Below are 114,926 nucleotides of genomic sequence, written 5' to 3' on the forward strand. Positions count from 1 at the left end.
CGCGATAATCACCGAGCCAGCGCGACAGATCCGCGGCGCGGATGCCGGCCGCGATCGACAGGATCAATGGCGCCCGCTCCCCGTCGAGGAAGGGCAGCAATTGCGCCGCCACCTCGCGCATGCTTTGCGGCTTGACGGCCAGCACGATCACGTCCACGCCGCGCAGCGCGTCGCCGGCCGCTGGCGCCGTCGTGACGCCGAACTGCGCCTGCAGTTTTTCCAGCGCGGGCGCATGCGGGTCGATCACGTGGATGTTGCCGCCCAGGGTCAGCTTGCCTGCCAGGCCGGCGATCAGGGCCGCCGCCATGTTGCCGCCGCCCACGAAGGCGATGTTCAATTCTGTCGTCATGGTGATTCTTTCTATTAGTTAGGAATAATGGCGGGAACCGAAAATGGCGCTGCCCACGCGCACGATGGTGGCGCCTTCCAGCACGGCGGCGCGCAAGTCGGCCGACATGCCCATCGACAGGGTGTCGAGCGCCAGCCCGTCCGCCTTCAATTGTTCGTACAGCGCGCGCAATTGCGCAAAGGCCCGGCGCTGGAGGGCGACATCCGTTTCCGGCTCGGGAATGGCCATCAGGCCGCGCAGGCGCAGACGGGGCAGCCGCGCCACGGCATGCGCCAGCGCCGGCAAGTCAGCCGGCGTCACGCCGCTCTTGCTGGCTTCGCCGCTGATATTGACTTGCAGGCAGATATTCAAGTCCGGCAAGCCGGCCGGGCGCTGCCCGGACAGGCGCGCGGCGATCTTTTCCCGTTCCACCGTATGCACCCAGTCAAAATGTTCGGCGATGGGGCGCGTCTTGTTGCTCTGGATGGGGCCGATGAAGTGCCATGCCGGAGCGTGCTGCGGCGCGGCCTCCTTCACAAAGGCGATCTTGTCGAGCGCTTCCTGCAGATAGTTTTCGCCGAACGCCGCCTGGCCCGCGCGCATGGCTGCCAGCACGGCGTCCGCGCCGAAGGTTTTCGAGACGGCCAGCAGGGTCACGTCACCAGGGGCGCGCCGCGCCTCCAGGGCCGCCTGCGCAATACTGTCGCGCACGGCTTGCAAGTTCTGTTCGATTGTGGACATAATCATTTTCTAGTGTATAGGGGCGGCGGCACGGTGCGCCAGCCCATCAATGCAGGCACAGGGATTATAAATGGACATCTCCGAACTACTCGCTTTCTCCGTCAGCAACAAGGCTTCCGACCTGCACCTGTCTGCCGGCCTGCCGCCGATGATACGGGTCAACGGCGACGTGCGCCGCCTGAACGTGGCGCCGCTCGAGCACAAGGAAGTGCACGGCATGATCTACGACATCATGAACGACAGCCAGCGCAAGGCGTATGAAGAAGCGCTGGAATGCGATTTCTCGTTCGAAATTCCCGGCCTGGCCCGCTTCCGCGTCAACGCCTACAACCAGGAACGCGGCGCCTCGGCCGTGCTGCGCACGATTCCATCGAAGGTGCTGACCCTGGAAGACCTGAACGCGCCGCGCATCTTCGGCGAGCTGGCCATGCGTCCGCGGGGCCTCGTGCTGGTGACGGGCCCGACGGGTTCGGGCAAGTCGACCACCCTGGCGGCCATGGTGAACCACGTCAACGAGCGCCTGAATCACCACATTCTGACCATCGAAGACCCGATCGAGTTCGTGCATGAACCGAAGAAATGCCTGATCAACCAGCGCGAAGTGGGTTCGCACACGCATTCGTTCAGCAACGCGCTGCGCTCGGCCCTGCGCGAAGACCCGGACGTGATTTTGGTGGGCGAATTGCGCGACCTGGAAACCATCCGCCTGGCCTTGACGGCGGCCGAGACGGGCCACCTCGTGTTCGGCACCCTGCACACCTCGTCGGCGGCCAAATCGATCGACCGCATCATCGACGTCTTTCCCGCCGAGGAAAAGGAAATGGTGCGCGCCATGCTGTCCGAATCCTTGCAAGCCGTCATCTCGCAGAACTTGCTCAAAACCAAGGACGGCGCGGGCCGCGTGGCCGCCCATGAAATCATGCTGGCCACGCCGGCCGTGCGCAACCTGATCCGCGAAGCGAAAGTGGCGCAGATGTATTCGGCCATCCAGACGGGCAGCAACGTGGGCATGCAGACGCTGGACCAGTGCCTCGCCGACCTGGTGCGGCGCGGCACGATCTCGGCGGAAACGGCCCGATCGGCCGCCAAGTCGCCTGAAAACTTCCCCGGATAAGCCATGCAGACGACGCACGAACACTATGGCGCCATGCACGCGCTGCTGGCGCAGATGCGCGCACAAGGCGGCTCCGACCTGTTCATCACGGCCGGCTTTCCCGCCGCCATCAAGCTCGACGGCAAGCTGACGCCGCTGGCGGGCGGCGCGCTCACCGCGCAACAGGCGGCCGGCTACGTGCGCGCCGTCATGAACGCGCGCCAGGCGGCCGAGTTCGAGTCCAGCCGCGAAGCCAATTTCGCCATCAGCCCGGAAGGACTGGGGCGTTTCCGCGTCTCCGCCTTCGTGCAGATGGGCCAGGCAGGTATGGTCTTGCGGTTGATCAATACCGCCATCCCCACCCTGGAGGGACTCGGTTTACCCGCCATTCTGCAAGACATCGTGATGAGCAAACGGGGCCTCGTCATCATGGTGGGCGCCACGGGCTGCGGCAAGTCGACCACCCTGGCCGCCATGGTGGGCCACCGCAACGCGCACAGCCATGGCCACATCATCACCATCGAAGACCCCGTGGAATTCATCCATCCGCACGGCAACTGCATCGTCACGCAGCGCGAAGTGGGCGTCGATACGGACGACTGGGCCACGGCCCTGAAAAACACCCTGCGCCAGGCGCCCGACGTGATCCAGATCGGCGAAATCCGCGACCGCGACACGATGGACCACGCCATTGCATTCGCCGAGACGGGCCATCTGTGCCTGGCGACCTTGCACGCGAACAATGCCAACCAGGCGCTCGACCGCATCATCAATTTCTTCCCCGAAGAGCGGCGCCAGCAGCTGCTGATGGATCTGTCGCTGAATTTGAAGGGCATGATTTCGCAGCGCCTGATCCCCAACAAGGAAGGCGGCGGGCGCAAGGCGGCGCTGGAAATCCTGCTCAACTCGCCGCTGATGAGCGACCTGATCTTCAAAGGCCAGGTGCACGAGATCAAGGAACTGATGAAGAAATCGCACGAACATGGCATGCAAACCTTCGACCAGGCCCTGTTCGACCTGCATGAAGCGGGCGCCATCAGCCATGAAGACGCGCTGCGCAATGCGGACTCCGTCAACGACCTGCGCCTGGCGATCAAACTCAAGGGCGCAATGGCGCCGGAACCGGCCCCGCAAACGGGCGCCACCACACTGGGACTCCTCTGACATGAGCAGCATCCACGATTTCCAGGCCGAGGCGCTGGACGGCGCGCCGATCGACCTGGCGCAATACAGGGGCAAGGTACTGCTGATCGTCAACACGGCCAGCGCCTGCGGTTTCACGCCGCAATACCAGGGGCTCGAAGCGCTGTACCGCGAATTCCACGAGCAGGGCCTGGTCGTGCTGGGTTTTCCCTGCAATCAATTCCGCCAGCAGGAACCGGGCTCGAACGCACAGATCGGCGCCTTTTGCGAAAAAAACTTCGGCGTCACCTTTCCCCTGTTTGCCAAGATCGACGTGAATGGCCCGCACACCCATCCCCTGTTTGCGCATTTAAAACAGGCGGCGCCCGGCATCTTGGGCACGCAGTCGATCAAATGGAATTTCACCAAGTTTTTGGTGCGCAAGGATGGCAGCGTGTTTCGCCGCTATGCGACGACCAGCAAGCCGGCCAGCCTGGCGGCCGACATTCGGCAATTGCTACAGGAATAGCGATTCAACGATTTGATTAAAAACAATAATCGCCGAAATCAAGCTATCCGCATTTATTTCATGCTTGATATCAATATTGTGTTTCCAATAGCAAATTTCGGTGATAATGTTTGCATAATTATTTGCAGATATCGATCAAAAAACGATGCCAGTCTTTGGGAAAATAATATCGTCATGGATGCGGATGGGCATGTATTCCCGCCTCTTCACTCCTATTTTCTTCCTGATACTCGCCGTTTCCGCCGTTCGCTATCACGCCCTGCTCGGTACGGAAACGGCGCTGGCCAATGCGCGCTACCAGAGCGAAGCGCGGCAACTCGACCTGTTCCTGGCCAATAGCGTGCTGCCGCTGGCCGTGCACGCGGACCGGCTGGCGGTGCACGACAGCGTGCGGCAAGTGCTGCGCAGCGCCCTGCCGCTGAACCGCAGTCTCGCCTCCGCGCGCTGGGACACGGCTGGCGGGCACGTCGAGGTGCTGGCCGACGGCAAACTGGCCGACACCCTGGCCGACGGCGCGCCGGCCTGGTTCGCGCGCCTGGCCGGCATCACGGCCATCCGCAGCCGCCTGACCGTGGCGCTGCCGGACGGCGGCGATGGCATCCTCGACCTGCACTACACGCCCAGCCTGCCCCTGGCGCAGGTGTGGCACAGGGTGCGCGAGCAGGCCGTTCTCAGCACCATCAATATCGTGCTGGTCTTCCTCCTGCTGGGCTTGATCCTGGCGTCGCACCGCAAGCTGCTGGCGCGTTTCGTGCACGCGACCGACCGCTTCCGCGAAGGCAACTTTGCCGTGCGCCTGGCCGCCGGCGCCACGCCCGAGGCGCTAGCCGTGTCGCAGTCGTTCAACGGCATGGCCGGCGATATCGAACAATTGTTGAACTCGTTGAAGACCAGCCAGCGCCAGCTGGGCGAACAGCTGAACGAAACCGTGCACATGCAGCAGGCGCTGCAAAAGCTGTCGTGGCAAAACTACAATGACGTGCTGACGGGCTTACCCAACCGTGCCGCGCTGGCCGCCCGCTTCGAACAGGAACTGTTCCTCGCGCGCGAACGCCAGCGCCTGCTGGCCGTCTGCCTGTTCGACCTCGACCACTTCCAGGCCATCAACGACCGCTACGGCGCCGAGGCGGGCGATGAAATCCTCAAGCAGGTGGCCGGCCGCCTGCACGGCTTTACGGGCCAGGTCCATTATGCGGCGCGCCTGGGGGGCGATGAATTCGTCATGCTGCTGTGCGGCCAGGCCAGCATCGCCAGCATCGAACAGAACATCACCCAATTGATGCAGGAACTGAGCCGCCCCTACCAGTGCGACCAGCAGGCGCTGCACATGACGGCCAGTGTCGGCATCGCCGTCTACGCGGGCAAGGACTTGAATACGGAAAGCCTGCTGCGCCACGCCGACCACGCCGTCTACCAGGCAAAACTGACGGGACGCAACCAGTATCATTTCTTCGACACCAATCTCGATGAAGAAGTGCGCACCCACCACAACCAGCGCACGGAAGTGCGCCAGGCCCTGATCAATGGCGAACTGCGGCTGTACTACCAGCCCAAGGTGAACATGCGCGCCGGCACGGTGGTGGGCATGGAGGCGCTGTTGCGCTGGCAGCATCCGCGCCGCGGCGTGCTGGCGCCGGCGCAATTCCTGCCGCTGGTGGAACAGACGGATCTGATCATCGACATCGGCGAATGGGTGCTGCGCCAGGCCCTGTGGCAGATGCAGCGCTGGAGCGCGGCAGGCAAGCATTGGGTGGTCAGCGTGAATATCGCGGCGCGCCACTTCCAGCAACCCGACTTCGTCTCGCGCCTGGAAAGCATCCTCGGCGAATTTCCCGGCGTGCGCGCCAGCATGCTGGAACTGGAAATCCTCGAATCGTCGGCCCTGCACGACATCGAGGACGTGCGCCGCATCATCCGCGCCTGCCAGGCGCTGGGCATCACCTTCGCCCTCGACGATTTCGGCACCGGCTACTCGTCGATGTCCTATTTAAAACGCCTGCCGGCGAACATCGTCAAGATCGACCAAAGCTTCGTGCGCAACATGCTCAACGACCGCGACGACCTGCACCTGGTGCGGGCCGTCATCGGCCTGGCCCGTTCCTTCAGCCTGACGGTGATCGCCGAAGGCGTGGAAAGCGTCGAACATGGCGCGCGCCTGATCCAGCTGGGCTGCGACCTGGCGCAAGGCTACGGCATCGCCCGCCCCATGCCGGCCGACGCCGTGCTGGAGTGGGCGAACAATTTCATCCCGGCGCCGCAGTGGCGCATCGCGCAGTACAGCGAAACGCCTATTTGACGGACGTCAAGGCCGAGTCGATCAACTCGATCCAGTGCCGCACGGGCGTCTGCGTGCCCGACTGCAGGTGGCTCAGGCAGCCGATATTGGCCGACACGATCATCTGCGGCTCGCACGCTTCCAGGTTCGCCACCTTGTTGTCGCGCAGCTGCTGCGACAGCGCCGGTTGCAGGATCGAGTACGTGCCCGCCGAGCCGCAGCACAGATGGCTGTCGGCGCACAGGCGCACATCGACGCCGACGGCGCGCAGCACCTGCTCCACCTTGCCGCGCACCTGCTGGCCATGCTGCAGGGTGCAAGGCGGGTGGTACGCCACCCGCTTGCCGATGCGCCCTTGCAGCAGCGCCACCAGCTCGTTTTCAAACGCCGGCATGATCTCGGACAGATCGCGCGTCAGTGCGGCGATGCGCCGCGCCTTCTCCGCATACTGCGCGTCGTGCGCCAGCAGGTGGCCGTATTCCTTGACGGTGGCGCCGCAGCCGGACGCCGTCATGACGATGGCCTCGGCGCTGTCCACGCAGTCTACGTAAGGCCACCAGGCGTCGATATTGCGGCGCATGTCGTCCAGCGCCGCTTCCTGGTCGTTCAGGTGATGGCGCAGCGCGCCGCAGCAGCCGGCCTTCGGCGCGACAACCAGCTGCACGCCCAGGGCGTCCAACACGCGCGCCGTGGCCGCGTTGATGTTGGGCGACATGGCCGGCTGCACGCAGCCGTCGAGCAGCAGCATGGTGCGCGCGTGCCGGCGCGCGGGCCATGCGCCGGCGGCGGCGCCCGGGCGCAATTTGTCCTGCAAGCCTTTCGACAGCAGCGGCCGCAGCGCCTGTCCCGCCTTGTACACGGGCTTAAACAGCCAGCGGCGCGGCAAGGCTTCCTTCAGGGCGAAGCGCAGCGCCCGCTCGCGCAAGGGGCGCTGCACGCGCTGCTCGACGACGTTGCGGCCGATGTCGACCAGGCGCCCGTACTGCACCCCGGAGGGGCAGGTCGACTCGCAATTGCGGCAGGTCAGGCAGCGGTCCAGGTGCGTCTGCGTCTTGGCCGTGACGGGCGCGCCTTCGAGCACCTGCTTGATCAGGTAGATGCGGCCACGCGGGCCATCGAGTTCATCGCCCAGCAACTGGTAGGTGGGACAGGTGGCCGTGCAAAAGCCGCAATGCACGCAGGCGCGCAGGATGGCTTCGGCTTCGTCGCCTGCCGGCGTATTCTTGATGAAATCGGCGAGATTGGTTTGCATGCGCTCAAGTCATTCTGTGCGGGTTGAAGATGCCGGCCGGGTCGAAAGCCTGCCGCAGGCGCTGGTGGATTTTTTCAACGGCCGGCGCCAGCGGATGGAACACGCCCACGGCCTTGTCGCCGCCGCGGAACAGGGTGGCGTGGCCGCCCGAGGCAGCGACGGCCTGGCGGATGTGCCGGGCGCCGTCCGCATCGGCGTCGCCATCGAGCTTGAGCCAGCGCTGCGCCCCGCCCCACTCGATCAGCTGGCGCCCTTTCAGTATCATGGCGCTGGCGTGCGGCGGCAGCGACAGGCGCCACAGGCTGCCGGCGCCCGCGAAGAAAGCGTGCGTCTGTTCGCGCACGGACACCCAGAAGGCGGCCGCGTCTTCGGCTGTCAGCACTTCGCCGCCCAGCGCGCGCAGCGCCGCCGACACGGCCGCCTCGGCGCCGGACAAGCGCACCGTCAACACGCCGTCATGCCAGCAGCTGGCCGATATCGGCAGCGGCTTGCCCGCCCATTCATTGAGCATGCGCAAGGCGGCGATTTCCGCGCACTCCAGGCGCAAGGTCGCTTCGCGCAGCGGCAAGGGCAGCACCTTCAGCGACACTTCCAGGATCAGGCCCAGGGTGCCCAGGGAGCCCGCCAGCAGGCGCGAGACATCGTAGCCGGCCACGTTCTTCATGACCTGCCCGCCGAAGGCCAGGCGCTCGCCATGGCCATCCATCAGCACGGCGCCCAGCACGAAATCACGCAGCGCGCCCGCGCTGGCCCGGCGCGGCCCGGACAGCGCGCTGGCGACGACGCCGCCGACCGTGGCGCCGTGGCCGAAGTGCGGCGGCTCGAAGGCCAGCATCTGCTTGCGCGCGGCCAGCGCCGCCTCGATCTCGGCCAGCGGCGTGCCGCAGCGGGCCGTGATCACCAGTTCCGTCGGTTCATAGTCGATGATGCCCGCATACGCGCGCGTGTCGAGCACCTCGCCATCGAGTCGCTGGCCATACCAGTCTTTCGTGCCGCCGCCGCGCAGGCGCAAGGGCTCGCCCGCCGCGCCGGCGGCCTGGATCTGCTGCCTGAATTGTTCCATGATCGCTTGCAAAGGAGTCTCCGGCGGTTAAAAACGGGGCAGGTTGGCGAACGGCAGGCACCCCGCCGTCACATGCATCTTGCCGAATTCGGCGCAGCGGTTCAAAGTGGGAATCGCCTTGTCCGGGTTGAGCAAGGCGTGGGGATCGAAGGCGCGCTTGACGGCAAAGAAGGCATCGAGTTCGGCGCGCGTAAATTGCACGCACATGGAATTGATCTTTTCCATGCCCACGCCATGTTCGCCCGTGATGGTGCCGCCGACGGCCACGCACAGGGCCAGGATGTCGGCGCCAAACGCTTCGGCACGTTCGAATTCGCCGGGCACGTTGGCGTCGAACAGGATCAGCGGGTGCAGATTGCCGTCGCCCGCATGGAACACATTCGCGCAGCGCAAGCCATGCGTCGTTTCCATGCCGGCGATGCCGGTCAGGACCTCGGCCAGTTTTTTTCGCGGGATGGTGCCGTCCATGCAGTAGTAATCGGGCGAGATGCGCCCGGCGGCGGGAAAGGCGTTCTTGCGGCCGGACCAGAATTTCATGCGCTCCGCTTCCGACTGCGACACGGCGATGGCGCTGGCGCCCGCCCCTTCCAGCACGGCCGTCATGCGGGCGATTTCCTCTTCCACTTCCTCGTGCGTGCCGTCCGCTTCGCACAGCAAGATGGCCGCCGCGTCGATGTCGTAGCCGGCCTTGACGAACGGTTCGACCATGCGCGACGAGGTCTGGTCCATCATTTCCAGTCCGGCCGGGATGATGCCGGCGGCGATCACGTTGGCCACCGCATTGCCGCCCGTGACGACGTCGTCAAAGGACGCCATGATGACACGCGCCGTGGCCGGTTTCGGTATCAGTTTCACCGTCACTTCCGTGACGATGCCCAGCATGCCTTCAGAGCCGATGAAGACGGCCAGCAGGTCGAGACCGGGCGCATCGAGGCACTCGCCGCCCAGTTCCAGCACGTCGCCATCGATGGTGACGACCCGCACGCGCAGCACGTTGTGCACCGTCAGTCCGTACTTCAGGCAATGCACGCCGCCCGAGTTTTCCGCCACGTTGCCGCCGATGCTGCAGGCGATCTGCGACGAGGGATCGGGCGCGTAGTACAGCGCGTAGGGCGCCGCCGCTTCGGAAATGGCCAGGTTGCGCACGCCCGGCTGCACCACGGCCGTGCGCGCATACGCATCGAGGCGCACGATGCGGTTCAGGCGCGCCGTCGACAGCACCACGCCGTCGGCGATCGGCAAGGCGCCGCCCGACAGGCCCGTGCCCGCGCCGCGCGGCACGATCGGCACGCCAAGTTCGCGGCAGACGCCGAGGATGGCGATGACCTGTTCTTCCGTGTCCGGCAAGGTCACCACCATCGGCAACTGGCGGTAGGCGGCCAGGCCATCGCATTCATACGGGCGCGTGTCTTCCGCATCGGACAGCACACAGCGGGCCGGCAGCACGGCCAGCAGGGCCGCGACGACGGCTTGCTGGCGCGCGGCGGTCAATCCGGATTCAGGGGCGGCATTGAGCATAAGATGGGGGCAAATGGACATGGGCGTGCAACGATTGTAAGCACAAAAGTGGCGCGCAGCGCATTTTTTGTCCGATTTGCCCGCAAATCCGCGGCCAGGCGGCGCGCAGTGTCGTATGCTGCCCCCATTCTTCTTTACAGGATCGACATCATGGGCAACCGACTTTCGAAAATCGCCACGCGCACGGGCGACAATGGCAGCACCGGCCTGGGCGACGGCAGCCGCACCAGCAAGGACAATGTCCGCATCCACGCCATGGGCGACGTGGACGAACTGAACTCGCATATCGGCTTGCTGCTGTGCGAAGCCATGCCCGACGCCTTGCGCGAGGAATTGGTGGCCATCCAGCACGACCTGTTCGACCTGGGCGGAGAAATCTGCATCCCCGGCTACCAGCTGATCAAGGAAGAGCACGTGCTGCGCCTCGACGAGCTGCTGGCGAAATACAATGCGGACTTGCCCGCCTTGAGTGAATTCATCCTGCCGGCCGGCTCGCGTGCCGCCTCGCAGGCGCACGTGTGCCGCACCGTGTGCCGCCGCGCCGAACGCAGCATCGTCGCGCTGGCCAATGCGGAACCCCTGCACGAGCATCCGCGCCAATACGTGAACCGCCTGTCGGACCTGCTGTTCGTGCTGTCGCGCGTGCTCAACCGCTTTGCCGGCGGCAGCGACGTGCTGTGGCGGCATGACCGCACGCGGGGATAAGCCGCCTATGCCAGCCTGGCCAGGATACGGGCAGGCCGGCAATCATCATTGACGGCAAATTTACGGCAAGTACGGATCGCAGCGGTCGTAGCACATCTGATGGATCTTGGTGCAGGCGCCTGGCGACTTCGGATGATCCGTCATGCACTGGTCCAGCCCATCATCGCATTGCAAATAGCATTCCGGCTCGCCGCCGCCGGCGATCGCATACGAGGCGCTGACGCCCATGGCAAACAAAAAGAAACCCAGCTTCTTAAACATCGGTACTCCTTTGTAGAAATGTCAGACGATGAGCAACAGCCATGGCGCGCCGTCTCTTACGCGCCATCCGTGAGTCAGATTTTTTTCAGCGCCGCTTCCAGCGCGCCCGTATTGAAACCCTGGATCTTGCGGTTGCCGATCAACACCACGGGCACGCCGCCACCGCCGAGTTCTTCATGGGCTTTTTTCGCTTCCGGCGATTTCTCGATATCGAGATCGACGAAGTCGATCTTGTTTTCCTTGAAGTACGCGCGCGTCTTGGCGCAATAGCCGCACCAGTCCGTACCGTACAGCACCACTTTGGCCTGGGCATTCGGGAAATACGCGGCGTAATTGCCCTCGGTGTAATTCGATTTGAACAAGCCGGGCAACAAGGACAGGCCATAACCGCTGCCCAGGCCGGCGGCCAGGATCAAGCCATACATGGCGATGGTTTTAATTTTCTTTTGCATCATGAAGCCACCTTGACGTCGTTACTTCCAAGCCGGGGCGATTGTTCCCCCTGCAAACCCAGTTTTCTTAATTCAAGGCGCATTCGGCCTTGCATGCATTTAACAATGCCTTGCATGTGGTATTGGAATGACCGGAATCCATGCAATCCGTAAAGGCGCCAAAGCACTCGCGCTGGCAATCACTCAAGCTGGTGCCGGCCGCCCCCACCGAATAGGACGCGCTGACACCGAGGGCGAACAGGAAAAGTGCGATCTTCTTAAACATTTTCTACCTTTCGATTGACTTGAAAAAAATGCCATCTGCAGTGCGATGCTTATTACTTTATATAATTTACATCCTGCAAAATCGAATATAGACCGCACTTATTTTAGAGTCAACGTTTCCATCAGATAAATTTTCACTTTTGAAAATATATCGGGAAAGCCCATGGAATGTGGCATTTGGAGAGATTGCGGCGCATAAAACGTCTATACAATATCGGCGCCGCAGCAGTAGAGGCCGGTTGCGGGCGCAGCCGGCCGAGCGGCCATACCACGGCGAAAAAACGCCGCGGCGCGAGGCGCTCAGCGCGCGCCGTTCTCCAGCGCCAGCACATGCTCGCGCAGCAAGCCGCGCAGCAGTTGCACCTGGGCCACGGCATCGGCTTGCAGCGGCGTCAGGCTGTCGGCGATGCACGGACCAGGCGCGCCGGCATCGGCTTCGCCGCGCAACAAGGCATCGATTTCCCCGCTGACGGCGGCGATCCACCGTTGCAATTCGGGCGGCGCCGGCTCGGCCTGCGGGCTCAGGCTGATGCGCGCCGTGCTGCCCGCCACGCGGCGCAGCAGCGGCAAGGTGCGCAGCGCCGCCAGGCCCACGCCGCTGCTGCGGTCCAGGCGTCGCTCGATGCGCAGGCGTTGCAACACTTGTTCCGCGTTATTGCTGGCCAGCCCCGCCTCGCGGCGCAGGCGCGCGATGGCGCTATCCCACCGTCCTCCCGCCGCCAGCACGGCCAGCAGGTATTTCAGGTTGGCCGAGACGGCCTTGGCCAGGCGCTGGTCCAGGTCGTCCGCCTCGCGGTCGGGCCACAGGAAAAACGTGGCCAGCAGGGCCAGCAGGCAGCCCAGCACATTGTTGCCCAGGCGGCTCATCGCATACACCATCTCGCTGGCCGGCGCCGCATAGTCGGCCACCAGCACGAAGGCCGGCGTCATGAACAACACGTGCAGGCTGTAGCTGACGCGACGCAAGGCCATGGTGGCGACGATCAGGGGAAATACCACCAGCGAGATGCCCAGCGGCGTGTGGATGACGAGGCCGATCAGCACGGCCAGCACGGCGCCCAGCACGCTGCCCGCCACCCGTTCGATGCCGCGCGGCCAGGTGGTCGACACGGATGGCTGCAGGATCAGCAAGGTGGCCATGGTGGCCCAGTAACCGAAGGGAATATGCAGCGCCTCGACCAGCAGAAAGCCGGCCGTCGTTGCCAGCGACACGCGCGCCGCATGGCGCCAGCTCAGCGACTGCGGCGTAGCGTTGACCTTCAGCGTTTGCCACGCCTGTCCCAGCGCCAGGAAGGCCGCGTCGCGCCACGGCAGCTGCGTCGCGCGCGGCATGCCCAGGTCCATGAATTCCACGTTCAGGCGCAGCGGCAGCAAGGCGCCCAGCGCCGCTTCCAGGCGCCGGCCGCAGCCGGCCAGGCGGCGCTGCAATGCCAGCGGTGGCGTTTCCGGCTGGCGCTGCACGGCTTGCCCCAGGCGGCGCAGCAGCACGGCCATCACTTCCAGGCTGCGCCGCGCGCGCGGGTCCTGGCGCAGGCGCTGCTGCTCGCGCTCGCACGTATGCGTGACGGCGATCAAATAGGCAAAGATGCGCTCGGCATCGCTGAGTGCCAGCAGCAGGTTGTCGTACAGGGCGCTGCGGCCCGCGCGCGCGGGCGGCACGGCGGCCAGCGCCACGCGCGCCGCTTCCAGCGCGGCGCGCGCCTGCGAACGGTAGCTGGCGCCATGCGCGGCCGCGTCCGGCAACGCCGGCCCCTGTTCCAGGAAGCGCGCATTGTCGCGCGCGATGCCGGCCAGGCGCGAATACGCGGCGCGGATGGCGCGCCGGCTCGGGCCGAACGGGTGGATGCGCCAGACGGTAAAGCTGAGCACGGTGGCGAACAGGCAGCCGAACATGTAGAGACCCAGGAAAGGCGCCGTCTGCGTCATCGATGCGAGCGGATGCGTGACCATCACCACGCAGGCCGTGGCCGCCAGGATGGCCACTTGCGCCGTGGCCGCGCCCCAGATGCGCGCCAGCGCGCCGGCCCAGGAAAACAGCAGCACGGCGATGGCCGCCGTCGCCATGCCATGCCCGGCCGCTAGCGCCGTCAGGCCGCCGGCCACGGTGGACAGCAAGCCGAAGCCCACCATCGAGACGAAGCGCATGCGCCGCGTGCCGGCCGCATCCGCCAGGCAGGTCCAGAAGGCGCCGATGGCGGCCCAGGAAAAATCGGGGTGGTCGAACAGCAGGCCCAGCAGCAGCATGGCGCTCGAGGCGCAGGCGGCCCGCAAGCCTTCGGACAGATTCGTTTCGTCGATGGCCAGGCTGACCATCCACAAAGGGCGGCGCTGGGCCAGGGTATCGGTATAGGCGTGCACGCCCGTCAGCCAGCGGCCGGCCAGTGCGCGCGAACGGCGATGAAGTTTCCTGAAATGCAAGTTGGACTTTGAGAAGGTATCAAAGCGTCATCGTAGCATTCCCGGACGAAAAATGTTGCAGTGCAGCGTAAAATCCCTGCGGGCGAAACGGCACCGCGGTGCCACTTTCATGCGTACAGCCAATCTTAGCTGACCATTGCCAGGCGCGGCCCTGCCGCCGGGAAACGCTGCTCGATCGAGGCCGCGATGCCGCTGGCGTCCAGGCCCACGCTTTTCAGCAACTGCACGGGGTCGCCATGGTCGATGAAGGTGTCGGGCAAGCCCAGCATCAAAATCGGCTTGACCATGCCTTCCGCCGCCAGTGCTTCGGCCACGGCCGAGCCGGCGCCGCCCATGATGCAGCCCTCTTCCACCGTCACCAGGTAATCGTGTTCTGCGGCCAGCTGTTTCACCAGCGCCACGTCGAGCGGCTTGACGAAGCGCATGTTGGCCACCGTCGCGTCGAGCTTTTCGCCCGCCGCCACGCTAGTCGCCACCATGGAGCCGAAGGCGAGGATGGCGACGCGCTTGCCTTGGCGCTTGAGCTCGCCCTTGCCGATCTCGATGCTGGTCAGTTCCGGCACGATGGCGGCACCGGCACCGGCGCCGCGCGGATAGCGGATGGCGGCCGGACCCGGGTAGTGGTAGCCCGTGGTCAGCATTTGCCGGCATTCGTTTTCATCCGACGCGGCCATGATGACCATGTTCGGGATGCAGCGCAGAAAGGCCATGTCGTAGTTGCCCGCGTGCGTGGCGCCGTCGGCGCCCACTAGGCCGGCGCGGTCCAGGGCGAACGTCACGTCCAGGTTTTGCAGGGCCACGTCGTGGATCAGCTGATCGTAGGCGCGTTGCAGGAAGGTCGAATAGATGGCCACGACGGGCTTCAAGCCTTCGCAGGCGAGACCGGCGCCGAAGGTCACGGAATGCTGCTCGGCGATGCCGACGTCAAAGTAACGGTTGGGGAACTGCTGTTCGAACTTGACCATGCCCGAGCCTTCGCGCATGGCCGGGGTGATGCCCACCAGGCGCTTGTCGTGCGCGGCCATGTCGCACAGCCAGTTGCCGAACACTTCCGTGTACGTCATCTTGGCCGGCGCCGTGGCCGGCTTGATGCCTTCGGCCGGGTTGAACTTGCCCGTGCCGTGGTACAGAATCGGTTCCGCCTCGGCCAACTTGTAGCCCTGGCCCTTCTTCGTCACCACGTGCAGGAATTGCGGGCCCTTCAATTGCTTGATATTTTGCAAGGTCGGGATCAGCGAATCGAGGTCGTGGCCATCGATGGGGCCGATATAGTTAAAACCGAATTCCTCGAACATGGTGGCGGGCACGACCATGCCTTTGGCGTGCTCTTCAAAGCGCTTCGCCAATTCCAGCACGGGGCCGGGCAAGACGGACTTGCCGACATTTTTGGCAGCCGCATAGAACTGGCCCGACATCAGGCGCGCCAGGTGGCGGTTCAGCGCGCCCACGGGCGGCGAGATCGACATGTCGTTGTCGTTCAGGATCACCAGCAGGTTGACGTCTTCCTGCACGCCCGCATTGTTCATCGCCTCGAAGGCCATGCCGGCCGTCATCGAGCCGTCGCCGATCACGGCGATCGCGTGCAGCGGGTCGCCCTTGATCTTGGCGGCCTGCGCCATGCCCAGCGCGGCGGAAATGGACGTCGACGAGTGTGCCGTGCCGAAGGTGTCGTATTCGCTCTCGTCGCGCTTGGGGAAGCCGGAGATGCCATCCTTCTGGCGCAAGGTATGCATGCGCTCGCGCCGGCCCGTGAGGATCTTGTGCGAGTAGGTCTGGTGGCCCACGTCCCACACGATGCGGTCGTGCGGCGTGTTGAACACGTAATGCAGCGCCACGGTCAGCTCGACCGTGCCCAGGTTGGACGACAGGTGGCCGCCCGTCTTGGAGACGGAGTCGAGCAGGAAGCTGCGCAATTCCTGCGCCAGCGGCACCAGTTGCGAGCGGGCCAGCTTGCGCACTTGCGCTGGTTCATTGATGGTTTCTAACAGTTTCATTTATGCCTTCCGCTGCACGACCAGGTCCGCCAGCTCGCGCAGACGGCGTGCCTTGTCCCCGAATGGCGCCAGCGCCGCATGGGCGTCGCACCGCAATTGTTCTGCCAGGGCCCTGGAAGGTTCCAGCCCCAGTATCGATACGTAAGTAGGCTTGTTGGCGGCCGCATCCTTGCCCGCCGTCTTGCCCAGGGTGGCCGAGTCGGCCGTCGCGTCGAGCACGTCGTCGACCACCTGGAACGCCAGCCCGACGGCGCGCGCGTAGGCGTTCAGCGCCGTCATCTCGTCCGCCGTCAAGTCCTTGCCGGCCAGCGCGCCGAGGATCACGGCCGCGCGCAGCAAGGCGCCCGTTTTGAGTTGATGCATCTGTTCCAGCTGCGGCAAGGTCAAGGCCAGGCCGACACTGTCGAGGTCGATCGCCTGGCCGCCGCACATGCCGCCTGACCCGGAGGCGTGCGCCAGCAGCTTGACCATGGCCATTTGCCGCGCCGGCGGAATGGCCGCGCCATCGGCCAGCAGCATGAACGCCTGCGATTGCAGCGCATCGCCCACCAGCAGAGCCGTCGCCTCGTCGTAGGCGATGTGCACGGTGGGCTTGCCACGGCGCAAGGCATCGTCATCCATGCAAGGCATGTCGTCATGCACGAGCGAATACACGTGAATCATTTCCAGCGCGCAAGCTGCGCGCGCGAGGGTATCTTGATCGGCATCAAACAATTCGCCAGCCGCCATCACCAGCAGCGGACGCACGCGCTTGCCGCCGCCCAGCAGGGCATAGCGCATGGCCGCGTGCAGCTTGTGCGGCACGGCGTCGGCCGCAGGCAAAAATTGCTCGAGCCGGCTTTCCACGCCGGACTGGGTCGCTTGCATCCAGTCGCCGAAGGTCACGCCATCCTGTTGCACGCTGGCCATCATTGGGCGGCCTCGCCGGCATCCGCGAACGGTTTCAACATGTCGCCTTCCAATACTTTCACCTGCGCTTCGACGCTGTCGAGCTGGCTTGCGCAATACTTGACCAGTTCCGAGCCGCGCTGATACGCCGCGACCGATGCTTCCAGCGGCAACTGGCCCGCTTCCATTTGCGTTACCAGCTGCGCCAATTCCGCCATTGCCTCTTCAAACGAGGCCGGCGCTGCGGCAGCGGCAGTTAATTTCTTCGACATAGACTCAGATCTCTTCGTGGCACGAGGGGCTTGGTGGGAGACGCCGGGGACTCCCGGCCAGCATAGAAGCGTTATTTTAGAACAAACCACACTATTAAGTGAAAACTTAAGCGCAATCGACGCGCTCAAAGGAAGTGATGTTGCCAGTTGCTCAGTGGATTTTAGCCGAATCGCCCCCATCTGCCGGAAATTGCACGGTAAATGACAACGTTTCTCATTAAAAGCGTACTTGCCGGGGGGGTTTTGGCAATGTCGAGGCCGATCCGCGCTATAATCGCCGGTTCTGTCCGAAATACCGTTTCAACAAATTTGAATTCAGGTCTTTGCGGATTCTTTCTCTCTGTAGCGGCTGCCCAGGGAATGGCCTGGGGCACTGCTGACCGTTGTACATTTATGGGGGGTTGGGATGTCCGATCTGGCTACTCACGCCAAGCTGGCGCGCTCAAACGCGCAACTTCCGGTCCACGTCTATTTTGACGAAACGCTGTTGCAGCGTGAAATGCAGCAATTGTTCCAAGCCGGCCCGCGCTATGTCGGGCACGCGCTGATGGTGCCGGAAACCGGCGATTTTGCGACCCTGGCGTCTGAGAACGAAGGGCGCATGCTCGTGCGCAACGCCAACGGCATCGAAGTGCTGTCCAACGTGTGCCGCCACCGGCAGGCGCTGATGTTCAACGGCCGCGGCAACGCGAACCATATCGTCTGCCCGCTGCACCGCTGGACCTACGACCTCAAGGGAGAATTGATCGGCGCGCCGCATTTCCCCGAGACGCCGTGCCTGAACCTGTCGAAAACGCCGCTGCAAAGCTGGAATGGCTTGCTGTTCGAGCAAAATGGCTACAACGTGATGGAAAAATTGAAAGATTTGTCCGTTTCGAAAGACCTCGATTTTTCCGGCTATATGTTCGACCACGTGGAAATCCACGAGTGCGACTACAACTGGAAGACCTTCATCGAAGTCTACCTCGAGGATTATCACGTCGAGCCGTTCCACCCCGGCCTGGGCAGCTTCGTCAGCTGCGACGACCTGCGCTGGGAATTCGGCAAGGATTACAGCGTGCAGACGGTGGGCGTGCACCGCGGTCTGCAGCAGGCCGGTTCGCCCGCCTACAAGAGATGGCAGGAGCAGGTGCTGCAATTCCGTGGCGGCGAAGCGCCGCCGTACGGCGCCATCTGGCTGACCCTGTATCCGAACATCATGGTCGAATGGTATCCGCACGTGCTGGTCGTCTCGACCCTGTGGCCAGACGGTCCGCAAAAGACGCGCAACGTGGTGGAGTTCTATTACCCGGAAGAAATCGTGCTGTTCGAGCGCGACTTCGTCGAAGCGGAACGGGCTGCCTACATGGAAACCTGCGTCGAGGACGATGAAATTGCCCAGCGCATGGATGCCGGCCGCAAGGCCCTGATGGCGCGCGGCGTGAACGAAGTGGGTCCTTACCAGTCGCCCATGGAAGACGGCATGCAGCATTTCCACGAGTGGTACCGCAACAATATCGAACTGTAGTCCCTCCAGGGCCGCATTGCGCGGCCTTTTTCATTTTCAGCTTCAGGATTACTCATGCAGTCTCTTTGGATGTTATTCGCCAGCTTCATGTTCGCCATCATGGGCGTGTGCGTCAAATTGGCGTCGGAGATGTATTCGACGTCCGAAATCGTCATGTACCGCGGCATCATCGGCATGGCCGTCATGAGCTGCACGATTTTGTACCAGGGCGGCAGCTTTAAAACCACAATGGCGGGCCAGCATCTGTGGCGCGGCGTGGTGGGCGTGATCGCCCTGTGGCTGTGGTTCTATGCCATCGCCATCCTGCCGCTGGCCACGGCGATGACGCTCAATTACATGGCGCCCATCTGGATCGCCGTGATTCTATTGGCCGGCGGCTGGTGGAAAGGCCTGAAACAGCTCGAGTGGCCGCTGGTGGCGGCGATTGCCATGAGCTTTGTCGGCGTGACCCTGCTGCTGCAACCCGTGTTCGAGACGGACCAGGCGGCTGGCGCCATCACGGCCCTGATTTCCGGCATGCTGTCGGCCCTCGCCTATTTGCAGGTGCGCAAGCTGGGCTTGCTGGGCGAACCCGAATACCGGGTCGTGTTCTATTTCTCGGTCGTCAATTTCCTCGCCGGCGTGATCGGCCACGTGGCCAGCGCCGGCGGCGGGCCCGTCGTCTGGCACGCGCACACGAGCGCCTATGGTATCGGCTTGCTGGCCGCCATCGGCCTGTGCGCCACCATGGCGCAGATGGCCATGACGCGCGCCTACCGCTTGGGCAAGACCCTGGTTGTTGCGAATTTGCAATACACGGGCATCGTCTTTTCCAGCTTCTGGGGCGTGGTGATCTTCGGCGACCTGTTCGACTGGCACGGCTGGGCCGGCATCGGCATCATCCTCGCCTCCGGCATCGCGGCAACCTATTACAATACCCGCAACACGGCCCGTGGCGCCGCCATCGCGCGCACGGATCCCATCGCCAGCGAAGTGTAAAGGAGCGTTCCTGATGTACACCACCCTGATCCAGGCCAGCGAACTGGCCAGCCACCTGAATGACAGCAGCTGGGTCATCCTCGATTGCCGCCACGACTTGCTCAACCCGACTGCCGGCAGCGACGCGTTTGCCGCCGGCCACATCCAGAACGCGCAGTTCGCCGATATCGACACGGCCCTGTCCGGCCCCAAGACGGCGCGCGGCCCGGCCTTCACGGGCCGGCATCCCTTGCCCGACCGCAACGCCCTGCTGACCACCTTGCGCGGCTGGGGCATCAATGACGACACGCAAGTGGTGGCGTACGACGGCCAGGGCGGCATGTTCGCCGCCCGCCTGTGGTGGCTGCTGCGCTGGCTCGGCCATCCGAACGTCGCCGTGCTCGACGGCGGCCTGGCCGCCTGGCAGGCGCAAGGCTTGCCGCTGGTCACGCCCGTGGCGCCCCGCCCTGCCGGCAACCTGACGGAAAAGGCCAGCCTGACGCGCACCGTGACCGTGCAGGACGTCATCGCCAACCTGGATACGCAGGCACTGCAGGTGCTCGACGCGCGCGCGCCCGACCGCTACCGGGGCGAAAATGAAACCATCGACCCGGTCGGCGGCCACATCCCCGGCGCGAAAAACCGCTTCTTCAAGGATAACCTGCAACTTGACGGACGCTTCAAGCACGCGGCTGAACTGGAAAAGGAATTCGCCGGCCTGATCAGCAAGCCGGAAACGGCCGTCATGCAATGCGGCTCCGGCGTGACGGCTTGCCACAACCTGCTGGCCCTGGAAGTGGCCGGTTTGACCGGCGCGGCCCTGTATCCGGGCTCGTGGAGCGAATGGTGCGCCGATCCGGCGCGGCCCGTGGCGACAGGTCCGGCATGAATCGGCCGCCGATACCACGCTGAAAAGTTTCCATGCAGCATGTGACTCCTATAGAATAATTTTTTACCAATGAAATTATTGATATAGGAATATCGTCATGCGATTCTTGCTGATCGCGGCAACTGTAGCATCGCTAATGATGTCTGCGGGTACCCATGCACAATCTCCCCAGGCAGAGCCAGGGTATAAAGAAACGCAGCTAAGCCAGGGCAGGTACGCAACGGGGCAAGCCCCTGACTGGGTGATTCCTGCCGACATCCCCGACGCCACCGTGAGCGGCGACGCCGTCTGGCGCTTGTCGGAAACCCACTTCATGGCAGGCCCGGCACCGGAGTACTATTCACGCCGCATCATCCAATTCAACAGCCCCGCCGGCATGGCCAGCCTTGGCCCCCTCGTCATGACGTTCGTGCCGGAATACCAGCAACTGACGTTGAATACCTTGCGCATCCTGCGTGGCACGGACGTCATCGACGTACGCGACACGATCAAAGTACGCTTCCTGCAACGGGAGACCGGTCTCGAACAGGGCATGTACCGGGGCATCGTCACCGCCTCGATTCTGCTGGACGACCTGCGCGTCGGCGACATGCTGGAATTTGCCTACACCACCAAGGGTGTCAATCCTGTCTTTGGCGGAAAATACTTTGAATCTGCCGGATGGACGCCTAACTTGCCAACGGAACTGCGGCGAGTGGTCCTGCAATATCCAGCCGCGCAACCGCTACACTACCGCTTCGTCGGCCCAGCCCCCAAGGGCGATGCGGACAAGCCACGGCGCAGCACGGTAGACGACATGGTACGGCTGCAATTCGACGAGCGCAGACCGGCCATGGTAACGCCGGAACAATTTACACCCCCATCCTACGATACGATGACGTCGCTGGAATTTTCCGAATACGGCACGTGGAACGACGTTGCGCGCTGGGCGGCGGATCTGTTCGCCAACAAGGAAGAGCCAGACGCGGAATTCGAGCGCCGTGTTACCGCCTTGCAAGGCGCTGCAACGGAGGAAGAGAAAATTCTGCAGGCCATCCGTTACGTGCAAAATGAAATCCGCTATTTTTCCGTCTCTTTCGATGAAAGCACGCACCGCCCTGCCGCGCCCGGCGTGACGCTGCAGCGCCGCTATGGCGACTGCAAGGATAAATCGCTGTTGCTGGTAAGCCTGCTCAAGCGGCTTGGCGTGCGTGCCGACATCGTCCTCGTTGCCTCCAAGCGCTACAAAAACATGGATGCACTGCCGCCCTCGCCCGGCGTCTTCGACCACGTCATCGTCAGGCTCACGCACCAAGGCAAGGATTACTTCATCGACCCGACCCAGGTTGGCCAGGAAGGCACGCTTGAAACGAAGGCGCAATATCTGGCGGGGGCCGAAGTGCTGGTGGCCGACAAGGCAAGCCGCTCCCTGGTGACGATCCGCAATACCGACAGCTACCTGTCCCTGCCCAACAGCGAATTGCGTGAAACCATGTCCTGGCCCGACTTCGACAAGCCGGCTACGCTGGAAAGCCGGCTGATCGTCCGTGGAAAATATGCCGAATCGATGCGCCAGAGCGCCCAGCGCCTGCCCGCGCAATTTGACGCACTGCGGACGCGCTACCTGACGCAGCGTTATCCCGATGCGCGCCGCGTCGGCAATGCCATCCTCAGCGACGATTTGCCAGCGAACCAGCTCACCATCCTGGACCGCTACACCATCGACAAGCCCGGCGACATGCGACAGGACATCCGTTTCGTCACTTTTGCCCCATCCAATTTTCTCGATGCCATCCGGGCCGTCGGCGGCGCCGAGCGCAGCACCCCCATGATGTTGCCCGACGCGCCGCAATACCTGCGCTATTCCTTTGACCTGACCCTGCCCACCAGCGTCAGCGCCATGTTCGATCCCCATAGCGAACAGTTGAGCAACGACTATTTCAAGATGAAACTCAAGGAAAGGTTCCGTGGCAATACCCACCACATGGAGCTGGAACTGAAGATCGTGGCCGATTCGGTGCCGGCAGCCAACATGAAAACCTATCTTGACGACCTGAAACGCATGGCCGAGCTGATACGCGGCATGGTACCAATAGCGCCCGGCATGGTGAAAACGGCAGCGCCGGTCAATAGTGATCCGGCGCAAGTGCTGGTGAAGAGACTGAAGGATGCGCAGCAGAGCCGGCTTGAAACGTACACCAAGGTCATCAAGAGCGGCAAGCTTACGGGCAAGGACCTGGCTGCAACCCATGCCGCGCGCGCGTTGGCCTACAGCAACCTGATGCAGACCGACGAGGCGCTGGCCGACATATTGCAAGCAATCAAGCTCGACCCGTCCGATGCCGAGCATCCGATGAATCTGTCCATCATCTACCAGAAGCGTGGACAATTCCCTGCCGCCCTCGAACAGATCAGGAACGCACTGACCTTGGGCATCGAGCCGCATCGCGCGTATATGCAGCGCGGAGAGATCTATTACAAGTTGGGAAAATACGACGATGCCCTGCAAAACCTTGGACAGCTAGCGCTATCCGATGATGACAATGGCGGCCTGCCGTATGCCAGATTATGGTACTTGTGGACGCTCGGCCGCGCCGGCCAGCCAGTACCGGCAACGCTGAAACAGCAGCTGGACCAGGAATTGAACGGCGCCTGGCCACGTGCCGCATACGGCATGTTTACCGGTGCCTCATCGCCGGAAACGGTGTTGGCGCAAGTAAACAAGATGCAAGGCGACGAAAGGCTGATGGCCTTGTGCGAGGCGTATTTCTATGTCGGACAATTCCATCTGGTGCAGGGTAACCTGGCAAAAGCCAGGGAATATTTTGAAAAAACCAGGAATACAGGCCTGACCATCTATACGGAATATCTCGCTGCGGTGCAGGAACTCGAGCGTATGGACCGCCAGCAACAGCCAACGGCGGGCGCACAGTAATGCAGCACGGGCGATGGCCGCCAGCAGCGGCCATCGCCCGGATAGCGCCATCTAGGCCGTGATGCCCAAAGCGCGGTTCAGGCAGGCGATCTCGTCCTGCCACGCCTGCTGGCTGGCCCGCTTCTGGTGGCGCGGTTTTCTCGCCAGGTCTTGCGCCAGCAATTGCTCCAGCTCGCACAAACGCTCCAATTGCAGATCGACGCCGGTTTGCGCCGGCGCAAGCGCAGCCCTTTCCACGCGCGGCGCGCACGCTGGTACCTGCCCATCCTCAAGACTCAGCCGCGCATACGCGCTGGCCGCGTCCGGCCACTCTTCCAGCCGGCCGTCGGCCACCACCCAAAAACGGTTGCACGCCGTCTCGATCAGGTCGCGGTCGTGCGACACCAGCAGACAGCCGCCGGCAAAGCCGCGCAAGGCTTGCCCCAGCTCCGCCTTGCCTTGCATGTCCAGGTGATTGCTGGGTTCGTCCAGCAGCAATAAATGATAACTGGCCAGGGACAGGCCCAGGAACAGCAGCCGCGCCCGCTCGCCGCCGCTCAGTGTCGCCACCGTCTGGCCATGGCGCGCGTACGGGAAACCGGCCGAGATCAACGCTTGCTTGCGCGCCACCTGGCTGCGGGCGGCCTCGTTTTGCACGGCGAACGGATACAGGGCGTCGGACAGGTCGGCCATATCCGCCAGTTGCCTGAGAGACTGATCGTAGTAACCGATGTGGGCCGCGTGGTGGTAGCGCAGGTCGCCGCGCTCCTGTTGCGCCTGGATCGCTTGCCAGCACAGGCGCAACAGCGACGACTTGCCGCTGCCGTTGGCGCCCAGCAAGGCGATGCGGTCGCCCGGTTTCAGCCACAGCTGACCCGTGTGAAAGAGCACGGGCGACGCGGGCACGGCGCGCACGTCGAGTCCGTCCAGCGCCAGCAACTGGTCGGCCGCCAGGGCCTTGCCGCGCAGACGCAAGCGCCAGGGCGCGCCATCGCTGACGAAGGACTGTTCCTCCTTCAACTTGTCGATGCGCCGCTGCATGGTCTTGGCCTTGCGCGCCAGGTCTTCATTGTCATAGGTGCGGCCCCACAGGGCCAGGCGCGCGCTGCTGGCCGACAGGCGGTCGATTTCCTTCTGTTCGGCCGCATGCCGGGCGGCGGCGGCCACATCCATCTCGGCCAGCGCCGCCAGCGCGGGGCCGCACGGCAAATCGAAGTCGTACAGGCGGCTGTCGCGCAAGATCCAGCTGCGCCTGGCCACGTTGTCGAGCAGGCGCTGATCGTGCGAGACGAGGATGAAGGCGCCGCGCCAGGCCAGCAGGAATTGCTCCAGCCACAGCAAGGATGGCAAATCCAGGTGATTGCTCGGCTCGTCCAGCAGCAGCACGTTCGGCTCCTGCAGCAGGGCACGCCCCAGCAGCAGCCGCGTGTGCTGGCCGCCGGACAGCGAGTGCACGGGCACCTGCGCCGTCTCCAGGTCGAAGCCCAGTTCGGCCAGCAGGCTGTCGACGCGCCAATGCAGCTCGGGCTGCGCCAGCACGGGCGCCAGCAAGGCGTCGTACAGGCTCAGGCTGGCAAGTTCGGCCGGCAAATGCTGCTCCACGTGCTGCAAGCGGCAGGCACGGGCAACATGGATGGTGCCGGATGTCGCTGCGCGGGTGCCGCTGAGCAAGCCCAGCAAGGTGGATTTGCCACAACCATTGTGGCCGATCAGGCCGATGCGGTCGCCCTGGCGCAAGGTAAAGGCGAGTTCATTGAAGAGGAAACCGTCGTGGGTATCCAGTTGTAAAGCTTGTGTCGAGATCAGGGTAGTCATGGCTCATGTCTTTGTGCGGGATGCAAGCATCCGCGTTAACAGGAGCGCTAACGACAACGGAGTACCAGGAAAGGACTCGTAGAAGAGGGTGGCTTTGCTCTGGCCAGGTTATCGCAGCGCGATAGAACGTGGGCAAGAGCGGACAAATGCGCTTAAAGAGCGTGCGCGCCAGGCGGCGAGCAACAAGTTTTCTTCCATGATATTTTCCTCCTTTCTGTTCAAGTTAGTCAGAAAGGCAATATAGCATAAGTAGCACTGTGACACCGCGCCCGCGCATCAACCGCCGTGGCGCTTATGCGTCAGGAACAGCACGATGCACACGCCCAGCGCGATCAGCAGCACTTGCGGGATGGTCTCGCGCAAGGTGGCGCGGCGCTGCATCTGCGGCATCAGGTCGCTCAAGGCAATGTAGATGAAGCCGGACGAGGCGAACACGAGCACGTAAGGAATCAGGTTGCTGGCGCGGTCCAGGGTGAAATAGCCGAGCAGGCCGCCCGCCACCGCCATCAGGCTGCACAGCAGATTGAAGATGTAGGCGCGCAGGCGCGAGAAACCGGCGTTGAGCAGCACGATGAAGTCGCCGATTTCCTGCGGAATTTCATGCGCGATGATGGCCAGGCCCGTCACCAGTCCCAGCTTCGGGTCGGCCAGGAAGGCGGCGGCGATCAAAATGCCGTCCGTGAAGTTGTGCATGCCGTCGCCCACCAAAATCATCCAGCCGGCCTTGCCCGCTTCGTGCTTGTCGTGGCCATGCGCGTGGTGGTGGCCATCGCCTTCGTGGTGGTGCGAATGGCGCAAAATCGCGAATTTTTCCAGCATGAAGAAGGCCAGCAAGCCCGCCAGCAGGGTGGCGAACAGGCTGCGCGGGTCCGCCTGCGACTCGAACGCTTCCGGCAAGGCGTGCAGCAAGGACGTCGACAGCATGATGCCGACGGACAGGCTGACCATGCGCTCGACCACTTTGGACAGGAATGCAAACGAGAAGATCGCCGCCGCGGTAATGCTGAATACGCCCGCGAGCGTGGTCGCGAGCAAAATGGATATAAGGACGGGATCGATGATTTTCTTACCTCAAAATGGCGCCGGGTCACTGGCGCCCGCGATGCTGGCGTCTGGCCTGATGAATGCGTTGTTATCTATTATTTAATTTTTTGCGCGTTTGGCGGCAGCGTCGCGCGATGAAGATGCAATTGTACTGCATTGGCGCGCACCGGGCATTTTACAGCCCGGTGCGCCTTTCACTTCAATGTCTGGGAAATGCGGTATTTTTCTGTTGCGGCATCACGCCACGCCATGCTTTTTGAACCAGGCCAGGCAGCGCGCATAGCCGTCCTTCGCATCGGCCGCCACATAGCTGGGGCGGTAATCGGCATTGAAGGCGTGGCCCGCATCGGGATACACGACGAACTCCGATTTGTTGCCGCCCTTGGCCAGCGTTTCTTTCATTTTGCCGATCGATTCCTGGCTGATGCCCGTATCCTTGCCGCCGTACAAGCCGAGCACGGGCACGGTCAGGGTGGCGGCGATATCGATGGGGTTGCTCGGCTGCAAGGCCGTCGGCTCGCCCACGAGGCGGCCATACCAGGCCACGCCCGCCTTGACGGCCGGATTGTGCGCCGCGTACAGCCAGGTGATGCGCCCGCCCCAGCAAAAGCCCGTGATGCCCAGGCGGCTCGTGTCGCCGCCGTTTTGCTTCGCCCACGCCACCACGGCATCGAGGTCCGCCATCACTTGCGCGTCCGGCGTCTTGGCGATGATGCCTTTCATCAATTCCGGAATGCTGGCCACCTTGGTGGCGTCGCCCTGGCGCACGAACAGGTCGGGCGCCAGCGCCAAGTAGCCCTGCCTGGCGAAACGGCGCGCCATGTCGGCGATATGCTCATGCACGCCAAAGATTTCCGAAATGACCAGGACCACGGGCAAGCCCGTCTTGCCTTCCGGCTGGGCCGCATACACGGGCACGGCCTGGCCATCGACCATCACCGACATGCTGCCCGTAATGAGTCCGGCGGAATCCGTCTTGACGACGTTTTGCGCCGCCACGGGCAATACGGCCACGGCAAAGCCCGTGCCCAGCGCCATTTTCAGGAAACCACGCCGGCCATCCGGCCCGGACAAGCTGCTCTGGCCCAGCAAACTTTCACAATCGGTGATCATGTCGCTCATGCATTTCTCCTGAAGAATGTGTTTAGAAAATCAGTGCGCTTCGTCCCAGTTACGTCCAACGCCCACCTCGGCCGTCAACGGCACCTTCAGCGCGGCCACGCCGGCCATCAGTTCCGGCAGCTTGCGCTTGACCAGTTCCAGTTCCGCCTCCGGCACTTCCAGCACCAGCTCATCGTGCACCTGCATGATCATCTTCGTCTGCAGCTTGTCCGTTTCCAGCCAGCCTTGCACGGCGATCATGGCCAGCTTGATCAGGTCGGCGGCCGTGCCTTGCATGGGCGCGTTGATCGCCGCCCGTTCTGCGCCCTGGCGGCGCGGGCCGTTCGGCGAATTGATTTCCGGCAACCACAGACGGCGGCCGAACACGGTTTCCACGTAGCCGCGCGCCTTCGCCTGCTGGCGCGTGTCTTCCATATACTGTTTCACGCCGGAAAAACGGGCGAAATAACGGTCGATATAGCTTTGCGCGGCCGTGCGGTCCACCCCCAGGTTACCGGCCAGGCCGAATGCGCTCATGCCGTAGATCAAACCAAAGTTGATGACTTTCGCGTAGCGGCGCTGCTCGCTCTGCACTTCCGTGGCCGGCACGCCAAAGATTTCGGCGGCCGTGGCGCGGTGAATGTCGATGCCGTCGGCAAACGCGCGCAGCATGGCTTCGTCACCCGAGATGTGCGCCATGATGCGCAATTCGATCTGCGAATAGTCGGCCGAGACGATGTGGCTGCCGGGCGGCGCGATGAAAGCTTCGCGGATGCGCCGGCCTTCCGCGCTGCGGATGGGAATATTCTGCAAGTTCGGGTCGTTCGACGCCAGGCGCCCCGTCACGGCCACGGCTTGCGCATAGTTCGTGTGCACCCGGCCCGTGGTGACGTTGATCATCTTCGGCAATTTGTCCGTGTACGTCGACTTCAGCTTGGCCATGCCGCGGTATTCGAGCAGCACCTTGGGCAGCGGATAATCCTCGGCCAGCTTTTGCAGCACCTCTTCATCCGTCGACGGTGCGCCCGTCGGCGTTTTCTTGACCACCGGCAGTTTCAGCTTTTCAAAGAAGATTTCACCGATCTGCTTGGGCGAGCCCAGATTAAATGGCTGCTCGGCCAGTTCATACGCCTTCTTTTCCAGTTCCAGAATCTTCACGGCCAGCTCGGCCGACTGAATGTTGAGCAATTCATCATCGATCAGCACGCCGTTGCGCTCGATCTTTTGCAAGACCACGGCCGTCGGCATCTCGATCTTTTCATAGATGAAGGTCAGCTTCTCGTCGTTCGCCACATTGCCCCACATGGCATTGTGCAAGCGCAAGGTGACGTCGGCATCCTCGGCCGCGTATTTCGCCGCCTGCGCCACCTCGACCTGATTGAACGTGATCTGCTTGGCGCCCTTGCCGCACACGTCCTCGAACGGGATCGTCGTGTAGTTCAGGTGGCGCAGGGCCAGGCTGTCCATGTCGTGCTTCTTGTGCGATTCGAACACATACGATTCGAGCAAGGTATCGTGGGCGATGCCGCGCAACGTCACGCCGTGGTTGGCGAAGATGTGGCTGTCGTATTTGAGGTTCTGCCCCAGCTTGGGCTTGTTCGCATCTTCCAGCCACGGGCGCAATTTCGCCAGCACGTGTTCGCGCGACAACTGTTCCGGCGCGCCCGCGTAATCGTGGGCCAGCGGGATGTAGCAGGCGGCGTGTTCGGCGACCGACAGGGAAATGCCGACCATTTGCGCCGTCATCGGTTCCAGCGAGGTGGTTTCCGTATCGACGGCCGTCAAGGCCGCCGCATCGATCAGGGCGATCCATTTGTCCAGCTGCGCATCCGTCAGCACGGTTTCATAGTCGGCGGCAGGCGCCGGCGTCGCATCGGCGAACATGTCGCCCGTCGTGTTGGCGGCGGCGCCAGCGGCCACGGGCGCGCCGACGGGCGACATCGGTGGCGGCGTGGCGCCCAGTTCGCGCAGCAGGGCCTTGAAGCCGTAGCGCTGGAAGAAGGCCAGCAGCGCTTCCTTGTCTTCGTGTTTTGCCACCAGCGAATCGGCAATCGTCGTCATGTGGCCGGACAAATCGCAATCGGTCTTGACGGTGATCAAGGCGCGCGCCTGCGGCAGCCATGGCAGGGCCGTGCGCAGGTTTTCGCCCACGGCGCCGCCCACACTGGCCGCGTTTTCCATGATGCCTTCCAGGCTGTCGTATTGCGTCAGCCATTTGACGGCCGTCTTCGGGCCGCATTTCGACACGCCCGGCACGTTGTCGACCGTATCGCCGATCAGCGACAGGTAATCGATGATGCGGTTCGGCGGCACGCCGAATTTGGCCAGCACGGCCGCCTCGTCGAGCTTTTCATTGCTCATGGTGTTGATCAGGGTCACCTGGCTGTTGACCAGCTGCGCCAGGTCCTTGTCGCCCGTCGACACCACCACGTCCATGCCGGCGGCCGCCGCCTGCACGGCCAGGGTGCCGATGACGTCGTCCGCTTCCACGCCGTCGACCATCAATATCGGCCAGCCCATGGCGCGCACGGCTTCATGGATCGGTTCGATCTGCAGGCGCAGGTCGTCCGGCATCGAGGCGCGCGTGGCCTTGTATTCGGGATACATGTCATCGCGGAAAGTTTTACCTTTGGCATCGAACACGCAGGCGATGTAGGCGGCCGGGTAGTCGGCGCGCAGGCGGCGCAGCATGTTGACCATGCCGTGCATGGCGCCCGTGGGATAGCCGTCCGGGCTGCGCAGGTCGGGCAGCGCATGGAAGGCACGATAAAGATAACTGGAACCGTCGACTAACAGCAGGGTGTTTTGCATAATGCCAATAAAATAAGGTGGGCCGCGCCCGCCGGGGAAAGCGCGGCGGGCGGGCGGAATATCGCCCAATTATCGCAGAGTTTAGGGCCGCGCCACCGGCCGCCACGCTTGCCGTTCGCGGCGTTTTTGCCCGCTTGGCGGCCCCGTGCGGGCGCACGGGCCGCCGCCGCCAGCCATTTCGGCACATTAATCAGCCGTATTAAGCAGCATTGCCTGGCAGTTTGTTACAATGCCTTATAGATAAATTGACGGCATTACAGCACTGCACGCGCTGCAGTCCCACACTTGGAAGCGAACCCATCATGATGCGTACATCGACACTCTGGACATTCCTCGCCCTGCCCCTGCTGGCATGTTCAGCCCTTGCCAGCGCCCAGACGCCGGCCAAACCGAGCGACGCGCCGCCACAACTGGAACGCATCGAGGAAATGGGCGAAGCGCCCATCACCGTGGCGCCGGCCGCGGCCAAGCAGCAGATTACGGAAAAACGCGAAGCGGGCGTGACGTCCGAAGTGAAAGTCACGAGCGGCGGCAGCACCTATTACATGAAGCCGGCCGCCGGCGCCGACCAGGCCCACGGCGGCGCCCTGCGCGGCCCGCAATGGAAAGTGCTGGAATTCGACCTGGGCAAGAAAAAACAGAAGCAACGCGACGAAGAGGCGGCGGACGCACCAGCACCGCCCGCGCCAGCGAAGTAAGCAGCCACTCTCTTATGCCCTGCCCCGGCCACCTGCGGGGCAGCCGGCTTTTTTTGACCTTTTAGACCATTCCTCTCTTTCCCATGGCAGTTTTTACCGCGCTACACCTGGACGATATCGGCCAGTGGATCACGCAGTTTCCACTCGGCAAACCTCTGGCGCTCAAGGGCATCGCATCCGGCATCGAAAACAGCAATTTCTTCCTGAGCACGGAGCGCGGCGAATATGTGCTGACGATCTTTGAAAACCTCAGCTTCGAGCAATTGCCGTTCTATCTGCAACTGATGCGCCATTTGGCGGACCGGGGCGTACTGGTGCCCGCGCCGATCGCCAATGCGGACGGCGAACTGGTGACGGCCTTGCAAGGCAAGCCGGCCGCCATCGTCAGCAAACTCGACGGCAGCTCGCAGATTGCGCCGCAAGCCGTGCACTGCGCGGCGGTCGGCGCCATGCTGGCGAAGATGCACCTGGCGGCGCAGGACTTCCCCCTGCAGCAGCCGAATCTGCGCGGACTGGACTGGTGGAACGCCACCACGCCACTCGTCCTGCACCACCTCGACGCTGCCAAGGCGCACTTGCTGCGCGCGGAAATCCATTTCCAGGACGCTTTTGCTGCCTGCGCCACCTATAAAGCCATCCCGCGCGGTCCCGTGCATGCCGACTTGTTCCGCGACAACGTCATGTTTGACGGCGAACGCCTGACGGGCTTTTTCGACTTTTACTTTGCCGGCTGCGACACCTGGCTGTTCGACGTGGCCGTCACCGTCAACGACTGGTGCGTGGACCTGGACACGGGCGTGCTCGACACGGTACGCGTGCGCGCCCTGCTCGACGCCTACCACGCCGTGCGCCCGTTCACACATGAAGAAAAGACGGCCTGGCAACCGATGCTGCGCGCCGCCGCGCTGCGTTTCTGGCTGTCGCGCCTGTACGATTATTACCAGCCGCGCGAAGCGGAAATGCTGACCCCGCACGATCCCACGCATTTCGAACGCATTCTGCGCGAACGTATCGCCACACCTGCTCCGGAACTGTTTTAAACATGGAAAAATTACCTGCAAGTACAGGTTGGCAATGGGTGAAACAAGGCTTCGCCCTGTTTCGCCAGCAACCTGGCGGCATGTCGATGCTGTTTCTCGGCTATATGTTCTGCATGCTGGCCGTCAGCATCGTGCCCGTGCTCGGTCAGATGCTGCCCGTCATCCTCGTGCCCGTGTTTTCCGTCGCCTTCGTGCAAGGCTGCCTGAACATCGACCAGGGCAAGCGCGTCTTGCCCAGCCTCCTGATCTCGGGCTTCCGCAAGCCGGCCTTTCCTTCGCTGTTCGGCCTGGGCGTGCTGTACATCCTGATGGCCATCGTTGCCATCGGCGCCTCGACCCTGGTGGACGACGGCTTGCTGTGGCAACTGGTCACCGGGCAATTGACGGAAGAGGCGGCGCGCGCCGCCATCCCCGAATCGCGCCTGGGCCTGGGCATCCTGCTGGCCATCGTGCTGTACGTGCCGGCCGCCATGGCCTTCTGCTTTGCCGCGCCGCTGATCTACTGGAAACAAACCGGGCTGGGCAAGGCGCTGTTCTTCAGCTTTTTCGCCGTCTGGCGTTCGCTGTCGGCCTTCATCGTCTTCGCCGCCACCTGGTTCGCCATCAGCGTCGTCACCAGCCAGTTGCTGGCCGTCATCTTTGGCCGCACGCCGCTGATGATGCAACTGATGATGCCGCTGTCGATGATACTCACCATCATCATGCATTGCTCGTTCTACGCCGCCTACCGCCAAATCTTCGGCCTGCCCGCCGATGAGGGCAAGACGGTGTCGCTGGACAAGAATTAAAACCGGGGTCTGACCCCGGCATTTACCTTCCCAATCGTTCCAGCTTGGCGATCCCCAGGTCCAGCACCTTCATGCCGTGCTGTCCAAAGTTGATTTGCGCGCGCGCATTGCCGCCGCCGCCTTCGATATTGACGATCACGCCTTCGCCGAACTTGGCGTGCGCCACGGATTCGCCGATGCGCCAGCCGCCGCCCGTGGCTTTTTGCGCGATCTTTTGCGCAATCGCATTGTCCGAACCGAGGCTGGCCACCTTGGGCGCCTCGTCCCAGGCCGACTTGCGGTTGCCGAACCAGTTCGCCTGCACCTTCGGCGACAGCCATTTCAACGCTTCTTCCGGCAATTCATCGAAGAAGCGCGACTTCATGTTGTAGCGCGTCTGGCCGTGCAGCATGCGCGTCTGCGAAAAGCTCATGTACAGGCGCTTGCGCGCGCGCGTGATGGCCACGTACATCAGCCGGCGTTCCTCTTCCACGCCATTGTCTTCCTTCGAGCTGCTTTCGTGCGGGAACAGGCCCTCTTCCAGGCCGGTGATGAAGACGTTGTCGAATTCCAGGCCCTTGGCCGAGTGCACCGTCATCATCTGCAACGCATCCTGGCCCGCCTGCGCCTGGTTGTCGCCCGCTTCCAGCGACGCGTGCGATAAAAACGCGGAGAGGGGCGACATCACGGCCGGCAGCGGCGCGTCGGCGTCCAGAATCTCGATGCCATCCTGGTTCACCACGGGCGCGCCCGACTGCGCCTGGGCGCTTGGGCCCAGGTGGGCCGGTGCACCCTGGCCGAAACCTTCCTCGGAAATGAACTGGCTGGCCGCGCTGACCATCTGTTCCAGGTTTTCGATGCGGTCGGCGCCTTCCTTCTCATTCTGATAGTGTTGCAGCAAGGTACTCGCTTCCAGCACCACGCGCACCATTTCCGGCAGGGACAATTGCTGCGTTTCAAAACGCACGCCTTCGATCAATTTCACGAAGCCGGCCAGCACGCTGCCCGCCTTGCCCGCCACATACGGCACGGCCGCGTACAGCGAAATGCCGTACTGTTCCGACGCAGCCTGCAATTGCTCGATCGAGCGCATGCCGATGCCGCGCGTGGGGAAATTGACCACACGCAAGAAGGCCGAATCGTTGTGCGGATTGTCCATCAATTGCAAATACGCAATCGCGTGCTTGACCTCGGCGCGCTGGAAATAGCGCTGGCCGCCATACACGTGATACGGAATCGCGGCCGAGAACAGCGCATGTTCGATCACGCGCGACTGCGCATTCGAGCGGTACAGAATCGCAATTTCGCTGCGCGAGGCGCCATCGGCGATCAGGCTCTTCGCCTCATCGATGATCCACTGCGCTTCCTGCAGGTCGGAACTGGCCTCGTACACGCGCACCTGCTCGCCATGGCCCGCGTCCGTGCGCAGATTCTTGCCCAGGCGCTTGCTATTGTTCGCGATCAGCACGTTGGCGCTGTCGAGGATATGGCCGTGCGAGCGGTAGTTCTGCTCCAGCTTGATCAAGTTCTTCACCTGGAACTCGTGCTCGAAGGCGCTCATATTGCCCACGTTGGCGCCGCGGAACGCGTAGATGCTCTGGTCGTCGTCGCCGACGGCAAACAGGGCGCCGCCATCGCGGCTGCCGTGGCCGGCCAGCAACTTGAGCCAGTTGTATTGCAGGTTATTCGTATCCTGGAACTCGTCGACGAGGATATGGCGGAAACGCGCCTGGTAATGCTCGCGCAGCGGCTGGTTACGGCTCAGCAATTCATACGTGCGCAGCAGCAATTCCGCGAAATCGACGACGCCTTCGCGCTGGCACTGGTCGTCGTACAGCTGGTACAGCTCGACCATCTTGCGCTCGTGCGCGTCGTACGCTTCCACGTCCGTGGCGCGCAAGCCCTGGTCCTTGGCGTTGTTGATGAAATACATCACCGTCTTCGGCGGGAATTTTTCATCATCGATGTTATTTGCCTTCAACAAGCGCTTGATCACGGACAATTGATCCTGCGAATCGAGGATCTGGAAGGTCTGCGGCAAGGCCGCGTCGCGGTAGTGCGTGCGCAGCAAACGGTTGCACAGGCCGTGGAAGGTGCCGATCCACATGCCGCGCGTATTAATCGGCAGCATGGCCGACAGGCGCGTGAGCATTTCCTTGGCGGCTTTATTGGTAAACGTCACGGCCAGGATGCCGGGCGGCGATACCTGCTGGGTCTGGATCAGCCACGCGATGCGGGTGGTCAGCACGCGGGTCTTGCCCGAACCGGCGCCGGCGAGGATCAGCGCATGTTGCGCCGGCAAGGTGACGGCAGCCAATTGTTCGGGATTGAGGTTGTGAAGAAGATTTTGCATCCGGTGATTATACCGGCATGGCTAAAAATACTGTGCATTTGTCCAGCGGTCGCGCCGCATTCGCCGCGTGCGCGCTACAATCGGCATCCCTGCACAGCTGACGGAAACGATACCCATGACACCTCCCAGCCACCTCGACGGCGCCCGCGTACTGGCCTGGGCCTGGTCCGACCTGCCCTTCGGCCACGTCAGCGACGCGCATGGCGCCGCCCCCATCGCCATCCACGGCCTGGCCGTGTGCCGCTACGGAGACGAGGCGCAAGTCTACCGTTTCAGCTGCGACGCCCGCTGGGACACGGTGCAGGATGACGTATATGCCAGCGAGGACGAGGCCCAGGGGCAGTTGCCGGCGCAATACCGCGCCGTGGCCCCCGTGTGGCATCTCAGCGCACCAGCTTCGCCTTCCCTTCGCTGAGCGCCTGGGCGATCACCTGGCGCGTGGTCTTGTCCGCGAGATGGACGACTTTTTCCTGCTGGCGGCCCAGGTCCTCCATTTGCTTGCCCAGCGCATCCATCGGTTTGCCGCGCTGCTCCATCTGGCGCGACATCTGCTCCACTTTCTCGGCCTCGCGCTCATGCACGTCGGCGATGCGGTCGTTGATCTCTTCCATGGCGTCCTGCGCATCCTCCATCTGCTGCTGCAAGCGCTCCACGTCGCGCTCGGCCGCGCGGCGCGCCGTGGCGCTCGTGGCCAGCGCCTGGCGGCGCGAGGCGTCGCCGAGCTTGCGGCCCAGCTCCTGCTGCTGGCGGCCCAGCGCGCGCAGCTGTTCCGACTCGCGCGCGCTGCCGTTCGCCTGCGCCGCGCCATGGGCGCCCATCTTGCGGCCCATTTCGCCCATGGCCTTGCCATGCGCACTCATTTGATCGCCGAGCGCGCTCATCTCCTTGCCGAGCTGTTTCGAGGGTTCCCATGCCGCGCGCACCTTGCCCAGCAAGGCAGCATCCTGCAGCACGTAGGCCTGCCCCTGGTCGCGGAACCACAGGAACGGCCCCTTGATCGAGCGCTTGAGCTTTTCCACCTGCCGCGAGTGCACATCGCTGTCGACGACGATGACGCCCTCGCCATCGCGGGTGCCGTCGACCAGCGCATAGCTTTCACCCTTGTCGAGCGAACGGCTGACCTGCACGCTGGGCGCGGCGGGCGGGGCCGGTGGCGCGGGCGGCTGCGGCGGCTGCACGGCCAGCGCGCTGCCGCCAAGCAGGATACCGGCCAGGCTGAGGATCAAACGGTGGGAAGTGGACATGGCTGCCTCGTCGCAAAAGTAGTGGAGCGTTGACTGTAGCGGCAAGCGAACCGGGCCTCCAGCGCGGTGCGACAGGCTGCAAAAAACCCTGCCTGGATGGTCAACACGGAAGATGGATGGAACGCCAGGCAAAAAAAACGGAGGCCGAAGCCTCCGCAAAACGCCGTGGTACGGCGTAAATTATTAGTACAGCACGACGGAGCGGATCGATTCGCCGCTCTTCATCAGGTCGAAGCCCTGGTTGATGTCGTCGAGCTTCAAGCGGTGCGTGATCAGGTCGTCAATGTTGAGCTTGCCTTCCATATACCAGTCGACGATCTTTGGCACGTCCGTGCGGCCGCGCGCGCCGCCGAAAGCGGAACCTTTCCACACGCGCCCCGTCACCAGTTGGAACGGACGCGTGGAAATTTCCTGGCCCGCCGCCGCCACGCCGATGATGATGGACTGGCCCCAGCCCTTGTGGCAGCACTCGAGCGACTGGCGCATGGTGGTGGTATTGCCGATGCACTCGAAACTGTAGTCGGCGCCGCCGTCCGTCAACTGCACGATGGTGTCTACAACGTTTTCCACCTCGTTGGCGTTGACAAAATGCGTCATGCCGAACTTGCGCGCGATGGCCTGGCGCGCCGGGTTGATGTCCACGCCGATGATCTTGTCGGCGCCGACCATTTTCGCCGCCTGGATCACGTTCAGGCCGATGCCGCCCAGGCCGAACACGACGACATTCGCGCCCGCTTCCACCTTGGCCGTAAACAGCACGGCGCCCACGCCCGTCGTCACGCCGCAGCCGATGTAGCAGACCTTGTCGAAGGGCGCATCTTCGCGGATCTTCGCCAGCGCGATTTCCGGCACGACGATGTAATTGGAAAAGGTGGACGTGCCCATGTAGTGGAAGATGGGCTTGCCGTCGATGGAAAAGCGCGAAGTCGCGTCCGGCATCAGGCCACGGCCCTGGGTCGAGCGGATCGACTGACACAGGTTCGTCTTTTGCGACAGGCAGAATTTGCACTGGCGGCATTCCGGCGTGTACAGGGGGATGACGTGGTCATCCTTTTTCAGGCTTTTCACGCCCGGGCCCACGTCGACGACGACGCCGGCGCCTTCATGGCCGAGGATGGACGGGAAGATGCCTTCCGGATCGGCGCCCGACAAGGTGTAGTAATCGGTATGGCAAATGCCGGTGGCCTTGATCTCGACCAGTACCTCGCCCTCGCGCGGGCCGGCCAGGTCGACTTCCTCGATGGTCAAAGGCGCGCCCGCCTTCCATGCAATCGCTGCTTTGGTTTTCATGTATGTCCTGTGTATGGTTGAACCAGGCGCGCCAGCGCGCCGTATCGTCACATCATAACAAGGCGGCCAGGCGGGCGCGAGGGAAACACTTACTTGGTCTTGGCCCGATTCAAGAACGCGCCGTGCAGGCCGTTCAGGGTTTCCTCGGCCAGCAACAGCTGGCTGGCGATTTCATTGATCTTGCGGCGGCTGGAGCGGGCGTGGTCGCGCAGCACTTCGAACGCCGTGTTGCGGTCGGTCTGGAATTTCCCCATCAAGAGGCCCACGGCCAGACTCGTTTCACGGCCGGCGGCCAGGGCCGCGTTCAGGTTCAGCTCAGTGCGGCGCAGCTGGCGGATTTCATCGGCGCGTGCCAGGCCCGCTTCAAACGCGGGCATCAAACGGCCTTCGTCGACGGGTTTGACGACATAGCCGACGGCGCCGTAGGCGGCCGCCTGCTTGCCCGACTCGCTGTCGCCGCTGCCGGACAGGAACATGAACGGCACGCCTGTCTCGCCATGCAGGCGCTTGGCCAGCTCCAGGCCGGACATGCCCGGCATGTGGATGTCGAGCAAGGCCAGGTCCGGCTCGCGCTGGGCGACCATTTGCAGCGCCACTTCGGCCGACGTGGCCAGGGCCGTCTCGTAGCCGGCATGGCGCAGGATTTCGCCGAGGAATTCCAGCAGAAGCTGATCATCGTCAACGATCAGGACAAGGCGTTTCGCGGCGGCTGGCTGACTCATGGGTGGGGAACCTCGGTAATGAATGATGTTCTTATTATATGCCGATTATGTGCGTAAACCGCCCGGCAAACGCTCGCCCTGGCGGGCAAACAGCAGATTGAATTGCTGCACTGCAATATCCACATCGTCCGCCTGGCAGCCGTTGCCAAATACGCTGCTGATCGCCGCCACCATGTCGGCGCCGCGCCCGACCAGCGGCGCCGCGTTCTCCGGCGTCATGCCGCCGATCACCACGCAGGGCAAGGCGATCTCGCGTTTCGCCTGCAGCACGATATCGAGCGGCGTCGTCACCGGATACTTTTTCACCAGCGACGGATAGAAGCCGCCGAAGGCCACATAGCTGGCGCCGCCGGCCTCGGCCGTGCGGGCCAGGGCCATGTCGCCATAGCAAGAGGCGCCGACGATCTTGCCGGCCCCCAGCCGCGCGCGCACCTGCGCCACGGACGCATCCGTGCCACCCACGTGCACGCCGTCCGCGTCCAGCTCTTCGCACAGTTCGATAAAATCGTTGATGATGAAGGGCACGCCGTATTTGCGGGCCAGGGCCAGCAAGGCGCCCGCCTGCTCGCGCCGCTGGTCCGCCTCGGCGCTCTTGTGGCGATATTGCAGGACGGCCACGCCGCCGTGCAAAGCCTGTTCCGTGATGTCGAGCAGGCGGTCGGTGTCGTCCCAGTTCGGGGTGACCAGATACAGTCCACGCATGATGTTTTCCTTATTGAGTGAATCGTTGCGGCATGAGCTGGCCTGGCGCAATCGCATACGCGCCGGCCAGCGCCGCGTGGCAATAGCTTTGCGCCAGCGCCAGCGCGTCGGGCAGCGCCTGCCCCAGCGCCAGGCGCGCCGCGATGGCGGACGCCAAAGTGCAGCCGCTGCCGTGAAATGCGCCGGGCAGGCGCGGCCAGCGCCAGGCGCGTTCGCCGCCATGGGCATCGACCCAGCGGTTGAGTACCTCGTCGCCTTCGCCATGGCCGCCCGTCACCAGCACGTGCCGGCAGCCTTGCGCCAGCAGGTTTTCCACGCCACCGAGGGCCAGCGCTTCCGGCCCGTTCGGCACGATCACGGTCGTCACGGGCAGCAAGGGCGCCAGCGCCAGCACGGCGTCGTCCCGGCTGAGCACGTCGCCATGGCCGCTGGCCAGCACGGGATCTAGCACGACGGGCAAGTCTGGCCGGGCCAACCGCCATTGCGCGATCAGTTGCGCGATGACGGCCGCGTTCGCGGCGCTGCCGGGGATGCCGATTTTGACTGCATCGATGGCGATCTTGTCGATCAGCGCCTGCGCCTGGCGGCGCAGCAGCTCCGGCGCCACGGGCTCGACAGCAAACACGCGGTCGTTGTCCTGCACCGTCAACGCCGTAATGACGGGCAAGGCATGCGCGCCCTGGGCCGCGCTCGCCACGATATCGGCGGCCAGGCCGGCGCCGCCCGACGGGTCCAGGCCCGCAAACACGAGCACGGTGGGACGTTGCTGCGCCATCACGCCAGCCGGCCCGCCATCGGCGACGACGGCGACGCGGCGAATTTGCGCGGCATGCGCCCCGCCAGGAATGCTTCGCGCCCGGCCCGCACGGCCAGCTTCATCGCATGCGCCATGCGCACGGGGTCGCGCGCGCCGGCAATCGCCGTATTCATCAGCACGCCATCGCAACCGAGCTCCATGGCGATGGCCGCATCCGACGCCGTGCCCACGCCGGCATCGACGAGCACGGGCACTTTCGCCTGATCGATGATCAGCGACAAGTTCCACGGATTCAGGATGCCCATGCCCGAGCCGATCAGGGAGGCCAGCGGCATGACGGCCACGCAGCCGATGTCTTCCAAAATCTTCGCCTGGATGGGATCGTCGCTGCAGTAGACCATCACGTCGAAGCCATCCTTGACCAGCGCTTCGGCCGCGATCAAGGTTTCCGGCATGTGCGGGAACAGGGTCTTTTCATCGCCCAGCACTTCCAGTTTCACCAGATTGCGTCCACCCAGCAGTTCGCGCGCCAGCTGCAGGGTGTAGACGGCGTCCTTGGCGTTGTAGCAGCCGGCCGTGTTCGGCAAAATCGTGTACTGGTCCGGCGGCACGACATCGAGCAGGCTGGGCGCGTTCGGATCCTGGCCAATGTTCACCCTGCGGATCGCCACCGTGATGATCTGCGCCTCAGCCGCGTCCGTCGCTTCGCGCGTCTGCGGCAAATCCTTGTACTTGCCGCTGCCGACCAGCAGGCGCGACTGGTACTGTTTTCCTGCGATGGTCAACAGGTCCTTGTTTGTTGCGGTATTCATGTGCTTTTCCTTAAGTTTTTAGACGTCCAAAGAAAACCGTAGCGAGCGGCGATGATTTGTGGCCGAGACGCGCAACCGTGCTAAAGCACGGTGAGCATCGCAGGCCGCAAAGCGCGCCGCGCAGTAGGTTTGCCTGGACGTTTTCAGCCGCCGCCGATGGCGCGGACGATTTCTACCTGGTCCTGGGTTTCCAGGACCCTGTCCTGCCATGCCTTGCGCGGCACGACGTTGCGGTTGACGGCCAGCGCCAGCGCCTGGTTTTCCAGCGACAGCGCGGCGATCAATTGGTCGAGTGTCTGCCCGGGCGGCACCTGGTGCGGCGCGCCATTGAGCGTGATGGATATCAATGCAGGCATCACGCTCTCCTTCAGACCTTGCGGTACAGCTCGGCGCCGTTCTTGACGAATTCGATGGCTTTCACCTCCATGCCCTGCTTGAGCGCCTGGTCTTCCGCGATGCCCATGCCGGCCGCGTATTCGCGCACTTCCTGCGTGATCTTCATCGAGCAGAAGTGCGGGCCGCACATGGAGCAGAAATGCGCCACCTTGGCCGAATCCTTGGGCAAGGTTTCATCGTGGAATTCGCGCGCCTTGTCCGGGTCCAGGCCGATGTTGAACTGGTCGTCCCAGCGGAACTCGAAGCGCGCTTTCGACAGGGCGTTGTCGCGGATTTGCGCGCCCGGATGGCCTTTCGCCAGGTCGGCCGCGTGCGCCGCGATCTTGTACGTGATGATGCCGTCCTTGACGTCCGCCTTGTTGGGCAGGCCCAGGTGTTCCTTCGGCGTCACATAGCACAGCATGGCCGTGCCGTACCAGCCGATCATGGCCGCGCCGATGCCCGAAGTGATGTGGTCGTAGCCGGGCGCGATATCCGTCGTCAGCGGTCCCAGGGTGTAGAACGGCGCTTCGCCGCACTGCTCCAGCTGCAAGTCCATGTTTTCCTTGATCAGCTGCATCGGCACGTGGCCGGGGCCCTCGATCATCACTTGCACGTCGTGCTTCCAGGCAATTTGGGTCAGTTCGCCCAGGGTTTTCAGTTCGCCCAGCTGCGCTTCGTCGTTGGCGTCGTAGATGGAGCCGGGGCGCAAGCCGTCGCCCAGCGAAAACGACACGTCGTACGCCTTCATGATTTCGCAGATCTCTTCGAAATGCGTGTAGAGGAACGATTCCTGGTGGTGCGCCAGACACCATTTCGCCATGATGGAGCCGCCGCGCGAGACGATGCCCGTCAGGCGCTTGGCCGTCATCGGCACATAGCGCAGCAGCACGCCCGCGTGGATGGTGAAGTAGTCGACGCCCTGCTCGGCCTGCTCGATCAGGGTGTCGCGGAAGATTTCCCACGTCAGATCTTCGGCCTTGCCATTCACCTTTTCCAGCGCCTGGTAGATGGGCACGGTGCCGATCGGCACGGGGCTGTTGCGCACGATCCATTCGCGCGTTTCATGGATATGTTTGCCCGTGGACAAATCCATCACGTTGTCGCCGCCCCAGCGGATGGCCCAGGTCATCTTTTCCACTTCCTCGCCGATGGAAGACGTCACGGCCGAGTTGCCGATATTCGCATTGATTTTCACCAGGAAATTGCGGCCGATGATCATCGGTTCGACTTCCGGGTGGTTGATGTTGGCGGGAATGATGGCGCGGCCGCGGGCGATTTCCTCGCGCACGAATTCCGGCGTGATGTCAGCCGGAATGCTGGCGCCGAACGATTGGCCAGGATGCTGGCGCCCCATCAGCTCGGCCAGGCGCTCGCCCATGGGGCCGGAAGCCTTGAGTTCGCGCAAATACTCCTGCCGGCGCATGTTTTCGCGGATGGCGACGAATTCCATTTCCGGCGTGATGATGCCCTGGCGCGCATAGTGCATTTGCGTCACGTTCTTGCCGGCGATGGCGCGGCGCGGCTTGCGGTGCAGGTTGAAACGCAGCTCGGCCAGCTTCGGGTCCGCCAGGCGCGCGATGCCGTAGTCGGAGGTCGGGCCGGGCAATTCCTCCGTGTCGGCCCGCTCCATGATCCACGGCAGGCGCGGCGTGTCGAGGCCGGAGCGGATGTCGATCTGCACGTCCGGGTCCGTGTACGGGCCGGAGGTGTCGTAGACGTAGATCGGCGGATTCTTTTCGCCGCCGAACGACGCTTCCGTGTCGGACTGGCTGATTTCGCGCATGGGCACGCGGATGTCGGGACGGCTGCCCTGCACGTAGATCTTGCGCGAATTGGGCAGCGGCGCGATGGCGGCTTCGTCGACCGTGGCGGTGGCGGAGAGGAATTGGGGATTGGCGTTCATTTTGGCTCCTTGGCTAGACTATTTTTAAGCCTGGAGCCAGCTAAGGAGGTTCGGCTGCGCGCACGCGGAAAAGCGGGGGGCGTTCATCCTAAAGCTTCCCTTCGCTGGCATTATCCAGATCAGGTTCGGAGGGTATTTCTCACCCGCGCTTCACCGTGTTTCCACAGAAAAGGCAGGACCCCTAGCGTTTGCCGCCTTGCGGCAGCGAGCCAATTATACGCGTTTCAAGGCGCGTGGCCAGATGATTTCTTGCAGGTGTCGTCTTTGCGCATCTGCTGCATTGCAACAGATGCCATCACGCTTATTTCTTCTTGCCCCAGCGCCAGCTGGTCGGTTCGCCCTTCAGCTGGCAGATGAAAATGAGCACGCCAACGATGGCCACTTCATAGACGATGTAGCCCACCAGCATGGTTTGCGGCGGGAACAGGAAGGCGCCGCAGGCGAACAGCGCCAGCGCGGCCAGGAACACCAGCCAGCCCTGCCAAGTGATGGGCAAGCCCCAGCCCCAGCCATAGGTCTTGGCGGGGAACCAGTATTGCGGCGGGGATTTGTCAGTCATGATGCTTTCCTTGTCGATATGGATAGCAACAAGTATAAATCAGACATTGCGATGGCGCTGCGTGACATCGAGGCCGATGCCGCGGTAGCCGATGAAGCGGCTGCCCGTGTCGAACATCGGTTCGCCGCTGACCTGCAAATATTGCGTGCTGCCGTCGAGGTTGGCGCGGCTGTAGATAAAATCGAGAAACGGTTCCCGCGCAGCAATTTTTGCATCGAGCAGCGCGCGTTCGGTGGCGTTCCAGCGCTGCGGCTCTTCCTCGCTGCCGATGCCCAGCATCTCTGCCACGGGACCGGAAAAGCGCGTCAGCTTGCCTTGCGCATCCTGTTCCCAGTACCAGTCGGACGACAGTTCCGTGAAGCGCTGGAAGCGCGCTTCGCTTTCGCGCAACTCCGCCGTGCGCGCTTCCACCATCTGTTCCAGCGACTTGTTGTATTCGGCCAGCTTCTGGTACAGCAGGCGCACTTCCAGCATGTTGTGGATGCGCGTCTTGACTTCCACCAGGTCGAAGGGCTTGCTGACGAAATCCTTGGCGCCGGCCTGCAGCGCGCGCAGCTTGTGACCGGGCTGGGCCGTGATCACCAGCACCGGCAAATAGCTGCCCGCCTCGATGTCGCGCAAGCCTTCCATCACTTCGAAGCCATCCATTTCCGGCATCTGCAAGTCGAGCAGGATCAAATCGTAGCGGTGCTGCTGATGCAGCGCGCGCACGGCTTGCGGGTCCATGGTGGACGTGATGCGCGTATAGCCGGCATTGCGCAACACCTGTTCCAGCAGCATGACGTTGGCCTCCTGGTCATCGACGATGAGGATGCTGGCGTTGAGGATCTCGGTGGCTTGAAGCATGGCGGTATTCCTAAAATAATTGCTGAATTAGCGTACTGCGTGAATGTCGTCGGCCAGGCCGTGCGCGGCCGCATGGCGCAGGGCCACGTCGAGCGCGTCCATGAATTCGACGACCTTGATCGGCTTGGTCAGGTAACGGAAGAAACCCGCTTCCAGGCCTTTCTCGATGTCGCGCGGCACGGCATTGGCCGACAGGGCCATGACGGGAATGTGGCTGGTGAGCGGATCATCATGCAGGATATGCAGGGCGCCATAGCCGCTGATGCCGGGAAGGTTGATATCCATCAAGATCACGTCCGGCTGGTAGGTGCGCGCCAGGTCGATGCCCAGGTGCGCATCGATGGCCGTCAGCAGTTTCAAGTCGCTGCGGCGGGCGATCAATTGCTCGACCAGCGCCAGGTTGGCGGGATTGTCTTCCACGTACAGCAGGGTGCACTGGCTTGCCTGCGGCTCTTGCAGCTGCGGCAAGGCGTCGCCGTCGCCCAGCACCAGTGCCGGCGCGCTGCTGGCGGCCAGCTCGAACCAGAACGTGGTGCCCACGCCGACGGTGCTGTCGACGCCGATGGTGCCGCCCATCAATTCGACCAACTGCTTGGTAACGACGAGGCCGATGCCCGTGCCCTCTTCCGTGCTGTTTTCCTGTCCCAGGCGGTTAAATGGCTGGAACAATTGCGCCACCTGTCCCGCGTCGAGGCCGGCGCCGCTGTCGCGCACGCTCACGCGCACGCGCTCGCCATGCCGGCTGCATTCGACGGTGACGGCGCCGCCACCCTGGTTGTACTTGATGGCGTTCGACAGCAGGTTGACCATCACCTGTTTCACGCGCGTGCGGTCCGCATGCACATAGAAGGCCTGGCCGCAGCGGGGAAACTGCATGCGGATACCGCGCTTTTCCGCCTGCGGCGCGATCATGGCCTGGCAATCCTGCAACACGTCGAGCAGGGACATCGCTTCCTGCGACAGAGTCACCTTGCCCGACTCGATCATGGCCAGGTCGAGGATTTCATTGATCAAACGCAAGAGATACCAGCCGCCCTTGAGGATCTGCTCGATCGAGCGCTGCTGCGGCGGGCTTGGCGGCGGCACGTCGGAGGCCATCAGCTGCGCAAAGCCGAGCACGGCATTCAAGGGCGTGCGCAATTCATGGCTCATGCTCGACAGGAATTCGGACTTGGCGCGGTTGGCCTTTTCCGCCACCTGGCGCGCCTTCTTCAGCTCGGCATTGTTGGTCTCGACCAGCGAGCGCGTGTACGCCTGCTGTTCGCGCAGGCGCTGGTCCAGCAGCGCCTGTTCCGCCTCGACCTGCTTGCGCACCGTATTGTCCGTGCCGATCAGCAGGTAACCGATGACCTTGCTCTGCGCGTCGCGCAAGGCCGTCACGGAAACGATGGCGGGGAAGCGGCTGCCATCCTTGCGGATGTAGGTCTGTTCATAGATGTCTTCGATGCCGCGCCCCGCCTTGAACACGAGCGCTTCCACGCCGGGCGTGATGACGGTGTCGAGTTCGGCGCTGAGGGCGGCGGCGCGCGCGACGATTTCTTGCGCGTCGGAAATGCCGGCCGGCGTCAGCTTGTCGACCACGTCGCTGGCCTCATAGCCGAGCATGCGTTCCGCGCCCACATTGAAAATCTGGATCACGCCCTGCGCATCGGTGGCGATGCACGAGAAATTGGCGCTGTTGAAAATTGCATCCTGCAAGGCGCCCGCCTTGAGCAACTGGCGCGGCAGGCTGGCCGCCACGGTGCGCCGGTACAGCGCCACAAGCAGCATCAGCAGCAGGAAGACCAGCGCGTCGATGACGCAGGCCGTCTCGAACGGCGCGCGCCAGGCCAGCACGCCGACGGCCAGCAGCGCGACGGCGCTGAAGGAAAACGCCAGCGCCATGGGCCAGCGCGACGGTGCGCGCGGGGGAATGTTTTCGACAGATTGCATGATGAGCCTGGGCAATGACAACGATAGGAAGGGAGTGCGGTGATCAGGAACCCTGGCGCTGGCGCACGTCCGACAGCAGGCGCGCGAATTCCTTCTTGACCACGCCATAGCATTCGCACACGTGGCCTTCGAGGCCGGCGCGGTCCTGCACGGAGATATGGCCGCGCCGGTAACTGATGAAGCCGCGCTGCTGCAGGCGCCCGGCCGCTTCCGTCACGCCTTCGCGGCGCACGCCCAGCATGTTGGCAATCAACTCCTGCGTCATCGTCAGCTCGCGGTTCGGCAGGCGGTCCATGGTCAGCAGCAGCCAGCGGCACAGTTGCTGCTCCACCGTATGGTGGCGGTTGCACACGGCCGTCTGCGACATTTGCGTGATCAAGGCTTGCGTATAGCGCAGCAGCAAACGCATGACGGGACCGGCGCGGTCGAATTCCTCCATCAGCAGGTGGGCCTTCAGGCGATAGCCGACGCCGCCCGTCTGCACGACGGCACGGCTCGGCGTCGAGTTGCCGCCCATGAACAGCGACACGCCCACGACGCCTTCATTGCCGACGCCGGCGATTTCCGACGAACCGCCGTTTTCCAGCAGGTAGTGAATGGACACGATGGCCGTGGTGGGGAAATACACATGCTGCAGCTTGTCGCCCGAGTCGTAGATCACGTCACCGAGCAGCATGGACACTTGCTCCAGGTGGGGCGCCAGGCGCGCGAAATCGGCGTCGAGCATGGCGGCAAGCAAATGGTTTTGATTCGGGTTGTGCAGCTGGGCATGCGGACTCGACATGGGCAGGTTTCCTGGTTTCCAGTCGTCAGCTAGGGGATCGATGAAAGGCGTCCGAACGAGGGCCGCCATGGGGTGCAGCGTAACACAGCGCTGGCACAGTGCCCCGACTATATTTCTTGCTGGCATGGCCGTCCGTTCGGTAGCGAACGGACGGTATTTCGCCGCCCGCCCTACAGTCGGTCACTGCCCGGCCTGCCTGATCATGGATCGGCGCTGGCGCAGCCACCGGACGCCATCATGCAATCATTCTTCAAACGCATCTCCATTTCCGTTTCCACCTCGGCCCTGCTCACCCTGGCGTTCGGGCTGTGCCTGACGGCCCTGTGCTACGCCTCGGCGCGCCAGATCGAGTCGGAAAGCACCCGGCTGCTGCTGCAGTACCACGCCAGCGGACAGACGCTGCGCGCCGCCATGCTGCCGGCCAAAGGCATGGGCCTGGATGCGAACCGTCGCGGCTCGCTGTACGTGCTGCTGGGCGGCCTGCTGTCGAGCCTGCTCGCAACGGCGTATGTGTATCAGCTCGTGTCGCGCAATTCCGTGATTGCCCGCATCACGGGCGAGCGCACGGCGGCGCTGCAATTCGCCAATTTGCGCCTGTCCGAAGACATCGCCGCGCGCATGCACAATGAGAAATCGCTGCGGCTGCGCGAACGCATCATCGAAGTGTCGGCCAATGCCATCATCCTGTGCAGCGCCGACGCGCCCGGCTACCTGATCGAATACGTCAACCCCGCCTTCGAGCGCATCACCGGCTATGCCGGCAACGAGGTGATCGGACAGCGCCTGGAAGACTTGCAGGGTCCGCAGCAAGGGCGGCAAGACATGCACGCCATTACGGCGGCCCTGCGCGATCAGCGCGAAGGCAAGGCCATCGTGCGCAATTTCCGCAAGGATGGCAGTTGTTACTGGAGCGAGCTGTTCGTCGCCCCCGTGCGCGATGATGGCGATGGCCCCGTCAGCCACTTTGTCGTGGCGCAGTACGACATCAGCACCGTCATGCGCTTCGAACAAGAGATGGAATTCCAGGCCAGGCACGATATCCTGACGGGCCTGGCCAACCGGGCCCTGCTGCGCGAACGGCTGGAGCAGGCGATGGCCGTGACGCGGCGCAGCACGCTCCCCCTGTGGGTGGTGTTCATCGACATCGACCGCTTTAAATTCGTCAACGACACGCTGGGCCACGATGCGGGCGACCAGGTGCTGAAAAACGTGGCCGGGCGCCTGCGCGACGCCACGCGCGAAGTCGACACCGTGGCGCGACTGGGCGGCGACGAATTCGTCCTGCTGCTGCCCCAGCATGGCAATGGCGAACCGGGCGCCGCCATCCTGCAGCGCATCCTGGACGCCGTGGCGCAGCCGCTGCAACTGGGCGAATATGAATTTTTTCTCAGCTGCTGCATGGGCGTGGCCGTGTATCCCGATGATGGCGACGATGCCGACACCTTGATCAAGCACGCGGACATCGCCATGTACCGCGCCAAGGAACAGGGACGGGGCCACTGGCAATTCTATGCCTCGAGCATGAATGCGGGCTCCCTGGAGCGGCTGGGCCTGGAGAGGGAATTGCGCCACGCCCTGGAACGGGGGCAATTTCACCTCGAATACCAGCCCCAGCTGGATTTGACCAGCGGCGCGGTGGTGGGCATGGAAGCGCTGCTGCGCTGGCAACATCCGCAACTGGGACGCATTCCGCCTGCCAGCTTCATTGGCCTGGCCGAGGAAATGGGCTTGATCATCCCCATCGGCGACTGGGTCCTGCGCACGGCATGTGCCCAGACGCGCGCCTGGCAACTGGCCGGCCACGGTCCGCTGCGCCTGGCCGTCAACCTGTCGGCGCGGCAATTCAAGCAAAGAAATCTGCTGCACGCGGTGGCGCAAGCGCTGGCCGAGACGGGCCTCGCCGCCACCCATCTGGAACTGGAATTGACGGAAAGCATGGTCATGCATGACGTGGAGCAAGCCACGTCCATCATGGCCAAGCTGAAGGGACTGGGCGTGCAACTGTCCATCGATGACTTCGGCACCGGCTATTCCAGCCTGGCCTACCTGCGCCACTTCCCCATCGACGTATTGAAAATCGACAAAACCTTCGTCAGCGACATCACGCACAGCGACGACGATGCGGCCATCGTGCGCGCCATCATTTCGCTGGCGCACAGCTTGCGCCTGAAAGTGATCGCGGAAGGCGTGGAAACGGCGCAGCAGCTGGCCTTCCTGCGCCTGCACGGCTGCGACCAGATGCAGGGCTACCTGTTCAGCCGCCCCCTGGCCGCGCCCGCCTTCGAAACGCTGCTGCGCGAAGGCAGCATGCTGCCCGCTTAAAACGCGTGGCGCAGGCCGACGTTGAAGGCGCGGTTGCCGCTGCCAACTTCCGTGGCATTGCCCACCATGTAGGCGGCGTCGTTGCGGTTGCGGATGTGCGCGTAGGCAACATAGATCTTGCTGCGCTTGGACAAGGCATACGTGGCGCCGATGGCCAGCTGCTGCGCATCGCGGTTGGCCGCATCGCGGTCATCCTTGCGCACATACGAGGCCAGCAGGGTCGTCGCACCCAGCGGCACGGAGACGCCGACGATGGCGTCGCGGCTGTCGCTCGACTGGGCCGGCGCCTGTGCCGCGCCGTATGGATTTTCCGCAAAGAACATGGTGCTGCCATCGCCCGTGTTGCGGCCATAGCCGGCAAACGCCGTGGCTACGCCAAAGTTGTAGTTACCGGCCAGAATGGTGTTGTTGACGTCAGCCTTGCCCGGCTCGCCGGCACGGCTCTGGCGCGCCAGGCGCAAGGTCAGGGGACCGTTGACATAGCCGAGGGCCAGGCCCAGCGAACGCTGATCCGCCGCCATCCCCGTGTGCTCGCCGGCACCATACATGACGGTGCCCGTGACGCCGCGCCATTCCGGCGAGGTGTAGCGCACGGTATTGTCGATACGCGTGGCCGAATAGCCGGCCAGGTTGGTTGCCGCGCCGGCCAGGCCGCCTTCGAACGGGTCGGCCACGTCGGTCAGCGCCTGGCTTTGCAGGTTGTACTGGCGGCCCACGGTCAGCATGCCCAGCGGGCTGTCGATGCCGACAAAGGCCTGGCGGCCAAACAATTGCCCCGCCTGGTCGGAGCGGCCCGTGTCGCTCAGGACACCCGCTTCCAGGGTGAACACGGCGTGCAAGCCATTGCCCAGGGATTCCGTGCCGCGCAAGCCCAGGCGCGAACCGGCCGAGACGCCGCTGGTGAGCTTGCTGACGCCGCCTTCCTGCACCAGGCCCGCATCCATCAAACCATACAGGGTGACGGAAGACGGCTCGACGGACGACTGGGCGTGAGCGGCAGGCAAGACGCCCAGGGTGGTGGCAAGGCCGGCAAAGATGGCGATTTTTTTCATGATGATTTCCTTGTAAAAGCGAAACCAGGAAAGCGGCGGCCACGGCAAGGCCACAAGCGGCAAGGCGCCATGCGGGGGATGCCGTATCAACAAACGACGCGCCGGACAAACGATCCTGGCTAAGCTGTGGCGGCAGCGGCGTGCAATGGACGCGCCGCTTTGACTCCGCCGTGAATGGTGCACCGCTGGCGGTGCGCGTGGCTCAGGCGCCCGGCCCGGAGGGGACGCGCTGAAGGTGGCTGGCATCGCGGATGCGCTGGCCGTGAGACGCGGACGAGTGTTGGATATGAAACATTGATACCACCGCGTCTGCTGGCGCCGTCCGCAAGGATGGGGCAGGAGGCGCCGAGGCCGGCATTATAGCATCGGCAGCGCCTTTATCCCCGTTCTGTTGCGGGCAAACTGCCCGCAACGCCGCCAAAACACTGAAAAAGGCCCGTTGCCACGCTGCAGGCGATGCCGCGTCATCTATAATGGTTCCTTTTGCCAATCACACGCCAAATCATGGAATTAGCCAAGTCTTTCGAGCCCGCCGACATTGAACAATTCTGGCGCACCGAGTGGGAACAGCGCGGTTACTTCACCGCCACCCTCGATGCCGGAAAACCTTCCTTCAGCATCCAGTTGCCGCCGCCGAACGTCACCGGCACCCTGCACATGGGCCATGCGTTCAACCAGACCATCATGGATGGCCTGACCCGCTACCATCGCATGCTGGGCCACAACACGGCCTGGATTCCCGGCACCGACCACGCGGGTATCGCCACGCAAATCGTCGTGCAGCGCCAGCTGGACGCGCAAAAGATTTCGCGCCATGACCTGGGCCGCGAGAAATTCGTGGAAAAAGTGTGGGAATGGAAAGAAAAATCCGGTTCCATCATCACCGGCCAGATGCGCCGCCTGGGCGCCTCGGCCGACTGGCAGCGCGAGTACTTCACCATGGATGAACCGCGCTCGAAAGTCGTCACCGACGTCTTCGTGCGCCTGTTCGAGCAAGGCTTGATCTACCGCGGCAAGCGCCTCGTCAACTGGGACCCCGTGCTGGGCACGGCCGTGTCCGACCTGGAAGTGGTGTCCGAGGAAGAAGACGGCTCCATGTGGTACATCAAGTACCCGCTGGCCGACGGCAGCGGCTTCCTGACGGTGGCCACCACCCGTCCTGAAACCATGCTGGGCGACGTGGCCGTGGCCGTCGATCCGACGGACGAGCGCTACACGGCGCTGGTGGGCAAGATGCTCAAACTGCCGCTGACGGACCGCGAAATCCCCATCATCGCCGACGAGTACGTCGACAAGGAATTCGGCACGGGCTGCGTCAAGATTACCCCGGCGCACGACATGAACGATTACGCCGTCGGCCAGCGCCACAAACTGGCGCAGATCGTCATCCTGACGCTGGACGCGAAGATCACGGACGATGCGCCGGCAGCCTACCGCGGCATGGACCGCTTCGCCGCGCGCAAGCAGATCGTCGCCGACCTGGACGCACAAGGCTTGCTGGAACAGGTCAAGCCGCACAAGCTGATGGTGCCGCGCGGCGACCGCACGGGCGTCGTCATCGAGCCGATGCTGACGGACCAGTGGTTCGTCGCCATGAGTAAACCAGCGCCGGAAGGCACCTTCTTCCCCGGCAAATCGATCGCGGAAACGGCGCTGGACAAGGTCGCCAATGGCGAAATCAAGTTCGTGCCGGAAAACTGGAGCACCACCTACAACCAGTGGCTCAACAACATCCAGGACTGGTGCATCTCGCGCCAATTGTGGTGGGGCCATCAGATCCCGGCGTGGTACGACGACAAGGGCAATATCTTCGTTGCGAAAACGCAAGCCGAAGCGGAAGCCAAGGCGCTGGCAGCCGGCAGCACGGGCCCCTTGAAGCGCGACGACGACGTGCTCGACACGTGGTTCTCGTCGGCCCTGGTGCCGTTCTCGACCATGGGTTGGCCGGAAGAAACGCCGGACATGAAGGCCTTCCTGCCCTCGTCCGTGCTGGTGACGGGTTTCGACATCATCTTCTTCTGGGTCGCGCGCATGGTCATGATGACGGCGCACTTCACGGGCAAGGTGCCGTTTGAAACCGTCTACGTGCACGGCCTCGTGCGCGATTCGACAGGGCAGAAAATGTCCAAGTCGAAGGGCAACACGCTGGACCCGATCGACCTGATCGACGGCATCGACCTGGAAGGCTTGATCGTCAAGCGCACGACGGGCCTGATGAACCCGCGCGACGCGGAAAAGATCACCAAGGCGACGCGCAAGGAATTCCCGGAAGGCATTTCGGCCTATGGCACGGACGCCGTGCGCTTCACCATGGCCAGCTATGCCTCGCTGGGCCGCAACATCAATTTTGACCTGGGCCGCTGCGAAGGCTACCGCAACTTCTGCAACAAGATGTGGAACGCCACCCGTTTCGTCATGATGAATACGGAAGGCAAGGACTGCTCGCCGAACGAGGCCGACCTGTCGCAAGCGGACAAGTGGATCATTTCGCTGCTGCAAAAGGCGGAACTGGACGTGGCCAAGGGCTTTGAAGACTTCCGTTTCGACAATATCGCCGCCACCATCTACAAATTCGTCTGGGACGAGTATTGCGACTGGTACCTGGAAGTAGCCAAGGTGCAAGTACAGCAAGGCACGGAAGGCCAGCAGCGCGCCACCCGCCACACCCTGCTGCGCGTGCTGGAAGTGGTGCTGCGCCTGGCCCATCCGATCATCCCCTTCGTCACGGAAGCGCTGTGGCAAACGGTGGCGCCGCTGGCCGGCAAGACGCTCAAGCCAGAGGGTGATTCGATCATGATGCAGCCGTACCCGATCGCCAACACCGACAAGATCGACGAGTCGGCCGAAGCGTGGATGCAGCAGCTGAAAGCGTTGACGGACGCGACGCGCAACCTGCGCGGCGAAATGCAGATCTCGCCATCCGTGCGCGTGCCGCTGATCGTCGAGGCAGGCAATGCCAGCGAGAAAGAAGCGCTGGCGTCGTACGCACCGTACATCCAGTCGCTGGGCAAGCTGGCGGACGTCCAGATCGTCGATGCGCTGCCGGACTCGCCAGCGGCCGTCGCCATCGTCGGCACCACCAAGCTGATGCTGAAAGTGGAAATCGACGTGGCCGCCGAGCGCGAGCGCCTGGGCAAGGAAATCGCCCGCATCGAAGCGGAAATTGCCAAAGTCAACAGCAAATTGGGCAATGAAAGTTTTGTCGCGCGCGCTCCGGCCGCCATCGTCGCGCAAGAAAACGAGCGCTTGCTCAGTTTTTCGGCGACAATTGAAAAATTGCGCGAACAGTTTGCTAAACTAGCCAGCGCATAGGGCAAGTTTGGAAGGATTGCGCGGCGTCATCCGTGACGCCGCGCAGGATGGCTGGTCTTGCCTTGGTATATACCCTGTTTCGTGACAGATCAAAAAAACCATAGGAGACTAGCGATGCATACACTATTCAAGGCAAGCGTATTGGTGGCCGCCCTGGCCATCGCCGGCAGCGCCGCCGCGCGCGACGGCAACTACACCCCTGTCGGCACGTGGAAAACCATCGACGACGCCAGCGGCAAGCCGAAATCCCTCGTCGTCATCACGGAAAGCAACGGCGTCTTGCAAGGCAAGATCGACAAGCTGTTCCGTGGCCCGAACGAAGAGCAAAATCCCAAGTGCGACAAGTGCACGGGCGCCAACAAGGACCAGCCCATCATCGGCCTGGTGATCCTGTCCGGCCTGAAATATGACGGCAAGGAATGGACGGGCGGCGAAATCACGGACCCGGCCAATGGCAAGACCTACAAGAGCAAGGCCGAACTGATTGAAGGCGGCACCAAGCTGCAAGTGCGCGGCTATGTCGGCGTGCCGATGTTTGGCCGCTCGCAGACGTGGGTGCGCGAAGAGTAAGCACCGTCCGCCCTGCCCTGTCGAAGCCGGCCCTGCGCCGGCTTTTTTGCGTCACGCGCCCGACAAACCTCAGAATCGCAGCACGAATGTATGCCAGCGCCAGCGCGGATGTATCAATTCTGCCATGTCGGCCCTGCCAAAAGGCGTCCGCGTGGACGGATATGCCAGATAAGCAACAACAGCCTGGCCAGAGGCGTTAATGGCAACACGCGGATTCAAACCTTCCGCTTTATGCGCCACCTTGGTCCAGCCGCCCCATCCTGTCCCCATAGCAAATTTATTGACCATGATCGAGATGGAGTAGTCGTCATTCTGCACCAGTTTCGCGGCGACGGCTTGTCCAGCCGCATTCATCGCCACAGCGATATTCTGGTCAGTCAAATAATCAAACGACGATGCTGGGCTATTGGACATCAATATTTGCGGGGTAGACCAGTTCTCGCCATACATTGACCGGGACCACATGGTACGCACCGGTGTGATGGGAGAACCGCTCCCCTGCTTTGTCCTTTCCACCCATACGGCCAGGGCATTTCCTTGAGCATCGTTAAATATCTTTGGAGGAAAGAGGATCGATACGTTTTTTTCACTCACGCGCGTGATTTTGGCATTCACGCCGAATCGCCGATTGACGCGTATCAAATCCAGATTTTCCGTCGTACAATCGGCGCTGTCCTGGCTGACGACAGACAGCACGCCTTCGGCATAATCAGTCGTCGTGGCCACGATCGGCCGGCTAGCGCAAAAACCGCTGTAGCTGGCAATCGTCCAGGGGGCAAAGGCGACGTTGCTCACATCGGCCCAGCGTACGTTCAAATCCGTCATGCCTTTTTCAGTGCGCGAAAAACTGCTGGTGTAGTACAAGCCATAGCCGTCCGCATGGGGGGCAAAGAATGTATATGAGGTCGTGAACTTGGGCGTCTCCGGCTCTGGATATGAACGGTTCACAGGCAACAGGCGTTGCTGGCGTCCGTCAAGCGTCGTCCTGACCACCTCGTAATCGCTGGCCAGGCCGCTGTAGGTAAAGGAGCTGTCTGCCAGCAAACTGATATCCGTGCCTGCACCGACGTGATAGTAATTGCCGATATCGCCGGCGCTGGGTTCATACACGACGGGATCCCAGCCCTTTCCTTCGATATAGCGCGCGACATTCATGATAAAAGCCTTCGGATTGATTGTGTACAGAGGATTGAGATCCGTCCAATTCAGTATCGCGTTTCCGGCAGCATTCATCTGCAATTCGATGCTGCCCGTACGCCCCGCCAATCCGGCTGCGGCAACAGGCTGAAAACTCCCCCACTGGCCCTGCGGCGAAGATTGCGCCCAATACGTCAGGTTATTCTGCACGTCGTATGAATTGGAGTACTGCAGTGCCAGCAATGCCTTGCCCTCATCCGAGAGCGCCACTGCCATATTCGCATACGAGATGGGCAAACCTGCCTTATTCAGCGGTACCTGACTGCCGGCGCCCAGATCCTGCGTCCCCGGCAAGTGTCCGGCAATACCCAGCCCGTCTGCAGGTTCGGCTGGAGGAACCACGACGGGAGGCAGCACCGGTGGCGGGACGACGACCGGAGGAGTGACCTGGGTCGGCGGTGGCACTGGCGTAGCGGAACCTGCACCTCCGCCACCGCCACAGGCTGCCAAAGAGACTGGCAGCAACGCTGCACATAAATAGAATCCTGCCTTGCTTCTCGCCGTCATAGTTTTGTCCATTGCAGCCATGCCAACTTCCTGGCCAGCTTGTTATTCAATTACCAATAGAAATATAATATATCAAAAAGCAACATTTTACCTATACAAATGTCATGTATTTTTCATAAAAACAAAAACTGTTCAATGGCTCAATTAAAACTGGGGGCCGCAGCATTTGTGCGGCTCAATGAACATGGGTGGAAACAACGCGTTGTTTTCAATCACAATTAATTATTTCCAAAAGATATTTCAAATTGCCAGCAAGCTAAGCGCGCCACCGAACATACTTGAAGTTTCCTAAATGAAATAGTGCATGCCTGTGACGCCCTCGCCCTGTAGCGAAGGGTGGCATGGCTCTGCCGGATGACCTCATCCGCGGATGCCGTCGGTTCCGACGCCTACAACCAGAAACTGTCGCAGCGCCGCGCCGAAGCCGTCAAGGCTTACCTGGTGGCACAAGGCGTGGAAACGAGCCGCGTCTACACGGAAGGCAAGGGAGAAACGCAACCCGTGGCCGACAACACGACTGCCGCCGGCCGCGCCAAGAACCGCCGCGTGACGGTGGAAGTGGTGGGCACGAGAAAAGTCGCGCGTTAAGTTTTACGCACGTGTAAAAAAACCGGCGCAAGCCGGTTTTTTTTCGTCAGCCGCTTTATGCGGGCTTGCGGTGATGCTTGCTCAAATGCCGGTCCAAGCTATTGGCAAACTGTTGCCGGTCCGACTGGCTGAAGGCGGCCGGGCCGCCCGTGTCCACGCCGCCGCTGCGCAATTCCTCCATGAAGGCGCGCATCGTCAGTTGCTGGGCGATATTGTCCTTCGTGTAAAACTCGCCGCGCGGATTGAGCGCATAGCCGCCCTTGGCCAGCACGTCGGCGGCCAGCGGGATGTCGCCCGTGATCACCAGGTCGCCAGGGTTGAGCAGGCGCACGATTTCCTGGTCCGCCACGTCGGCGCCGGACGGCACTTGCACGGTGCGGATGAAGCGCGACGGCGGCACGCGCAAGCCCTGGTTGGCCACCAGGGTGAGCGGCAACTCCAGGCGGTCGGCGACTCTGTACAAAATTTCCTTGATGACGACGGGACAGGCATCGGCGTCGATCCAAATTTGCATACCCGGCATGCCCGGCCTTCCCTCGTCCGCCATCACAGTTCCCACGCTTCGCCGCTCGGGCCGATGCGCGGCGCGCTGACGCCGAAGTGCAGATAGGCGGCCGGTGTGGCGACCCGGCCACGCGGCGTGCGCTGCAGGAAACCTTGCTGTATCAGATACGGTTCCAGCACGTCTTCGATGGTATCGGCCGCTTCGCCGATGGCCGCCGCCAAATTCCCGATGCCGACGGGGCCGCCGCCGAACTTGAACAGCACGGCTTCGAGCAGCTTGCGGTCCATCACGTCGAAGCCGACGGAATCGACGTCGAGCATGGCCAGCGCGCGGTCGGCCACCACCTTGGTGATCTCGCCATTGCTTTTGACTTCCGCGAAATCGCGTACGCGGCGCAGCAAACGGTTGGCGATGCGGGGCGTGCCACGGGCGCGCTGGGCGATTTCATGCGCGCCTTCCGGGTCGATCGGCGCCTTCAGCAAGGCGGCGCTGCGCGTGACGATCTTCGTCAGCTCGCCCGTGTTGTAGAACTCCAGCCGCGCGACGATGCCGAAACGGTCGCGCAGCGGATTGGTCAGCATGCCGGCGCGCGTGGTGGCGCCCACCAATGTGAACGGTTGCAGGTCGAGCTTGACGGACCGGGCGGCCGGGCCTTCGCCGATCATGATATCGATCTGGTAATCTTCAAGGGCCGGATACAGGATCTCTTCGACGACGGGCGACAGGCGGTGGATTTCATCGATGAACAGGACGTCGTTCGCTTCCAGGTTGGTCAGGATCGCCGCCAGGTCGCCAGGGCGCTCCAGCACGGGGCCGGAGGTCTGGCGCAAATTGACGCCCATTTCGCGCGCGATGATGTGCGCCAGGGTCGTCTTGCCCAAGCCCGGCGGGCCGAACAGCAAGGTGTGGTCGAGCGCTTCCTTGCGCTGGCGCGCGGCCGTGATGAAGATCTCGAGCTGGTCGCGGATCTTTTCCTGCCCCACATACTCGTCGAGTTGCTTCGGGCGCAAGGCCCGCTCGATGGCCTCTTCGTTGTGCGAGATGGGCGCCGCGTCGATGATGCGCTGTTCCGTGAAGCTGTCGGTCTGGATGCTCATGCCTTATCAGCCTTTCGACAGCGCTTTCAGCGCCAGTTTGATGCCGTCCGAGACGCCGCTGCCGGCCGGCACGTTTTTCACGGCGGCCAGCGCTTCCTTGTCCGAATAACCGAGCGCGACCAGGGCGTTGAGGATATCCGACTGGGCATCGGGCGCCGCGTGCGCGCCCAGCGGACCGAGATCCGCACCGATCTTGCCCTTCAATTCCAGCAGCAGCCGTTCCGCCGTCTTCTTGCCGATGCCGGGCACTTTCACGAGACGGCCGGAATCCTGCAGGGTAATGGCTTGGGCCAGGTCGGCGATCGTCATGCCGGACAGGATCGACAGCGCCATGCGCGCGCCCACGCCCGTGATCTTGATCAACTGGCGGAATACGGCCCGCTCGGCCGCATTGCCGAAGCCAAACAGCAGGTGCGCATCTTCGCGGATCGCCTGGTGCGTGAACAGCACGACTTTTTCGCCCACGTGGGGCAGGTTGTAAAACGTGCTCATCGGCACGTCGACTTCATAGCCGACGCCCTGGCAATCGACCAGCAATTGTGGCGGATTCTTTTCAAGCAAAATACCGGAGAGACGGCCTATCATCGCGTGTTCCTAATGTTGTGTATATATATGGGGGCCATATGGCGCGCCTAGCCTACCAGACGGCCGCGCTTCATGCGCAAGCCCTGCAACTGGGGCGCCAAGGCGCCGAGCATGGCCAGCGCATCGATGCTGTTGGCGTGGCAAATGGCCACGCCCAGGGCATCGGCCGCATCCGTGCCAGGCAAACCCGGCAAGGACAGCAGCCGCGACACCATCTCCTGCACCTGCTCCTTGGCCGCCTTACCGTGGCCCGTGACGGCCTGTTTCACTTGCAGGGCCGTGTATTCGGCCACCGACAGGTCGGAATTGACCAGCGCGCAAATGGCCGCGCCGCGCGCCTGGCCCAGCAGCAGGGTCGATTGGGGGTTGACGTTGACAAACACTTTTTCGATGGCGGCACAGTCGGGCTGGTAAGTGCCGACGATTTCGCTCACGCCCTGCAAGATGATCTTCAGGCGCGGCGGCAATTCCCCTTCGGAACCCGTCTTGACGGTCCCCGACGCGATGTAGCGCAGCTTGTTGCCGTGTTTTTCAATGACCCCAAAGCCCGTCGTGCGCAAGCCAGGATCGATGCCAAGAATAATCATCGCCAGATTCTATAATGAATACGGCAGGCACCGGTGAATAACCGGTGCCTGCCGTTTAACCACCTTCAAAGAAGGTGGGATAAACCGTAGCGAGCGGCGATGCGGCGTGGCCGAGAAGCGCAACTGTGCTGTAGCACAGTGAGCATCGCAGGCCGCGCCCCGCGCCGCGCAGTAGGTTTAGACCGCCTTCTTAATGACGGAAGTGACGCGTGCCCGTGTACAGCATCACGACGCCGCGCTCGTCCGCCGCATCGATCACTTCCTGGTCGCGCATGGAGCCGCCCGGGTGGATGACGCAGGTCGCGCCCGCGTCGACGACGACGTCGAGGCCGTCGCGGAAGGGGAAGAAGGCGTCCGACGCCACCACCGAACCGGTCAGGCTCAGGCCAGCGTTCTGCGCCTTGATGGAAGCGATGCGGGCCGAGTCGATACGGCTCATCTGGCCAGCGCCCACGCCCAGGGTCATGTTATTGCCGCAGAAGACGATGGCGTTCGACTTGACGAATTTCGCCACTTTCCAGGCGAACATCAGGTCGGACAGCTGCTGCGGCGTTGGCTGCAGCTTGCTGACGACGCGCAAGTCGCCGATGCCGACGTTTTTCGCGTCCGGCGATTGCACCAGCAGGCCGCCACCGACGCGCTTGAAGTCCATGGCATTGACGCCATTGCCCAGCGGGATTTCCAGCATGCGCACGTTTTGCTTGCTCGACAGAATCTGTTTCGCTTCCGCCGAGAACGATGGGGCGATCAGCACTTCGACGAACAGCTTGGCGATCTCGCCGGCGGTGGCGCCGTCCAGTTCGGTATTAAACGCGATGATGCCGCCAAAGGCCGAGGTCGGGTCCGTCTGCAGGGCGCGCGCATACGCTTCCGCCGCATTCTTGCCCAGGGCGACGCCGCATGGGTTGGCGTGCTTGACGATGACGCAGGCAGCGCTTTGCTCGAAGCCGCCCATGCTCTTCACGCATTCCCAGGCCGCATCGGCGTCGGCGATGTTGTTGTACGACAATTCCTTGCCTTGCAGCTGGCGGTAGTTGGCCAGCGCGCCATCGATGGTGACGAGGTCGCGGTAGAAGGCGGCGCTCTGGTGCGGGTTTTCACCGTAGCGCATGTCTTGCACTTTTTCAAAGGCCACGTTCAGCACTTGCGGATAGGCGCCGCGCTCGGCGTGCACTTTCGTCGGGCCCAGGCTGGTCAGGTAATTGGTGATGGCGCCATCGTATTGCGCCGTGTGCGCAAAGACTTTTTTCGCCAGCATGAACTTGGTGTCGTAGCTGACGTCGCCCGCCTTGCCGTCGGCCGAGCGCATTTCCGCCAGCACCGCGTCGTAGTCGCTCGGGTCGCAGATGACGACCACGTCCTTGTGGTTCTTGGCCGCCGAACGCAGCATGGTCGGGCCGCCGATATCGATGTTTTCGATCGCGTCTTCCAGCGTGCAATCGGCCTTGGCCACCGTGCCCTGGAACGGGTACAGGTTGACCACCACCATGTCGATGGTCGGCATGTCGTGCTCGACCAGTTTCGACATGTGCTCAGGGAAATCGCGGCGCGCCAGGATACCGCCGTGCACTTTCGGGTGCAGGGTTTTCACGCGGCCATCGAGCATCTCCGGGAAACCCGTGTAATCGGCAACTTCCGTGACAGGAACACCGTTGTCTGCCAGCAATTTGGCGGTGCCGCCGGTGGACAGGAGGTTGACGCCGAGGGCGGACAGGGCGCGGGCGAATTCGAGAACGCCGGTCTTGTCGGAAACGGAGAGGAGAGCTTGTTTGATCATGGCTGTGGCTAGGTGGTTAAGTGTTCTTGGCGAATGGCGCCGCTCAGTCGTCTGGCTGAGGCGGCGGCGGATTCAAATCTTGGCGTCACTTGCATGCCGGCATTACAGCAAACCGTGCTCCTGCAATTTCTTGCGCAGGGTATTGCGGTTGATGCCCAGCATCTGCGCGGCGTGCGACTGGTTGCCATCGGCGCGTGTCATCACGACTTCCAGGATGGGTTTTTCCACGGTCAGCACGACCATGTCGTAGATATTCGATGCTTGCTGTTCGCCCAGGTCATTGAAGTAATCTTCTAGACTTTTCTGTACGACTTCCTGAATGCTTTCTTTGCTCATTTGTATGCTTCAACCGGCTGAACACCTGGCAATCCGGCGCCGCGCCGCTGATGCGGTCCGCGCGCTGTCCTCTTGCCTCGGTGTTGTAATTAATATTGCATGACGCTCTGTATAGGCGCTCGCCCTTGTACTGCTGGTCACTGATTTATGCTGCTTGTTGCTATCTGCTCATGCTGCCGTGGCCGCAGGTTCGATCACATCGATCAGGCCACTTTCACTGGATTCGGAGAGGCGGTATTGTAACCGTTCGCCAAATTTCCATTGCGACTCAAAAAATTGATCGACGGCCAGCAACTGCGCCTCCGTCGACTCGAGCAAGTTCATTTGCTGCCGGAACGCTTCGCCGCCTTCCAGATCCTTGACGTACCAGCCGATGTGCTTGCGCGCCGTGCGCACGCCGAGGAATTCACCATAAAACGCGTAATGGGCGCGCAAATGCTCATCCATCAGGGTGCGTACTTCATCCACGTACGGCGCCGGCAACAAGGTGCCGGTGCGCAGGAAATGGTCAATCTCGCGGCAAATCCATGGCCGGCCCTGCGCCGCGCGGCCGATCATGACGGCATCGGCGCCCGTTTGATCGAGCACAAAGCGGGCCTTTTCCGGACTGGTAATGTCGCCGTTGGCCACCACGGGGATGCCCACCGATGCTTTCACAGCGGCAATAGTTTCATATTCGGCATCACCCTTGTAGCCATCGGCGCGCGTGCGGCCGTGCAGGGTCAGCATCTGGATGCCGGCCTGCTCGGCGATGCGGGCAATTTTGAGGGCGTTCTTGTTGTCACGGTTCCAGCCCGTGCGAAATTTCAGGGTGACGGGCACGTCGACGGCATTGACGACCGCGTGCAAGATCTTTTCGACCAGGCTTTCGTTTTGCAACAGGGCCGAACCGCACCAGCTGTTGCACACCTTTTTGACGGGGCAACCCATGTTGATGTCGATGATCTGCGCGCCCCGGTCCACGTTGAACTTGGCGCAATCGGCCAGGTCTTGCGGATCGGCGCCGGCGATCTGCACGGCCTTCGGCTCCATTTCACCATCGTGGTCCGTGCGGCGCGCGCTTTTTTCCGTCGCCCACAGGCGCGGATTCGACGCCGCCATCTCCGACACGGCGTAGCCTGCCCCCAATTGCTTGCACAACTGGCGGAAAGGCCGATCCGTCACGCCGGCCATGGGAGCGACGAAAACGTTATTGCGCAGAATGTGAGGGCCGATTTGCACTGAAGAACCTGGACTGGACGGAGGAACCTGCTATTTTAACCGATTCCCTGCCTAATTAATAAGCACTATTTTTTGGCTCAGTGCGTCAGAGCGGCAATCGCGCCGCTTAGCCCAGCTCGTCCATCGCGGGCGCGCTCAGATGTTCGATGTTTCCCCAGTGCACTAAATGCAGCTTGCCGTCGGCATACGAAAAACGGTTGACGCTGGCATTTTTCACCTGGAAGTCGCGCGGACTGTCGAGCGTCATGCCGACCGCCTCGCGATAGGCGCACTCGAGCACGCCGCCATGGGCCACGATGGCGATGGTCTGGCCGTCATAGCGTTCGGCCCAGCGGGCGATGGCGCCATTCGCGCGCGCATAGCATTGGCGGAAACTTTCGGCCTCGCGTTCGCCCGACGGCATCACGGCGTCGATCTGGCGCGATTGCCACTGCGCATACTCGTGCGGGTAGCGCGCCGCGATGTCGGCATACAGCAAGCCTTCGAAAGCGCCATAGCAGCGCTCGCGCAGCAAGGGGTCCGTCTGCACCGGCAAGTCTTTCACGTCAGCCACGGCTTGCGCCGTCTGCTGCGCGCGCTGCAGATCGCTGGCGATGATGGCGGCCAGCGGTTCGTCCGCCAGCGCCTGCCCCAGCGCCTCCGCCTGCGCCAGGCCCGCCTCGTTCAGGGCGATGTCGATATGGCCCTGCAGGCGGCGGCCCGCATTCCAGGCCGTCTCGCCATGGCGTATTAGTAAAATCGTGGTGCTCATGCGTTATTTCTTCAGAGTAAGTGCCAGCTCGGGGTTGAGCGAGTAGGCAACGACGAGCTGGGCTTCGTCGAGGATGTGGCCGTACAGGGCGGCATGCGCATGCTGCCCCGTAAAACGCTCGGGCAAGGCCAGCTGCGGCACGTCGAGCGCATACAGGCGGAAAATGTAGTGGTGGATGCGCTCGTCATTCCACGGCGGGCACGGGCCATCATAGCCGTAGTAATCGCCGGCCATGGCGGCATCGCCGGCAAACCAGACCGTGTAGTCGTTGATGCCCTGGCGCAGCCCAGCAGCAGTCCCGGCAGGCTTGCCGCGTAGCGTGATGCCGCTGGAAAATTCACCGGCGGCAATGGAGCGCATGGCTGGCGGCAAGTCAAGCAAGCTCCAGTGATAAAAGTCCCCGCGCAGCGCCGTCAGCGGCAGGGATTGATCGTCGCGGTTGGCGAGGCTGGCGTCTTGCGGCGCATCGGGATCGATACAGAACAGGGCCAGCGACTCGGTGCCGTTCGGCACCTCGTCCCAGGCCAGATGGGGATTGCGGTTGCCGGCGAGGCGCACGCGGCTGGCCGGATCGATCTCGGCAAAGGCATACTCGGCCGGCATCAGGCCGCCATCACGAAACGTCTCGCTCCACAATTTCATCGCTTGCTCCTTTTATCGTTATTGTTTGGTGCTGACCTGCAACCAGAACGTGACGGGGCCGTCATTCGTCAGCGACACCTGCATGTCGGCGCCGAACTGCCCCGTTTGCACGCTCGCATGGCGGCTGCGCGCCTGCTCCACGAAATGCGAAAACAGGCGCAGGCCGTCCTGCGGCGCGGCCGCCGGCGTGAACGACGGGCGCGTGCCGGACTTGGTGTCGGCCGCCAGCGTGAACTGCGGCACCAGCAGCAAGCCGCCAGCCACGTCCGTCACGCTGCGGTTCATCTTGCCGGCGTCATCGGCAAACACGCGGTAGCCGAGCAGCTTGGTCAGCAAGGCGTCCGCTTCCTTTTCCGTATCGCCCCGCTCGGCACACACGAGCACCATCAGGCCGGCGTCGATGGCGCCGACGGTGGCGCCGCCGACGTCGACTTTCGCCTGCGTGACGCGCTGCAGCAGCGCGATCATGCCGTCAAGGTGACGCGCGCGAAACTGCGCTTGCCAACTTGCAACACGAACTGACCGGCTCCCACTTGCAAGCCCTTGTCGCTGATCACGGCGCCGTCGATGCGCACGCCGCCCTGGTCGATCTTGCGCATCGCTTCCGACGTCGATGGGCACAGGCCCGCCTGTTTCAGCAGTTGCGGGATGCCCAGCGGGGCGCCGGCCAGGGTCACTTCCGGGATATCGTCGGGAATGCCGCCTTTCGAGCGGTTGACGAAGTCGGCCAGCGCATCTTCGGCCGCCTGCTGCGAGTGGAAACGGGCGACGATTTCTTGCGCCAGCGCAACCTTGGCATCGCGCGGATTGCGGCCCTCCTCGACTTCGCGCTTCAGTTGCGCCAGTTCGGCGATCGAGCGCCACGACAGCAGCTCGTAGTAGCGCCACATCATGACGTCGGAAATGCTCATCAGCTTGGCGAACATGGTGTTGCCCGGTTCCGTGATGCCGATGTAGTTATTCTTCGACTTGGACATTTTTTCCACGCCATCCAAACCTTCCAGCAGAGGCATGGTCAAAATACACTGCTGCTCCTGTCCGTACTGCTTTTGCAGTTCGCGGCCCACCAGCAGGTTGAACTTCTGGTCCGTGCCGCCCAGTTCCAGGTCCGACTTCAGGGCCACCGAGTCGTAGCCCTGCATCAGCGGATACAGGAATTCATGCACGGAAATTGGAATGCCGCCCTGGAAGCGCTTGGTGAAGTCGTCGCGCTCGATCATGCGCGCCACCGTGTAATGGGAAGCGAGTTGGATGATGCCGCGCGCCCCCAGCGGATCGCACCACTCGGAGTTATAGCGGATTTCGGTCTTGCTGGCATCCAACACTAAAGATGCTTGCGCGAAATACGTCATCGCGTTAATCTCGATCTGTTCCTTGGTCAAAGGCGGGCGCGTGACGTTGCGGCCCGAAGGGTCGCCGATCATGGACGTGAAGTCGCCAATGAGGAAAATGACTTGATGGCCGAGGTTTTGCAACTGGCGCATCTTGTTCAGCACGACAGTATGGCCCAGATGCAAGTCGGGTGCGGTCGGGTCCAGGCCCAGTTTGATGCGCAGTGGAACACCGGTTTTCTCGGAGCGCGCTAATTTTTGCGCAAATTCGCTTTCGATCAAGAGTTCGTCGACGCCACGCTTGGTAATCGCGAGGGCTTCTTGTACTCTGTCCGACAGCGGAAGCGCGGTCTGAGCGGCGTTAGCCTTTGTAGGCGATGCGGTGGTGTTGATTTCCATAAAATTTGACTGTAGATCTCAAAATGGTAGTAGGTTTGCGGAGTTTGCTATAATGCTCGATCCCATCAATCTTGCCGTATGAGCGAACCAAAATAACAATAACAAAGAGCACTAGTTCACGAATCGTTCAAGGGCAAATTTTAACTGATTGCATGAACCCTATACATAAAATCACAGGCTCACGCTTGTACACACAGCTGACGACGACACGCAAGGCACGCATTATCGGTGCCTCTGCAGTGCTGCTCGCCGTGGCCGCCTTCGGCGCGGTCGCTGTGTCGCCCATGGCGCCCGACGCATCGGACTTGCCGGTGACGTCCATCGCCCAGAACCTGGAAATGCCTGATCTCGCCTCGCAAATTTCCGCGATGGAACAGGTAGACCAGAATTTCACCCACGAAGAAAAAGTCCGCGCTGGCGATACCCTCGCCACCCTGCTGACCCGTCTCGGCGTGGATGATCCGGCGGCCGCCAATTTCATTAAAACCGACAAGATCGCGCGCGGCGTGATGTTGCTGAAATCGGGCAAGCGCGTGCAAGCGCAAACGACCGAAAACGGCGACCTCAACTGGATGCGCGCCACGCTCGTCGACGGCACCGACAAATCGGTCAAGAACATCCTGATCACCCGCAAGGGCGACAAGTTCGTGGCCACGGAAGTGGCAGCCCAGCTGGAACGCCGCGTTGAAATGCACGCGCGCAAGATTACCTCCACCCTGTTCGCCGCCACCGACTCCAGCCTGGATGGCACCCGCCTGCCAGACTCGATTTCCGCGCAAATCGTGGAAATGTTCTCCACCAATATCGACTTCCGCTCCGACCTGAAACGCGGCGACTCGTTCAATGTTGTCTATGAAACATTCTGGCAAGATGGCGAATTTGTCCGAGCGGGCCGCATCCTGGCCGGCGAATTCACCAACCGCGGCACGACTTACCAGTCCGTTTGGTTCGAAGACCCAGCCAGCAAGCAAGGCGGCGGTTACTACAGTTTCGACGGCAAGTCCCTCAAAAAAGCCTTCCTGAAATCCCCCCTCGAATTCTCCCGCATCTCGTCCGGCTTCTCCATGCGCGTGCACCCGATTTCCGGCAACTGGAAAGCGCACAAGGGCATCGATTTCGCCGCAGCGACAGGCACCCCCATCCGCGCCTCGGGCGACGGCGTGGTCGATTCCGTCGGCATGCAAAATGGCTATGGCAATGTTGTCGTCCTGAAACACTGGGCCAACTACACCACCGCCTACGCCCACATGAGCCGCTTCGCTTCGGGCCTGAAAAAAGGTCAAAAAGTGAGCCAGGGCGATGTGATCGGCTACGTCGGCACCACCGGCTGGTCGACGGGCGCCCATTTGCACTATGAATTCCGCGTCGGCGGCGTGGCGCAAGACCCAAGCAAACTGAACGTACAAGCCCAGGCGCCATTGACGGCCGCCGAGCTGAGCCGCTTCCGCATGGTGTCGGCCGACATGATGCACCGCTTCACGCTGCTGCGTCCGAACGACACGGCACTGGCGTCGCGCTAAGCAACACTGCCTTCGGGCAACAATAACAATAAAGGCACCGCCCATGCAGATGGCCGGTGCCTTTGTTTTTTCCCGCGCGCTTTTGTTTTTCCCGCGCGCTTTTGCGTACGGCACAAATGCGGCACAATGCACTTCTTCACTGACGCATTCAAGGAAAACCCCATGCTGTATATCGGTTTGATGTCGGGCACCAGCCTGGACGGCGTTGACGGCGCGCTGGTCGACTTTTCCGACGATGGCGGCACGCGCAGCCTGGGCGATGCGTACATTCCCTTTCCCGCCAGCCTGCGCGACGATCTGATGGCCTTGCAAAGTGCCGGCCAGAATGAAATCGAACGCGAAGCGCTGGCGGCCAATCAACTCGTGCGCCACTACGCCGACTGCGTCGCCCTGCTATTGAACAATGCGGGCATCGGTGCGGACGCCATCGCCGCCATCGGCGCGCATGGCCAGACCATCCGCCACCGCCCCGAGCTGGGCTTTACGCGCCAGCTGAACAATCCGGCCCTGCTGGCGGAACTGACGGGCATCGACGTCATCGCCGACTTGCGCAGCCGCGATGTGGCGGCCGGCGGCCAGGGCGCGCCGCTGGTGCCCGCTTTTCACCAGGCCATCTTCAATTTGCCTGGCCACACGCGCGTGCTGGCCAATATCGGCGGCATCGGCAATATCAGCGTGCTGCACGCGGACGGCACGGTGACGGGCTACGACACGGGCCCCGGCAATGCGTTGATGGATGGCTGGGTCTTGCAACACCTGGGCCAGCCCTACGACGCCAACGGCGCCTGGGCCGCCACGGGCCAAGTCATCCCCGCCCTGCTGGCCGAGTTGCTCAATGAACCGTATTTTGACTTGCCGGCGCCGAAAAGCACGGGACGCGACCTGTTCCATGCCGACTGGCTGAGCACCAAGCTGGCCAGGCATCCGGGCGCCCAGCCTGCCGACGTGCAGGCGACGCTGACGCAGCTGACGGCCGCCAGCCTGGCGCACGCGATCCTGCGCGACGGCGCGCAGGCGGAAACCGTATATGTGTGTGGCGGCGGAGCGCAGAACGCCAGCCTGATGGCGGCGCTGGCCGCTGAATTGCCGGGCATGGCGGTGGAGTCTACCGAAGCGCTGGGCGTGGCGCCCAGCCAGGTCGAAGCCTTGGCGTTCGCCTGGCTGGCCTGGCGCTTTAACCAGCGCAAGCCGGGCAATTTGCCGGCCGTGACGGGTGCGCAGGGCTTACGCGTACTGGGTGCGCTGTATCCGCGCTGAGCCGACGTAGAAACACAAATAGCGGATCAACGATCCGCTATTTTATATGACGCCTGCAAACTGGCGCGCGTGAAAAACGTTCAGGGCAAGGCGCATTGCCGAAGACAGTACGAATAGTACGGCGAGGCAATGCAACGCCGCCATGGACGTTTTCTCAGGTGTGCTTATACCGAGAAAGACGAACCGCAACCGCAGGTCGAGGTCGCTGTCGGATTCTTGATCACGAACTGCGCACCTTCCAGGTCATCCTTGTAGTCGATTTCCGCGCCGACCAGGTACTGGTAGCTCATGGAATCGATCAACAGCTGGACGCCGTTCTTGACCATGGTGGTGTCATCTTCGTTGACGATTTCATCGAAGGTGAAACCGTACTGGAAGCCGGAACAGCCGCCGCCCTGCACAAAGACGCGCAATTTCAGGTCGGGATTGCCTTCTTCTTCGATCAGCTGCGCGACTTTTTCGGCGGCGCTATCGGTAAAGATAATAGGGGAAGGGATCACATCTTGCATTTCAGCGACGGCATTCATATCAGGCACTCCTACTAGAAAACATTAAGTCATTATAGACTGTTGGCGCAACTCGCGCTGCGACCGCCGCTGGCGCGGCTGGCCGGTGTTGTTCCTGCTCACATTTCCGATACGGCCAGGTGCAGCACGGAGTCGGCGCTGTCGTGCCGGCTGAGTTTGCCTTGCACCAGGGCGCCGCTGTGCATTTCCAGCACCTTGTAATAGACCTCTCCTACAATGCGGGCTTTTGGCTGGATTTCAAGCATTTCGGACACATACACGGGGCCGTTGATCTCGCCGCTGACGACCAGGCTGGAGCAGCGCACTTCGCCATCGATGCGGCCCGCCTCGCCCAGCACCACATACGTGGGGTCGCCCGGCTCGCCCGTGACGTTGCCGCGCACATGGCCATCGATGCGCAGTCCGCCGCAAAACAGCAAGTTGCCCTCGATCCGCGTCGAAGCGCCGATCAGGGTGTCGATGGGATTTTTCGCGTTGCGCTCGAACATGAACGTCATCCTGTCGGGGTACGTGGCAATCCAATTTATCACAGGTCCGGCAAAAAGGCGCCGGACCCGCGCAAACGCTCGTGCCTATATTTAAGGCATCACGGCGATGTGTTGCAAACCAGCCGTTTCTTTCAAGCCAAACATCAAGTTCATGCATTGCACGGCCTGGCCCGCTGCGCCCTTGACCAGGTTGTCCTGCACCACCAGCACGATGACGGTATTGCCGCCTTCGGGACGGTGCAAGGCCAGGCGCAGCATGTTCGAGCCGCGCGTGGAGCGGGTTTCCGGGTGCGAGCCGAATGGCATCACGTCGACGAAAGGCTCGTCCTTGTATTGCTCTTCGAACAAGGCTTGCAATTCCTCATTGCTGACGTCCTTGTTCAGCTGCGCGTACAGGGTCGAATGCATGCCGCGGATCATCGGCACCAGGTGCGGCGTGAAGGTCAGCCCCACTTTCTCATCCGTGAAACGCTGCAGCTGCGCCGTCGTTTCCGGCAGGTGGCGGTGACCTGCCACGCCGTAGGCCTTGAAACTGTCGCTTGCCTCCGAGAACAGGATGCCGATTTCCGCCTTGCGGCCGGCGCCGGACACGCCCGACTTGCAGTCGGCGATCAAGCCGCCCGCATTGACCAGGCCAGCCTTGAGCAGCGGGTAAAAGCCCAGTTGCATGGTGGTCGGGTAGCAACCTGGGTTGGCGATCAGCGCGGCTTGCTTGATGTCTTCGCGGTTCAGCTCCGGCAAGCCGTACACGGCCTGGGCGATCAGTTCGGGCGCCGTATGGGGAATCTTGTACCACTGTTCGAACTTGGCCTGGTCTTTCAGGCGGAAGTCGGCGGCCAGGTCGATGACTTTCACGCCGGCGGCCAGCAGCGCTGGTGCTTGCGCCATGGCAACGCCATGCGGGGTGGCAAAGAAGACCACGTCGCACTGCTCCAGGTTCGCCTTGTCCGGCGAGGAAAATGCCAGTTTTACATGGCCACGCAGGGAAGGATACATGTCAGCCACGGGCAAGCCATCTTCCTTGCGCGAGGTAATCGCCGTCAACGCGACATCTGGATGGGTAGCGAGCAAGCGCAGCAATTCCACGCCCGTGTATCCAGTGCCGCCGACGATGCCAACTTTGATCATGTTCTTTCCTTGTGTATAGATTGCATAAAGATGAAGGGAAACGCTACCCCAGCGGGATTTCCGCGTATTTTACAGCGCAACGCTGCATCCCGCTGAAATGCAAAAAAGCCGCGGAACCGAAGTCCAGCGGCTTTTCGACCAGCACCATAAAGGTGCTGTAGCGTAGAAATTAACGCTTCGAGAATTGCTTTGCGCGACGTGCTTTGCGCAGACCAACTTTTTTACGCTCGACTTCACGTGCATCGCGGGTCACGAAGCCGGCTTTTGCCAGTTCCGATTTCAACGCTGCATCGTAGTCGATCAGAGCGCGGGTGATGCCGTGACGAACTGCACCAGCCTGGCCCGACTCACCGCCGCCATGGACGTTGACTTTGATGTCGAAACGCTCGACATTGCCGGTCAGTTCCAGTGGTTGACGGATGACCATCAGACCCGTTTCGCGCGAAAAGTATTCGTTTGCTGGTTTGCCGTTAACAACGATCAAGCCTGTGCCAACTTTGATAAAAACCCGAGCCACTGCACTTTTGCGACGGCCGGTTCCATAATTGTAATTACCGATCATGTCAGTTCCTTAGAGAACAAGTGCTTTAGGTTGCTGAGCAGCGTGCGGATGGGAACCTTCCGCGTACACTTTCAGCTTCTTGATCATTGCGTAGCCGAGTGGGCCTTTAGGCAGCATGCCCTTGACCGCTTTCTCAAGCGCGCGACCTGGAAAACGCTGTTGCATTTTCTGGAAGTTGGTTTCGTAGATGCCGCCTGGATAGCCAGAGTGACGGTAGTAAATTTTCTCAGTAGCTTTGGTACCGGTCACACGCAGTTTGCCTGCGTTGATGACGACGATGAAGTCGCCGGTATCGACGTGAGGAGTAAATTCTGGTTTGTGTTTGCCGCGCAGTCGGAGTGCCACTTCGCTGGCAACACGTCCGAGGACTTTGTCCGTCGCGTCAACCACGAACCAATCGCGCTGGACTTCATGTCCTTTAGCGGAAAATGTTTTCATGTTGACTTCCTAATAGATTACACGCTCAAATGGTGGTTCCGACTATGCTGCTGTACGGACTCTGCCTTATTTACTTTTCCTGAGCGAACGGAAAGCCGACAAGTATAAGCGGCTTTGCCTTGCCGCGTCAAGCCGCAATGCAGGCCGGCTGCGGCCCGGCGGGCGGCACATGGATGGGCATTCCTCTATTACAATACAAAACGCTTACAATTTTCGGAGAGTACGATGGAATGCAAAGTCAGCTGGAATGGCCCGTCGGGCATGAGTTTTCGGGCAGAAACCGGTTCCGGCCACCTGGTGACCATGGATGGCGCGCCCGATGGCGGCGGCCACAACCTGGCGCCACGCCCCATGGAAATGGTCTTGCTGGGCACGGGCGGCTGCACCGCCTATGACGTGGTGCTGATCCTGAAACGGGGGCGCGAAGCCGTCAGTGGCTGCGAAGTGACCCTGAAGGCCGAGCGCGCCGACACCGATCCGAAAGTATTTACCAAGATCCACTTCCACTTCACCGTGCGCGGCAAGGCACTGAAACCGACGGCCGTGGAACGGGCCGTGGCCTTGTCGCATGACAAATATTGCTCGGCGTCGATCATGCTGGCGAAAACCGCCGAAATTACGCACTCGTTCGAGATTATTGAAGAGTGAAAACTGGGGTCGGACCCGGCGGGGGAATACGCCCCAGTGGGGCATATTCCGATCCCATAGGGACTGACCCCGGCTCTTTTCTGCATCTAGATGTAGTACGCCGTTTTTGTCATCACTTTCCCCATGATGCCCATCAGCGCCTTCACGGGCGCCGGGGTGTCGATGGCGCCCAGTCGCTGGGCCGCGGCGCCGTGTTCCACCTCGTCGATGGCCATCTGCTTGACGATGGCGCGCGACTTGGCGTCCTGCGGCGGCAATTCCTGCAGGTGGCTGGCCAGATGCGCCTCCACCTGGCGTTCCGTTTCCACCACAAAACCCAGGCTGCGGCCGTCGCCCATGCGCGCGGCGATGGTGCCCAGCGCAAACGAACCGGCATACCACAGGGGATTGAGCAGGCTCAGACGCGAGCCCAGCTCCGTCAGGCGCTGCGCCGTCCAGGCCAGGTGATCTTCCTCTTCGCGTCCCGCTTCGTCGAACTGGGCGCGGATGGCCGCGCTGTGCGCATAGCGCGCCTGCGAGTTGTACAGCGCTTGCGCGCACACTTCGCCCACATGGTTGACGCGCATCAGGCCGGCGCTGTGGCGCTGCTCGGCCGGGCTCAGTTCCGCATCGGGCGCATGCGCGGCCGGCGTGGGGCGCGAGGCCGAGGCCACGCCCGCCATGACGCGCAGGGCCTTGTCGGCGCCAACAATCAAACGATCCAGAGGGTCAAAATGGCGGTGCGCGGTCATCGTGGCTATGCTCATGAGTAGTAAAGCATGAATTATAGGACCATCGGGGCCAGCCGTCCCCACGCCGCGCGCAGGGTGAACGGGGCTTTATTGACTTGTGCGCGCTTTTTCCCGCTCGATCCAGTCCACCACGGGGCCGACGGCGTCCAGGCCGGACAGGCTTTTCGCCACGCCCAGGTTCAATGAAATCAGGAAAAAAATACTGTCGACGGGAATGTCCGGGCAATGCTCGGCAAACGCGGCGCGAAAACGCTCCGATTGCAGCACGCGCAAGACTTTCTCGCCGCTCATGAATTGCAGCACGCTGGCGATGCTGTGCCCGCCACCAATCGAGTGGTAAATGAAGCGGTTGTACTGCGCATCGATCTGCTTGAAATCGAGCGTTTCTTCCGTCATCAGGCCGGCCAGGTAGTACAGCCCCAGGCTGACGCGGAAGAAACCGATGGCTTCGGCGCTGGTCATGCCGGCCCGCGCCACGGCCAGCACCTTGTCCTGCATCGCCTGATCGATCGTTTGCATTGCGCTCTCCCGCGCCGTCCGCCGGCGCCCACCGGGCCAGCTTGCATGAAGATGCTGTTTTTTTCAATAGACCAAACGATATTTCCACCTTGCAAGTTACATTTTTTGCATGCTACTCTCGTTCTTCACCGTTAAATGGATGAAGCACATGATTGAGGTCAAGCACCTGGCAAAACGTTTCCGCATGCCGCCCCACAAGGGCAAGGCCGTGCACGTCAGCGATCCACGCGAACACGAGGGCTGGTTCCACGCCGTGCGCGACGTCAGTTTCAGCTGCGCCCCCGGCGAAGTGCTGGGCTTGCTGGGGCCGAACGGCGCCGGCAAGACCACCACCCTGCGCCTGCTGTCGACGGCCTTGCAGGCGGACGCGGGCAGCGCCCTCGTGAACGGCGTCGATGTCTTGCAGCAACCGCTGGTGGCGCGCCAGAGCATCGGTTTCCTGTCCGGCTCGACAGGCTTGTACGGCCGCCTGACGGCGCGCGAGAACGTGGAATATTTTGGCCGCCTGCATGGCATGCCGGCCGACAAGCTGAAACGCCGCTGCGACGAACTGTTTTCCCTGCTGCAAATGGAAGAATACGGCGGCAAGCGGGCAGATCAGTTGTCGACGGGCATGAAACAGAAGTGCGCGATCGCCCGCACCGTCGTGCACGAGCCGCAAGTGGTGATCCTCGACGAGCCGACGACGGGCCTGGACGTGATGTCGGCCAAGATCCTGCTCGACTTCATCGCCAGCTACAAGGCGCTGCGCGTGCCGCTGATCTTTTCCACGCACCATCTGCACGAGGTGGAAAAGCTGTGCGACCGCGTCTGCATCATCAACCGCGGCACCACCGCCTTCAATGGCACGGTCAGCGAACTGCGCCACCTGGGCGGCAGTGCCGATCTGTACGACGCCTTTGTCAGCGTCATCAACCAGGGAGCCTGAGCCATGTGGACCATTTATCTGAAAGAACTGCTGGAGCTCACGCGCGACCGCAAGACGCTGATCTTCACCATCCTCATCCCCATCTTTGCCATGCCGCTGATCTTTGGCGGCTTCGCCTACGTCTCGAACAATATGTTCAAGAACGCCAAGACGGCGGAAATGCGCTACGCGCTGTTCGGCAAGGACCATTCGCCGGGACTGAGCGCGCGTTTTGCGCAGCAGCACAACCTGCGCGAAGTGCCGCTGGCCAGCGAGGGCGACATCCGCCGCGCCATCGGCGATGACACCATCAAGTTTGCCGTGGTCATCCCGTCGCATTTTGAAGATACGTTGAAGCAACAAGAACAGGCCAAGGTCACGCTGCACTACAACAGCGCCAGCTCCGTGGACGTGACGCACCAGCGCGTGCGCGAAATCGTCGATGCCTACAACGCGGGACTGCGCGAAGGTGCCCTCTCGACCTTGAACCTGAGTCCTGCCCAGCTGGCCTTTGCCCTCAATCCCATCGTGCTCGACAAGCAATCGACGGCCAACGAGCGCGAGCAGATGGGCGCCATCATCGGCGGCATGCTGCCGTACCTGCTGCTGATGGTGTGCCTGACGGCGGCCATGTACCCGGCCATCGACCTGGGCGCGGGCGAAAAGGAGCGGGGCACGCTGGAAACCCTGCTGCTGGCGCCCGTGCCGCGCAGCGCCATCGTGCTGGCCAAGTTCTTCGTGCTGTTTACCGTCGGCATGACGTCCGCCGTGCTGATGGTGGGCAGCATGGGCATCCTGCTGGCCATCTTCGGCGGTACGCTCGAGGGCAACATGGCCGTCCTGGTGCACAGCATCGGCTTGCCGGACCTGGCCATGGTCACGCTGATGCTGGTGCCGACGGCCGCCATCTTCGCCTCGCTGCTGCTGTCGATCTCGATCTATGCGAAAAGCTACAAGGAAGCGGCCGGCATGATCACGCCGCTGATGCTGTTCGTCATCCTGCCCACGGTGGCGGCCATGCTGCCCGGCGTCGAACTGAACTGGATGTGGGCCATGGTGCCGCTGACGAATGTGTCGCTGGCCATGAAGGAGCTGGTCAAGGGCACCATGGATTACCGCATGTTCGGCGTGATCCTGGCCTCGACCACAGTGATCGCCGGCGCCCTGCTGGCCCTGTGCCGCTGGTGGTTCAACCGCGAATCGGTGCTATTCCGTAATTGATCGTCACGCGGCGCGCCGGCGGGGAAAACGGTTCCCCGGGATGGCGCGCCGTCCACCCCCGCCAACTGCACTCTGGGCACGCGAAAATGCCGTGTATCGCATGCAGCTGCCCAGTACGTCTTAAATTCAATACAATGCCAGCATAGAGTAGCCCTGTCGCATCGGGCAGCAACGCATGAGTTAGGAGTTGTATGGAATTGCAGATTCGCAAATTGTCGAAGACCTACGCGAATGGCGTGGTGGCGCTGGATAACGTGTCGCTGACGATACCGCCCGGGATGTTTGGCTTGTTGGGCCCGAATGGCGCCGGCAAGTCGACCCTGATGCGCACCCTGGCCACCTTGCAGGAATGCGATTCGGGCTCCGTCTTCTTCGGCGACTACGACGTGCTCGACGACAAGGACGAGATCCGCCGCATGCTGGGCTACCTGCCGCAAGACTTCGGCCTGTACCCGAAAGTGACGGCCTACGAGCTGCTCGACCACTTCGCCACCTTGAAAGGGCTGTCGCAACGGGCGCGCCGGCGCGAGGTCGTCGATGGCCTGCTGCAGCAAACCAACCTGTTCGACGTGCGCCACCAGCGCCTGGGCGGTTTTTCCGGCGGCATGCGCCAGCGCTTCGGCATCGCGCAAGCCCTGCTGGGCGACCCGAAACTGATCATCGTCGACGAGCCGACGGCCGGCCTCGACCCGCAGGAGCGGGTGCGCTTCCATAATCTGCTGTCCGACATCGGCGAGGACAAGACGGTGATCCTGTCGACCCACATCGTGTCCGACGTGGCCGACCTGTGCGCCAACATGGCCATCATCAACAAGGGCCATTTGCTGCTGTGCGGCAAGACCCAGGAACTCATTGACGAAGTCAGCTGCAAGATCTGGGCGCGCTTCGTCGACAAGAAGGAACTGGCCAGCTTCCAGCAGCGCCACGCCGTCATTTCCACGCGTTTGCTGTCGGGCCGCACCCTGATCCACGTCTACAGCGACGACGACCCGGGCGATGGCTTCGAGGAAGCCATCGGCGACCTGGAAGACCTGTATTTCGCCACCATTGCCGGGCGCCACCGCGTCGCCCCGCAGTGCGACTGAGGGGGCGGCCATGTTTGCCATCGCCCGCTTTGAAGCGCGACAGCGGCTCAAGCTGCTGTCCACCTGGGTGTATTTCGCCATGTTTTTGGCGCTGGCCATGCTGTGGATGGCCGCCGCCGGTGGCGTCTTCAAGGAAGCGAGCATCAGTTTCGGCGGCAAGTTCCTGATCAACGCACCGCGCTCGCTGGCGTTCACGTGCAGCGTGCTGGGCTGCTTCGGCGCCGTCGTGGTGGCCGCCATGATGGGCCGCTCGGTGCAGCAGGATTTCGAATACGGCATGCAGCATTTCTTCTTCAGCGCGCCGATCAAGAAATACCAGTACGTGTTCGGCCGCTTCCTCGGCGCTTATCTGGTGCTGGCGGTGGTGTTTTCCAGCATCGTCATCGGCGCCTGGCTGGGCGCCTGGCTGCCCGGCATCGATCCGGAACGGCTGGGGCCGCAGCGGGCACTGGCCTACCTGATGCCCTACGTGTTTACCCTGCTGCCGAACCTGTTCATCTTCGGCGCCATCTTCTTCGTCATCGCGGCCCTGACGCGGCGCATGCTGCCCGTGTACATCAGCTCGGTCGTCATGCTGATCGGCTACCTGGTGGCGCCGTCCCTGGCGCGCGACCTCGACTACAAGACCCTGGCCGCCCTGATCGACCCCTTCGGCACCACGGCGCTGATACGCCTGACGGAATACTGGCCGAACGCGGAACGCAACACGCGCCTGGTGACCCTGGAGGGCGTGTACCTGCTGAACCGCGCCATCTGGTCCGGCTTCGCCCTGGTGGCCTTGCTGCTCGGCTACTGGCGCTTCCAGTTCCACGCCACGACGGACGCGGGCGCCAGCAAGCGCCGCAGCGAGGGCGACGTGCCGCTGCGCCTGTCGAACGCCTCGCTGTCCACGCAGGAAACACCGGACTTCGCGCAGCGCAACCTGGCCGCCCTGCTCTTCAAGATGAGCTGGCTGAACCTGCGCGAAACCATCAAGAACATCTATTTTGTCGTCATCGTGCTGGCCGGCGTGCTGACCATGTATGCGGGCGCGCTGGACATGGGTTCCCTCTACGGCACGAATACCTATCCCGTGACGGAAAAAGTGCTGGACATGGTCAGCGCCTCGTTCGCCCTGTTCATGCTGATCATTACCACCTTCTACGCGGGCGAACTGGTGTGGCGCGAACGGGAAGCGGGCACCCATCTGATGCTCGACGCCCTGCCCGTGCCGAACTGGCTGCCCCTGCTGTCGAAACTGTTTGCGCTGATCGGCCTGCAAGCCTTGCTGAGCCTGGTCATCATGCTGTGCGGCATGTCGATCCAGGTCTTCAAGGGCTATTACCGCCTCGACCCCGGCCTGTACCTGGAATCGCTGTTCCTGTCGCACCTGCCGTCCTACGCGCTGATCGCCGTGCTGGCCATCTTTTTGCAGGTGGTCATCAATCACAAGTACCTGGCGTATTTCGCCATGATTCTGTACCACATCGCCAGCATCAGCTTTTCCTCGCTGGGCCTGGGCGACCCGCTACTGCTGTACGGCAATACGCCGGACTTCGTGTATTCGGCCATGAACGGCGCCGGCCACTACCTGTTGCGCGAGCGCTGGTACTTGCTGTATTGGAGCGGCGCGGCCGTCATGCTGACGGTGCTGTCCCTGCTGTTCTGGCCCCGCGGCGCGCAGGACAGCTGGCGCATCCGCCTGCGCCTGGCGCGCCACGGCCTGACGCAGGGCGTGCTGGCCAGCTTTGCCGGCGGCGCCGCGATCTTCCTCGGCGCCGGCGCCGTGCTGTTCTACGTCTTCCACGTGGCCAACGATTACCAGTCCGACTTTGCGCGCGACGCGGACCGCGCCAGCATCGAACGCCAGTACCGCAAGTTTGCCGCCACGCCGCAGCCGAGAATCACCGACGTGAAACTCGACGTGGCCATCTACCCGGCGCAGCGCACCCTCATCGTCACGGGCCGCTATGTGCTGCAAAACAAGACCAGCCAGCCGATCAGCCACATTTTTGTGCAGCAAGATCCAACCTCCAGCATGCGCCTGCGTTTCGATACGCGCGTGCATCCCGGCCTCGATGACGGCAAGCTGGGCTTTTACAGCTACCGCCTGGCCGCGCCGCTGGCGCCGGGCGCCACCCTGGGACTCGATTTCGACGTCCGCTATGCGCCGCGCGGCGTCTTCGGCCTGGGCCAGGACACGCCCGTGGTAGCCAACGGCACCTTCTTCACGAATGCCGTGCTGCCGCACATCGGTTACCAGCCGCAACAGGAATTGACGGACCCGCGCGACCGCAAGAAACACGGCTTGCCCGCGCGCGAACGGGCCTTGCCGCGCGACGATGCGCGCGGGCTGGCCGACAATTACATCAGCAACGACGCCGACCGCATCCGCTTTGACGCCACCGTCAGCACCGTCGACGGCCAGACGGCCATCGCGCCGGGCATGCTGGACAACGACTGGATCGCCAAGGGCCGCCATTACTTCCATTACACGATGGAGCAACCGATCCTCAATTTCTATGCCTTCCAGTCGGCCCGCTACGCCGTCAGGCACGAGCGCTGGCAAGACGTGGCCATTGACGTGTATTATCACCCGGGCCATGAATACAACCTCGATCGTTTCGTGCGCGGCAGCAAGGAGGCGCTCGAGTACTACACGAAGCACTTCGGCCCCTACCAGCACAAGATCCTGCGCATCGTCGAGTTCCCCCGCTACGCCACGTTTGCGCAATCGTTCCCGAACACGATTCCGTACTCGGAAGGCCTGGGCTTCATCGCCAAGGTCGACGACAAGAACCCGAAGGACATCGACTATCCGTTCTACGTCACGGCGCATGAAGTGGCGCACCAGTGGTGGGCGCATCAATTGGTCGGCGGCAATACGCGGGGCGCTACCGTGCTCAGCGAAACCCTGGCCGAATATTCGGCCCTGATGGTGATGAAGAAAACCGTGGGGCCGGCCAGGATGCGCCGCTTCCTGCGCTATGACCTGAATCAATACCTGATGGGGCGCAGCGAGGAGCGCAAGAAGGAATTGCCGCTGGCCGAGAATGAAAACCAGGCCTACATCCACTACCACAAGGGCAGCCTGGCCATGTACTTGCTGCAAGACATCATCGGCGAAGACAAGGTCAACGGCGTGCTGCGCGAACTACTCAAGACCCATGGCCAGAAGGGCCCGCCCTACCCCAGCGTGACGGCCCTGATTGCCGGCTTGCGCCAGGTCACGCCACCCGAGCAGGTTTACCTGATCGATGACCTGTTCGAGAAAATCGTGCTGTTCGACAACCGCGCCCTGTCGGCCACGGCCACGAAACGCGGCGATGGCAAGTACGCCGTCACCATGAAAGTGCAGGCGGGCAAATTGACGGCCGGCGAACAGGGGGAGGAGCACGACGCGCCCCTGCACGACTGGATCGAGATCGGCGTCGACGACGCGAACGGCCATCCGCTGCTGCGCGAACGCCTGCACATGACGGCGCGCGAAGCGAGCTATACCGTCATCGTCGGCAGCCGGCCCGGCAAGGCGGGCATCGATCCCGACAACAAGCTGATCGACCGCAAGCCGGACGACAATATGCTCACCGTCGAACTCGAAGAACCGTGACGAAAAATGGCCGCCTGTTCAGGGCGGCCATTTTTTTGGATATCACACGGGAATCAGACCGCGGCGCGGCGCGTCGCCAGGCTCAGGCTGATGCCCATTTCCGTCAGGTGTTGCATGTCGGCCAGCGAGAGATCGAGCGGAGCGTCGAGCGTGTCTTCGCCGTTCAACTCCAGTTGCAGCTCGGCCACGATGCGCGGCATGGTGAACGTGACGCCGCGCGAGCGGCATTCGGCCAGGTAGCTGCGTATGCGCGATGGCAACACTTGCGACTTGGATGCCTGCGCGATCAGCACGTCGAAGCCGGAATCGAGATGCACGCGATTCGCGCCCTTCGCCTCGCCCTTGCGCCATTGCCGCTCCGGATCGGTGGGCAAGACTTCGAGGATGGATTTGAGCGTGGGGTCGTCCCCATGCACCGACAGCTTCGCCATATTCATATTGCAAGACTTTCTAGTCAGGACGCCGCCAGGAAGACGGTGCGATCATCAGACCGACAAGTCTACGCATGGACGGCAAATATGTCCATACGGCAATATTTTATATCAAGCTTTAATTTGTGCCATATCAACAACAGGCGGAACAGGATAGGTCCGCCTGTGATCGCCGATTACTGCGCCACGCCACGCGCCTGCAGGGCGGCCCGCACGCCGGCGCCGTAGGCGGCATCGGCCCGGTCGAAGTGGCCCAGCTGGCGCTGCAGGGTTTCCGGCCGCACCAGGCTCAAGGGACCGGCCAGGTTGTCGAACAGATTTTGTTTCGCCTGGGCCGACATCAAACGGAACAGGTTGCCGGCCTGCGTGTAATCGTCTTCCACGCCGCGTCCATCGTAGCGCGCCGCGCCGCCCTCGAGCGCCAGCGCCGCCTCGCCATGGCCCAGCCCTTGCGGCGCGCTGCCTGCCGCCGCCACGTTCGCGTAGTTGCGCGCCGCGCCGCCATTCTGGATCGCCATGGCGCCGTCGCGCTGCTGGTTATGGAAGGGGCAACGGGCTGCGTTCACGGGCAGATGCTGGTGGTTCGTGCCGACCCGGTACAGCTGGGCGTCGTGGTAGGCGAACAAGCGGCCTTGCAGCATCTTGTCCGGCGAATATCCCATGCCGGGCACGGCGTTGGCCGGCGAAAAGGCCGCTTGCTCGACTTCCGCGTGGTAATTATCGGGGTTGCGGTTCAGCTCGAAGATACCCACCGGCAGCAGCGGGAAGTCCGCATGCGGCCACACTTTCGTCAGGTCGAACGGGTTCCAGCCCGTGCGCCGCTCCCATGCATCGAGTTGCTCCTGCGTCGCCACCTGCAGCTTGACTTCCCACTGCGGAAAATCGCCGCGTGCGATGGCGCCGAACAGGTCGCGCTGGGCGTAGTCGGGGTCGGCACCGGCCAGGCGGCCCGCTTGCGCCGCAGACAGGTTCTTGATGCCCTGGCGCGTCTTGAAGTGCCATTTCACGTACACGCGCTGGCCGTCGGCATTGATCAGGCTATACGTGTGACTGCCGAAGCCATCCATGTGGCGGTAGCCGTCCGGCGTGCCGCGGTCCGAGAACAGCATGGTGACCTGGTGCAAGCTTTCCGGCGCATGGCTCCAGAAATCGAACATCATCTCGGCCGATTTCAAGTTACTTTGCGGATCGCGCTTCTGCGTATGGACGAAATCGGGGAACTTGATCGGGTCCTTGATGAAGAACATCGGCGTGTTGTTGCCAACGAGGTCCCAGTTGCCCTCTTCCGTATAGAAACGCACGGCGAAGCCGCGCGGGTCGCGTTCCGTATCAGCACTGCCGCGTTCGCCGCCCACGGTGGAAAAGCGCGCGAAGGTGGCCGTCTGCTTGCCCACTTCACTGAACAGCTTGGCCTTGGTGTAGCGCGAAATATCGTGCGTGACGGTAAACGTGCCGTAGGCGCCCGAACCTTTCGCGTGCACGACGCGCTCGGGGATGCGCTCGCGGTTGAAATGCTGGAGTTTCTCGATCAGGTGGAAGTCTTGCAGCAGCAGCGGGCCGCGGGGGCCGGCGCTGAGGGAATTCTGGTTGTCGGCGACGGGGATGCCCGAGGCGGTACTGAATGGCGGCTGTTGGCTCATGGCTGCTTTTCCTTCGTTGTTGACTGATGAAGCCAGTGTAGCGAGGTCAACAACAAAGGAAAAGCTAATTGATTTTATCGATTCGATAGCTATTTACAATGAACAACCTTGGGCATCGCACACGCCGCCCAGTTGCGCCTGCAACTTCGCCGGCTGGCCCAAAAACTCGCCGATATCGATCACGGACAGCTTGCCGCCGCCATCGTCGAGCACAAAGGTGGGAAAGCCCTGCCCGCCCACCCGCGCCAGCAAGGCGCGGCTGGCGTCGATGTGCCGTTGCGTGGCGGCGCCCGCCTGTTGCGCGTACGCGGCCTGGAATGCCGTCCCGTCCATGCCCAGCTCTTGCGCCAAGCTCAGCAGCACGGGCCGGTCGGCGATGCGCAAGCCGTCCACGTAATGGGCGCGCTGCACGCGCTGCAGCATGTCCAGTCCCTTGCCGGCCACCGTTTCCGCCGCCAGGATGGCCGTGATCGGCGGTTCGGAATCCATCATGGCCGTGGTGTCGTTCAGCAAGCCGTTGACATAGGCGTCGCCGAAGGGCTGGCCGGACAATTGCTCGATGCGCCGGTCGTGCGGCAGCACATAGCCGCGCCAGGCGGGCGTGATCTGGCGGCGATTGCTGCCCGTCATCATGCCGCCGCCGTGAAACGCCACCGTCAGGCCGGGCACGGCGCGCGCCGCCTCGACCAGCGGCGCGGCGCCGTAGCACCAGCCGCACAGGGGATCGAAAATGTAGTGCAGTGTGGGCATGACCCTATCCTTTATAAAACTAAAACAGATGACTTGAAAAACCGTAGCGAGCGGCGCTAGTTCTGGCTGAGAAGCGCAACTGTGCTAAAGCACAGTGAGCATCGCAGGCCGGAAATCGCGTCGCGCAGTAGGTTTTTACCATGTCATTTCGCCCTTGGCGACCTTCGCGCTGGTGTCTAAAGCGCCATCGAGGCCCAGCTTCGGGTAATGCCGTTTCATGGCCTCGATCAGGGCGGCCGAATTGGCGGCCTTGGCCGTTTCCGCTTCAAACGTCACCAGGTAGTTGCGCGTAAAACCGATGCTGTCCGGCGTCAGGGGCGAAGCCACCTTGAAGTGGCCGGGCACGACGGTGACGGGTTTCAGGGCGGCGATGCCATCGAGCGTCTTGAGCCAGTCCTGGCGCGATTGCAGGCTTTGCGTATCGGCCGTCCACACGTGCAAGTTGCCAAACAACACCACGCCACCGACGACGGCCTTGATCGATGGAATCCACACATAGGTGCGCGCCGGCGTCGGGCCGGCGATGTCCAGCGACTGGCCTTCCAGGCTGATGCGCTTGCCCTTCAGCGCGTCGGGAATGACGATGGCGTGCGGCGCGTTGTCCTTCAGGATCGGGCCCCAGTAGGCGACCTTGGCATCGGCCTTGCGGCGGATCTCGGCCACGGTTTCCGGCGTGGCGACGATTTTCGCCTGCGGGAACGCGGCCTTGATCACGTCGAGGCCAAAGTAAAAATCGGGATCGCTGTGGCTGATGTACACGGTCGTCAGTTTCTTGCCGCTGGCGCGGATCTTTTCCACCAGTTTTTGCGCTTCGGCGCGCGAGAATTGCGCATCGATCAGCACGGCGTCATGCTTGCCCGCGACCAGCACGGAAGCGACGGGGAAGATGGCCGCTTCGCCCGGGTTGAAGACTTCCAGGGTCAGGGGCGCGCTGGCGGCGGCCGAGGCCGCGCCGGCGGCAAACAAGGTGGAAACAAGAACGCTGCCGAGGGATTTGGAGAACATGATGCGCCTTCACAAGATGATTGGATGCATGCATCTTACGTTGCTTGATCCGGCAGAAAAACCGATTAAATTGCAATAGTTTGTTGCGTAATTCGATGCAATAGGCGATAGCGCCACGCCCGGCTCCTTGAGAAGGCTGTCACAACGTCATGAGGGCGTCACATTGGATTGCTATCTTGCCAGCTCTTTCAAACCTAGCCGGATGAACCACATGACACGCAGAAAAATTTCCGTCGCTGGCTGCAGCGTCGCCATCACCCTGATGCTGGCCGCCTGCGGCAGCGACGCCAAAAAAGAAGAGGTAGTGGCCGAAGCCCCGCCGAAAAACGTCATCTTTTTCCTCGGCGACGGCATGGGCCTGACCACCATGACGGCCGCGCGCATCTATTCCGTGGGCGAAGACGGCGCGCTGACCATGGACACCCTGCCGGAAACGGCCTTCGTCAAGACGTTCTCGAACGACGCGCAAGTGACCGACAGCGCGCCATCGATGGCCGCCTATATGACCGGCGTCAAAATGAACAATGAAGTCATCTCGATGTCGGCCAATACGGTCGCCATCGATCCGGGCACGGATGCGAACGGCAACAAGCTGGTCAACAAATGCGGCACCGGCAACGGCACGCCCGCCACCACCTTGCTGGAACTGGCCAAGGCCAAGGGCTTTGCCGCCGGCGTCGTCAGCACGGCGCGCGTGACGCACGCCACGCCGGCCGCGACCTACGCGCACATTTGCCACCGCGACCTGGAAAACGATATCGCCGCGGCCCTGGTGCCGGGCGGCACCGGCTACAACAGCGCGCTGGGCGCCACCGGCCTGGACGTGGTCCTCGGTGGCGGCGCGCAATTCTTCAAGCCGTTCAAGGATGGCGGCAAGCGTTCCGACGACCGCGACCTGGTGGCCGAACTGAAAGCGAAGAGCTACACGGTCGCCAACAACGCCACCGATTTCAAGGCCGTCGATGCGGCCAAGACGGAGCGCCTGTTCGGCGTGTTCACGTCCAGCCACATGAGCTACGACCTGGACCGCGATGCGGCCAAGGAGCCTAGCCTGGCGGAAATGACCACCAAGGCCATGGACGTGCTGGCCAAGAACAAGAAGGGTTATTTCCTGATGGTCGAAGGCGGCCGCATCGACCATGCGCTGCACGAAACGACGGCCAAGAAGGCGCTGCAGGATACCGTCGCGTTCGATAACGCCATCAAGGCCGCCATCGAGAAAGCCAAGCTCACCGATCCGACCCTGGCCAATACCCTGATCGTCGTCACGGCCGACCATGACCACACGCTGGTGCTGAACGGCTATGCCAAGCGCACGGGCAAGACGGCTGCCGGCAATCCTGGCGTGCTGGGCGTGGTGAAGAACTACGTGACCGGCGCGGTCGAGAAAGACCTGGACGGCGCACCGTATTCGATCATCGGCTTCGGCAATGGCGAAAACCGCACCCAGTCGAGCCGCGCAGCCATGGCCAGCCTCGATGAAACCGTCACCAGCGCCAACAACTACCACCAGGAAGCGGTGATCCGCACCACGGCCGGCAACGAAACCCACGGCGGCACCGACGTCTTCCTGGGCGCCATCGGCAAGGGTTCGGAAACCTTCCTTGGCACCATCGACAACACCAAAGTATTCGGCCTGGTCAAGACCGCCGGCGGTCTGTAATCCCCAAGAGACAAGAATTGGACAAGCACATGAAACTTGCATCGACACCCGCCGCACTGAAATCGGCCCTGAAACTCTCCTTGCTGACCACGCTCGTGGCCGCCAGCGTCGCCAGCGCCTACGCCGCCGACGCCAAGAACGTCATCTTCTTCCTCGGCGACGGCATGGGCCCGTCCGTCGTGACGGCGGCGCGCATCTACCAGTACAAGGAAGACGGCAGCCTGACCATGGACACGCTGGAGCGCACGGCGCGCATCAAGACGTTCTCGAACGATGCGCAAACGACGGACAGCGCGCCATCGATGGCCGCCTACATGACCGGCGTCAAGATGAACAATGAAGTGATCTCGATGGCGCAGGACACGATCGCCAAGGAACCCGGCCGCGACGCCAACGGCAACCTGGGCGTGGACAACTGCCCGGCCGGCGGCAAGAGCGTGCCGACCATCCTGGAACTGGCGAAAGCCAAGGGCAAGGCCGTGGGCGCCATCACCACCACGGAATTGACGCACGCCACGCCGGCGACGACGTTCTCGCACATTTGCAACCGCAATGCGCAATACGCGATCGCCGCGCAAGCGACGCCAGGCGGCGCGGGCTACAACGCGGCGCTGGGCGATGGCGTCGACGTGCTGATGGGCGGCGGCCGCAACCACTTCACCCCATGGTCGGCCAGCAACAAGTATGGCCGCGTCGATGGCCGCAACCTCTTGAGCGAATTCGCCGCCAAGGGTTACACCGTGGCCGCCACAAAAGCGGAAATGGCGGCGGCGCCGAGCGGCAAGAAATTCATCGGCCTGTACAGCACCCGCAGCCATCTGGAATATGAACTGGACCGCACGGCCACGCCACCGCTGGGCGAAGGCGCGACCCAGCCTAGCCTGTCGGAAATGACGCTCAAAGCCATCGACTTGCTGTCGAAAAACGCGAACGGCTACTTCCTGATGGTCGAAGGCGGCCGTATCGACCACGCCCTGCACGGCATCAACGCCAAGCGCGCGCTGACGGACACCATCGCCTTCGACGACGCCATCAAGGCCGCAATCGCCAAGATCAAGGAAAGCGATCCAAAGCTGGAGAACACCCTGATCGTCGTCACGGCCGACCATGACCACACGCTGGCCTTCAACGGCTACGGCAAGCGCGGCAACCCTATCCTCGACATCAACCGCGGCTACAAGGATAACCAGCCGAGCAAGGATGCCGATGGCAATACCTACACCACCCTGGTGTTCGGCAACGGCCCGAACCGCCCTGCCCTGCGCAGCAACGTCGACAGCGCCACGGCACTGAAAGACAACTACCTGCAAGAAACAGGCGTGCGCCTGGCCAGCGAAACCCATGGCGGCGGCGACGTCAAGCTGCTGGCCACGGGCGCCGGCGCCAAGGCCTTCAAGGGCACCCTGGACAACACCAAGGTGTTTGACTTGCTGAAGGCGGCCTTCGGCTTCTGATCCACTTCAACACGGTAATCCCACCGGGGCGGATGGCAGCGTTGCCTTCCGCCCCTCTGCACGTAAAGGCAACACCATGAAATCGTCCCTGATCGCCGTCCTCCTCGCCGCCGGCTTTGCCGCCAGCGCGCAAGCCGCGCCTGCCACGCCTGCCGCTCCTGCCGACCTGGACCTGGGCATCACCTATTACAGCCGCGTCCTGACGCCGGAAGGCGTGACGCGCGAGAGCCGCTACGAAGAAAAGATGCTGCGCCGCCCCGGCCACGTGTGGGTCGAGCGCGTGCTGGCGCCGTCGACCGATGCGCATGCGGGCCACAAGCATGGCGAAAACACCAAGGTGGCACTGAAGGCCACGCAGCATGAACACAAGCACTTCAATCCCGTGCTGATACCGCGCCACGTGATGCTGGAAAAGAACACCGTGCGCGTGGAGTACATCGATGCGCACGACAAGATCGTCGTCTCTATCCCCAAGGCCGAGTTCGAAAACGTCAATTTCGACGGTTCCTGGGAAAACAGTTTCTATCTGCTGGACCCGAAACTGGTGGCCGCCATGCCGCTGTCGAAACAGGCGTCGACCGTGACGGGCGCGCGCTGGCGCGAAGTGGAAAAGAATGGCGTGTTCCAGCGCATCCTGTGGGATGAGCAAAGGCAGATTCCCCTGATCATCGAAAGCGGCGACCGCGCGAACACCTTCTATCGCCGGGTCGACGTCAAGCTGCAGCCGACCGTCAGCAAGGCGCAGCCGTGGGCCAATTTGCAGAACTACGCGCAGCGCGAGTATTCCGACTACCTGGACTAATCTAACCTCGGGACGTAAAAAAAGCCAGGGAGCGACCCCTGGCTTTCGTCTGTCTGGCTGGCGCCGGATTACTCCGCCGCTGCCGCTTTCTTCGCCGGCGCCTTCTTCGCGGCCGGCTTTTTCACGGCCGTCGCTTTCTTGGCCGGCGCTTTCTTCACTGCTGCCGCTTTCTTGACGGCCGTTTTCTTCGCTGGCGCCGCGCCTTCTTCGCCTTCGGCCTCGACGGCTGCCGCCTTGGTCTTGGCGCCCGGCTTGGCCTTGCGCTCTTCAAACTCGAAGCTCACCTTGCCATCCTTGCCGCGCACGAGGAACGCCTTGAACGGGCGGCGGGTACGCTGGGAAACAAAGCCCGGCAGCAAGTCGGTCTTGCCATCGTTGAGCAGTTTCGCCATTTGTTCCGGCAAGATTTCCTGCTGCAAGATGATGCGGCCGCTGCGGAAGTCGCACGTCTTCGGCTTGGCCACGCTGTGCTCGCACACATAGGCCAGGCCCATTTCATACACGCCGGCGTTGCACTTGGGGCAAGGTCCCACGGGCGTCTGGCCCGTGAAATCGACGCCTTCGCCATCTTCGCTCTCGTCGTTCTGGCCGAAATCGAATTCCAGCTTGAAGTTCTTGATCTCTTCATCGCGCACGATGCGCAGGATGGCGGCGAACGGACGACCCATCTTCGAGCGGAAGCCTTGCAGCGGGCCGATGGTGCGGTCCTTCAGCAATTGTTCCACTTCCGCGATTTCGAACTGGCGCGACCCGGGCGTCTTGCTCATCGAGAATTCGCACTTGGTGCAGGCGAAACGGCGATAGTTTTCCTTCACCACGCCGCCGCAATTCGGGCACGGCGTTTCCAGGGTGGCGTAGTCGCCCGGGATCGTATCGTTGTCGTATTCCTTGGCGCGCTTGACGATGATTTGCGTCATCTGTGCAATTTCACGCATGAATTCTTCGCGCGAAATCTTGCCTTTTTCCATCTGCGACAGCTTGTATTCCCACTCGCCCGTCAACTCCGGCGCCGTCAATTCGTTGACGCCCAGGCCTTTGAGCAAAGTCATCAGCTGCGACGCCTTGGCCGTCGGAATCAGTTCGCGGCCTTCGCGGATCAGATAGCGCTCCGTCAGCAAGCCCTCGATGGTGGCCGCGCGTGTCGCCGGCGTGCCGAGACCCTTGCCGGCCATCGCATCGCGCAGCTCGTCGTCGTCGATCAGCTTGCCAGCGCCTTCCATGGCCGACAGCAAGGTCGCCTCCGTGAAGCGCGCGGGCGGCTTCGTCACCAGGCCATTCGCGCTGACGCTTTCCGTCTGCACTTTTTCGCCCTTGGCGACGGGCACCAGGTTGCCGTTGCCATGGCTTTCCTTGTCGGCGTCCGTCGACGCTTCCTTGCCGTAGATGGCCAGCCAGCCCGGATTGGTCATGACCTTGCCTTCCGTCTTAAACTGATGGCCGGACACTTCCGTGTAGCGCGTGGTGACCTGGAATTCCGCAGGCGGGAAGAACACGGCCATGAAGCGGCGCGTGACCAGGTCGTACAGCTTCTGTTCCGGTTCGGACAGGTTCTTCGGCGCGATCGTCGTCGGGATGATCGCGAAGTGATCCGAGATCTTCGTGTTGTCGAAGATGCGCTTGTTCGGCTTGACCCAGCCTTTGTCGATGATCTGCTTGGCGAACTGGTGGTAGTTGCTGTTGTCCTTGACCGTTTCCAGCGCCTGCAGCACGGTCGGCATATAGTCTTCCGGCAGGTGGCGCGAATCGGTACGCGGATACGTCAGCACCTTGTGCTTTTCATACAGGGCCTGGGCCAGGCCCAGGGTGTTCTTGGCGGAGAAGCCGAAACGCGAGTTCGCCTCGCGCTGCAGGCTGGTCAGGTCGAACAGGCCCGGCGCCATCGACGTGGTCGGTTTCGATTCTTCCGTGACGTTGCCTTGGCGGCCGCGGCAGGCGGTGGCGATCGAGTCGGCGGCCGTCTTGCTCCACAGGCGCTCGGCGCGCTTCTCGGGGTCGTTCTCGTCCTTCTTGAACTTCGTGTCGAGCCAGCGGCCTTCATAGATGCCGGCCGCGCAAACGAATTCGGCGCGCACTTCCCAGAAGTCGCGCGGCACGAATTTCTTGATCTTGTCTTCGCGTTCGACGACGATGGAAAGCGTTGGCGTCTGCACGCGGCCCACGGTGGTCAGGTAAAAGCCGCCTTCTTTCGAATTAAACGCCGTCATGGCGCGCGTGCCATTGATACCGATCAACCAATCGGCTTCCGAACGGCAGCGTGCCGCGTCCGCCAGCGGCAGCATTTCCTCGTCGCTGCGCAGGTGCGCGAAACCGTCGCGGATGGCGCCCGGCGTCATCGACTGCAGCCACAGGCGCTTGACCGGTTGCTTGGCTTTCGCGTTTTGCGCGATCAGGCGGAAAATCAGCTCGCCTTCGCGCCCCGCATCGCATGCGTTGATGAGGGTGGTGACGTCTTTGCGTTTGATCAGCTTGTTTAATACTTTGAGGCGCGCTTCCGTCTTGGCGATCGGGTTCAGCGCGAAATACGGTGGAATCATCGGCAAGTGCGCGAAACTCCATTTGCCGCGCTTCACGTCGAATTCTTCCGGTACGGCGATCTCCAGCAGGTGGCCGACCGCCGACGACAGGACGTATTCATCCGATTCAAAGTACTCATCGTGCTTGGTGAAGCCGCCAAGCGTCTTCGCGATATCGTTCGCGACAGAAGGCTTCTCGGCGATGATGAGGGTTTTTGTCATATTTTTTAGTCTCGAAAAATGCTCTAGGATAGTTTCAGCATGCGCATCATACAGTGCATTGCCAGGCGCCGACGCTTTTGTCTGCGCAAGGCCTTGTGACTTGTGGTCTTGTCAAGCGGCCAATGATAAGCGCCTATTGAAGAATTCGGCAAGTTATCTGCAAGCAAGAATGCGCAGGCGCAAACGCGATTGTCAAGCGTGCGCGCCGGTGCAGCACATGGTAAAGGGGATGGCGCGGCGATGGCGCGAGGATCGGGCAGGCAGCGACAGCGGCGGCCGGCGACGTCTATATATTAGTGCAATAGGCGCGGCTGGAGGTCTTCGTCGTCGACGAACAGGTCGTCGAACATCAGGGCGTCCGGTTCCTTGCCCTGGCTCCACAGCAGCATCAGCACGATGACTTTCAGCTTGCCCAGCGAAACGGGCGCCTCGTCGAGCGCCAGCGCCCGTTCAATGACGATTTCGCGCTGCAGTGGCGAGAGCACCTTGGCGCTTTCAAGGAACTGGATGAAGCCGATGGCGGCCGTGCCCAGCACGTCGCTTTCCTGCTGCACATAGAAACGCGTGCCCGTGGAGGCGGCCGTCAGGGTTTGCTCGACGCCGGCCATGGCGTTCAAGTCCGTCAGCCAGACGAGCGCCTCGGAAATCTCCACGTCGTCGAAACCGACGGCCGACAGTTTGCGCGCCAGAACTGCCGGCTCGGGGCAGGCATCGGGGCGATAGTAAGTCTCGTAGAGGTACACCAGGATATCGAACATGGCTCTACTCTATCAGCTAAGTTCGCTGCGACACAAGGGTGCGCACAGACAAAGCGCCCCCTTGCGGCAAGGCCGCCACACAAGTGACAAGCTGTCATTTGCAGCGTTGAAACAGTCCTCCCGGCAAGCGTTCGACCCGGCCCGCCAGCTCCAGCGCCAGCATTTGCCCCATCAGTTCAGCGATGGGCAGGCCGCTGCGCGCGGCCAGGGTATCGGCATCGAGGGGATCGTGGCCCAGCGCGGCCAGCAGCGACGGCTCGTCCTCCACCGCTGGCGGCATGCCGGGGACACCGCCCAGCCACTGCAGCTCCTGCAGCACGTCATCGACCGACTCGACCAGCTTGGCGCCCTGCTTGATCAGCGCATGGCAGCCCTTGGCCAACGTCGCATGGATGGAGCCGGGCAAGGCATACACGTCGCGCCCCTGCTCGCCGGCCAGGCGCGCCGTGATCAGGGAACCCGACTGGGCGGCCGCCTCGATCACCAGCACGCCGCGTGCCAGGCCGCTGATCAGGCGGTTGCGGCGCGGAAAGTTCGCCGGCATGGCCGGCAAGCCCAGCGCATACTCGCTGACGATGCAGCCCTGTTCCGCGATTCTTTGCGCCAGATCAAGGTTACGTCGTGGATACACCAGATCGGCGCCCGTGCCGATCACGGCCACGGTGGCGCCCGCGCCGCGCAGGCCGCCCTCGTGCGCGTGCGTGTCGATGCCCAGCGCCAGCCCGGAAATGATGGTCAGGCCCGCCGCGCTGAGGGCCTGCGCGAAGGCGGCCGCATTCTGCATGCCTTGCGCGCTGGCATTGCGGCTGCCGACGATGGCCACGCCGGGACGCGACAGCAGCTCCGCCCGCCCCCGCACATATAACAACAGCGGCGGATCGGCGATTTCCAGCAGCAGCGGCGGATACGCGGCGTCGGCCAGGGTCAGCACGGCATTGCCGCGCCGCTGCAGCCATTGCAGCGTGAGTTCCAGCTGGCTGTTGGCCACGGGCTTGGGCGGCTGCACGATGGCGCGCGCCGCGCCGGCCGGCACGACTTCGCGCAAGGCTTCGAACGGCGCGGCGAAGACCTGGGGCGGCAAGCCGAAGCGGGCCAGCAAGGCGCGCGCCGCCACCGGCCCCACGCCGGGCAGATGCTGCAGGCGCAGCCAGCCCGCCAGTTCCGTGGCCGCGTCTGCCGTCGTTGCAAGTGCATGCATGACAACCTCACTGTGTACCATGCCCCCATGCTAGCGCCATGGCGCGCACGCGCTACCGACGCGCGCAAGGATGCGTGCAATGGCCGCCACCCCGCCATCCACAGGAGCATGGGCGTCTGTGATAAAATTTCCCTTTGCAGCAGACGATTAGCGCACTGGCAAACGCATCTGCCGCGCCGTTGCGCCGCACGCGCCCAACCGTCGCGTACTCACCATAGCCCTGCCATCGTCCGCATGGCCCAGGCATGAATAATCCGGCGCACCGGCGCCCACCTTAACCAGTCGAATCCGTATGTCCATATTAAATATCCTGCGTTACCCCGATCCGCGCCTGCACACGGTCGCCAAGCCCGTCACCGCATTTGATGCGCGCCTGCAAACCCTGATCGACGACATGGCCGAAACCATGTACGACGCCCCAGGCGTCGGCCTGGCCGCGTCGCAAGTGGACGAGCATATCCAGATGATGGTGATCGACATCACCGAAGAGAAAAACCAGCTGCAAGTATTCATCAACCCGGAAATCACCTGGGCCAGCGAAGAAAAGCAGGTCTACGACGAAGGCTGTTTGTCCGTGCCCGGCGTCTACGATGGCGTCGAGCGTCCGGCCCGCATCAAGGTGCGCGCCCTGGACCGCCACGGCAAGCAGTTCGAGCTGGAAGCCGATGGCTTGCTGGCCGTCTGCATCCAGCATGAGATGGATCATCTGCTGGGCAAGGTATTCGTCGAATACCTGTCGCCGCTCAAGCGCAACCGCATCAAGACCAAGATGATCAAGGAAATCCGTGGTCTCGAGCGCGAAGCGAGCCTGCGCGCACAGAACCGCCGTTTCTAAGCCGCTTTTGCGATACTGCTGATAGACTAAGCAGCAACAGTAGTCGTTACACCACGCCAGCCTGGCGCCTCCGGCGCGGGCCTGCGCACCTCACGTCAAGGAACCATATGAAAGTGATCTTCGCAGGCACGCCTGAATTCGCCGCCACGGCCCTGAAAGACTTGCACGAAGCGGGATTCGAGATTCCGCTGGTGCTGACCCAGCCCGACCGCCCGGCAGGACGCGGCATGCAGCTGCACGCCTCGGCCGTCAAGCAGTATGCGCAGCAGCATGGCATCGAGGTGCTGCAGCCGCTGTCCCTGCGCATGGACAGCAAGGACCCGCAGCGCGCCGCCGAGGCAAAGGCGGCCCACGAGCGCCTGCTGGCCACCGACTACGACGTGATGGTGGTGGCGGCCTACGGCTTGATCTTGCCGCGCAGCACGCTCGACATCAAACCCTGCATCAATATCCACGGTTCATTGCTGCCGCGCTGGCGCGGCGCCGCGCCGATTCACCGCGCCATCGAGGCGGGGGACGATGAAACGGGCGTGACCATCATGCAAATGGAAGAAGGCCTCGATACGGGCCCCATGCTGGCCATCGAGCGCACGCCCATCGAGGCGGGCGACTCCACCGCCACCCTGCACGACAAGCTGGCCGCCCTGGGCAGCAAGATGATCGTCGAGACCCTGCGCAAGATGCAGCAGCAGCCGCTCGAAGCCGTGCCGCAGCCGGAAGCGGGCGTCACTTACGCGGCGAAAATCGCCAAGGAAGAGGCGGCGCTCGATTTCAGCCTGCCGGCGCTGGAACTGGGCCTGAAAATCCGCGCCTTCAATCCGTTTCCCGGCGCCTGCGGCCAGGTCGATGGCGTCACCATCAAGATCTGGGCCGCCGAGGTACTCGAAGCGGACAGCAAGGAAGCGCCGGGCCAGGTGCTGGCGGCCGACGCCCAGCACGGCATCGTCGTGGCCTGCGGCAATGGCTCGCTGCGCCTGACGGAGCTGCAAAAACCGGGCGGCAAGCGCCTGCCCGCGGCCGAGTTCATCAAGGGTTTCCCGCTGGAAGGCAAACGCTTCGTTTAAGCCGCCAATCGCTACCGGCGGCACGCGCCCATGGACCAGCTGACCGCCTTGCGCGCCCTGCGCCGCGTCGTGGAACTGGGCAGTTTCACGGCCGCCGGCGCCGCGCTGGGCATTTCCCACTCCATCATCTCGCGCCAGATCCGCCAGCTGGAAAGCCAGCTGGGCGCCCAGTTGCTCAACCGCACCACGCGCCGTTTCGCCCTGACGGCGGCCGGCCAGGAATACTACCTGGCCAGCCGCGACATCCTCGACGCGCTCGACGCGGCCGACCGCGCCGTCGCCATGCACCAGGCGCAACCGTCCGGCAGCCTGCGCATCAATGCACCGATGGCTTTCGGCACGCTGGAACTGGCCGCCTGGCTGCCCGATTTTGCCCGCCAATACCCGCACATCCACATCGATCTCGTCTGCAATGACCGCATCGTCGACCTGATCGACGATGGCTTCGACGTGGCGCTGCGCCTGGCGCGCGGCTTGCCCGATTCCACCCTGGTGGCGCGCCAGCTGGCCAGCAGCCGTACGGTGGCCGTCGCCTCGCCCGCCTACCTGGCGCGCCATGGCCATCCGGCCACGCCGCAAGACCTGGCGCAGCACAATTGCCTGATGTACACATCGGGCGACAAGCCGGCGGAATGGTGGTTCACGGATGGCGACGGCGCCGCGCACAAGGTCGCCGTGCGCGGCAGTCTGCAAGCCAATACCAGCGTCGCCTTGCGCGAAGCCGCCGTGGGTGGCATGGGGATTGCCGGCGCGGCCGCCTTCATCGTGCGCGACGCGCTGCGCAGCGGCCAGCTGCTTGAAGTATTGCCCGGCTACACCTTGCGCCCACGCACCCTGTACGCGCTGTATCCGCACAGCCGCAAGCTGTCACCGAAGGTCAGGGTCTTCGTCGACTTTGCCGTGCAGCACTATCAGGATCGCCACTGGGATTGATCAAGGCTGCTGCAGCGCCTTGCGCACGGCGCGGAACTGCTGCGTCAAGCCTCCGTAGCCCCAGGCCGCCTGGCGCGCGTCATGCACGTGGATATAGCTGACTTCATGCACGGCGCCGAGATACTCCTGCATTGCGGCGAACACGGCGGCGATATACGCGGCTTTTTCCGCCGCCGTATTCGTTTCATCGCTGATCAGGATATCGAGGAAGAAACTGCTCTTGCCCTGGGCTTGCAGCGAGGGCCCGCCGACAAACCAGTGCGCCGCGTCGGCATGGCTGATGGCCACCGAGGTCAATTCGGGCGCCTTGTGCAGCAGCCGCGCCGTCAGGCCGCTCAGGGTGGCGGCGATGGCGGCCGACAGGCGCGCATCGGGCGCGGTGGAGAGACGCAAGTTCAGGATGGGCATGGGATGCTCCGCAAGTGGATGAAGACCCATTCTAGGCAGGCAGCGTCGGCAATGGCAGCCCCCGCCAGGCACAGGATCTGTGCAGTTTATGCACCAATGCCTGCGCGCATAAAAAAGGGCTTGCCGCGGCAAGCCCTGGTTGCATCCGGCGTGACCGCTTAGCGGCGCTGCACCTTCATCATGCGACCGCCCACGGACGACGACAGGCTGACCTCGAAGCGGCCGCCGGCCGGCAAGGCGCTCACGTCGACGCTGGCTTTGCCACCCGTCAAGTCACTGGCGAGCACCGTCTTGCGGCCATCTGCGGCGACATGCAGCACGGCGGCGTAAGGTTCCGCCTCGGCATTCCAGGTCAGCGCCAGCTTGCCGCCGCCTTGTGTCGCCTCAAACGTGGCGTCGTTGGCGGCGGCCTTGCCGCGGCGCGCCTGGCGCTCGAGCTTGGCCAGGGCCTTGCCATTTGCCAGCACTTGCACGTCGCTGATTTCGCCCGGGTTGGCGAAGCTGACGCGGAAGTGGCTCATGGCGTTGCCGCCATGGTCGGCCACGGAGACGCCATCGAAGGGCAAGTCGATAGTCTGTCCCGACACCGTCAACACGCGCAAGGTATAAGCATGGCCGCTGCCGCTGGCGGCGGCGCCGATGCGCGCCGACGAGGCGACGGCCGGGCGCAAGGCCACGCCGCCAGGCGTGATGCGGCCGGAAATGGTCAGGTAGCCGTTCTCGGCCACGGACATGCTGGCGGCCAGCACATTGCTGCCCGTCACCTGCGTGCTGCGTTTTTCCAGGAATTGCTGCACCCGCGCATAGCTGTAGTCGGAGAACCAGGCGCCGCTGCAATAGCTCATCACGTCCTTCATCGGCGTGCTGCCATAGACTGCCTTGCTCAGTTGGCCGATGCTGCCTGCATAGTTGCTGTTGTACAGCGGTTGCGGACCCAGATTGCCATCCGCATACGGGTAGTCGACAGCGGCGCCAGCCGGCCCGCCGCAGGCAACGTGCTGCAGCGAGTGATTGTGGCCCAGCTCATGCACGAGCGTGGTCAGCCATTCAGGCCATTGATTGCCGAATGGATCGACCGATGCGATGCTGTTGAACCGGGCGTCCAGGCCGATGGCCGACGTGAAGTCGCTGCCGCCGCTGCGCTGGTTGATGTAGGCCAGGCCGGCGGCGCGGGTGGAGGACATCCTCGGCACGAAACCATAATAATAGGCGCCGCTGTCTTCCAGTGCGCGCTTGTTGTCCAGCTTGCCCAGGGCATCGCTCCACCAGCTGTCAGCCGTGCTGCTGCCCGGCATGCTCAGCGCCGCGCGCGTCGTGATGCTGATATTTTCCGTCGCATACGGATACACGCGCAGCAGCGCGGCACGGATCACCTCGGCGTCAGGCAGTTGCGCCACGCCATCATCCGTACTCAATGGCACCAGCACCAGACGGATTCTGGCGAGGCTGGCCACCGCAGGCGCCGCTTCCTGGCTCACTTGCACGCCATCATTGCCGACGGCCGTCACGCGCACGCGCACGCCGGGCAAGATCCAGCTGGCCGGCAGGACGGCGCTGAAGTTGCCGTTGAAACTGTCATCGTTCTTCGTCGTCGGCAAGAGCGCCGGGCCCGTCATCGCGATACTGCCCAGGTTGCTGCCATTGGCGGCGGTCGCATTCAGGGTGACTGCCGGGCTGGACTGGCCCGCCTGCGCGGCCAGCACGGACACGCGCACGGCGGCCGGCTTGCCGCGCGTCAGGCGCAAGGCCGTATTGCTGGCGTTCAAATTCAGCACTTGCGCGAAATCAATACTACCCAAGGTAAAGGCCGACACCGTGCCCGCATTGACGGCGATGCGCGACGCGGCCGACAGCATCACGTTGCCCGTTGCCGAGGCTGGCGCGGACAACACCAGTTGGCTGGCGCTGGCGCTGACGATGGCCGCTGGCGTCGTGCCCACCGACGCCGAACTGACCTGGTCGAGATTGCTGCCCTGCAGCGTCACCGACAAGCTCCCGCCGCTGACGGCCGAGCTGATCGACGTCACCGTCACGCTGGCCAAGACCGTGTACGTGTCGCCGCTGATCACATCGTTGTAGGGACCGCGCAGCGTCAGCGGTCCCGTTGCCGCGCCCGCCGGCACCACCACGGTCACGCTGCCGGCCATCTGGCTTTGCGGCGTTGCCGCCGCGCCATTGCCAAACTGCACCGCCGTCACGGCGCCCATGCCGCCGCCCGCGACCGTCACGCTGGAGCCGACGCCGCCCGTCGCCGGCGCGACGCTGCCCACGCTCAAGGGCAGGTATACATTCACGCTATAGCTGGTGGCCGCCGTGCCGCTGGCGCTGACCAGGCTCAAGGCGCCCGTTACGGGTACGCCAGGCATGGCCAGGGTCACGCTGCTGTCGCTGCTGGCACTGGTGGCGAGCGTCACGCCCGCCACCTGGAAGGCCGTCACGCGGCTCAGATTCGTGCCCGTCACCACCAGACTGCCGCCAACGGCGACATTCGCCGCCGAGACGGCCGTCACGGCAGGAACCAGGACGGGCGTACCCGATGTGGTCGCCACCACCGTGTCGCCACCACCACCGCCACCGCCGCCACAGGCGGACAGGCCCAGCATGACAAACAATGCTACAAGAAGATGGTTTTTCATGGCTGGCAACCCTGTTGCTGCAGCGCGGTGTCGGGGAGGACACAAGATAAATGTGACATATTGGTGACTTTTGGTGAGAATTTAATTTCTAAGAACCAATATTATGGGTTAATTCGATTCCCAACGACAACTATTAATGCTTTTGATTCAATTGGTTTTGATAATAATTAAAATATCTGCTTGGCAAACTTTATTTTGAGCATTATTCCTCTCGCTCTGCATTGACCGAAATCACATTTAATTTCCTTTACAGCTATTGCCATTCAATTCATTAAAAAGATGCGGATGCGGCACAAATAATGTGGAAATTTTTCCACAGCCTAGAGACCATACCTTTCTGCCAACTTTGCTGGAAGAATTAACGTTTTGAGTAAGATTTTCAGGAATGTAATTTTCAGGAGCAGGCGTGGCGGAAGGCGATGTGTTGCAAGAACGCCTGCCTTAGGGTGAACGGCCGCTTTTGCTTAAAACCAAAGCAGCCTGATGCCGTATAATTTTAGACCCGGTGAAATCAGGCGATTGCCACCTTCTGCCTGCCCTACCCGGCCGGCAACTCTCCGTCAGCTGATCCTGCTGGCCCGCATCCGCCTCGTACAGTCCTGTCGCCGCGCCGCCGCCCGTTTGCCTATTGAAAGCATGAAATGAACGATACCGTGATCCCCGCCATGTCCCCGACCGAAGCCACCTTGCGCGCCATCCTGGCGCAGCGGATCATGATCCTCGACGGCGCCATGGGTACGATCATCCAGCAATACAAGCTCGACGAGGAAGCGTATCGTGGCGGTCCCGCCGGCCGCTTCATCGATTTCGCCGCGCCGGCCGACAGTGGCGCGCGCGAACTGTTCGTCAAGGGCAATAACGAGCTGCTGACCCTGACGCAGCCGCACATCATCCAGGAAATCCACGAGCGCTACCTGGCGGCCGGCGCCGACCTGATCGAAACGAATACCTTCGGCGCCACGACGATCGCGCAAGACGATTACCACATGGCCCATCTGGCCTATGAAATGAACGTGCAGGCCGCCAAGCTGGCGCGCGCCGCCTGCGACAAGTATTCCACGCCGGACAAGCCGCGCTTCGTCGCCGGCGCCCTGGGCCCCACGCCCAAGACGGCGTCGATCTCGCCCGACGTCAACGACCCGGCCGCACGCAACGTCAGTTTCGACCAGCTGGTGGCCGCCTACCTGCAGCAGACGCAGGGCCTGGTGGAAGGCGGCGCCGACGTGTTGCTGGTGGAAACCATTTTCGATACCTTGAACTGCAAGGCGGCCCTGTTCGCCATCGACCTGTTCTACGAGCAAAATCCCGACGTCGCGCGCCTGCCGCTGATGATTTCCGGCACCGTCACGGACGCCTCGGGCCGCATCCTGTCGGGCCAGACCGTGCCCGCCTTCTGGAATTCCGTGCGCCACGCGAAACCGCTGACCATCGGCCTGAACTGCGCGCTGGGTGCCGCCCTGATGCGCCCGTACGCGGAAGAGCTGGCCAAGATCGCCGACACCTTCGTGTGCATCTACCCGAACGCGGGCTTGCCCAACCCCATGAGCGACACGGGCTTCGACGAGTTGCCAGCCGACACGTCCGCCCTGCTGCGCGAGTTCGCCGACGCGGGCTTCCTGAACATGGCGGGCGGCTGCTGCGGCACCACGCCCGAACACATCGCCGCCATCGGCGAATTGTTGTCAAAAAACACCCCGCGCACCGTGCCGGCGCCGTCGCACGACCTGCGCCTGGCCGGCCTGGAACCGTTCGTCGTCAACGATGAATCGCTGTTCGTCAACGTGGGCGAACGCACCAACGTCACGGGCTCGAAGGCGTTTGCGCGCATGATTCTCAACGAGCAATATGACGAAGCCCTGTCCGTGGCGCGCCAGCAAGTGGAAAACGGCGCGCAAGTGATCGACATCAACATGGACGAGGCCATGCTCGATTCGCAGGCGGCCATGACGCGCTTCCTGAACCTGATCGCCTCGGAACCCGATATCTCTCGCGTGCCCATCATGGTCGACTCGTCGAAATGGTCGGTCATCGAAGCGGGCTTGAAATGCGTGCAGGGCAAGGCCATCGTCAACTCGATTTCCATGAAGGAAGGCGAAGAGGAATTCCTGCGCCAGGCAAAGCTGTGCCGCCGCTATGGCGCCGCCGTCATCGTCATGGCTTTCGATGAGAAGGGCCAAGCCGACACCTTCGAGCGCAAGATCGAAATTTGCGCGCGCGCCTATCACCTGTTGATCGATGCGCTGGACTTCCCGCCGGAAGACATCATTTTCGATCCGAACATCTTTGCCGTCGCCACCGGTATCGAAGAGCACAACAACTACGCCGTCGACTTCATCAACGCCACGCGCTGGATCAAGGAAAACCTGCCGTACGCGAAGATCTCGGGCGGCGTGTCGAACGTGTCGTTCAGTTTCCGCGGCAACGATCCGGCCCGCGAAGCCATCCATACCGTCTTCCTGTACCACGCCATCAAGGCCGGCATGACCATGGGCATCGTCAACGCCGGCATGGTGGGCGTGTACGACAACCTGGACCCGGAATTGCGCGAGCGCGTGGAAGACGTGGTGCTGAACCGCCGCGAAGACTCGACCGAGCGCATGATCGAATTTGCCGGCACCCTGAAGGCGGGCGGCAAGGCCGAGGCGCAAACCCTGGCCTGGCGTGAAGGCACGGTGCAGGAGCGCCTGTCGCACGCGCTGGTGCACGGCATCACGCAATTCATCGTGGAAGACACGGAAGAAGCGCGCCAGCAACTGCTGCACAATGGCGGACGCCCGATCCACGTGATCGAGGGCCCGCTGATGGCCGGCATGGACGTGGTCGGCGACCTGTTTGGCCAAGGCAAGATGTTCCTGCCGCAAGTGGTGAAATCGGCGCGCGTCATGAAACAGGCCGTGGCCCATCTGATCCCGTTCATCGAGGAAGAAAAGCTGCTGGAAGAGCAGCGCACGGGCATCGTCGCCAAGCCGAAGGGCAAGATCATCATGGCGACCGTGAAAGGCGACGTGCATGACATCGGCAAGAACATCGTCACCGTCGTTCTGCAATGCAACAACTTCGAAGTGGTGAACATGGGCGTGATGGTGCCGTGCTCGGAAATCCTCGCGCGCGCCAAGGTGGAAAACGCGGACATCATCGGCCTGTCGGGCCTGATCACGCCGTCGCTGGAAGAAATGGCCTATGTCGCCAAGGAAATGCAGCGCGACGAACATTTCCGCATGCTCAAGATTCCCCTGCTGATCGGCGGCGCCACCACCAGCCGCGCTCACACGGCCGTGAAAATCGCGCACAACTACGACGGCCCCGTGATCTACGTGCCGGACGCCTCGCGTTCCGTGTCCGTGGCGCAATCGCTGCTGACGCCGGAACAGCGCGACAAATACGTGGAAGACATTGAACTCGATTACGCGCGCATCCGCGAGCAGCACGCCAACAAGAAGGCGCTGCCGATTTTGCCGCTGGCGCAGGCGCGCGCCAACAAGATGCTCGTGCCCTTCGACGGCCCCTGCGCGCCCGTGAAACCGAAGTTCATCGGCCGCCGCGTGTTTAAAAACGTCGACCTGGCCACCCTGGCCAACTATATCGACTGGGGCCCGTTCTTCCAGACCTGGGACCTGGCCGGCCCCTTCCCCGCCATTTTGACGGATGAGGTGGTGGGCGACGCGGCCACCAAGGTCTACGCGGAAGGCCAGGCCTTGTTAAAGAAACTCATCGACGGGCGCTGGCTGACGGCCAATGGCGTCGTGTCCTTGCTGCCGGCCAACAGCGTCAATGACGACGATATCGAGGTGTACACGGACGATACGCGCAGTACCGTGGCGTTCACGTATTACGGCATGCGCCAGCAGGGCGTCAAGCCCGTGGTCGACGGCGTGCAGCGCCCGAACCAGTGCCTGGCCGACTTCATCGCACCGAAGGCGTCGGGCGTGAAGGATTACATCGGCATGTTCGCCGTCACGTCCGGCCTGGGCATCGAGAAATACGAAAAGCGCTTCGAGGATGCGCACGACGATTACTCGTCCATCATGCTCAAATCGCTGGCGGACCGCCTGGCCGAGGCGTTTGCCGAATACCTGCACGAGCGCGTGCGCAAGGACTTGTGGGGCTACGTGCCGGACGAGCACTTGAGCAACGACGACATGATCGCCGAGAAATACGTGGGCATCCGCCCGGCGCCCGGCTACCCTGCCTGCCCCGAGCACACGGTCAAGAAACAGATGTTCGAGGTCATGCAGGCCGGGGAAATCGGCATGCAGCTGACGGAATCGTATGCCATGTTCCCCGGCGCGGCCGTGTCCGGCTTCTATTTTGCCCACCCGGAGTCGAAATACTTCGTCGTCGGCAAGATCGGCATGGACCAGGTGGAAGACATGGCCAAGCGCCGTGGCGCGAAGGTCGAGGACGTGGAACGCTGGCTGGCGCCGAACCTGTCGTAATACCATCATATAAGCACAAGGCGCGCGGAACTTATCGCGCGCCGAAGCGCACTAACGCAGTATGCCGGCCGGCATGCTGCATGCCCGCTCCGGTCCGTTCCCAACTGGCAAGGAGGTAATATGGCAACCAACTTCAAACTGAAACGCTGGCAGGATCAAGTGATCCTGTTGCTGGGCCTGTGGCTCGTCGTCTCGCCCTGGGCCTTTTCCTATCCCGAAGGTTCGCCGCAGATGATCAACGCCTTTGTCTCGGGCCTCGTGATCGCCGTGCTGGCCGCCTTCGACCTGTACAAGACCTATTTCTGGGCCGTCGTCGTCAACCTGCTGGTGGGCGTCTGGGTCGCCGCCTCCCCATGGGTCTTGCGGCTGGCCGAACAGCGCGTCGTCATGTGGAACGAGCTGATCGTCGGTATCGCCGTCGTCGTGCTGGCCCTGTGGGAACTACGCACCGACCCCGAGCTGCACAAGCACTGGCCCGGCGCCGCCGCGTAGCGGCGTAAAAAAACCCTGCCACGGCGATGCCGTGCAGGGTTTTTAAAGAGCGCGCCAACAATGTTGTCGGATTACGCGCGGCCGGGAGGTCGCGCTAATCCGACCTACAGCGCGTATCGTACGACGTTGTCGCTCCATTCGTAGGCGGCCATTTCCAGCTCCACCAGGTCGCCCGGCGACATGGCCAGGTCGCGCAAGGTTGGCACGATCTCGCCTTCCATGTCTTCGATGCGCTCGATGCATTCGGCCAGGCGCAGCAGGTCGCCATAGAAGCCTTCGCGCGACAGCAGCGCTTCGGCCACTTCGTCGATCACTTCGATCTGGCTGAGGATTTCCGACATCGGCACGCCGAACAGGGTATCCATCAGGGACATGATGCCGACCGTAAAGGCGATATCGGCCGAGTGGGCGTGGTTCGGACGCAGTTTATGCGCGAGCAATTCCAGCAGGCGGCCGCGCGTGGTGGCCAGCATCAGCAACGGCGTCATGCTATGGCCGCGCTTGCTTGGCTCCGCGTACAGCATGATTTGCAGCCAGCGTTGCAACTGGCGGCGGCCCAGCACGGTCACAGCCTGGCTCAGCGAATCGATGCGCTGGCGCGCGCCCACGGCCGGTGTATTGACCAGGCGCAGCAGGTTCAAGGCCAGCGACACGTCGCGCTTGATGGCGCGCTCGATGTCCATATTGTCGGCGTCCGACGTCACCAGGGTCATCAGTTCCATGACGGCCAGTTGCGACGGCGACAACTTCTTGCCCGTCATGATGGCAGGCTTGGCAAAATAATAACCCTGGAAGTAATCGAAGCCCAGGTCCAGGCCCGACTTGAACTCTTCGCGCGTCTCGACCTTTTCCGCCACCAGTTTCTTGTTTTCCTGCTTGAAACGGGGCGCCAGGGCGGCCAGCACTTTCGGGTCGACCGTGCTCATGTCCATCTTGACGTATTGCACCAGCGGCAGCAGTTCCTGCACTTGTGGCGTGTCGGACACGACGTTTTCCAGCGCGAAGGTGAAGCCATGGCCCACCAGTTCGCTGATGCGCGCGCGCACTTCGGGCGTGACGGGCATCGATTCGACGATTTCCAGCACGACTTTTTCACGCGGCAGGAAGACGAAGATGTCGCTCATGATCACGTCGGCATCGACGTTGACGAAACCGAGCGCGTCGCCGATGACCTTTTCCATGCCCAGCTGCGACGCGTGGGCGATGACGGATGCCGTGGCGGACAGGTCGCTGGTTATGTTGGCGGGGCCGACCGGAGCGTTGCGGAATAGCAACTCATAGCCAAACAGGGCTTGATTGCGGTCGAGAATAGGTTGTCGCCCCAGATAGAACTCGCGCACGCGCAAGGGCTTCGGGGTGATGTCATTGCTGGAAATATCGATCATTAACTCTTCATCAATCACGTCGAGTGACACCGGCCGCGCCGCGCCCGCATCAAGGTTCACTATTGACAATACTTTAGCTGAATTCCGCCCGCGCTGTGGGTATTTTGGCAGCAATCCAGCGTATTGTCGTCAACAAATTAAGTCACTGGCGTGTCTTGCACCATGCCGTCGACAAATAATTTCAATTCACCGGGCGCAAACGCCGTCCATTGCTCATTCGTCGTCAGCGGCTGGGTAACGATCACGGCCACGCGATCCTGCGGCGTCGTTACCTGGGAAAAGTCCACGCTCAGGTCTTCATCGGAGAGTTTAGCAGTTGGAAACGGATGTTGTCGCACCAGATAGTGCAAGCTGGTCGAGCAATGGGCAAACAGCGCCTCGCCGCTCGACAGCATCATGTTGAACGTGCCGTGGGCCGCGATGCTGGGCAACAGCTCAGCCAGGGCCGCATGCAGTTGCGGCAACGCGGGCGGGGCATCGCCAAAGCGCGCGTGCAGTTCCTGCAGCAGGTAGCAGAAAGCGCGCTCACTGTCGGTGCAGCCGACGGGGCGGTAACTGCCCGTCAGCACGGGATTGAATTCCTTCAAATCGCCATTATGGGCAAAGACCCAGTAGCGGCCCCACAGTTCGCGCACGAAAGGGTGGCAGTTTTCCAGCGCCACCTGGCCTTGCGTGGCTTTGCGGATATGCGCGATGACATTGCGCGACTTGATGGGATAGCGTTTGATCAGCTCGGCCACGGGCGAGGCGATGGCCGCCTGGTGGTCGACGAAATGGCGCACGCCGGCACCCTCGAAAAAAGCGATGCCCCAGCCGTCATGGTGGGTATCGGTATGGCCGCCGCGCATGGCGAAGCCGGTAAAACTAAAGACAATGTCCGTGGGGACATTGCAATTCATTCCGAGAAGTTGGCACATGGTCTGTTTGCAGCAGGGTAACCCAGCCACCATACCATGCCGCCAGACGGATTGGTATGGTGGCGATAGTCATCCGGTCAGTGCAACAGGACTGGCTGGCTCATGAGGGAATCGTAACTGCCCAAAAATTCATCGATCTCTTCCATGCTGGGTTCGCTGGCGATCAGTTCCGTGACGTCGCGGCGGAAGTGTTGCGCAAGGATGCCAGCGATAAAGGTTTCCCGCTTGCCGCCCTTGTCGACGATTTCATAGCCGCCAAAGCGCAAGGCTTCCAGGTCGACGTCGGCGCCGAATTCCACGACGCTATATTGTTCGCTGTTATAGATCAGGTTCATTTTGCATCCTTCGCTCAAGCAGGAGAAACTCCTGCGGTTTCAGGACAGAGGTGGGGTTCACGCGGCGCCATTTCAAGCGGCCATGCCACCCTGCGGGCTACAGAGTTGTAACGAGATGCAAACTGCGACTACGGTAATACCGTCAGGAAACAAGCAGGTCCGGTTCCAGCGCCAGCAGGGCATCGTAGGGACTGGCGGTGAGCCAGGTGCGCAGTTGCTCGATGTGCGAGGCGTCGGCCAGGCTGATGAACAAGTGTGCGGGTGGATGGCGCAGCAGACGATTCAATGTTACACGCAATACGAGATTGCCGCTGCAGCACAGGCAACCGGGCGCGATGCGCAACAGTTGCAATGGAAATGGTGAGGTAAGGGAAACTTGCTCGGCCAGCTCGGCCAGGATGGCGTTGCCGTCGGCGAGGCCCTCGAGGATCACGGCGACCTGCTGGCCAGGCGGCAAGGCTTGCGCGATGGCCGCTTCGCGCCCGGCGGCGCGTCCACCGCTGACCAGGGTCAGCGGCGTCGGACGCCGCATGGCTGCGGTCACAGGCTTTTCTTGGCCAGCTTGCCCGGCTCGACGCCCAGCTGTTTCAGCTTGCGGTACAAATGGGTGCGCTCGAGACCTGTTTTTTCCGCCACGCGCGTCATGCTGCCGCCTTCGCGTCCCAGGTGGTGTTCGAAATACATGCGCTCGAACGCGTCGCGCGCCTCGCGCAGGGGCAAGTCGAACGACAGGTTGTAGCCATGGCCTTCAGCCACCGCCGGTACCGCGATGCCTGGACGCACCATCAGCTGTTGCGGCGCGCTGCCGCCAAAGCTGGGCACGGGATGGCTGCTTTCCTCGGGCACCACGGGCGCCACGGGACGCGGCGCCACGCTCGGCGCGCGCACGGTTTCCTGCGCCCGCGCCAAGCCTTGCTGGACTGCCTTCAGCAGTTTTTGCAGGGCAATCGGTTTTTCCAGGAAGTTCATGGCGCCGATGCGCGTCGCCTCGACCGCCGTATCGATGGTGGCGTGGCCCGACATCATGATCACCGGCATGGTCAGCAAGCCATCGCGCTGCCATTCCTTGAGCAAGGTGACGCCATCGGTGTCGGGCATCCAGATATCCAGCAATACCAGATCCGGCGCACCGGCGGCACGCGCTTCACGCGCCTGCTGCGCATTTTCGGCCAGCTGGATAGCATGTCCTTCGTCGCCCAAAATTTCCGAGAGCAACTCACGGATACCCATTTCATCATCCACTACGAGTATGTTTGCCATTCGTGTCTTGCCTTCCTCATTTCGCCGGCCGTCGCGCACAAGATGTACACGGCGGACAACTATGATTTTATTAGTGTTTTAAATACTAAACCAGACCCTCACGCCAGGAATTCCTGGGCAGGAGTGTCGGGAGCTAACTTTAACAGCAAAATGACCACCGAAGCGCCATTGCCGTCGACCCGGTTCTCGATATCGATGCGTCCGCCGTGTTCATCGATAATTTTCTTGACCATCGCCAGGCCCAAGCCCGTGCCGCGCGCCTTCGAGGTCACGTAGGGCTCGAAGGCCCGCGCCAGGATTTTCGGCGCAAAACCAGGACCGTTGTCGGTGATGGCCAGCCGCACGGCGATATTCACGCCGCCGTCCGCACTGCGATAATGAATTGCTTCCGTCCTTACGTCAATCCGCGGATGCGGCGAGTCCGGCGGCAGGTCGGCCATGGCGTCCTGCGCGTTCTGCAGCAGGTTATGGATCACCTGGCGCAACTGGGTCGGATCGCCCATCACCATCGGCAGATTCGGCGCCAGTTGCGGGTGGATGATGTCGCCGTCGTCGCCGCGCAGGTACAGATTCAGTATCTCTTCGATCAGCTCGTTCAAGCGCAGCGGCGTGAGCACGGCCGGCGGCGTGCGCGCATAGTCGCGGAAGTCGTCGACCATGCGCTTCATCGCATCGACCTGCTTGACGATGGTGGTGGTGGCCCGGCTGAGCAGGTCGGCGTCCGGCTGCTCCAGCTTGCCTTCGAGCTTCATCTGCAGGCGCTCGGCCGACAGCTGGATCGGCGTGAGCGGGTTCTTGATTTCATGCGCCAGGCGGCGCGCCACCTCGCCCCAGGCGATCGAGCGCTGCGCGGAAATCACGTCGGAAATATCATCGAAGACGACGATGTAGCCGCTGCCGGACTCGAGCGGCAGGCGCGAACCGCGCGCCAGCAAGGTGATGTCATGCTCGTCGGCACTGCTGCCCAGGCGGCGCGGAATCTCGATCTGGCGCTGCCAGTGCAGGCGCTGCTGGTTGCGGCCCGACGCCGATTGCGCGCTTTGCGCCGTGAAGGCGCTGATGATGGCGCCGCCAAACTCTTCCATTCCAGCAATATGCGCCAGCGGCTGGCCCACCATGCTCATGCCTGAATGCTGCAGGATGCGCTCGACCGATTCATTGCAGGTCACCAGCTTGAAATCGCCGTCGAGCACCATCACGCCGGCCGACATGTTCGCCAGCACCGATTCCAGGTGGGCCTTGGCGTTCTGCAAGGCGGCGCGGTTGCTTTCCACGGCCGTGCGCGCATCGAGCAACTGGCGCGTCATGATATTGAACGACTGCGTCAGGGTGCCCAGTTCATCCTTGGTGGCGACGATGGGACGCGGCGACAAATCGCCCTCGGCCACGGCGCGCGTGCCTTCGGCCAGCAGCAGCAGGGGCTGGGCCAGATTGCCGGCGATCAGGAAAGCGCTGCCGATGGCGCCGAAAATGGCCAGCAGCAAGGTCAGGGTGAGGATTTCCATGTACATCTTGCGCAAGCCCACGCGCGCGACGAAACGTTCCTTGTATTCGCTGTAGGCGGCGCGCAGCACTTCGCCATTCGTCGCCAGCTTGGGCGGCACCGATTGCAGCAGCTGCAAATAACGGGGCGAGACGGAAGGCCCCGGCACGGCCACCAGCACGCGCAAGCGCAGGCTGGCCGCCGTGTCCAGCGACGCCGGCAGGCCTGAGCGGAAACCGCCGCCGCCCGACTCCGTGCCATCGTCGTGCAGCTCCAGTCCGCCCTCGGCGGAGGCATAGCCGGCCGGCAAGGCCGCCTGCACCAGCATGGGCGGCGTCGGCAAGTCGGCCGCGCTATGCGGCCCGGCGCTGGCCAGCAGCACGCCGTCGCCGCTGACGAGCATGACATTTTGCATGCCCTCTTCGCGCAGCAGGCTGGTCAGCACGGCAGGGCCGGCCACCGGGTCGGCGCCCAGTTCTTCGACGGCCTTGTGGCCCCGGTGGTCGAGCTCGACCAGGGCCGCGTCGAGGCCGGCACGACCCAGCTCAATCCCCGATTCCAGCGCCGCTTCGATCTTGACGTTGAACCAGGATTCGATCGAGTGGGAGACGAATTGCACTGACACAAGGAAAATCACCAGGCCGGGCAGGATGCCGACGGCGGCGAACAGCATCACCAGGCGCGTCATCAGCTTGGAGCCGAACTTGCCGCTCTTGTAGCGCGCGTACAGGCGGGCCAGGGAAATGCCCACCAGCGCCAGCAGGGACACGGCCACGGCCGCATTCAGGCCCAGCAGCCAGGTGTAGTAACGGTCGAAAAAGCCGGAATTGTCGGAAGCCGACGCCAGCAGGAACAGCAGGATACTGACAATGCCGCCGCCCACCACCAGCAGATAGCGCAATGCTTGACTCACTACTCCGCCGTATACAAGAAGGTTTTTTTATTCGAAGCCAGGCGCCAGTCGCTGTTATTGAAGGCATTGACCTGTATCGGCTTGGGCAGGTAGTCGCGGTCCATGCCCATGCGCAGGGTGACGTTGTACGTCTGCCCCACTTTCAGCTCGCCGCGCCGCGCCACCAGCCAGCGGCTGGGACGGCGGATCAGGAACAGCGCGTCGTCGAGGGTGGGGAAGCTTTGCTGCAAGCCACCGCCCGATACGTGATACTGGCGCGTCAGCACGTTGTAGGACAGCTTGCTGGTCTGGCGCGCGACGATGGCTTTTTCATCGAACCAGTACCAGCGGGGCCGGGTCAGTTCGATTTCCGTCGTGAAATACAGCGGCACGCCATGCTGCACCGCGTCATCGAGGTCGTGATTGAGCTCGAAGGAATACGTGGCGGCCAGCTTGTAGCCCTCTTCGCTAGCCTCGATGTAAGCACGGGTGATCTCGACCATGTCGGCGGCATGCGCGCGTGGCATGGTACATGCCAGCATCAGCAGCAGGGCCAGGAGTCGGAAGAGTCGTGTCGTCACAAGTGTGCCAGTAGTGTCCGTAAGAAAAGGTTCGACGAATCGCTCAAGCCGCATTTTTTTGGAAGAGCGCATAGAACAAACCGTCGTGGTCCTGCTCCGCGCTGCCAGTCGGCAACAGTTGGCCAGGCGCCGTCAATCGGGTCGCGTTATTGCGTACCGCAAATGCCGCCGCCTGTGCCTCGGACTCTTGCGGCCACAATGAACATGTCACGAATAGCAATTTACCATCGGGGCGCAGCATCTGCCACAGGTTGTCCAGAATTTTGGAGGAAAGTGTTGCAAGTTGGAACGCATCGCCCTTGCGGCGCAACCAGCGAATGTCGGGATGGCGGCGCACGATGCCCGAGGCCGTGCACGGCACGTCGGCCAGGATGCGGTCGTACTGCTGACCGTCCCACCAGGCGTTCGATTGCGCATCCTGCGCCTTCAGGGTGGCCTCCAGGCCCAGGCGCCCGAGGTTTTCCGCGATGCGCGGCAGGCGCTTGGCGTCCGCGTCGATGGCCGTCACGTGCACGTCGGCCAGTTCGAGGATGTGGCACGTCTTGCCGCCGGGCGCCGCGCAGGCGTCCAGCACGCGCATGCCATCCTGCAAATCCAGCAAGGGCGCGGCCAATTGCGCGCCAGCATCCTGCACGGAGACGACGCCCTGCTCGAAGCCGGGGATCAGCGCCACGCCGATCGGCTTGTCCAGGCGCACGGCGAACGGCCCCACCTGGCGCGCGGCGATGCCCGCCTCGGCCAGCACGGCCAGGTAGGCTTCGACCGTGCTCTTGCGGCGATTCACGCGCAAGGTCAGCGGCGGCACGGCATTGCCGGCCGTCAAAATGGCCTGCCAGTCTCGCGGGTAAGCCAGGCGCAGCGAGTCGATCCACCACTGCGGATAATTCCATTGCGCCAAAGGTTGCTGCAGGGCCGCTTCCAGCAAGGACTTGCGCTCGCGCAAGAAGCGGCGCAAGACGGCATTCACCATGCCCTTGGCGTGCGCCAGGTCAGGGTGCGAGGTGGCGACCGTGACGGCCTGGTCGACCACGGTAAACTCTTCGTACGGCTGTTCGCCCGGCTCGGCCGACATCAGCGACAGCGCGCAGCACAGCAGCGCGGCCAGCATCGGCGGCTCGGGCGCCTTCGACGTCATCAGGCCGACCAGGGTTTCGCTGCGGCCCAGCTGGCGCATGGTGCGGTAGGAAATATCCTGGATGGCGCCGCGCGCTTGCGGGCTGGCGTTCGATTGCGCAAACACCTTGGCCAGCGCCTGCGGCAGGGCCGTGCCCGTGCGCACTTGCGCCACGGCATTGGCCGCGCCCAGCAGGCAAAACGCCAGCGAGTCGGCGCGCAAATCGGGTTGGAAGCCTGGCTGCAAGACCGGTTTCAGGTCGGGATGGTAGCTGGGACGTAATTTTGGTGCGGCAGGAGCCTGGCCTGGCGCCGGCTTGGTTTTCAATTTCAGCGTGGGGCGCTTGTTCATAGTTATCCGGTGTGGCTGCGCGCGGCTGGTGGCAGGGTGGCACTCGCGGCCGCGCGTCATCAATAAAGGGTCGATTGTAGCGTTTGTGGCGCCCTCTGGCCCAAGCGATTGCAGCGATACCTGTAAATTGCGGCAAAAAACTGCATATATACCGGCAGAATGCGCCATGCTGATGTTTTCATGCACCAACATCAGCATGCTGTCCTGATAATATCGTGAAACGCGCCGGCACGGGGACACTGCCGGCTGGCGTATTGTTCCCGGCAGCAAACCAGTATAATTAACGCAGTCTGGGCGGCTTGGGTACTTGCCGTCCGTTTTGCTTTTTGATTCATTCTATTCATTCTTAACGCGGTTCCGCCGCCATCCTGCTCATGCTCGCCCAACAGAAACAAGAAATCATCGCCCTGTTCCAGGCCGCCCTCGCTCCCGTCCTGGCCGGCACTTCGCTTGCGCCTACCGTGGTGCTCGAGCGACCACGCGACGCATCGCATGGCGACGTCGCCTGCAATATCGCCATGCAACTGGCCAAGCAGCTGAAACAGAATCCCCGCGAACTGGCGCAAACCATCGTCAGCGCCGTGCTGGCCAATCCGGCCGGCAAGGGCCTGGTCGAGGCAGTGGAAATCGCCGGTCCCGGCTTCATCAACGTGCGCGTCTGCGCCGCCGCCAAGCAAGCCGTGGTGAAAACCATCCTGGGCGAGGCCGACAGCTATGGCCGCAGCACGGCAGGCGCGGGCAAGCAAGTCATCCTGGAATTCGTCTCGGCCAACCCGACCGGTCCGCTGCACGTGGGCCACGGCCGCCAGGCAGCGCTGGGCGACGCCCTGTCCTCGCTGTTCGACGCGCAAGGCTACCAGGTGACGCGCGAGTTCTACTATAACGACGCTGGCGTGCAGATCCAGACCCTGGCCAACTCCGTGCAGGCGCGCGCGCGCGGCTTCAAGCCGGGTGACGCCGAATGGCCCGAGTCCGCCTACAACGGCGACTACATCGCCGACATCGCCAACGACTTCAAGGCAGGCAAGACCGTCTCGGCCAGCGACGGCTTGCCCGCCACGGCCAATGGCAACGTGGACGACATCGATTCGATCCGCCCGTTCGCCGTCACCTACCTGCGCAACGAGCAGGACATCGACTTGCAGGCCTTCGGCGTGAAGTTCGACAATTACTATTTGGAATCGTCGCTGTATGCGGACGGCAAGGTCAACAGCGCCGTGGAAACCCTGATCAAGGCGGGCCACACCTATGAGCAGGATGGCGCGCTGTGGCTGCGCACCACCGACTTCGGCGACGACAAGGACCGCGTCATGCGCAAGACGGACGGCACCTACACGTATTTCGTGCCGGACGTCGCGTATCACCTGGTGAAATGGCAGCGCGGCTTCGTGCAGGCCATCAATATCCAGGGCAGCGACCACCACGGCACCATCGCGCGCGTGCGCGCCGGCCTGCAAGCGGTCGACATGGGCATCCCGCAAGGCTACCCCGACTACGTGCTGCACAAGATGGTCACCGTCATGAAGGACGGCGAGGAAGTCAAGATTTCCAAGCGCGCCGGCTCCTACGTGACCGTGCGCGACCTGATCGAATGGTCGGGCGGCGGCGACATCGCCAAGGGCCGCGACGCCGTGCGCTTCTTCCTCATCTCGCGCAAGGCCGACACGGAATTCGTCTTCGACGTCGACGTGGCGCTGAAAACCACCGATGAAAACCCCGTCTATTACGTGCAGTACGCGCATGCGCGCATCTGCCGCATCCTGGAAAACTGGGGCGGCGATGCAAGCGCGATTGCCAACGTCGACCTTTCCCCGCTGACGGCGCCGACCGAGGCGACCCTGCTGGCGACCCTGGCCGCCTACCCGGAAATGCTGGCGCGCGCGCAAGCGGAACTGGGACCGCACCAAGTCGCCTTCTACCTGCGCGACCTGGCCGCCAACCTGCACAGCTTCTACTTCGCCGAAAAAGTGCTGGTCGAGGACGAAGCCGTCAAGATGGCCCGCCTGGCCCTCGTCATCGCCGCGCGCCAGGTGCTGCGCAACGGCCTGGCACTGATCGGCGTGTCCGCGCCAAACAAAATGTAATCGCGAAGGTCAAACCGTCAATGAATCATGCTTCCCGCTTCTCTTCGACCCGGCGCCAGCAGGGCAATACCCTGGTCGGCATCATCATCGGCCTGGTCATCGGCCTGGGCATCGCCGTGGTGGTCGCCCTGGTGATCACCAAGGGCGCCTCGCCGTTCACCGACAAATCGGGCAAGGCCGGCAAATCGGCCGAGCCGACGGCCGGCCAGATCGCCGACCCGAACAAGCCGATGTACGGCAACAAGGAAGCGGCCAAGGAAGCGGCGCGCGACTTCTCCAAGGAGCCGCGCGAGATCGTCACGCCGACGCAGCCGGCCGCACCGGCGCCCGCGCCCGCCACCGCGCAGCAGCCGAAGGCGCCGCCGCCGGATGCGCTGCAGGAATTGATCGGTACATTGAAGGACAAGCCGGCGCCGAAAACGCCGGCGGCGGCACCCGCGCCGCAAGCCAAGGCCGACGTGAAAGAGGCCAAGGCCGATGCAGCCGGCGACAAATGGATTTATTATCTGCAGGCCGGCGCCTTCCATGACATGTCGGACGCCGAAAGCACGCGCGGCAAACTGGCGCTGCTCGGCTTCGAAGCGGCCATCAGCGACCGCAGCACCGACGCCGGCGTGCTGCACCGCGTGCGCGTCGGACCGTTCAACCAGCTCGAGGCGATGAACCGCGCGCGCACCAAACTGTCTGAAAACGGTATCGACGTCGCCGTCGTCCGCAACCAAAAATAAGGAACCAGCATGCGTTTTCTGAAGAAGATCCTGTTCGCCGCCGCCCTGTGCACCATCGCCATCGGGGCATCGGCCTCGCCGGCCGAGCCGAAGAACGGCGTCGAGTACGAAACCCTGGCCACGCCGCAGGCGACGGAAGCGGGCAAGAAGATCGAAGTGACGGAATTCTTCGCCTATT

At 62.7% G+C, this 114,926-nt stretch carries 101 protein-coding genes, 1 pseudogene and 1 riboswitch (2 of these 103 only partly in view); of the genes and pseudogenes, 36 read left to right on the forward strand and 66 right to left on the reverse strand.

From position 1 onward, the window contains the following. A protein-coding gene (gene proC / locus J0O65_RS08080; RefSeq protein WP_215405742.1) for a pyrroline-5-carboxylate reductase crosses the window boundary here: on the reverse strand, positions 1 to 349 show its start. The gene continues 482 nt to the left of window position 1, outside the view; 349 of the gene's 831 nt are visible here — the first part of the coding sequence; the start codon lies at positions 347 to 349; its stop codon lies off the left edge, out of view. Positions 350 to 367: 18 nt separating this feature from the next. After that, complete coding sequence (locus J0O65_RS08085) at positions 368 to 1,069, reverse strand: YggS family pyridoxal phosphate-dependent enzyme (RefSeq protein ID WP_215405744.1); 702 nt, start codon at positions 1,067 to 1,069, stop codon at positions 368 to 370. 70 nt (positions 1,070 to 1,139) lie between these two features. Here J0O65_RS08085 and J0O65_RS08090 point away from each other — a divergent pair, with 70 nt between their 5' ends. The 4 genes from J0O65_RS08090 to J0O65_RS08105 all read left to right on the forward strand — a co-directional run bounded on the left by J0O65_RS08090 (position 1,140) and on the right by J0O65_RS08105 (position 6,109). Next, a complete protein-coding gene (locus J0O65_RS08090; protein WP_215405746.1) occupies positions 1,140 to 2,183 on the forward strand; it encodes a type IV pilus twitching motility protein PilT in 1,044 nt (347 codons plus the stop codon). A gap of 3 nt (positions 2,184 to 2,186) precedes the next feature. Then, positions 2,187 to 3,326, forward strand: a complete 1,140-nt coding sequence (locus J0O65_RS08095; protein WP_215405747.1) for a PilT/PilU family type 4a pilus ATPase — start codon at positions 2,187 to 2,189, stop codon at positions 3,324 to 3,326. 1 nt (position 3,327) lies between these two features. Next, positions 3,328 to 3,813, forward strand: a complete 486-nt coding sequence (locus J0O65_RS08100) for a glutathione peroxidase (protein WP_215405749.1) — start codon at positions 3,328 to 3,330, stop codon at positions 3,811 to 3,813. Between the two features lie 190 nt (positions 3,814 to 4,003). Continuing rightward, positions 4,004 to 6,109, forward strand: a complete 2,106-nt coding sequence (locus J0O65_RS08105) for a putative bifunctional diguanylate cyclase/phosphodiesterase (RefSeq protein ID WP_251373596.1) — start codon at positions 4,004 to 4,006, stop codon at positions 6,107 to 6,109. Here the strand turns inward: J0O65_RS08105 and glcF are convergent. Genes glcF through J0O65_RS08120 form a run of 3 tightly spaced genes read right to left on the reverse strand, consistent with a single transcriptional unit; the run spans position 6,102 to position 9,921 of the window. Further along, positions 6,102 to 7,340, reverse strand: a complete 1,239-nt coding sequence (gene glcF, locus J0O65_RS08110; RefSeq protein ID WP_215405753.1) for a glycolate oxidase subunit GlcF — start codon at positions 7,338 to 7,340, stop codon at positions 6,102 to 6,104. The genes J0O65_RS08105 and glcF overlap by 8 nt on opposite strands. A 4-nt stretch (positions 7,341 to 7,344) precedes the next feature. Then, positions 7,345 to 8,403 carry a glycolate oxidase subunit GlcE gene (gene glcE / locus J0O65_RS08115; RefSeq protein ID WP_215405755.1) on the reverse strand — a complete coding sequence of 353 codons (1,059 nt, stop codon included), beginning with the start codon at positions 8,401 to 8,403 and terminating at the stop codon, positions 7,345 to 7,347. A gap of 27 nt (positions 8,404 to 8,430) precedes the next feature. Beyond that, positions 8,431 to 9,921, reverse strand: coding sequence for an FAD-linked oxidase C-terminal domain-containing protein (locus tag J0O65_RS08120; RefSeq protein ID WP_215406012.1), 1,491 nt, complete (start codon positions 9,919 to 9,921; stop codon positions 8,431 to 8,433). Positions 9,922 to 10,071: 150 nt separating this feature from the next. Between J0O65_RS08120 and J0O65_RS08125 the strand changes: the two genes are divergently transcribed. Further along, a complete protein-coding gene (locus J0O65_RS08125) occupies positions 10,072 to 10,626 on the forward strand; it encodes a cob(I)yrinic acid a,c-diamide adenosyltransferase (protein ID WP_215405758.1) in 555 nt (184 codons plus the stop codon). A gap of 60 nt (positions 10,627 to 10,686) precedes the next feature. On the opposite strand, the gene J0O65_RS08130 is transcribed toward J0O65_RS08125, so the two are convergent. The 7 genes from J0O65_RS08130 to J0O65_RS08160 form a co-directional block, all read right to left on the reverse strand. Next, on the reverse strand, positions 10,687 to 10,887 hold the full coding sequence (locus J0O65_RS08130) for a hypothetical protein (RefSeq protein WP_215405760.1): 201 nt from the start codon (positions 10,885 to 10,887) through the stop codon (positions 10,687 to 10,689). 74 nt (positions 10,888 to 10,961) lie between these two features. Beyond that, positions 10,962 to 11,342, reverse strand: coding sequence for a glutaredoxin family protein (locus J0O65_RS08135; protein ID WP_251373597.1), 381 nt, complete (start codon positions 11,340 to 11,342; stop codon positions 10,962 to 10,964). Between the two features lie 64 nt (positions 11,343 to 11,406). Beyond that, the gene (locus J0O65_RS08140) at positions 11,407 to 11,604 is read right to left on the reverse strand and encodes a hypothetical protein (RefSeq protein ID WP_215405762.1); all 198 of its coding nucleotides are present in this window, start codon (positions 11,602 to 11,604) and stop codon (positions 11,407 to 11,409) included. Positions 11,605 to 11,903: 299 nt separating this feature from the next. Next, on the reverse strand, positions 11,904 to 14,021 hold the full coding sequence (locus J0O65_RS08145; protein WP_251373598.1) for an FUSC family protein: 2,118 nt from the start codon (positions 14,019 to 14,021) through the stop codon (positions 11,904 to 11,906). A 125-nt stretch (positions 14,022 to 14,146) separates the two neighbouring features. Next, positions 14,147 to 16,015, reverse strand: a complete 1,869-nt coding sequence (gene dxs / locus J0O65_RS08150) for a 1-deoxy-D-xylulose-5-phosphate synthase (protein WP_215405764.1) — start codon at positions 16,013 to 16,015, stop codon at positions 14,147 to 14,149. Then, entirely contained in the window at positions 16,016 to 16,927 is a 912-nt protein-coding gene (locus J0O65_RS08155) for a polyprenyl synthetase family protein (RefSeq protein WP_251373599.1), read from the reverse strand. Continuing rightward, entirely contained in the window at positions 16,924 to 17,175 is a 252-nt protein-coding gene (locus J0O65_RS08160; protein WP_215405765.1) for an exodeoxyribonuclease VII small subunit, read from the reverse strand. Before J0O65_RS08160 ends, J0O65_RS08155 begins: the two co-directional genes overlap by 4 nt. Positions 17,176 to 17,581: 406 nt before the next feature. On the opposite strand from J0O65_RS08160, the gene J0O65_RS08165 reads away from it, so the two are divergent. From J0O65_RS08165 to J0O65_RS08180, 4 genes are all read left to right on the forward strand, one after another. Further along, on the forward strand, positions 17,582 to 18,682 hold the full coding sequence (locus tag J0O65_RS08165; protein ID WP_215405767.1) for an aromatic ring-hydroxylating oxygenase subunit alpha: 1,101 nt from the start codon (positions 17,582 to 17,584) through the stop codon (positions 18,680 to 18,682). A gap of 54 nt (positions 18,683 to 18,736) precedes the next feature. Continuing rightward, complete coding sequence (locus J0O65_RS08170; protein ID WP_215405769.1) at positions 18,737 to 19,660, forward strand: DMT family transporter; 924 nt, start codon at positions 18,737 to 18,739, stop codon at positions 19,658 to 19,660. 13 nt (positions 19,661 to 19,673) lie between these two features. Further along, positions 19,674 to 20,528, forward strand: coding sequence for a sulfurtransferase (locus J0O65_RS08175; RefSeq protein ID WP_215405770.1), 855 nt, complete (start codon positions 19,674 to 19,676; stop codon positions 20,526 to 20,528). Positions 20,529 to 20,634: 106 nt separating this feature from the next. Next, the gene (locus tag J0O65_RS08180) at positions 20,635 to 23,442 is read left to right on the forward strand and encodes a DUF3857 domain-containing protein (RefSeq protein ID WP_215405772.1); all 2,808 of its coding nucleotides are present in this window, start codon (positions 20,635 to 20,637) and stop codon (positions 23,440 to 23,442) included. A 51-nt stretch (positions 23,443 to 23,493) separates the two neighbouring features. On the opposite strand, the gene J0O65_RS08185 is transcribed toward J0O65_RS08180, so the two are convergent. Continuing rightward, complete coding sequence (locus J0O65_RS08185) at positions 23,494 to 25,236, reverse strand: ABC-F family ATP-binding cassette domain-containing protein (protein WP_215405774.1); 1,743 nt, start codon at positions 25,234 to 25,236, stop codon at positions 23,494 to 23,496. Between the two features lie 276 nt (positions 25,237 to 25,512). After that, entirely contained in the window at positions 25,513 to 26,271 is a 759-nt protein-coding gene (locus J0O65_RS08190) for a ZIP family metal transporter (protein ID WP_215405776.1), read from the reverse strand. Here J0O65_RS08190 and J0O65_RS08195 point away from each other — a divergent pair. Further along, the gene (locus tag J0O65_RS08195) at positions 26,183 to 26,383 is read left to right on the forward strand and encodes a hypothetical protein (RefSeq protein ID WP_215406030.1); all 201 of its coding nucleotides are present in this window, start codon (positions 26,183 to 26,185) and stop codon (positions 26,381 to 26,383) included. The two genes, J0O65_RS08190 and J0O65_RS08195, sit on opposite strands and share 89 nt — an antisense overlap. 134 nt (positions 26,384 to 26,517) lie before the next feature. Here J0O65_RS08195 and J0O65_RS08200 read toward each other — a convergent pair whose 3' ends face one another. After that, complete coding sequence (locus J0O65_RS08200) at positions 26,518 to 27,402, reverse strand: dienelactone hydrolase family protein (RefSeq protein ID WP_215405778.1); 885 nt, start codon at positions 27,400 to 27,402, stop codon at positions 26,518 to 26,520. 30 nt (positions 27,403 to 27,432) lie between these two features. Beyond that, complete coding sequence (polA, locus tag J0O65_RS08205; RefSeq protein ID WP_215405780.1) at positions 27,433 to 30,192, reverse strand: DNA polymerase I; 2,760 nt, start codon at positions 30,190 to 30,192, stop codon at positions 27,433 to 27,435. Between the two features lie 302 nt (positions 30,193 to 30,494). Between polA and J0O65_RS08210 the strand changes: the two genes are divergently transcribed. The 3 genes from J0O65_RS08210 to J0O65_RS08220 all read left to right on the forward strand — a co-directional run bounded on the left by J0O65_RS08210 (position 30,495) and on the right by J0O65_RS08220 (position 32,718). Continuing rightward, positions 30,495 to 30,890 carry a hypothetical protein gene (locus J0O65_RS08210; RefSeq protein ID WP_035824640.1) on the forward strand — a complete coding sequence of 132 codons (396 nt, stop codon included), beginning with the start codon at positions 30,495 to 30,497 and terminating at the stop codon, positions 30,888 to 30,890. Between the two features lie 83 nt (positions 30,891 to 30,973). Beyond that, complete coding sequence (locus J0O65_RS08215; protein WP_215405782.1) at positions 30,974 to 31,930, forward strand: homoserine kinase; 957 nt, start codon at positions 30,974 to 30,976, stop codon at positions 31,928 to 31,930. A 2-nt stretch (positions 31,931 to 31,932) separates the two neighbouring features. After that, positions 31,933 to 32,718 carry a BPSS1780 family membrane protein gene (locus J0O65_RS08220; protein WP_215405784.1) on the forward strand — a complete coding sequence of 262 codons (786 nt, stop codon included), beginning with the start codon at positions 31,933 to 31,935 and terminating at the stop codon, positions 32,716 to 32,718. 22 nt (positions 32,719 to 32,740) lie between these two features. Here the strand turns inward: J0O65_RS08220 and J0O65_RS08225 are convergent, their stop codons facing one another. Further along, entirely contained in the window at positions 32,741 to 35,050 is a 2,310-nt protein-coding gene (locus J0O65_RS08225; protein WP_215405786.1) for a UvrD-helicase domain-containing protein, read from the reverse strand. Between the two features lie 115 nt (positions 35,051 to 35,165). Here J0O65_RS08225 and J0O65_RS08230 point away from each other — a divergent pair, with 115 nt between their 5' ends. Further along, positions 35,166 to 35,465, forward strand: coding sequence for a hypothetical protein (locus tag J0O65_RS08230; protein ID WP_215405788.1), 300 nt, complete (start codon positions 35,166 to 35,168; stop codon positions 35,463 to 35,465). Here the strand turns inward: J0O65_RS08230 and J0O65_RS08235 are convergent. The 12 genes from J0O65_RS08235 to J0O65_RS08290 form a co-directional block, all read right to left on the reverse strand. Continuing rightward, complete coding sequence (locus J0O65_RS08235; protein ID WP_215405790.1) at positions 35,434 to 36,294, reverse strand: hypothetical protein; 861 nt, start codon at positions 36,292 to 36,294, stop codon at positions 35,434 to 35,436. The genes J0O65_RS08230 and J0O65_RS08235 overlap by 32 nt on opposite strands. Before the next feature lie 183 nt (positions 36,295 to 36,477). Then, positions 36,478 to 37,584 carry an S-(hydroxymethyl)glutathione dehydrogenase/class III alcohol dehydrogenase gene (locus J0O65_RS08240; RefSeq protein WP_100875565.1) on the reverse strand — a complete coding sequence of 369 codons (1,107 nt, stop codon included), beginning with the start codon at positions 37,582 to 37,584 and terminating at the stop codon, positions 36,478 to 36,480. 89 nt (positions 37,585 to 37,673) lie between these two features. After that, positions 37,674 to 38,306 (reverse strand): ANTAR domain-containing response regulator, encoded by a 633-nt coding sequence (locus J0O65_RS08245; RefSeq protein ID WP_215405792.1) that lies wholly within the window; start codon positions 38,304 to 38,306, stop codon positions 37,674 to 37,676. Between the two features lie 45 nt (positions 38,307 to 38,351). Then, positions 38,352 to 39,008: a thiamine phosphate synthase gene (gene thiE, locus J0O65_RS08250; protein WP_215405795.1), complete on the reverse strand. Its 657-nt coding sequence runs from the start codon at positions 39,006 to 39,008 to the stop codon at positions 38,352 to 38,354. A gap of 10 nt (positions 39,009 to 39,018) precedes the next feature. Further along, on the reverse strand, positions 39,019 to 39,783 hold the full coding sequence (gene thiD / locus J0O65_RS08255) for a bifunctional hydroxymethylpyrimidine kinase/phosphomethylpyrimidine kinase (protein ID WP_215405797.1): 765 nt from the start codon (positions 39,781 to 39,783) through the stop codon (positions 39,019 to 39,021). Further along, positions 39,783 to 40,577 carry a thiazole synthase gene (locus J0O65_RS08260; RefSeq protein ID WP_215405799.1) on the reverse strand — a complete coding sequence of 265 codons (795 nt, stop codon included), beginning with the start codon at positions 40,575 to 40,577 and terminating at the stop codon, positions 39,783 to 39,785. The genes thiD and J0O65_RS08260 overlap by 1 nt, the downstream gene beginning before the upstream one ends. Positions 40,578 to 40,720: 143 nt before the next feature. Continuing rightward, on the reverse strand, positions 40,721 to 40,924 hold the full coding sequence (gene thiS / locus J0O65_RS08265) for a sulfur carrier protein ThiS (protein WP_215406019.1): 204 nt from the start codon (positions 40,922 to 40,924) through the stop codon (positions 40,721 to 40,723). 20 nt (positions 40,925 to 40,944) lie between these two features. Further along, complete coding sequence (thiC, locus tag J0O65_RS08270) at positions 40,945 to 42,858, reverse strand: phosphomethylpyrimidine synthase ThiC (RefSeq protein WP_215405801.1); 1,914 nt, start codon at positions 42,856 to 42,858, stop codon at positions 40,945 to 40,947. 79 nt (positions 42,859 to 42,937) lie between these two features. Further along, positions 42,938 to 43,051, reverse strand: a riboswitch (TPP riboswitch). Positions 43,052 to 43,159: 108 nt separating this feature from the next. Next, positions 43,160 to 43,417: a hypothetical protein gene (locus J0O65_RS08275; protein ID WP_215405803.1), complete on the reverse strand. Its 258-nt coding sequence runs from the start codon at positions 43,415 to 43,417 to the stop codon at positions 43,160 to 43,162. Positions 43,418 to 43,456: 39 nt separating this feature from the next. Then, on the reverse strand, positions 43,457 to 44,263 hold the full coding sequence (locus tag J0O65_RS08280; protein ID WP_215405805.1) for a response regulator: 807 nt from the start codon (positions 44,261 to 44,263) through the stop codon (positions 43,457 to 43,459). Between the two features lie 27 nt (positions 44,264 to 44,290). Continuing rightward, the gene (locus tag J0O65_RS08285) at positions 44,291 to 46,195 is read right to left on the reverse strand and encodes a PAS domain-containing hybrid sensor histidine kinase/response regulator (protein WP_251373600.1); all 1,905 of its coding nucleotides are present in this window, start codon (positions 46,193 to 46,195) and stop codon (positions 44,291 to 44,293) included. A 43-nt stretch (positions 46,196 to 46,238) separates the two neighbouring features. Next, a complete protein-coding gene (locus tag J0O65_RS08290) occupies positions 46,239 to 46,979 on the reverse strand; it encodes a Crp/Fnr family transcriptional regulator (RefSeq protein WP_215405807.1) in 741 nt (246 codons plus the stop codon). A gap of 237 nt (positions 46,980 to 47,216) precedes the next feature. Between J0O65_RS08290 and J0O65_RS08295 the strand changes: the two genes are divergently transcribed. Next, positions 47,217 to 49,301 (forward strand): putative bifunctional diguanylate cyclase/phosphodiesterase, encoded by a 2,085-nt coding sequence (locus J0O65_RS08295; protein ID WP_215405809.1) that lies wholly within the window; start codon positions 47,217 to 47,219, stop codon positions 49,299 to 49,301. On the opposite strand, the gene J0O65_RS08300 is transcribed toward J0O65_RS08295, so the two are convergent. After that, positions 49,298 to 50,353: a porin gene (locus tag J0O65_RS08300; protein WP_215405811.1), complete on the reverse strand. Its 1,056-nt coding sequence runs from the start codon at positions 50,351 to 50,353 to the stop codon at positions 49,298 to 49,300. The genes J0O65_RS08295 and J0O65_RS08300 overlap by 4 nt on opposite strands. Before the next feature lie 504 nt (positions 50,354 to 50,857). Between J0O65_RS08300 and J0O65_RS08305 the strand changes: the two genes are divergently transcribed. Then, on the forward strand, positions 50,858 to 53,665 hold the full coding sequence (locus J0O65_RS08305; RefSeq protein WP_215405821.1) for a valine--tRNA ligase: 2,808 nt from the start codon (positions 50,858 to 50,860) through the stop codon (positions 53,663 to 53,665). 114 nt (positions 53,666 to 53,779) lie between these two features. Beyond that, positions 53,780 to 54,235: a DUF2147 domain-containing protein gene (locus tag J0O65_RS08310; protein ID WP_215405822.1), complete on the forward strand. Its 456-nt coding sequence runs from the start codon at positions 53,780 to 53,782 to the stop codon at positions 54,233 to 54,235. 69 nt (positions 54,236 to 54,304) lie between these two features. Here J0O65_RS08310 and J0O65_RS08315 read toward each other — a convergent pair whose 3' ends face one another. Next, positions 54,305 to 55,960 (reverse strand): hypothetical protein, encoded by a 1,656-nt coding sequence (locus tag J0O65_RS08315; RefSeq protein ID WP_215405824.1) that lies wholly within the window; start codon positions 55,958 to 55,960, stop codon positions 54,305 to 54,307. Positions 55,961 to 56,308: 348 nt separating this feature from the next. Between J0O65_RS08315 and J0O65_RS08320 the strand changes: the two are divergent. After that, positions 56,309 to 56,527: pseudogene (locus tag J0O65_RS08320) on the forward strand (OmpA family protein); the annotation flags it as partial. Positions 56,528 to 56,582: 55 nt separating this feature from the next. On the opposite strand, the gene J0O65_RS08325 reads toward J0O65_RS08320, so the two are convergent. The 11 genes from J0O65_RS08325 to tyrS form a co-directional block, all read right to left on the reverse strand. Then, entirely contained in the window at positions 56,583 to 57,041 is a 459-nt protein-coding gene (locus tag J0O65_RS08325; RefSeq protein WP_215405826.1) for a YaiI/YqxD family protein, read from the reverse strand. A 32-nt stretch (positions 57,042 to 57,073) separates the two neighbouring features. After that, positions 57,074 to 58,129, reverse strand: coding sequence for a Holliday junction branch migration DNA helicase RuvB (gene ruvB, locus J0O65_RS08330; protein WP_152253554.1), 1,056 nt, complete (start codon positions 58,127 to 58,129; stop codon positions 57,074 to 57,076). Between the two features lie 6 nt (positions 58,130 to 58,135). Next, a complete protein-coding gene (ruvA, locus tag J0O65_RS08335) occupies positions 58,136 to 58,714 on the reverse strand; it encodes a Holliday junction branch migration protein RuvA (protein WP_034784779.1) in 579 nt (192 codons plus the stop codon). A gap of 47 nt (positions 58,715 to 58,761) precedes the next feature. Continuing rightward, the gene (gene ruvC / locus J0O65_RS08340) at positions 58,762 to 59,301 is read right to left on the reverse strand and encodes a crossover junction endodeoxyribonuclease RuvC (protein ID WP_215405828.1); all 540 of its coding nucleotides are present in this window, start codon (positions 59,299 to 59,301) and stop codon (positions 58,762 to 58,764) included. Between the two features lie 190 nt (positions 59,302 to 59,491). Continuing rightward, a complete protein-coding gene (purH, locus tag J0O65_RS08345) occupies positions 59,492 to 61,078 on the reverse strand; it encodes a bifunctional phosphoribosylaminoimidazolecarboxamide formyltransferase/IMP cyclohydrolase (protein WP_215405830.1) in 1,587 nt (528 codons plus the stop codon). Positions 61,079 to 61,180: 102 nt separating this feature from the next. Beyond that, the gene (locus tag J0O65_RS08350) at positions 61,181 to 61,414 is read right to left on the reverse strand and encodes a helix-turn-helix domain-containing protein (RefSeq protein WP_008445162.1); all 234 of its coding nucleotides are present in this window, start codon (positions 61,412 to 61,414) and stop codon (positions 61,181 to 61,183) included. A gap of 168 nt (positions 61,415 to 61,582) precedes the next feature. Continuing rightward, the gene (gene dusB / locus J0O65_RS08355; RefSeq protein ID WP_215405832.1) at positions 61,583 to 62,635 is read right to left on the reverse strand and encodes a tRNA dihydrouridine synthase DusB; all 1,053 of its coding nucleotides are present in this window, start codon (positions 62,633 to 62,635) and stop codon (positions 61,583 to 61,585) included. A gap of 106 nt (positions 62,636 to 62,741) precedes the next feature. Further along, positions 62,742 to 63,386 (reverse strand): histidine phosphatase family protein, encoded by a 645-nt coding sequence (locus J0O65_RS08360; RefSeq protein WP_215405834.1) that lies wholly within the window; start codon positions 63,384 to 63,386, stop codon positions 62,742 to 62,744. A gap of 3 nt (positions 63,387 to 63,389) precedes the next feature. Continuing rightward, on the reverse strand, positions 63,390 to 64,028 hold the full coding sequence (locus tag J0O65_RS08365) for a YbhB/YbcL family Raf kinase inhibitor-like protein (RefSeq protein ID WP_215405836.1): 639 nt from the start codon (positions 64,026 to 64,028) through the stop codon (positions 63,390 to 63,392). A gap of 18 nt (positions 64,029 to 64,046) precedes the next feature. Then, positions 64,047 to 64,496 carry a D-aminoacyl-tRNA deacylase gene (gene dtd, locus J0O65_RS08370; RefSeq protein ID WP_215405838.1) on the reverse strand — a complete coding sequence of 150 codons (450 nt, stop codon included), beginning with the start codon at positions 64,494 to 64,496 and terminating at the stop codon, positions 64,047 to 64,049. Beyond that, entirely contained in the window at positions 64,493 to 65,758 is a 1,266-nt protein-coding gene (gene tyrS / locus J0O65_RS08375) for a tyrosine--tRNA ligase (RefSeq protein ID WP_215405839.1), read from the reverse strand. Before tyrS ends, dtd begins: the two co-directional genes overlap by 4 nt. A gap of 152 nt (positions 65,759 to 65,910) precedes the next feature. Between tyrS and J0O65_RS08380 the strand changes: the two genes are divergently transcribed. Then, a complete protein-coding gene (locus tag J0O65_RS08380) occupies positions 65,911 to 67,278 on the forward strand; it encodes a M23 family metallopeptidase (RefSeq protein WP_152253546.1) in 1,368 nt (455 codons plus the stop codon). Positions 67,279 to 67,440: 162 nt separating this feature from the next. Continuing rightward, positions 67,441 to 68,535 (forward strand): anhydro-N-acetylmuramic acid kinase, encoded by a 1,095-nt coding sequence (locus tag J0O65_RS08385; protein WP_215405842.1) that lies wholly within the window; start codon positions 67,441 to 67,443, stop codon positions 68,533 to 68,535. Positions 68,536 to 68,699: 164 nt separating this feature from the next. On the opposite strand, the gene erpA is transcribed toward J0O65_RS08385, so the two are convergent. The 5 genes from erpA to rplM form a co-directional block, all read right to left on the reverse strand. Further along, a complete protein-coding gene (gene erpA / locus J0O65_RS08390) occupies positions 68,700 to 69,062 on the reverse strand; it encodes an iron-sulfur cluster insertion protein ErpA (RefSeq protein ID WP_029496047.1) in 363 nt (120 codons plus the stop codon). A gap of 98 nt (positions 69,063 to 69,160) precedes the next feature. After that, positions 69,161 to 69,550, reverse strand: coding sequence for a bactofilin family protein (locus J0O65_RS08395; RefSeq protein ID WP_215405844.1), 390 nt, complete (start codon positions 69,548 to 69,550; stop codon positions 69,161 to 69,163). Positions 69,551 to 69,640: 90 nt separating this feature from the next. Next, entirely contained in the window at positions 69,641 to 70,678 is a 1,038-nt protein-coding gene (gene argC, locus J0O65_RS08400; protein ID WP_215405846.1) for an N-acetyl-gamma-glutamyl-phosphate reductase, read from the reverse strand. A gap of 169 nt (positions 70,679 to 70,847) precedes the next feature. Then, on the reverse strand, positions 70,848 to 71,240 hold the full coding sequence (rpsI, locus tag J0O65_RS08405) for a 30S ribosomal protein S9 (RefSeq protein WP_215405848.1): 393 nt from the start codon (positions 71,238 to 71,240) through the stop codon (positions 70,848 to 70,850). Positions 71,241 to 71,249: 9 nt separating this feature from the next. Beyond that, the gene (rplM, locus tag J0O65_RS08410; protein WP_010393282.1) at positions 71,250 to 71,678 is read right to left on the reverse strand and encodes a 50S ribosomal protein L13; all 429 of its coding nucleotides are present in this window, start codon (positions 71,676 to 71,678) and stop codon (positions 71,250 to 71,252) included. Positions 71,679 to 71,903: 225 nt separating this feature from the next. Between rplM and J0O65_RS08415 the strand changes: the two genes are divergently transcribed. Continuing rightward, positions 71,904 to 72,326: an OsmC family protein gene (locus J0O65_RS08415; RefSeq protein WP_077399527.1), complete on the forward strand. Its 423-nt coding sequence runs from the start codon at positions 71,904 to 71,906 to the stop codon at positions 72,324 to 72,326. Positions 72,327 to 72,412: 86 nt separating this feature from the next. Here the strand turns inward: J0O65_RS08415 and coq7 are convergent, their stop codons facing one another. Together coq7 and J0O65_RS08425 are read right to left on the reverse strand one after the other, a co-directional pair. Then, the gene (gene coq7, locus J0O65_RS08420; protein WP_215405850.1) at positions 72,413 to 73,057 is read right to left on the reverse strand and encodes a 2-polyprenyl-3-methyl-6-methoxy-1,4-benzoquinone monooxygenase; all 645 of its coding nucleotides are present in this window, start codon (positions 73,055 to 73,057) and stop codon (positions 72,413 to 72,415) included. 87 nt (positions 73,058 to 73,144) lie between these two features. Further along, positions 73,145 to 73,576 (reverse strand): hypothetical protein, encoded by a 432-nt coding sequence (locus tag J0O65_RS08425; RefSeq protein WP_215405853.1) that lies wholly within the window; start codon positions 73,574 to 73,576, stop codon positions 73,145 to 73,147. A 148-nt stretch (positions 73,577 to 73,724) separates the two neighbouring features. Here J0O65_RS08425 and J0O65_RS08430 point away from each other — a divergent pair, with 148 nt between their 5' ends. From J0O65_RS08430 to J0O65_RS08445, 4 genes are all read left to right on the forward strand, one after another. Continuing rightward, positions 73,725 to 74,504, forward strand: coding sequence for an ABC transporter ATP-binding protein (locus tag J0O65_RS08430; protein WP_215405855.1), 780 nt, complete (start codon positions 73,725 to 73,727; stop codon positions 74,502 to 74,504). Positions 74,505 to 74,507: 3 nt separating this feature from the next. After that, positions 74,508 to 75,704, forward strand: a complete 1,197-nt coding sequence (locus J0O65_RS08435; RefSeq protein WP_215405857.1) for an ABC transporter permease — start codon at positions 74,508 to 74,510, stop codon at positions 75,702 to 75,704. 191 nt (positions 75,705 to 75,895) lie between these two features. After that, the gene (locus J0O65_RS08440) at positions 75,896 to 76,789 is read left to right on the forward strand and encodes an ABC transporter ATP-binding protein (RefSeq protein ID WP_092716806.1); all 894 of its coding nucleotides are present in this window, start codon (positions 75,896 to 75,898) and stop codon (positions 76,787 to 76,789) included. A 10-nt stretch (positions 76,790 to 76,799) separates the two neighbouring features. After that, positions 76,800 to 80,378, forward strand: a complete 3,579-nt coding sequence (locus J0O65_RS08445) for an ABC transporter permease/M1 family aminopeptidase (RefSeq protein WP_215405859.1) — start codon at positions 76,800 to 76,802, stop codon at positions 80,376 to 80,378. 53 nt (positions 80,379 to 80,431) lie between these two features. Here the strand turns inward: J0O65_RS08445 and J0O65_RS08450 are convergent, their stop codons facing one another. The 4 genes from J0O65_RS08450 to J0O65_RS08465 form a co-directional block, all read right to left on the reverse strand. Next, positions 80,432 to 80,815 (reverse strand): hypothetical protein, encoded by a 384-nt coding sequence (locus J0O65_RS08450; RefSeq protein ID WP_215405861.1) that lies wholly within the window; start codon positions 80,813 to 80,815, stop codon positions 80,432 to 80,434. Between the two features lie 170 nt (positions 80,816 to 80,985). Beyond that, positions 80,986 to 82,449 (reverse strand): catalase, encoded by a 1,464-nt coding sequence (locus J0O65_RS08455; protein WP_215405863.1) that lies wholly within the window; start codon positions 82,447 to 82,449, stop codon positions 80,986 to 80,988. Positions 82,450 to 82,542: 93 nt separating this feature from the next. Continuing rightward, positions 82,543 to 83,199 carry a DsbA family protein gene (locus J0O65_RS08460; protein ID WP_215405865.1) on the reverse strand — a complete coding sequence of 219 codons (657 nt, stop codon included), beginning with the start codon at positions 83,197 to 83,199 and terminating at the stop codon, positions 82,543 to 82,545. A gap of 135 nt (positions 83,200 to 83,334) precedes the next feature. Next, positions 83,335 to 84,204, reverse strand: coding sequence for an MBL fold metallo-hydrolase (locus J0O65_RS08465; RefSeq protein WP_215405867.1), 870 nt, complete (start codon positions 84,202 to 84,204; stop codon positions 83,335 to 83,337). 211 nt (positions 84,205 to 84,415) lie between these two features. Between J0O65_RS08465 and J0O65_RS08470 the strand changes: the two genes are divergently transcribed. The 3 genes from J0O65_RS08470 to J0O65_RS08480 all read left to right on the forward strand — a co-directional run bounded on the left by J0O65_RS08470 (position 84,416) and on the right by J0O65_RS08480 (position 88,123). Then, positions 84,416 to 85,867, forward strand: a complete 1,452-nt coding sequence (locus J0O65_RS08470) for an alkaline phosphatase (protein WP_215405869.1) — start codon at positions 84,416 to 84,418, stop codon at positions 85,865 to 85,867. 29 nt (positions 85,868 to 85,896) lie between these two features. Beyond that, positions 85,897 to 87,321 carry an alkaline phosphatase gene (locus J0O65_RS08475; protein ID WP_215405870.1) on the forward strand — a complete coding sequence of 475 codons (1,425 nt, stop codon included), beginning with the start codon at positions 85,897 to 85,899 and terminating at the stop codon, positions 87,319 to 87,321. A 76-nt stretch (positions 87,322 to 87,397) separates the two neighbouring features. Beyond that, positions 87,398 to 88,123: a hypothetical protein gene (locus tag J0O65_RS08480; RefSeq protein ID WP_215405871.1), complete on the forward strand. Its 726-nt coding sequence runs from the start codon at positions 87,398 to 87,400 to the stop codon at positions 88,121 to 88,123. Positions 88,124 to 88,191: 68 nt separating this feature from the next. Here J0O65_RS08480 and J0O65_RS08485 read toward each other — a convergent pair whose 3' ends face one another. The 3 genes from J0O65_RS08485 to dprA all read right to left on the reverse strand — a co-directional run bounded on the left by J0O65_RS08485 (position 88,192) and on the right by dprA (position 92,814). Then, on the reverse strand, positions 88,192 to 90,858 hold the full coding sequence (locus J0O65_RS08485; protein WP_215405873.1) for a DNA topoisomerase III: 2,667 nt from the start codon (positions 90,856 to 90,858) through the stop codon (positions 88,192 to 88,194). Positions 90,859 to 91,151: 293 nt separating this feature from the next. Continuing rightward, entirely contained in the window at positions 91,152 to 91,616 is a 465-nt protein-coding gene (locus tag J0O65_RS08490) for a Smg family protein (RefSeq protein ID WP_215405876.1), read from the reverse strand. Between the two features lie 94 nt (positions 91,617 to 91,710). Then, a complete protein-coding gene (dprA, locus tag J0O65_RS08495; protein ID WP_215405878.1) occupies positions 91,711 to 92,814 on the reverse strand; it encodes a DNA-processing protein DprA in 1,104 nt (367 codons plus the stop codon). Between the two features lie 292 nt (positions 92,815 to 93,106). On the opposite strand from dprA, the gene def reads away from it, so the two are divergent. The 3 genes from def to J0O65_RS08510 all read left to right on the forward strand — a co-directional run bounded on the left by def (position 93,107) and on the right by J0O65_RS08510 (position 95,646). Then, positions 93,107 to 93,649, forward strand: coding sequence for a peptide deformylase (gene def, locus J0O65_RS08500; RefSeq protein WP_215405880.1), 543 nt, complete (start codon positions 93,107 to 93,109; stop codon positions 93,647 to 93,649). A gap of 107 nt (positions 93,650 to 93,756) precedes the next feature. Beyond that, positions 93,757 to 94,713 carry a methionyl-tRNA formyltransferase gene (gene fmt / locus J0O65_RS08505; protein ID WP_215405882.1) on the forward strand — a complete coding sequence of 319 codons (957 nt, stop codon included), beginning with the start codon at positions 93,757 to 93,759 and terminating at the stop codon, positions 94,711 to 94,713. A 30-nt stretch (positions 94,714 to 94,743) separates the two neighbouring features. Continuing rightward, positions 94,744 to 95,646, forward strand: coding sequence for a LysR family transcriptional regulator (locus tag J0O65_RS08510; RefSeq protein ID WP_215405884.1), 903 nt, complete (start codon positions 94,744 to 94,746; stop codon positions 95,644 to 95,646). Here J0O65_RS08510 and J0O65_RS08515 read toward each other — a convergent pair whose 3' ends face one another. Beyond that, positions 95,647 to 96,054: a tautomerase family protein gene (locus J0O65_RS08515; RefSeq protein ID WP_215405886.1), complete on the reverse strand. Its 408-nt coding sequence runs from the start codon at positions 96,052 to 96,054 to the stop codon at positions 95,647 to 95,649. 158 nt (positions 96,055 to 96,212) lie between these two features. Continuing rightward, positions 96,213 to 98,657, reverse strand: a complete 2,445-nt coding sequence (locus J0O65_RS08520) for an IPT/TIG domain-containing protein (RefSeq protein WP_215405896.1) — start codon at positions 98,655 to 98,657, stop codon at positions 96,213 to 96,215. 674 nt (positions 98,658 to 99,331) lie between these two features. Here J0O65_RS08520 and metH point away from each other — a divergent pair. Continuing rightward, positions 99,332 to 103,126 (forward strand): methionine synthase, encoded by a 3,795-nt coding sequence (gene metH / locus J0O65_RS08525; RefSeq protein ID WP_251373601.1) that lies wholly within the window; start codon positions 99,332 to 99,334, stop codon positions 103,124 to 103,126. 120 nt (positions 103,127 to 103,246) lie between these two features. After that, a complete protein-coding gene (locus J0O65_RS08530; protein WP_152253527.1) occupies positions 103,247 to 103,618 on the forward strand; it encodes an SPW repeat protein in 372 nt (123 codons plus the stop codon). Between the two features lie 104 nt (positions 103,619 to 103,722). Here the strand turns inward: J0O65_RS08530 and J0O65_RS08535 are convergent, their stop codons facing one another. From J0O65_RS08535 to rsmB, 8 genes are all read right to left on the reverse strand, one after another. After that, complete coding sequence (locus tag J0O65_RS08535) at positions 103,723 to 105,003, reverse strand: EAL and HDOD domain-containing protein (protein ID WP_215405898.1); 1,281 nt, start codon at positions 105,001 to 105,003, stop codon at positions 103,723 to 103,725. 137 nt (positions 105,004 to 105,140) lie between these two features. Beyond that, on the reverse strand, positions 105,141 to 105,920 hold the full coding sequence (locus J0O65_RS08540) for a class II glutamine amidotransferase (RefSeq protein WP_215405900.1): 780 nt from the start codon (positions 105,918 to 105,920) through the stop codon (positions 105,141 to 105,143). 77 nt (positions 105,921 to 105,997) lie between these two features. Continuing rightward, a complete protein-coding gene (locus tag J0O65_RS08545; protein ID WP_215405902.1) occupies positions 105,998 to 106,255 on the reverse strand; it encodes a BTH_I0359 family protein in 258 nt (85 codons plus the stop codon). A 142-nt stretch (positions 106,256 to 106,397) separates the two neighbouring features. Beyond that, positions 106,398 to 106,799 (reverse strand): CobW family GTP-binding protein, encoded by a 402-nt coding sequence (locus tag J0O65_RS08550; RefSeq protein WP_353056168.1) that lies wholly within the window; start codon positions 106,797 to 106,799, stop codon positions 106,398 to 106,400. Continuing rightward, positions 106,796 to 107,515, reverse strand: coding sequence for a response regulator (locus J0O65_RS08555; RefSeq protein WP_215405923.1), 720 nt, complete (start codon positions 107,513 to 107,515; stop codon positions 106,796 to 106,798). Before J0O65_RS08555 ends, J0O65_RS08550 begins: the two co-directional genes overlap by 4 nt. Positions 107,516 to 107,613: 98 nt before the next feature. Further along, a complete protein-coding gene (locus J0O65_RS08560) occupies positions 107,614 to 109,911 on the reverse strand; it encodes a sensor histidine kinase (protein ID WP_215405925.1) in 2,298 nt (765 codons plus the stop codon). Beyond that, entirely contained in the window at positions 109,911 to 110,417 is a 507-nt protein-coding gene (locus tag J0O65_RS08565) for a DUF4390 domain-containing protein (protein WP_226939765.1), read from the reverse strand. The genes J0O65_RS08560 and J0O65_RS08565 overlap by 1 nt, the downstream gene beginning before the upstream one ends. A 97-nt stretch (positions 110,418 to 110,514) precedes the next feature. Next, complete coding sequence (gene rsmB, locus J0O65_RS08570) at positions 110,515 to 111,936, reverse strand: 16S rRNA (cytosine(967)-C(5))-methyltransferase RsmB (RefSeq protein WP_215405927.1); 1,422 nt, start codon at positions 111,934 to 111,936, stop codon at positions 110,515 to 110,517. A gap of 374 nt (positions 111,937 to 112,310) precedes the next feature. On the opposite strand from rsmB, the gene argS reads away from it, so the two are divergent. The 3 genes in view from argS to J0O65_RS08585 are tightly spaced (at most 20 nt apart) and all read left to right on the forward strand, a layout consistent with a single transcriptional unit that may run on beyond the window. Further along, a complete protein-coding gene (argS, locus tag J0O65_RS08575; RefSeq protein WP_215405929.1) occupies positions 112,311 to 114,020 on the forward strand; it encodes an arginine--tRNA ligase in 1,710 nt (569 codons plus the stop codon). Positions 114,021 to 114,040: 20 nt separating this feature from the next. Then, on the forward strand, positions 114,041 to 114,748 hold the full coding sequence (locus J0O65_RS08580) for an SPOR domain-containing protein (protein ID WP_215405931.1): 708 nt from the start codon (positions 114,041 to 114,043) through the stop codon (positions 114,746 to 114,748). 9 nt (positions 114,749 to 114,757) lie between these two features. Next, positions 114,758 to 114,926 carry the 5' end (the start) of a thiol:disulfide interchange protein DsbA/DsbL gene (locus J0O65_RS08585; RefSeq protein ID WP_215405933.1) on the forward strand. It continues 503 nt past the right edge of the window, so only the first 169 of its 672 coding nucleotides appear in the window; it begins with the start codon at positions 114,758 to 114,760; its stop codon lies beyond the right edge, outside the window.

Source organism: Janthinobacterium sp. JC611 (assembly GCF_018682595.1).
Taxonomy (GTDB): domain Bacteria; phylum Pseudomonadota; class Gammaproteobacteria; order Burkholderiales; family Burkholderiaceae_D; genus Janthinobacterium.

Excerpts from the sequence above, each read along its gene's own strand:
- J0O65_RS08085 (WP_215405744.1), bottom strand. The coding sequence starts at position 1,069 with ATGTCCACAATCGAACAGAACTTGCAAGCCGTGCGCGACAGTATTGCG.
- J0O65_RS08090 (WP_215405746.1), top strand. The coding sequence starts at position 1,140 with ATGGACATCTCCGAACTACTCGCTTTCTCCGTCAGCAACAAGGCTTCC.
- J0O65_RS08095 (WP_215405747.1), top strand. The coding sequence starts at position 2,187 with ATGCAGACGACGCACGAACACTATGGCGCCATGCACGCGCTGCTGGCG.
- J0O65_RS08100 (WP_215405749.1), top strand. The coding sequence starts at position 3,328 with ATGAGCAGCATCCACGATTTCCAGGCCGAGGCGCTGGACGGCGCGCCG.
- J0O65_RS08105 (WP_251373596.1), top strand. The coding sequence starts at position 4,004 with ATGTATTCCCGCCTCTTCACTCCTATTTTCTTCCTGATACTCGCCGTT.
- glcF (WP_215405753.1), bottom strand. The coding sequence starts at position 7,340 with ATGCAAACCAATCTCGCCGATTTCATCAAGAATACGCCGGCAGGCGAC.
- glcE (WP_215405755.1), bottom strand. The coding sequence starts at position 8,403 with ATGGAACAATTCAGGCAGCAGATCCAGGCCGCCGGCGCGGCGGGCGAG.
- J0O65_RS08120 (WP_215406012.1), bottom strand. The coding sequence starts at position 9,921 with ATGCTCAATGCCGCCCCTGAATCCGGATTGACCGCCGCGCGCCAGCAA.
- J0O65_RS08125 (WP_215405758.1), top strand. The coding sequence starts at position 10,072 with ATGGGCAACCGACTTTCGAAAATCGCCACGCGCACGGGCGACAATGGC.
- J0O65_RS08130 (WP_215405760.1), bottom strand. The coding sequence starts at position 10,887 with ATGTTTAAGAAGCTGGGTTTCTTTTTGTTTGCCATGGGCGTCAGCGCC.
- J0O65_RS08135 (WP_251373597.1), bottom strand. The coding sequence starts at position 11,342 with ATGATGCAAAAGAAAATTAAAACCATCGCCATGTATGGCTTGATCCTG.
- J0O65_RS08140 (WP_215405762.1), bottom strand. The coding sequence starts at position 11,604 with ATGTTTAAGAAGATCGCACTTTTCCTGTTCGCCCTCGGTGTCAGCGCG.
- dxs (WP_215405764.1), bottom strand. The coding sequence starts at position 16,015 with ATGAAACTGTTAGAAACCATCAATGAACCAGCGCAAGTGCGCAAGCTG.
- J0O65_RS08155 (WP_251373599.1), bottom strand. The coding sequence starts at position 16,927 with ATGATGGCCAGCGTGCAACAGGATGGCGTGACCTTCGGCGACTGGATG.
- J0O65_RS08160 (WP_215405765.1), bottom strand. The coding sequence starts at position 17,175 with ATGTCGAAGAAATTAACTGCCGCTGCCGCAGCGCCGGCCTCGTTTGAA.
- J0O65_RS08165 (WP_215405767.1), top strand. The coding sequence starts at position 17,582 with ATGTCCGATCTGGCTACTCACGCCAAGCTGGCGCGCTCAAACGCGCAA.
- J0O65_RS08170 (WP_215405769.1), top strand. The coding sequence starts at position 18,737 with ATGCAGTCTCTTTGGATGTTATTCGCCAGCTTCATGTTCGCCATCATG.
- J0O65_RS08175 (WP_215405770.1), top strand. The coding sequence starts at position 19,674 with ATGTACACCACCCTGATCCAGGCCAGCGAACTGGCCAGCCACCTGAAT.
- J0O65_RS08185 (WP_215405774.1), bottom strand. The coding sequence starts at position 25,236 with ATGACTACCCTGATCTCGACACAAGCTTTACAACTGGATACCCACGAC.
- J0O65_RS08195 (WP_215406030.1), top strand. The coding sequence starts at position 26,183 with ATGCGCTCGACCACTTTGGACAGGAATGCAAACGAGAAGATCGCCGCC.
- J0O65_RS08200 (WP_215405778.1), bottom strand. The coding sequence starts at position 27,402 with ATGAGCGACATGATCACCGATTGTGAAAGTTTGCTGGGCCAGAGCAGC.
- polA (WP_215405780.1), bottom strand. The coding sequence starts at position 30,192 with ATGCAAAACACCCTGCTGTTAGTCGACGGTTCCAGTTATCTTTATCGT.
- J0O65_RS08210 (WP_035824640.1), top strand. The coding sequence starts at position 30,495 with ATGATGCGTACATCGACACTCTGGACATTCCTCGCCCTGCCCCTGCTG.
- J0O65_RS08215 (WP_215405782.1), top strand. The coding sequence starts at position 30,974 with ATGGCAGTTTTTACCGCGCTACACCTGGACGATATCGGCCAGTGGATC.
- J0O65_RS08220 (WP_215405784.1), top strand. The coding sequence starts at position 31,933 with ATGGAAAAATTACCTGCAAGTACAGGTTGGCAATGGGTGAAACAAGGC.
- J0O65_RS08225 (WP_215405786.1), bottom strand. The coding sequence starts at position 35,050 with ATGCAAAATCTTCTTCACAACCTCAATCCCGAACAATTGGCTGCCGTC.
- J0O65_RS08230 (WP_215405788.1), top strand. The coding sequence starts at position 35,166 with ATGACACCTCCCAGCCACCTCGACGGCGCCCGCGTACTGGCCTGGGCC.
- J0O65_RS08235 (WP_215405790.1), bottom strand. The coding sequence starts at position 36,294 with ATGTCCACTTCCCACCGTTTGATCCTCAGCCTGGCCGGTATCCTGCTT.
- J0O65_RS08240 (WP_100875565.1), bottom strand. The coding sequence starts at position 37,584 with ATGAAAACCAAAGCAGCGATTGCATGGAAGGCGGGCGCGCCTTTGACC.
- J0O65_RS08245 (WP_215405792.1), bottom strand. The coding sequence starts at position 38,306 with ATGAGTCAGCCAGCCGCCGCGAAACGCCTTGTCCTGATCGTTGACGAT.
- thiE (WP_215405795.1), bottom strand. The coding sequence starts at position 39,008 with ATGCGTGGACTGTATCTGGTCACCCCGAACTGGGACGACACCGACCGC.
- thiD (WP_215405797.1), bottom strand. The coding sequence starts at position 39,783 with ATGGCGCAGCAACGTCCCACCGTGCTCGTGTTTGCGGGCCTGGACCCG.
- J0O65_RS08260 (WP_215405799.1), bottom strand. The coding sequence starts at position 40,577 with ATGAATACCGCAACAAACAAGGACCTGTTGACCATCGCAGGAAAACAG.
- thiC (WP_215405801.1), bottom strand. The coding sequence starts at position 42,858 with ATGAACGCCAATCCCCAATTCCTCTCCGCCACCGCCACGGTCGACGAA.
- J0O65_RS08275 (WP_215405803.1), bottom strand. The coding sequence starts at position 43,417 with ATGACTGACAAATCCCCGCCGCAATACTGGTTCCCCGCCAAGACCTAT.
- J0O65_RS08280 (WP_215405805.1), bottom strand. The coding sequence starts at position 44,263 with ATGCTTCAAGCCACCGAGATCCTCAACGCCAGCATCCTCATCGTCGAT.
- J0O65_RS08285 (WP_251373600.1), bottom strand. The coding sequence starts at position 46,195 with ATGCAATCTGTCGAAAACATTCCCCCGCGCGCACCGTCGCGCTGGCCC.
- J0O65_RS08290 (WP_215405807.1), bottom strand. The coding sequence starts at position 46,979 with ATGTCGAGTCCGCATGCCCAGCTGCACAACCCGAATCAAAACCATTTG.
- J0O65_RS08295 (WP_215405809.1), top strand. The coding sequence starts at position 47,217 with ATGCAATCATTCTTCAAACGCATCTCCATTTCCGTTTCCACCTCGGCC.
- J0O65_RS08300 (WP_215405811.1), bottom strand. The coding sequence starts at position 50,353 with ATGAAAAAAATCGCCATCTTTGCCGGCCTTGCCACCACCCTGGGCGTC.
- J0O65_RS08305 (WP_215405821.1), top strand. The coding sequence starts at position 50,858 with ATGGAATTAGCCAAGTCTTTCGAGCCCGCCGACATTGAACAATTCTGG.
- J0O65_RS08310 (WP_215405822.1), top strand. The coding sequence starts at position 53,780 with ATGCATACACTATTCAAGGCAAGCGTATTGGTGGCCGCCCTGGCCATC.
- J0O65_RS08315 (WP_215405824.1), bottom strand. The coding sequence starts at position 55,960 with ATGGCTGCAATGGACAAAACTATGACGGCGAGAAGCAAGGCAGGATTC.
- J0O65_RS08325 (WP_215405826.1), bottom strand. The coding sequence starts at position 57,041 with ATGCAAATTTGGATCGACGCCGATGCCTGTCCCGTCGTCATCAAGGAA.
- ruvB (WP_152253554.1), bottom strand. The coding sequence starts at position 58,129 with ATGAGCATCCAGACCGACAGCTTCACGGAACAGCGCATCATCGACGCG.
- ruvA (WP_034784779.1), bottom strand. The coding sequence starts at position 58,714 with ATGATAGGCCGTCTCTCCGGTATTTTGCTTGAAAAGAATCCGCCACAA.
- ruvC (WP_215405828.1), bottom strand. The coding sequence starts at position 59,301 with ATGATTATTCTTGGCATCGATCCTGGCTTGCGCACGACGGGCTTTGGG.
- purH (WP_215405830.1), bottom strand. The coding sequence starts at position 61,078 with ATGATCAAACAAGCTCTCCTCTCCGTTTCCGACAAGACCGGCGTTCTC.
- J0O65_RS08350 (WP_008445162.1), bottom strand. The coding sequence starts at position 61,414 with ATGAGCAAAGAAAGCATTCAGGAAGTCGTACAGAAAAGTCTAGAAGAT.
- J0O65_RS08360 (WP_215405834.1), bottom strand. The coding sequence starts at position 63,386 with ATGAGCACCACGATTTTACTAATACGCCATGGCGAGACGGCCTGGAAT.
- J0O65_RS08365 (WP_215405836.1), bottom strand. The coding sequence starts at position 64,028 with ATGAAATTGTGGAGCGAGACGTTTCGTGATGGCGGCCTGATGCCGGCC.
- dtd (WP_215405838.1), bottom strand. The coding sequence starts at position 64,496 with ATGATCGCGCTGCTGCAGCGCGTCACGCAGGCGAAAGTCGACGTCGGC.
- tyrS (WP_215405839.1), bottom strand. The coding sequence starts at position 65,758 with ATGGAAATCAACACCACCGCATCGCCTACAAAGGCTAACGCCGCTCAG.
- J0O65_RS08380 (WP_152253546.1), top strand. The coding sequence starts at position 65,911 with ATGAACCCTATACATAAAATCACAGGCTCACGCTTGTACACACAGCTG.
- J0O65_RS08385 (WP_215405842.1), top strand. The coding sequence starts at position 67,441 with ATGCTGTATATCGGTTTGATGTCGGGCACCAGCCTGGACGGCGTTGAC.
- erpA (WP_029496047.1), bottom strand. The coding sequence starts at position 69,062 with ATGAATGCCGTCGCTGAAATGCAAGATGTGATCCCTTCCCCTATTATC.
- J0O65_RS08395 (WP_215405844.1), bottom strand. The coding sequence starts at position 69,550 with ATGTTCGAGCGCAACGCGAAAAATCCCATCGACACCCTGATCGGCGCT.
- argC (WP_215405846.1), bottom strand. The coding sequence starts at position 70,678 with ATGATCAAAGTTGGCATCGTCGGCGGCACTGGATACACGGGCGTGGAA.
- rpsI (WP_215405848.1), bottom strand. The coding sequence starts at position 71,240 with ATGATCGGTAATTACAATTATGGAACCGGCCGTCGCAAAAGTGCAGTG.
- rplM (WP_010393282.1), bottom strand. The coding sequence starts at position 71,678 with ATGAAAACATTTTCCGCTAAAGGACATGAAGTCCAGCGCGATTGGTTC.
- J0O65_RS08415 (WP_077399527.1), top strand. The coding sequence starts at position 71,904 with ATGGAATGCAAAGTCAGCTGGAATGGCCCGTCGGGCATGAGTTTTCGG.
- coq7 (WP_215405850.1), bottom strand. The coding sequence starts at position 73,057 with ATGACCGCGCACCGCCATTTTGACCCTCTGGATCGTTTGATTGTTGGC.
- J0O65_RS08425 (WP_215405853.1), bottom strand. The coding sequence starts at position 73,576 with ATGCAAACGATCGATCAGGCGATGCAGGACAAGGTGCTGGCCGTGGCG.
- J0O65_RS08430 (WP_215405855.1), top strand. The coding sequence starts at position 73,725 with ATGATTGAGGTCAAGCACCTGGCAAAACGTTTCCGCATGCCGCCCCAC.
- J0O65_RS08435 (WP_215405857.1), top strand. The coding sequence starts at position 74,508 with ATGTGGACCATTTATCTGAAAGAACTGCTGGAGCTCACGCGCGACCGC.
- J0O65_RS08440 (WP_092716806.1), top strand. The coding sequence starts at position 75,896 with ATGGAATTGCAGATTCGCAAATTGTCGAAGACCTACGCGAATGGCGTG.
- J0O65_RS08445 (WP_215405859.1), top strand. The coding sequence starts at position 76,800 with ATGTTTGCCATCGCCCGCTTTGAAGCGCGACAGCGGCTCAAGCTGCTG.
- J0O65_RS08450 (WP_215405861.1), bottom strand. The coding sequence starts at position 80,815 with ATGAATATGGCGAAGCTGTCGGTGCATGGGGACGACCCCACGCTCAAA.
- J0O65_RS08455 (WP_215405863.1), bottom strand. The coding sequence starts at position 82,449 with ATGAGCCAACAGCCGCCATTCAGTACCGCCTCGGGCATCCCCGTCGCC.
- J0O65_RS08460 (WP_215405865.1), bottom strand. The coding sequence starts at position 83,199 with ATGCCCACACTGCACTACATTTTCGATCCCCTGTGCGGCTGGTGCTAC.
- J0O65_RS08465 (WP_215405867.1), bottom strand. The coding sequence starts at position 84,204 with ATGTTCTCCAAATCCCTCGGCAGCGTTCTTGTTTCCACCTTGTTTGCC.
- J0O65_RS08470 (WP_215405869.1), top strand. The coding sequence starts at position 84,416 with ATGACACGCAGAAAAATTTCCGTCGCTGGCTGCAGCGTCGCCATCACC.
- J0O65_RS08475 (WP_215405870.1), top strand. The coding sequence starts at position 85,897 with ATGAAACTTGCATCGACACCCGCCGCACTGAAATCGGCCCTGAAACTC.
- J0O65_RS08480 (WP_215405871.1), top strand. The coding sequence starts at position 87,398 with ATGAAATCGTCCCTGATCGCCGTCCTCCTCGCCGCCGGCTTTGCCGCC.
- J0O65_RS08485 (WP_215405873.1), bottom strand. The coding sequence starts at position 90,858 with ATGACAAAAACCCTCATCATCGCCGAGAAGCCTTCTGTCGCGAACGAT.
- J0O65_RS08490 (WP_215405876.1), bottom strand. The coding sequence starts at position 91,616 with ATGTTCGATATCCTGGTGTACCTCTACGAGACTTACTATCGCCCCGAT.
- dprA (WP_215405878.1), bottom strand. The coding sequence starts at position 92,814 with ATGCATGCACTTGCAACGACGGCAGACGCGGCCACGGAACTGGCGGGC.
- def (WP_215405880.1), top strand. The coding sequence starts at position 93,107 with ATGTCCATATTAAATATCCTGCGTTACCCCGATCCGCGCCTGCACACG.
- fmt (WP_215405882.1), top strand. The coding sequence starts at position 93,757 with ATGAAAGTGATCTTCGCAGGCACGCCTGAATTCGCCGCCACGGCCCTG.
- J0O65_RS08510 (WP_215405884.1), top strand. The coding sequence starts at position 94,744 with ATGGACCAGCTGACCGCCTTGCGCGCCCTGCGCCGCGTCGTGGAACTG.
- J0O65_RS08515 (WP_215405886.1), bottom strand. The coding sequence starts at position 96,054 with ATGCCCATCCTGAACTTGCGTCTCTCCACCGCGCCCGATGCGCGCCTG.
- J0O65_RS08520 (WP_215405896.1), bottom strand. The coding sequence starts at position 98,657 with ATGCTGGGCCTGTCCGCCTGTGGCGGCGGTGGCGGTGGTGGTGGCGAC.
- metH (WP_251373601.1), top strand. The coding sequence starts at position 99,332 with ATGAACGATACCGTGATCCCCGCCATGTCCCCGACCGAAGCCACCTTG.
- J0O65_RS08530 (WP_152253527.1), top strand. The coding sequence starts at position 103,247 with ATGGCAACCAACTTCAAACTGAAACGCTGGCAGGATCAAGTGATCCTG.
- J0O65_RS08535 (WP_215405898.1), bottom strand. The coding sequence starts at position 105,003 with ATGATCGATATTTCCAGCAATGACATCACCCCGAAGCCCTTGCGCGTG.
- J0O65_RS08540 (WP_215405900.1), bottom strand. The coding sequence starts at position 105,920 with ATGTGCCAACTTCTCGGAATGAATTGCAATGTCCCCACGGACATTGTC.
- J0O65_RS08545 (WP_215405902.1), bottom strand. The coding sequence starts at position 106,255 with ATGAACCTGATCTATAACAGCGAACAATATAGCGTCGTGGAATTCGGC.
- J0O65_RS08555 (WP_215405923.1), bottom strand. The coding sequence starts at position 107,515 with ATGGCAAACATACTCGTAGTGGATGATGAAATGGGTATCCGTGAGTTG.
- J0O65_RS08565 (WP_226939765.1), bottom strand. The coding sequence starts at position 110,417 with ATGCCACGCGCGCATGCCGCCGACATGGTCGAGATCACCCGTGCTTAC.
- rsmB (WP_215405927.1), bottom strand. The coding sequence starts at position 111,936 with ATGAACAAGCGCCCCACGCTGAAATTGAAAACCAAGCCGGCGCCAGGC.
- argS (WP_215405929.1), top strand. The coding sequence starts at position 112,311 with ATGCTCGCCCAACAGAAACAAGAAATCATCGCCCTGTTCCAGGCCGCC.
- J0O65_RS08580 (WP_215405931.1), top strand. The coding sequence starts at position 114,041 with ATGAATCATGCTTCCCGCTTCTCTTCGACCCGGCGCCAGCAGGGCAAT.